The organism is Stenotrophomonas chelatiphaga (assembly GCF_032054965.1).
Lineage (GTDB): Bacteria > Pseudomonadota > Gammaproteobacteria > Xanthomonadales > Xanthomonadaceae > Stenotrophomonas > Stenotrophomonas chelatiphaga.
The window spans coordinates 297481-384309 of record NZ_DAMBRS010000002.1 but is presented as its reverse complement, the minus strand read 5'-3'; the positions used below and the strand labels follow the sequence as shown (position 1 = coordinate 384309).

General features: G+C 65.5%; 73 protein-coding genes (1 of these 73 only partly in view). 30 read left to right on the top strand and 43 right to left on the bottom strand.

The window, feature by feature from the left end:
• Window positions 1–231: 231 nt before the first annotated feature.
• Together RTX79_RS06230 and RTX79_RS06225 are read right to left on the bottom strand one after the other, a co-directional pair.
• Window positions 232–414, bottom strand: coding sequence for a 30S ribosomal protein THX (locus RTX79_RS06230; RefSeq protein ID WP_042615275.1), 183 nt, complete (start codon window positions 412–414; stop codon window positions 232–234).
• Window positions 415–525: 111 nt separating this feature from the next.
• Window positions 526–939 carry a MerC domain-containing protein gene (locus RTX79_RS06225; RefSeq protein ID WP_057507301.1) on the bottom strand — a complete coding sequence of 138 codons (414 nt, stop codon included), beginning with the start codon at window positions 937–939 and terminating at the stop codon, window positions 526–528.
• A gap of 153 nt (window positions 940–1092) precedes the next feature.
• Between RTX79_RS06225 and RTX79_RS06220 the strand changes: the two genes are divergently transcribed.
• From RTX79_RS06220 to RTX79_RS06205, 4 genes are all read left to right on the top strand, one after another.
• Entirely contained in the window at window positions 1093–3282 is a 2190-nt protein-coding gene (locus RTX79_RS06220; protein ID WP_312682733.1) for a TonB-dependent receptor, read from the top strand.
• Window positions 3283–3579: 297 nt separating this feature from the next.
• Window positions 3580–4146 (top strand): TetR/AcrR family transcriptional regulator, encoded by a 567-nt coding sequence (locus RTX79_RS06215; protein ID WP_123699798.1) that lies wholly within the window; start codon window positions 3580–3582, stop codon window positions 4144–4146.
• Window positions 4143–5825, top strand: coding sequence for an MFS transporter (locus RTX79_RS06210; RefSeq protein WP_312682764.1), 1683 nt, complete (start codon window positions 4143–4145; stop codon window positions 5823–5825). The genes RTX79_RS06215 and RTX79_RS06210 overlap by 4 nt, the downstream gene beginning before the upstream one ends.
• Window positions 5826–5834: 9 nt before the next feature.
• Entirely contained in the window at window positions 5835–7028 is a 1194-nt protein-coding gene (locus RTX79_RS06205; protein WP_312682726.1) for an HlyD family secretion protein, read from the top strand.
• A 502-nt stretch (window positions 7029–7530) separates the two neighbouring features.
• Here the strand turns inward: RTX79_RS06205 and RTX79_RS06200 are convergent.
• From RTX79_RS06200 to creB, 6 genes are all read right to left on the bottom strand, one after another.
• The gene (locus RTX79_RS06200; RefSeq protein ID WP_042612667.1) at window positions 7531–8016 is read right to left on the bottom strand and encodes a Fur family transcriptional regulator; all 486 of its coding nucleotides are present in this window, start codon (window positions 8014–8016) and stop codon (window positions 7531–7533) included.
• Window positions 8017–8041: 25 nt separating this feature from the next.
• Entirely contained in the window at window positions 8042–9448 is a 1407-nt protein-coding gene (gltX, locus tag RTX79_RS06195) for a glutamate--tRNA ligase (protein WP_312682723.1), read from the bottom strand.
• 105 nt (window positions 9449–9553) lie between these two features.
• A complete protein-coding gene (locus tag RTX79_RS06190) occupies window positions 9554–11170 on the bottom strand; it encodes a M20/M25/M40 family metallo-hydrolase (RefSeq protein WP_312682721.1) in 1617 nt (538 codons plus the stop codon).
• 156 nt (window positions 11171–11326) lie between these two features.
• Window positions 11327–12682 carry a cell envelope integrity protein CreD gene (gene creD / locus RTX79_RS06185; RefSeq protein WP_312682719.1) on the bottom strand — a complete coding sequence of 452 codons (1356 nt, stop codon included), beginning with the start codon at window positions 12680–12682 and terminating at the stop codon, window positions 11327–11329.
• A gap of 87 nt (window positions 12683–12769) precedes the next feature.
• Complete coding sequence (creC, locus tag RTX79_RS06180; RefSeq protein WP_309684319.1) at window positions 12770–14203, bottom strand: two-component system sensor histidine kinase CreC; 1434 nt, start codon at window positions 14201–14203, stop codon at window positions 12770–12772.
• 2 nt (window positions 14204–14205) lie between these two features.
• Window positions 14206–14925, bottom strand: a complete 720-nt coding sequence (creB, locus tag RTX79_RS06175; protein ID WP_312682715.1) for a two-component system response regulator CreB — start codon at window positions 14923–14925, stop codon at window positions 14206–14208.
• A gap of 47 nt (window positions 14926–14972) precedes the next feature.
• Between creB and RTX79_RS06170 the strand changes: the two genes are divergently transcribed.
• From RTX79_RS06170 to mfd, 3 genes are all read left to right on the top strand, one after another.
• Window positions 14973–15830, top strand: a complete 858-nt coding sequence (locus RTX79_RS06170) for a 23S rRNA (adenine(2030)-N(6))-methyltransferase RlmJ (protein ID WP_057507309.1) — start codon at window positions 14973–14975, stop codon at window positions 15828–15830.
• Between the two features lie 94 nt (window positions 15831–15924).
• Window positions 15925–16470, top strand: coding sequence for a GNAT family N-acetyltransferase (locus RTX79_RS06165; protein ID WP_057507310.1), 546 nt, complete (start codon window positions 15925–15927; stop codon window positions 16468–16470).
• A 157-nt stretch (window positions 16471–16627) separates the two neighbouring features.
• Window positions 16628–20092, top strand: coding sequence for a transcription-repair coupling factor (gene mfd, locus RTX79_RS06160; RefSeq protein WP_312682711.1), 3465 nt, complete (start codon window positions 16628–16630; stop codon window positions 20090–20092).
• A 95-nt stretch (window positions 20093–20187) separates the two neighbouring features.
• On the opposite strand, the gene RTX79_RS06155 is transcribed toward mfd, so the two are convergent.
• Window positions 20188–22284 carry a M13 family metallopeptidase gene (locus RTX79_RS06155; RefSeq protein WP_312682708.1) on the bottom strand — a complete coding sequence of 699 codons (2097 nt, stop codon included), beginning with the start codon at window positions 22282–22284 and terminating at the stop codon, window positions 20188–20190.
• A gap of 171 nt (window positions 22285–22455) precedes the next feature.
• Between RTX79_RS06155 and RTX79_RS06150 the strand changes: the two genes are divergently transcribed.
• Window positions 22456–22896, top strand: coding sequence for a DUF4262 domain-containing protein (locus RTX79_RS06150; protein WP_057507313.1), 441 nt, complete (start codon window positions 22456–22458; stop codon window positions 22894–22896).
• A 30-nt stretch (window positions 22897–22926) separates the two neighbouring features.
• Here RTX79_RS06150 and gpmA read toward each other — a convergent pair whose 3' ends face one another.
• A complete protein-coding gene (gene gpmA / locus RTX79_RS06145; protein ID WP_057507314.1) occupies window positions 22927–23676 on the bottom strand; it encodes a 2,3-diphosphoglycerate-dependent phosphoglycerate mutase in 750 nt (249 codons plus the stop codon).
• 66 nt (window positions 23677–23742) lie between these two features.
• Window positions 23743–24717: a cation diffusion facilitator family transporter gene (locus RTX79_RS06140; protein WP_312682703.1), complete on the bottom strand. Its 975-nt coding sequence runs from the start codon at window positions 24715–24717 to the stop codon at window positions 23743–23745.
• Window positions 24718–24950: 233 nt separating this feature from the next.
• Between RTX79_RS06140 and RTX79_RS06135 the strand changes: the two genes are divergently transcribed.
• The 5 genes from RTX79_RS06135 (at window position 24951) to RTX79_RS06115 (ending at window position 30596) form a co-directional block, all read left to right on the top strand.
• The gene (locus tag RTX79_RS06135) at window positions 24951–25286 is read left to right on the top strand and encodes a hypothetical protein (RefSeq protein ID WP_312682700.1); all 336 of its coding nucleotides are present in this window, start codon (window positions 24951–24953) and stop codon (window positions 25284–25286) included.
• Window positions 25283–26860 (top strand): PepSY-associated TM helix domain-containing protein, encoded by a 1578-nt coding sequence (locus RTX79_RS06130; RefSeq protein WP_312682698.1) that lies wholly within the window; start codon window positions 25283–25285, stop codon window positions 26858–26860. The genes RTX79_RS06135 and RTX79_RS06130 overlap by 4 nt, the downstream gene beginning before the upstream one ends.
• A complete protein-coding gene (locus tag RTX79_RS06125; RefSeq protein WP_312682696.1) occupies window positions 26857–27153 on the top strand; it encodes a DUF3325 domain-containing protein in 297 nt (98 codons plus the stop codon). Before RTX79_RS06130 ends, RTX79_RS06125 begins: the two co-directional genes overlap by 4 nt.
• A 16-nt stretch (window positions 27154–27169) precedes the next feature.
• Window positions 27170–29428, top strand: a complete 2259-nt coding sequence (locus RTX79_RS06120) for a TonB-dependent siderophore receptor (protein ID WP_312682693.1) — start codon at window positions 27170–27172, stop codon at window positions 29426–29428.
• Window positions 29429–29492: 64 nt separating this feature from the next.
• Window positions 29493–30596 carry a metallophosphoesterase gene (locus RTX79_RS06115; protein WP_312682692.1) on the top strand — a complete coding sequence of 368 codons (1104 nt, stop codon included), beginning with the start codon at window positions 29493–29495 and terminating at the stop codon, window positions 30594–30596.
• Window positions 30597–30774: 178 nt separating this feature from the next.
• Here the strand turns inward: RTX79_RS06115 and RTX79_RS06110 are convergent, their stop codons facing one another.
• Window positions 30775–33372, bottom strand: a complete 2598-nt coding sequence (locus RTX79_RS06110) for a TonB-dependent receptor (RefSeq protein WP_428695967.1) — start codon at window positions 33370–33372, stop codon at window positions 30775–30777.
• Between the two features lie 405 nt (window positions 33373–33777).
• On the opposite strand from RTX79_RS06110, the gene RTX79_RS06105 reads away from it, so the two are divergent.
• Window positions 33778–34833, top strand: coding sequence for a threonine aldolase family protein (locus RTX79_RS06105; RefSeq protein WP_312682690.1), 1056 nt, complete (start codon window positions 33778–33780; stop codon window positions 34831–34833).
• 54 nt (window positions 34834–34887) lie between these two features.
• On the opposite strand, the gene RTX79_RS06100 is transcribed toward RTX79_RS06105, so the two are convergent.
• The 3 genes from RTX79_RS06100 to RTX79_RS06090 form a co-directional block, all read right to left on the bottom strand.
• Entirely contained in the window at window positions 34888–36252 is a 1365-nt protein-coding gene (locus tag RTX79_RS06100; RefSeq protein WP_312682688.1) for a hypothetical protein, read from the bottom strand.
• 106 nt (window positions 36253–36358) lie between these two features.
• On the bottom strand, window positions 36359–36721 hold the full coding sequence (locus RTX79_RS06095; RefSeq protein ID WP_312682686.1) for a glycine zipper 2TM domain-containing protein: 363 nt from the start codon (window positions 36719–36721) through the stop codon (window positions 36359–36361).
• Window positions 36722–36824: 103 nt separating this feature from the next.
• The gene (locus RTX79_RS06090; protein WP_428695966.1) at window positions 36825–39746 is read right to left on the bottom strand and encodes a PAS domain-containing protein; all 2922 of its coding nucleotides are present in this window, start codon (window positions 39744–39746) and stop codon (window positions 36825–36827) included.
• An 87-nt stretch (window positions 39747–39833) separates the two neighbouring features.
• On the opposite strand from RTX79_RS06090, the gene RTX79_RS06085 reads away from it, so the two are divergent.
• Together RTX79_RS06085 and RTX79_RS06080 are read left to right on the top strand one after the other, a co-directional pair.
• Window positions 39834–40226, top strand: coding sequence for a barstar family protein (locus tag RTX79_RS06085; protein ID WP_312682683.1), 393 nt, complete (start codon window positions 39834–39836; stop codon window positions 40224–40226).
• Window positions 40227–40457: 231 nt separating this feature from the next.
• Window positions 40458–40616: a hypothetical protein gene (locus RTX79_RS06080; RefSeq protein WP_312682681.1), complete on the top strand. Its 159-nt coding sequence runs from the start codon at window positions 40458–40460 to the stop codon at window positions 40614–40616.
• Window positions 40617–40704: 88 nt separating this feature from the next.
• On the opposite strand, the gene RTX79_RS06075 is transcribed toward RTX79_RS06080, so the two are convergent.
• The 3 genes from RTX79_RS06075 to RTX79_RS06065 all read right to left on the bottom strand — a co-directional run bounded on the left by RTX79_RS06075 (window position 40705) and on the right by RTX79_RS06065 (window position 43096).
• Complete coding sequence (locus RTX79_RS06075; protein WP_428695965.1) at window positions 40705–41607, bottom strand: alpha/beta hydrolase; 903 nt, start codon at window positions 41605–41607, stop codon at window positions 40705–40707.
• The gene (locus tag RTX79_RS06070; RefSeq protein WP_312682679.1) at window positions 41604–42230 is read right to left on the bottom strand and encodes a YiiX/YebB-like N1pC/P60 family cysteine hydrolase; all 627 of its coding nucleotides are present in this window, start codon (window positions 42228–42230) and stop codon (window positions 41604–41606) included. Before RTX79_RS06070 ends, RTX79_RS06075 begins: the two co-directional genes overlap by 4 nt.
• A 74-nt stretch (window positions 42231–42304) precedes the next feature.
• Window positions 42305–43096 (bottom strand): hypothetical protein, encoded by a 792-nt coding sequence (locus RTX79_RS06065; RefSeq protein ID WP_312682678.1) that lies wholly within the window; start codon window positions 43094–43096, stop codon window positions 42305–42307.
• A gap of 144 nt (window positions 43097–43240) precedes the next feature.
• Here RTX79_RS06065 and RTX79_RS06060 point away from each other — a divergent pair, with 144 nt between their 5' ends.
• On the top strand, window positions 43241–44203 hold the full coding sequence (locus RTX79_RS06060; protein ID WP_312682676.1) for a cation diffusion facilitator family transporter: 963 nt from the start codon (window positions 43241–43243) through the stop codon (window positions 44201–44203).
• 39 nt (window positions 44204–44242) lie between these two features.
• Here the strand turns inward: RTX79_RS06060 and RTX79_RS06055 are convergent, their stop codons facing one another.
• A complete protein-coding gene (locus tag RTX79_RS06055; protein WP_312682674.1) occupies window positions 44243–44779 on the bottom strand; it encodes a hypothetical protein in 537 nt (178 codons plus the stop codon).
• An 811-nt stretch (window positions 44780–45590) separates the two neighbouring features.
• On the opposite strand from RTX79_RS06055, the gene RTX79_RS18290 reads away from it, so the two are divergent.
• From RTX79_RS18290 to RTX79_RS06045, 3 genes are all read left to right on the top strand, one after another.
• Window positions 45591–45902, top strand: coding sequence for a helix-turn-helix domain-containing protein (locus RTX79_RS18290; protein WP_081004867.1), 312 nt, complete (start codon window positions 45591–45593; stop codon window positions 45900–45902).
• The gene (locus tag RTX79_RS06050) at window positions 45868–46872 is read left to right on the top strand and encodes a reverse transcriptase family protein (RefSeq protein WP_312682671.1); all 1005 of its coding nucleotides are present in this window, start codon (window positions 45868–45870) and stop codon (window positions 46870–46872) included. The genes RTX79_RS18290 and RTX79_RS06050 overlap by 35 nt, the downstream gene beginning before the upstream one ends.
• Before the next feature lie 113 nt (window positions 46873–46985).
• Window positions 46986–47579: a DUF4145 domain-containing protein gene (locus RTX79_RS06045; RefSeq protein ID WP_312682669.1), complete on the top strand. Its 594-nt coding sequence runs from the start codon at window positions 46986–46988 to the stop codon at window positions 47577–47579.
• Between the two features lie 536 nt (window positions 47580–48115).
• On the opposite strand, the gene RTX79_RS06040 is transcribed toward RTX79_RS06045, so the two are convergent.
• From RTX79_RS06040 to RTX79_RS06020, 5 genes are all read right to left on the bottom strand, one after another.
• Window positions 48116–49678 (bottom strand): MobA/MobL family protein, encoded by a 1563-nt coding sequence (locus RTX79_RS06040; RefSeq protein WP_312682666.1) that lies wholly within the window; start codon window positions 49676–49678, stop codon window positions 48116–48118.
• A gap of 553 nt (window positions 49679–50231) precedes the next feature.
• Complete coding sequence (gene qatD / locus RTX79_RS06035; RefSeq protein ID WP_312682663.1) at window positions 50232–50972, bottom strand: Qat anti-phage system TatD family nuclease QatD; 741 nt, start codon at window positions 50970–50972, stop codon at window positions 50232–50234.
• Window positions 50972–52279, bottom strand: coding sequence for a Qat anti-phage system QueC-like protein QatC (gene qatC / locus RTX79_RS06030; RefSeq protein WP_312682661.1), 1308 nt, complete (start codon window positions 52277–52279; stop codon window positions 50972–50974). The genes qatD and qatC overlap by 1 nt, the downstream gene beginning before the upstream one ends.
• Window positions 52276–52722 (bottom strand): hypothetical protein, encoded by a 447-nt coding sequence (locus tag RTX79_RS06025; RefSeq protein ID WP_230812752.1) that lies wholly within the window; start codon window positions 52720–52722, stop codon window positions 52276–52278. The genes qatC and RTX79_RS06025 overlap by 4 nt, the downstream gene beginning before the upstream one ends.
• 309 nt (window positions 52723–53031) lie before the next feature.
• A complete protein-coding gene (locus RTX79_RS06020; protein WP_312682659.1) occupies window positions 53032–54801 on the bottom strand; it encodes a KAP family P-loop NTPase fold protein in 1770 nt (589 codons plus the stop codon).
• A 650-nt stretch (window positions 54802–55451) separates the two neighbouring features.
• On the opposite strand from RTX79_RS06020, the gene RTX79_RS06015 reads away from it, so the two are divergent.
• The 3 genes from RTX79_RS06015 to RTX79_RS06005 all read left to right on the top strand — a co-directional run bounded on the left by RTX79_RS06015 (window position 55452) and on the right by RTX79_RS06005 (window position 57719).
• Window positions 55452–56057, top strand: a complete 606-nt coding sequence (locus RTX79_RS06015) for a DUF6088 family protein (protein WP_312682656.1) — start codon at window positions 55452–55454, stop codon at window positions 56055–56057.
• Window positions 56050–57135, top strand: coding sequence for a nucleotidyl transferase AbiEii/AbiGii toxin family protein (locus RTX79_RS06010; RefSeq protein ID WP_312682654.1), 1086 nt, complete (start codon window positions 56050–56052; stop codon window positions 57133–57135). The genes RTX79_RS06015 and RTX79_RS06010 overlap by 8 nt, the downstream gene beginning before the upstream one ends.
• A gap of 161 nt (window positions 57136–57296) precedes the next feature.
• Entirely contained in the window at window positions 57297–57719 is a 423-nt protein-coding gene (locus tag RTX79_RS06005) for a hypothetical protein (RefSeq protein WP_428695964.1), read from the top strand.
• Between the two features lie 169 nt (window positions 57720–57888).
• Here RTX79_RS06005 and RTX79_RS06000 read toward each other — a convergent pair whose 3' ends face one another.
• Complete coding sequence (locus RTX79_RS06000) at window positions 57889–58497, bottom strand: hypothetical protein (RefSeq protein WP_312682652.1); 609 nt, start codon at window positions 58495–58497, stop codon at window positions 57889–57891.
• Between the two features lie 136 nt (window positions 58498–58633).
• Here RTX79_RS06000 and mutS point away from each other — a divergent pair, with 136 nt between their 5' ends.
• Complete coding sequence (gene mutS / locus RTX79_RS05995) at window positions 58634–61270, top strand: DNA mismatch repair protein MutS (protein ID WP_428695963.1); 2637 nt, start codon at window positions 58634–58636, stop codon at window positions 61268–61270.
• 66 nt (window positions 61271–61336) lie between these two features.
• Here the strand turns inward: mutS and RTX79_RS05990 are convergent, their stop codons facing one another.
• The 4 genes from RTX79_RS05990 to RTX79_RS05975 are packed head-to-tail and all read right to left on the bottom strand — an operon-like array spanning window position 61337 to window position 65138.
• Window positions 61337–62566: an ABC transporter permease gene (locus tag RTX79_RS05990; protein ID WP_312682649.1), complete on the bottom strand. Its 1230-nt coding sequence runs from the start codon at window positions 62564–62566 to the stop codon at window positions 61337–61339.
• Window positions 62559–63254: an ABC transporter ATP-binding protein gene (locus tag RTX79_RS05985; RefSeq protein WP_312682648.1), complete on the bottom strand. Its 696-nt coding sequence runs from the start codon at window positions 63252–63254 to the stop codon at window positions 62559–62561. Before RTX79_RS05985 ends, RTX79_RS05990 begins: the two co-directional genes overlap by 8 nt.
• 1 nt (window position 63255) lies before the next feature.
• The gene (locus tag RTX79_RS05980) at window positions 63256–64476 is read right to left on the bottom strand and encodes an efflux RND transporter periplasmic adaptor subunit (RefSeq protein WP_312682647.1); all 1221 of its coding nucleotides are present in this window, start codon (window positions 64474–64476) and stop codon (window positions 63256–63258) included.
• Window positions 64473–65138: a YIP1 family protein gene (locus tag RTX79_RS05975; RefSeq protein ID WP_312682645.1), complete on the bottom strand. Its 666-nt coding sequence runs from the start codon at window positions 65136–65138 to the stop codon at window positions 64473–64475. Before RTX79_RS05975 ends, RTX79_RS05980 begins: the two co-directional genes overlap by 4 nt.
• A gap of 332 nt (window positions 65139–65470) precedes the next feature.
• On the opposite strand from RTX79_RS05975, the gene RTX79_RS05970 reads away from it, so the two are divergent.
• The 3 genes from RTX79_RS05970 to katG all read left to right on the top strand — a co-directional run bounded on the left by RTX79_RS05970 (window position 65471) and on the right by katG (window position 70584).
• The gene (locus RTX79_RS05970; protein WP_312682643.1) at window positions 65471–67468 is read left to right on the top strand and encodes an acyltransferase family protein; all 1998 of its coding nucleotides are present in this window, start codon (window positions 65471–65473) and stop codon (window positions 67466–67468) included.
• 89 nt (window positions 67469–67557) lie between these two features.
• Window positions 67558–68190, top strand: coding sequence for a DUF937 domain-containing protein (locus RTX79_RS05965; protein WP_312682640.1), 633 nt, complete (start codon window positions 67558–67560; stop codon window positions 68188–68190).
• Between the two features lie 156 nt (window positions 68191–68346).
• A complete protein-coding gene (katG, locus tag RTX79_RS05960) occupies window positions 68347–70584 on the top strand; it encodes a catalase/peroxidase HPI (protein ID WP_312682637.1) in 2238 nt (745 codons plus the stop codon).
• A gap of 152 nt (window positions 70585–70736) precedes the next feature.
• Here the strand turns inward: katG and RTX79_RS05955 are convergent, their stop codons facing one another.
• Window positions 70737–71144, bottom strand: coding sequence for an RNA-binding S4 domain-containing protein (locus RTX79_RS05955; protein WP_312682752.1), 408 nt, complete (start codon window positions 71142–71144; stop codon window positions 70737–70739).
• Window positions 71145–71325: 181 nt separating this feature from the next.
• On the opposite strand from RTX79_RS05955, the gene RTX79_RS05950 reads away from it, so the two are divergent.
• Window positions 71326–72813 carry an MATE family efflux transporter gene (locus RTX79_RS05950; protein WP_312682635.1) on the top strand — a complete coding sequence of 496 codons (1488 nt, stop codon included), beginning with the start codon at window positions 71326–71328 and terminating at the stop codon, window positions 72811–72813.
• Between the two features lie 76 nt (window positions 72814–72889).
• Here the strand turns inward: RTX79_RS05950 and RTX79_RS05945 are convergent, their stop codons facing one another.
• The 8 genes from RTX79_RS05945 to ffh form a co-directional block, all read right to left on the bottom strand.
• The gene (locus RTX79_RS05945; protein ID WP_312682634.1) at window positions 72890–73270 is read right to left on the bottom strand and encodes a DUF6404 family protein; all 381 of its coding nucleotides are present in this window, start codon (window positions 73268–73270) and stop codon (window positions 72890–72892) included.
• Between the two features lie 88 nt (window positions 73271–73358).
• Window positions 73359–73766 carry a 50S ribosomal protein L19 gene (gene rplS / locus RTX79_RS05940; RefSeq protein WP_057509199.1) on the bottom strand — a complete coding sequence of 136 codons (408 nt, stop codon included), beginning with the start codon at window positions 73764–73766 and terminating at the stop codon, window positions 73359–73361.
• Between the two features lie 157 nt (window positions 73767–73923).
• On the bottom strand, window positions 73924–74682 hold the full coding sequence (trmD, locus tag RTX79_RS05935) for a tRNA (guanosine(37)-N1)-methyltransferase TrmD (RefSeq protein WP_312682631.1): 759 nt from the start codon (window positions 74680–74682) through the stop codon (window positions 73924–73926).
• Window positions 74682–75194, bottom strand: coding sequence for a ribosome maturation factor RimM (rimM, locus tag RTX79_RS05930; protein ID WP_123700397.1), 513 nt, complete (start codon window positions 75192–75194; stop codon window positions 74682–74684). The genes trmD and rimM overlap by 1 nt, the downstream gene beginning before the upstream one ends.
• A gap of 43 nt (window positions 75195–75237) precedes the next feature.
• Window positions 75238–75498, bottom strand: coding sequence for a 30S ribosomal protein S16 (gene rpsP / locus RTX79_RS05925; RefSeq protein WP_005415733.1), 261 nt, complete (start codon window positions 75496–75498; stop codon window positions 75238–75240).
• A 103-nt stretch (window positions 75499–75601) separates the two neighbouring features.
• Window positions 75602–76405 carry an aminotransferase class IV gene (locus RTX79_RS05920; protein ID WP_428695962.1) on the bottom strand — a complete coding sequence of 268 codons (804 nt, stop codon included), beginning with the start codon at window positions 76403–76405 and terminating at the stop codon, window positions 75602–75604.
• Window positions 76402–77475, bottom strand: coding sequence for an NAD(P)H-dependent flavin oxidoreductase (locus RTX79_RS05915; protein ID WP_312682628.1), 1074 nt, complete (start codon window positions 77473–77475; stop codon window positions 76402–76404). Before RTX79_RS05915 ends, RTX79_RS05920 begins: the two co-directional genes overlap by 4 nt.
• A gap of 43 nt (window positions 77476–77518) precedes the next feature.
• Window positions 77519–78895 carry a signal recognition particle protein gene (gene ffh, locus RTX79_RS05910; RefSeq protein WP_192083157.1) on the bottom strand — a complete coding sequence of 459 codons (1377 nt, stop codon included), beginning with the start codon at window positions 78893–78895 and terminating at the stop codon, window positions 77519–77521.
• A 120-nt stretch (window positions 78896–79015) separates the two neighbouring features.
• Here ffh and RTX79_RS05905 point away from each other — a divergent pair, with 120 nt between their 5' ends.
• Window positions 79016–79813, top strand: coding sequence for a cytochrome C assembly family protein (locus RTX79_RS05905; RefSeq protein ID WP_057509195.1), 798 nt, complete (start codon window positions 79016–79018; stop codon window positions 79811–79813).
• 151 nt (window positions 79814–79964) lie between these two features.
• Here RTX79_RS05905 and radA read toward each other — a convergent pair whose 3' ends face one another.
• Window positions 79965–81347, bottom strand: a complete 1383-nt coding sequence (gene radA, locus RTX79_RS05900) for a DNA repair protein RadA (protein WP_057509205.1) — start codon at window positions 81345–81347, stop codon at window positions 79965–79967.
• A 198-nt stretch (window positions 81348–81545) separates the two neighbouring features.
• Here radA and RTX79_RS05895 point away from each other — a divergent pair, with 198 nt between their 5' ends.
• Window positions 81546–83603: a putative bifunctional diguanylate cyclase/phosphodiesterase gene (locus RTX79_RS05895; protein WP_312682619.1), complete on the top strand. Its 2058-nt coding sequence runs from the start codon at window positions 81546–81548 to the stop codon at window positions 83601–83603.
• Window positions 83604–83805: 202 nt separating this feature from the next.
• On the opposite strand, the gene cyoD is transcribed toward RTX79_RS05895, so the two are convergent.
• The 4 genes in view from cyoD to cyoA are tightly spaced (at most 2 nt apart) and all read right to left on the bottom strand, a layout consistent with a single transcriptional unit that may run on beyond the window.
• Window positions 83806–84150 (bottom strand): cytochrome o ubiquinol oxidase subunit IV, encoded by a 345-nt coding sequence (cyoD, locus tag RTX79_RS05890; RefSeq protein ID WP_312682617.1) that lies wholly within the window; start codon window positions 84148–84150, stop codon window positions 83806–83808.
• Window positions 84150–84788, bottom strand: coding sequence for a cytochrome o ubiquinol oxidase subunit III (gene cyoC, locus RTX79_RS05885; protein WP_057509192.1), 639 nt, complete (start codon window positions 84786–84788; stop codon window positions 84150–84152). Before cyoC ends, cyoD begins: the two co-directional genes overlap by 1 nt.
• On the bottom strand, window positions 84785–86782 hold the full coding sequence (cyoB, locus tag RTX79_RS05880; protein WP_057509191.1) for a cytochrome o ubiquinol oxidase subunit I: 1998 nt from the start codon (window positions 86780–86782) through the stop codon (window positions 84785–84787). The genes cyoC and cyoB overlap by 4 nt, the downstream gene beginning before the upstream one ends.
• 2 nt (window positions 86783–86784) lie before the next feature.
• Window positions 86785–86829, bottom strand: the 3' end of a protein-coding gene (cyoA, locus tag RTX79_RS05875; RefSeq protein WP_057509190.1) for a ubiquinol oxidase subunit II. 1005 nt of this gene lie beyond the right edge of the window; the window shows 45 of its 1050 coding nt (coding positions 1006–1050); its start codon lies off the right edge, out of view; the stop codon is at window positions 86785–86787.

Below are 86829 nucleotides of genomic sequence, written 5' to 3'. Positions count from 1 at the left end.
TCATGTAACCCTCGGAGGTTGGATCAGCTGTCCAACTCCCGGGGGTCACTTCACCATGGGGGCTCGTTTCCGCCCGTCCGGGGCTCCAACGGTCCTGCGCCGCAGCTCCCCGTGCCTCCGGACAGCCTCTTGGCATCCGGCGGCCCGGGAAGTAGAGACAGGGAAACATCAACGCACAAAAAAAACGCGGCGCTGGGCGCCGCGTTTTTTCGTGTTCTGCCGGTCAGCGGATCAGCTGGCCTTGGCGACGGCCTTCTTGGCAACGGCCTTCTTTGCCGGGGCCTTGGCCACGGTCTTCTTGGCGACCGGAGCGGCGGCGCCGACGGCGGCCTTGCTCACGGTGTGCGAACGGGCGTTGCCGTAGCTGGCGTTGTAGCGCTTGCCCTTGGCGGTCTTGCGGTCACCCTTACCCATGTCTTGAACTCCTGGCTATGTTGATTCTGATTACCCCGTGCTGACACGGGTTTGGCGGGGCCGTCTTGCTGGACGCCCCCGCGCACGATCGGAAAGCCTACCACGACGACCTCAATGCGCGCAGCTGGCGTCGTGTACGTGGCCGTGGTTGAGGCGCAGGTTGACCAGGTGGGCCACGCCCACCAGCAGCCCACCGAGGGTCATCACCACCGCATGCGGCACCGGATCGTGGTGAAGCGGGTCGTACAGCACGCCCGTCCACAATGCGACCAGACCGGGAATCAGGAAGGCCAGCGCACGCAGCGCACCGTGACGCCGATAACCCCAGACCAGGCTGAACAACCCCAGCAGGGTGACGAACACCACCAGCGCCTGCTCCACGCCATCGCCCAGCCACACCGACAGGCCCAGCGAGGGCGCAGCGGCCAAAGCCACGGGGATGACCGCGCAGTGCACCGCGCACAGCAGCGAACCGGTGGCACCGAAGCGGTCAATCAGATGGCGCAGGCGTGGGATAAGAGGCATGACTTCCAGCAGGGTCGGCGAAGCGTTATGGAATAATATAACATCCCTCCTGTACCCGCACGGCCTGTTTCGCCCAGCGACTCTCTCCCGCTGTCCGCCATGGGATTCGTGCGCCCCCTTGTTGATACGTTATAACAATTCATTGGAAGCCCCATGACTGCTCTGCGTACCCGGCCCCGTCCGCACACCCTCACCCTGGCCCTGGCGGCTGCCCTGCTGCCTGCGATGGCGATGGCCGCCGACGCCCCGGCCGACCGACACCTGACCGAACTGTCCGAAGTGAAGGTCACCGCCTCGCCGCTGCAGGGCGATGCCGAATCGCTGGCGCGGCCGGTCGAGGTACTCGCCGGGGAACGCCTGGATGAAGCCAAGGCGGGCACCTTGGGCGACACGGTGGCCAAGCTGCCGGGCGTGCAGAGCTCGTACTTCGGCCCCGGCGTCGGCCGCCCGATCATCCGCGGACAGGAAGGCCCGCGCGTGGCCGTTCTGTCCAACGGCGTGGGCAACATGGATGCGTCCACCGTCAGTGCCGACCATGCCACCAGCATCGAACCGTTCCTGGCCGACCAGATCGAAGTGCTGAAGGGACCGGCCACCCTGCTGTTCGGCAGCGGTGCGATCGGCGGCGCGGTCAACGTGGTCGATGGGCGCATCGCCAGCGAACTGCCGGAGCGCCCGCTGAGCGGTCGCGCCGAGGTGCGCGGCAACAGTGTCAACGACGAACGCAGCGGCATGTTCCGGCTGGACGGCGTCAACGGCAACTGGGTGCTGCACGTGGATGGCCTGGTGCGCAACGGCGATGATTACCGCATCCCCGGCTACGCGGTGGTCGATGCGCTCGAAGAGCACGACCATGCGCACGCTGGCGGCGATGCCGATGAACCGCGTCGCGGGACCCTGGACAACAGCTCCATCCGCACCCGCGCCGGCGGTGTCGGTGCCACCTGGCTCGGCGATGGTGGCTTCTTCGGCCTGTCGGCCGGCACCTACCGCACCAACTACGGCATTCCCAACGGCGCGCACGTGCATGCCGACGGCGATGACCATGACCATGACCACGACCATGACCACGGCGGCGAGGAGGAAGGCGGCGACGAGCACGACGTGCGCATCGACATGGTGCAGAACCGCTTCGACTTCAAAGGCGGCATCTACAACCCGACCTCGTTCCTGAAGAACGTCACCCTGCGCGCCGGCTACACCGACTACGAGCACACCGAACTGGAAGCCGGCACCCCGGCAACCCGCTTCACCAACCAGGGCATCGAAGGCCGGTTGGAAGCGGTGCAGAACGAGATCGCCGGCTGGAACGGTGCCTTCGGCCTGCAGTTCGGCAACAGCGATTTCGGCGCCAAGGGCGAAGAAGCGTTCGTGCCGGATACCACGACCGAAAACCTTGGCCTGTTCGTGCTGCAGGAAAAGCAGTTCGGCCCGTTCAAGCTGGAACTCGGCGCGCGCCATGACCAGGTCAAGCTGGATCCGACCGGTGATTACCAGCGCCGCAAGTTCGATGCCACCAATCTGTCTGCCGCCGGCATCTGGACGCTGAATGATGCAGTGGACCTGCGCTTTGGCGTGGACAGCTCCGAGCGTGCACCGACCAATGAAGAGCTGTACGCGGCCGGTGCACACATCGCCACGCGTTCGATCGAACTGGGCGATGCGCAGTTGAAGACCGAGCGCGGCCAGCGCATCGAACTGGGCATCCACACGCACAGCGAGCGCCTGGATTTCTCCGCGTCGGTGTACCAGACCAAGTTCAAGGACTTCATCTACCTGGCTGACACCGGCGTGGTGGAAGACCTGCCGGTGCGCTTGTGGGCGCAGCAGGACGCCACCTTCAAGGGCGCCGAAGCCGAGGCGTTGCTGCACCTGTTCGAAGGCAATGCCGGTGACTGGGACCTGCGCGTGTTCGGTGACTACGTCAAGGCCGAGCTGGATGGCAGTGGCAGCCGCAGCGTGGACATCGCCGTGCCGCATGGCGACCACAACCACAATTACACCGTGGACCTGGCCAACGGTGGCTACCTGCCGCGCATTTCGCCGGCACGCGTGGGCGCCGACCTGCGCTGGGCCAAGGACGGCTGGCGCGCATCGGTCGGTGCGGTGCGTTACAGCAGTCAGAAGGACACCGCGCAGAACGAAGAACCGACCAACGGCTACACGCTGGTGGATGCGCACGTGGCGTATCGCTGGGACCGCAGTGACAGCAACAGCTACGAAGTATTCGTGGACGGCAGCAACCTGACCAACCGCGAAGTACGTCCGCACACCTCGCTTCTGCGCGACTACGCCCCGCTGCCGGGCCGTGCCGTGGCGTTCGGCATCCGCGCGTACTTCTGACGGCTGCCCGGCTGACCGGCTGGCCGGCCCACGGCCAGCCGTAGTGGGTGGCCCCACCCATGGTGGGTGACCTACCCCTGGTGGGTGACCTACCCCTGGTGGGTGACCTACCCCTGGTGGGTGACGACCGTTGGTCGTCACTTTCCGCCACGTGGACAGGCGCCCGGCGCGCCTGCCACCACGACCCGCACGGCAACTCTTCACCACCTCATCACCAATGCGACTGCGGACTGACACCGGAGTGGCATAGCGCAATCGACCACTGGCCGAACGGACATTTGTGTCCGAAAATGGCGCATGACCTCTCTACGTGCCGACGCGGCCGCCCGCCGCGCCCTGATCCTCGATGCGGCCGACCACGTGTTCGGCAACCATGGCGTGACCGCCCCGCTGGATCTGGTGGTGGAGCGCGCACAGGTGGGACGGGCGACGCTTTACCGCAACTTCCCCGACCGCAGCGCGCTCATCGAAGCCCTGCTGCAGCGGACCGTCGACCGTATCGCGCGCCAGGTAGCCGAACTGGGCACGCGTGACGACGCACTGTTCGTGCTGCTGGACGGCATGGCCCGCCGCATCATCGATTCGCCTGCGCTGGCCGACTACTGGCGCGCGGTGCATCCGGATGACCCCACCGTACGCGGCGCGCGCGAACGCGTGCGCACCCTGATGGAGGCCCCCATCCAGCGCGCCATCGCCGCGGGGCTGTGCCGGCCGGACCTGACCTCCACGGATATTTCACTGATCTCGGGCATGCTGGGTGCGGCCCTGCGCGGCAAGAACCGCGAAGAGCGCAGCGCACTGGCGGGCCGCGCGTTGCAGCTGCTGCGCGCAGGCCTGCAGGGAACCGGCGCCACGGAGGCCTGATGTCGCAGTACCTCAAGCCCATCCCGGACTGGGAGGAACACGAAAAGCCCACCCTCCCCGGCTCGGCGTCGATGCCCTGGCATCCGCCGCACCGGCGTGCGGCCTATGCGCTGGTGTCGGTGCTGGTCGCCATCACCGGCGGCCTCGGCACCGCGCTGGTCACCGCCAACCTGCCCTTCCTGCAGGGACAGCTCGGGCTGACCCCGGTGCAGGGCACCTGGCTGGTGGCGTCCTACGTGATGGTCAACGTCACCGCCAACCTGCTCGCCTTCAAGTTCCGCCAGCAGTACGGCATCCGCCTGTTCGCCGAAATCGGTCTGGGGTTGTACGCCGCACTGGCCCTGTTGCACCTGGCCGTCGGCAGTTTCGAAACCACCGTGCTGCTGCGTGCGGCCAGCGGTTTTGCCGGCGCGGCCTGCTCCACGTTGGGCACGCTGTACATGCTGCAGTCGTTGCCGCGCCGCTACACCGGCAACCTGCTGGTGATCGGCGTGGGCCTGTCCCAGCTGGCGGTGCCGCTGGCCTGGGTGGTTTCGCCGAGCCTGGTGGGTACCGGCCAATGGCATCTGCTGTACTTCTTCGAAGCCGGACTGGCGCTGTGTGCGTTCGCGGCCGTGGTGCTGCTGAAGCTGCCACCGGGCGTGCAGATCAAAGCGTTCGAACCGCTGGATTTCCTCACCTTCGCGCTGCTGGCACCGGCCGTTGGACTGCTGGTGGTGGTGCTGGCGCAAGGCTACGTGCGCTGGTGGACCGACACCCCGTGGCTGGGATGGGCACTGGTCGCCTCGATCACCCTGGCCACGGCGGCCTTCGTGATTGAACACTACCGGCGCAATCCGCTGCTGCAGGTGCGCTGGCTGGCCAGCCTGCCGGTGCTGCACTTCATCGTCGGCGCCTTCCTGCTGCGCTTCCTCACCACCGAACAGTCGTACGGCGTGGTCGGGCTGATGCGCACGCTCGGCATGGGCCCGGACCAGATGCGGCCGCTGTTCGCGGTTATCTTGGCCGGGGTGGTCACCGGCATCGCCGCCAGCTCGCTGACCTTCGGGCCGAAGCGGCTGATCCCGCAGGTGCTGATGGCGATCCTGCTGCTGGGCAGCGCCGCCCTGCTCGACCAGCACCGCACCAGCCTGGACCGGCCTCACGATTTCTACGTCAGCCAGTTCCTGGCCTCGGTCGGCTCGGGCATGTTCATGGGGCCGCTGATCATGCTCGGCATCACCGCCGTGCTGAAGCAGGGCGTGGACCACATGATCACCTTCCTGGTCACCCTGTCGATCACCCAGACGCTGGGCGGGCTGGCCGGTTCGGCCGTACTGGGCACGGTGCAGCTGCATCGCGAGCAGCTGTATTCCAGTGCACTGGTCAGCCAGCTGGACCCGGCCGATCCGGTGGTCGCGCAGCGGCTGCGCCTGCAGCAACAGCTCTATGCCGCGCAGATCACCGATTCGGTACAGCGCAGCGCGCAGGGCACCGCGCAGCTGGCGCAGATCGCGCGCCGCGAAGCCAACGTGCGCGGCTTCAACGATGTATTCACGCTCAGCGGCTGGCTGGCGCTGGGCTTCCTGGGCTGGCTGCTGTCGCTGCAGGTGTGGATCGCCGCGATGAAGCGATGGCGCAAGCGCCGTCCCTCCCCTTCCTCCCCCGCGGCGCCCGATGCGGCTGCCGCACCGCGTTGAGTAGACCCCATGTCCCAGCAACCTCCCCGTGATGACGACGCCCCCGACAACGTCAATCCGGCGCCTCCCACCGATGCCGCACCCGCTCCTGCGCCGCCTCCGCCGGCGGCCGCCCCGGTGACGCCGACGGGCGCGCCGAAGTACCTCAAGCCCAGCAACCGGGCGGTGGTGATCATGGTGGTGCTGGCCCTGGTGGGCATCGCGCTGATCCTGCGCGGCTGGCAGCTGTGGCCGTTCACCAGCGCCATCGCCAGCACCGACAACGCCTATGTGCGTGGGCAGATCACCGTGCTGGCGCCGCAGGTCAATGGCTATGTCACCGACGTGCTGGTCAAGGATTTCCAGCACGTCAAACAGGGCGATGTACTGCTGCGCATCGACGATCGCATCTACCACCAGCGCGTGGCGCAGGCCGAGGCCGCGCTGGACAGCGCGAAGGCCGCGCTCGCCAATTCTGACCAGTCGCAGGCGCAGAACCGCGCGCAGATCGCTTCGGCCAAGGCCACGCTGTCGGCCGGGCAGTCCGAACTGCAGCGTTCGCGTGCCGAGCTGGCGCGCTACGAGCAGCTGGCCGAACAGCGGCTGGTGGCGTTGAACGACCGCGACAAGTTCCGCACCAGCCAGGCCTCCGCGCAGGCCGGCGTGCAGCAGTCGCAGGCCCAGATCCAGATTGCCGAGGAAACCCTGGTCTCCACCCGGGTGGCGCGCAAAGGGCTGGAAGCCCAGGTGGAAAGTGCGCAGGCGGCGCTGGAACTGGCGCGCATCGACCTGGCCAACACGGTGGTGCACGCCCCGCGCGACGGCCAGGTCAGCGAAGCCAGCGCGCGCGTCGGCCAGTACGTGACGGCCGGTTCGCAGTTGCTGTTCCTGGTGCCCGATGCGCTGTGGGTGGTGGCCAACTTCAAGGAAGGCCAGACCTGGCAGATGCGCATCGGCCAGCCGGCCACTTTCGCGGTGGATGCATTCCAGGGCGAAGTACTGCGCGGCCACGTGGAGGAGATCGCCCCGGCCACCGGTTCGGAGTTCAGCGTGCTGCGGCCGGACAATGCCAGCGGCAACTTCACCAAGGTGGTGCAGCGGTTGCCGGTACGGATTGCGATCGATGCCGATCAACCGCTGGCGGCGCGGCTGCGGCCGGGGATGTCGGTGGTGGCCAAGGTGGATACGTCGGTTGAGCCTGCCTCCGCGCCGCGCGAGCGGTGAGTGGGTCGAACGGGTGAGACCCCCTCGCGGGTGGCTGTTTTCTGCATCCGGCGCTGGGTCGGGCGGTGGGGCTGGTCGGGGGACGGCAGAAGCCGCTCCTGCGGGCCTCGTTTCGCGCCATCCATGGCGCTCAACGCCCCCGCCCAGCCCCACCGCCCGACCCCTGACAGGTTACGGTGGCCGCCAGCCGCGTAATGAAAATAAAAAATAAAGGCAGGGGTCAGGGTCCTTTCGCGCAGCGAAAGGACCCTGACCCCGTTTTTCTTCCACCCTTCCCACCCCGCATCCGCCGACCATGGGTCAGCGCTACAAGGGCACCCGTGCCGCCATGGACCTGTCGAAGGAGGGGCGGGGTGGCTGTGCAGGACCGTCTTTTCGCATGGATGCGAAAAGCGAGCCTCCATGGACGGATTTACGGCGTGTCCTGCACAGCCACCCCGCCCCGCCAACACGCAGCCCTGCAGCTGTTGCCGTTGCTGTTGCCGTTGCCGTTGACTGAAACTCAGCCCGCGCAGCGGGCGCAGAGTCCGTGTACTTCCAGCGTCTGCGCCTGCGGCTGGAACCCCAGTTCCTTGGCGCGCTTTTCCAGCTGGCTGACGATCTCGCGGTCTTCCAGTTCCACCGCGCTGTGGCAGCTGTTGCAGATCAGGAACGGCACCGAATGCGCCGCGCTGCTGGGATGGTGGCAGGCCACGAAGGCGTTCACCGATTCCAGCTTGTGCACGAACCCGTTGGCCATCAGGAAGTCCAGCGCGCGATACACCGTCGGCGGGGCGTCGGCGCCCACGCCCTTGCCGCTGCGTACCCATTCCAGCAGCTCATACGCCTTGACCGGCTTGCCGGCCTCGGCGATCAGCCGCAGCACGTTGGCGCGGATGGGCGTGAGCCGCAGCCCGCGCTCGCGGCACACGCGCTCGACCACCCCCACGAAGTCCGACGCGTCGTGGACGTGGTGGTGCGGGGCCGTGCAGGCGTGCTTGGCGGACATGCGGATTCTCCAGTTCGGGCGGATTTCAGGCCGCTGCCACTACCTTGGTAATGGCAACATCGATGCGTTTCAAGGCCTCATCGCGACCGGCAAGGTACACCGTCTGCGAAATGTCCGGGCTCACCTGGGTACCGGTGATGGCCACGCGCAGCGGCTGGGCGACCTTGCCCATGCCGATCTCCAGCGCCGCGGCGGCATCATGCAGCGCCACCCCCACGCTTTCAGCGGTCCACGCCGGCAATGCCGCCAGCAGCTCGCGCGCCTTGCCCAGCGGCAGTTCGGCGCCGGCCTTCAGGTGCTTGGCCACGGCCGCGTCGTCGTAGCTTTCCAGCGGCTGGTACCAGACCACCGCCTTCTCGGCCATTTCCTTCAGCGTCTGCACGCGCTCGCGCAGGGCGACCACGACATCTTCCGCCGACGGGCCAGCGTTCAGGTCCAGGCCCAGCTTCTCCAGCTGGTATACCAGCGCCGGCGCGATGGACGCAGCGGCTTCGGTCTTCAGGAAATGCTGGTTGACCCAGCCCAGCTTGGCCATGTCCAGGCGGGCCGCCTTGGAATTGCAGTTGGTCACGTCGAACAGGTCGATCAGCTCCTGGCGGCTGAAGATCTCCTGGTCACCGTGCGACCAGCCCAACCGGGCCAGGTAGCTCAGCAGCGCCTCCGGCAGGTAGCCGGCGTCCTTGTACTGCATCACGTCGGCCGCGCCGGTGCGCTTGGACAGCTTGGCGCCCTGCTCGTCCAGGATCATCGGCATGTGGCCGAACTTCGGCACCGGTGCGCCGATGCCCAGGTACAGGTTGATCTGGCGCGGGGTGTTGTTGATGTGGTCATCGCCGCGGATCACCTCGGTGATGCCCATGTCCCAGTCGTCCACCACCACGGCGAAGTTGTAGGTCGGGTAGCCGTCCGGGCGGAAGATCACCATGTCATCGAGCTCGCTGTTGGCGATCTCGATGGGACCCTTGATCAGGTCATCGAACACCACCGTACCGTCCAGCGGGTTCTTGAAGCGGATCACCCGGTTCGGGTCATCGCGATAAGGCAGGTTCTGCTCGCGCGCGGCACCGTTGTAACGCGGCTTTTCCTGCTTTGCCATGGCCGCCTCGCGCATCGCATCGAGCTCTTCGCGGGTCTCGTAGGCGTAGTAGGCCTTGCCGTCGGCGACCAGCTGTTCGGCCACTTCCAGGTAGCGGGCCACGCGCTGGGTCTGGTAGATCGGACCTTCGTCGTAGTCCAGTCCCAACCACTCCATCGCCTCCAGGATCGCGTCGATGGCGCCCTGCGTGCTGCGCTCGCGGTCGGTGTCTTCGATGCGCAGCACGAACTCGCCGCCACGGTGACGGGCCTCCAGCCAGCAGTACAGCGCCGTGCGGGCGCCGCCGATGTGCAGGTAGCCGGTAGGACTGGGGGCAAAGCGGGTGCGGCAGGTCATGGGACGCTCGGGGAACGAATATCCGCCGATTTTAGCAAAAGGGGGCGGAGGGGATGACGTCGCGCGCCCCCCGCCCCTTCACGCCCGTGCGGCGCCGTCTACGACTTACTCCCCGCCGTCGCCATCCAGCGCCTTGCGCGGGAACCGGGCGTCGCGGGTGGCGGCGTTGTAGACGAACGAGGCCACGATCGCGGCGGCCTGCTTCAGGTCCTCCGGTTCGGCGTGGTCCCAGGTGTCCAGGTGGCTGTGGTGGACGTTGCTGAAGTAGTCCAGCTTGTCCTGGATGAACTGGAAGCCCGGCAGGCCAACGCGGTCGAAGCTGATGTGGTCGGTGGAGCCGGTGTTGCGGGTGGCCACGGTGGTCGCGCCGACGTCGTTGAACGGCTTCAGCCAGGCCTCGAACACCGGCATTGCCGCCAGGTTCTCCTGGGCATGGATGCCGCGGAAACGACCCGAGCCATTGTCCATGTTGAAGTACACCGAGAACTTATCGTAATCGCGGCGCTTGACCAGGGCGCCGGTGGGCTCGCGCAGCGACGCCGGCAGCGCCTTCTGCGCCGCATCGGTGGGTTCGGGGAACTGTGCGAAGTGCTTGGCCACGTAGGCCTGCGAGCCGATCAGCCCCTGTTCCTCACCGCTCCACAGCGCGACCCGGATGGTGCGCTTGGGCTTGGCACCCACCGCCTTGAGGATGCGCATGGCTTCCATCATCACCGCCACGCCGGCGGCATTGTCGGCTGCGCCGGTGCCGGTATGCCAGGAATCCATGTGCGCGCCGAGCATCACCACTTCATCGGCCTTGCCGCTGCCGCGGATCTCGGCCAGCGTGTTGTAGCCGGGCTGGTTGCCGTCATCGGTGAATCGCGCGGCCACGTCCACGCGCAGCTTCACCGGCTGCTTGGCCGCCAGTGCGCGCACCAGCGGATTGAAGTGTTCGGAGATCATCGCCAGCTCCGGGATGCCGGCTGATTCGCCGGCCCTTCGCGAACCGCCGCCGGCCACCCGGATGATGCCGTTGTCCCAGCCGCTGATGCTGATCGCCGCCAATGCGCCCTCTTCCACGAAGAAGGCATTGACCGCCTTGGCCAGCGCCTGCCGCTCGGTGTACTCCTTGACCCGCTTTTCCTTGTCGGCCGCCGCGTTCTTCGGCACCGTGAACGCCTGCAGGCCCTCCAGCGAGGTGGCATCGTGGCGATGCGAATCCGGCTCGGTGCCACGCTTGTACTCACGCGCTTCGCCCAGCAGCAGGATCTTGCCGCGCAGCTTGCCCTTGTACTTTTCCAGGTCGGCCAGCTTCTTGATGTCCACCTGCACCAGCTCGCCCTCCACCGGGCCATTGGTGCCGGGGGTCCAGGCCTTGGGCAGCGCGTGCAGCGGCTGCATGCGATCGCCCTGGGTACCGCTGCCCAGCATCAGCACCGATGCCGAAGTGAACTCCCAGCCGCGCCCGAAGTCCTCGAACGCTTCATCGTGCACGTTGACCAGGCCCCATTCGTTGAACTTGCCGCGCGTCCACGCGTTGGCCTGGGCCATCGCCGGCGAATTGGTCAGCCGGGGGCCGATGCTTTCGGTGAGATGGCTGAAGGTATCCATCACCTGCGAGCGATGGAACGCTTCCTGGCGGATCTTGCTGACCATGTCCAGGTCGACCGGCTCGGCGCGCTGCGCCCATGCCGGATTGCTCAACGCCAGCGCGATTGCCAGCACACCCCACTTCCCCATCGTCCAGCCTCCGGCTCGCGCCGTCACAGATCAATCCCCGAGTGTAGGGCGAAGGGCCGCGCACGACAGATGCCTAAGGTCACACAATGCAACGGCGCCACATTCCGATCGGGAATGTGGCGCCCTGGCATGCATGCCGGAGCATGCCGGAGCAGGTCAGCCCAGGGTGCGCGGCTGGCCGTCGGTGGGCAGCGCGGGCGGCGTACCCATGCCCAGCGCGTACCAGTCCACCCGGCGGGTCACCCACATCACCAGCGCGAGGATCCCGAACAGCAGCAGCGAGCCCATCAGCAGTGCGTTGTTCTCCGACACCAGCAGGCCGTACAGCGCCCCGTACAGCACCGTCAGCATCAGCGCGAAGCCCGCGCCGCGCTTCCAGTGGCCCAGCACGTTGGCCAGGTACACCGCCTGCAGGCCGATGCAGGCCAGCGCCGATACCAGGTAGGCCTGCCAGAAGGCGATGTGCTCGGACAGGCTGATCAGCAGCAGGAAGAAGATCGCCAGCGCCAGGCCGACCATCAGGTACTGCAGCGGATGGATGCGCAGCTGGCGGATCAGTTCGAACAACAGGAAGCCGACGAAGGTGAGCAGCACGAACAGCACGCCGTACTTGGACGCACGATCGGCCTGGGTATACACGTCCACCGGATCCACCAGCGAGACCTGCACCGCCTGCGTGGACGGATCCCCGGCGCGCAGCTGGCGCTGGGCATCGGAGGCCAGCGAGGACACCGCCCAGCGTGCTTCGAAGCCCTGCGCGTCGACGCGGCGCTCGTTGGGCAGGAAGGCGCCGGCGAAGGAAGGATGCGGCCAGCGCGACCGCAGGGCGATCTGGTTGTCATCACCGACCGGCACCACCGCCAGCGAGCGGCTGCCATCCACCTGCAGGTCCAGCTCGATCCGGCTGGCGGCCAGCACGCCCCCACGGGCATCGGCGAATCCGCCGAGGTCGGCATGCAGTCCGCGGCCCAGTTCATCGGCCACGCCGACGCCCGGCTGCAGCCGCAACGGTGCGCCGTTGACGCGCAGGTCGGGCGTCCCCACCAGCCCGCGTACATCACTCAGGCCGATCGCCAGGTACGGCGTGCCGTAGCTGCGCCCTTCCTTTACCGGATAGTCATCGGCGGCGAACGCCGCGGTGATGTTGCCCTGCCAGCTGTAGACCGGCACCTTGAACAGGCCGACCGAGCGCTGGTCCGGCAGCAGCCGTCCGTCCACGCTCAGCTGCTGCGGCATCTGCAGCCAGTGGCCCTGCGTGGTCTGCACTTCGGTACTGGTCTTGCCGGCTTTGTCGACAACCGCCACGGTGGTGCGCTCGATCCACGGCACCACCCGCACCGGGCCGACCAGCTGCTGGGTGCCGGCACGGCTTTCGGCCACCCGGCGGAATGCTTCTTCGCGGTACTCGCTGCGGTCGGTGATGACGCCGCGGATCAGCATCAGTGGAACCAGCAACAGCAGGATCAGCCCGCCGACAATGGCGAAGCGCAGGAACAGGTGCAGGGATTTCATGGTCCATCCTCGTTGGAGAGGCCTGCAGGATGGACACCCCGGATGTGCGGGGTTTGAGGCGAGTTTGAAGCGAATGTGAAGTGGCCGCTAGCGCGGCAGCCACAGCACCGCGCGGGTACCGCCGGACGCACCCGCTTCCACGCGGGCGTGCCCACCGTGCAGGCGTGCCACCTCACCAACGAACGGCAGGCCCAGGCCGGAGCTTCGTGCGCCGGTGGCCGGGCGTGCCAGCGAATAGAAGCGTTCGAACACGCGCCCGCGCGCGAACTCCGGAATGCCGGTGCCCTGGTCGATCACCTGCAGCGCGATGCCGGCGCCCTCCGCGCTGGCGACCAGCTGGATGCGGCTGCCGGCCGGCGAAAAATCGATTGCGTTGTCCAGCAGGTTGCCCAGCGCCTGGCGCAGCAGGTAGCCATCGCCCTGCAGCGTCATCGTGCCGGCGGGCTGCACCTGCAGCTGTACGCCGGCGGCCTGCGCGCGCAGCTGCACGTCCTGCTCCACCGCGGCGAACAATGTGGCCACCGACAACGTGTCACGCGACTGCAGCCAGCCGTGCTGCTCCACCTCGGCCAGCGCCAGCAGCTTGTCGATGGTCTGGGTCAGCCGCTGCTGCTGGTCGACGATGCTGCGCGCGAAGCGCTCGCGGTCTTCGGCCGGCATCGGCTCCTGCAACAGCTCGGCCGCGCCGCGGATCGCCGCCAGCGGGCTCTTCATTTCATGGGTCAGCGACTGCACGTACTGCTCCACGTAGGCCTTGCCTTCCAGCTTGCGGCGCATGGTTTCCAGCGCGCGGCCAAGGTCGCCGATCTCATCGCGCCGCGGCTTCGGCGGGGCCACCGGCTCACCGGCACTGACCGCCTGCGCATAGCGGTTGAGCCGCCGCACACCGGTCATCAGCCACGCCGTCATCAGGATGCCGATCAGCGCCGACAGGCCGATCAGCCACGCACCGCGCAGCATGATCTGGCGCTGGCTGGCGGTTATGAAAGGATCGATGCTGCGGTTGGGCTGGGACAGCGACAACACGCCGATCAGGGTGCGGCCATCGGCCGGGTCGTACACCGGCGCCGCCACGTGCATCACCGTGTGGGTGGCATCGCCGGGCACTTCGGGGCTGGAGCGCGCGCCGTACTCGCCGCGCAGGGTGCGATGGACATCGTTCCAGCGCGAGTTGTCGCGGCCGACGTCACGGCCCAGCGAGTCGTACAGCACGATGCCCTTGGCATCGGTGATGGTCACCCGGTAGTCCAGCGCGCGCTTGGGGAAGCGCCAGACCATCGCCTTCGGGTCGCGGCGTTGCGCACGGGCCAGGCTGGCGGTGAAGCCACCACGGGCCAGCGTGCCGGCCTTGAGCTCCGGCGCGGCCAGTTCGGCCAGCACGTTCGCTGCATCCACCAGGGTGGATTCCATCGCCTGGCGTACCCCCGGCTTCACTTCCTCCACGAACACACGCATCACGAAGAAGGCGGCCAGCCCGACGATCAGGAAGAAGCCCAGGAACAGTTTCAGCCCCAGCCGCATGCTCAGGCCTCCAGCGCATAGCCGACACCGCGATGGGTGCGGATCGGGTCATCGGTGGCACCGGCACCGCGCAGCTTCGCGCGCAGTGTCTTGATATGGGTGTCCACGGTGCGGTCGGCGCTGTCGGCGCTGGCGTCCCAGCCGCGATCCATCAACTGGGCACGGCTGAGGATGGCGCCGGGGCGATGCAGCAGGGCAGCCAGCAGCGCATATTCGTAGCGCGTCAGGTCGAGCAGCTGTTCGCCATAGCGGATGCGGTGGCCCTGCCGATCGATATGGAATCTACCCTGCTGCTGCCAGCGGCCATCGGACGTGGTCCCGGCCACGCCGCTGCGGCGCAGACGGGCCCGCACGCGCGCCACCAGTTCGCGCGGCGAGAACGGCTTGGTGACGTAATCATCGGCGCCCAGTTCCAGCCCCATCACCCGGTCGACCTCGTCGTTGCGCGCGGTCAGGAAGATCACCGGCAGCTGCCCCACGGCGCCCGGCAGCGCGCGCAGGCGACGGCAGACCTCGAAGCCGCCCAGGTCGGGCAGGCCCACATCGAGCATCACCAGATCGAACGCGCCGTCCTGCAGCTGCTGCAGGGCCTGCCCGCCGAGCAGGCAATGGGTGGCCGCGAAGCCTTCGCTGCGCAGCGCATACAGCACGGTTTCAGCGATGGCGGCCTCGTCTTCGACCACCAGCACGCGGGCAACAGGTTCTGTCATGGGCGGCAGCATAGCCGCTGCGATAGCCGCTGCGCCTGCCGACCCGTACACTGCGCCCCATGAACTACCGCCACGCCTTCCATGCCGGCAACCATGCCGATGTCCTCAAGCACATCGTGCAGCTGGCCCTGATCGACAGCTTCAAGCGCAAGGACAGCCCGTTCTTCGTGCTGGACACCCATGCCGGCCGCGGCCGCTACCTGCTGGCCAGCGAAGAGAGCCGCAAGACCCTGGAAGCCGAAGATGGGGTCATGAAGCTGATGTCCCAGCCCAAGCTGCCCGAAGTGGTTGAGCGCTACCTCAAGGCCGTGCAGGCCGACAACCCGGTCGGGGCGATGATCACCTACCCCGGCTCGCCGCTGCTGACCGCCCAGGCGATGCGCCCGCAGGACCGCCTGGCCGCCTGTGAGCTGCAGCCCGAAGAAGCCGCCGCGCTGAAGAAGCTGTTCGCCGGTGATGCCCGGGTCGGCGTGTATGAAGGCGACGGCTACGAAAAAATACGGGCGCTGGTCCCACCGAAGGCAAACGGTGCCAAGATCGGCCGCGGCCTGGTGTTGATCGATCCGCCTTACGAGGGCCAGGACGCCGAGTACATCCGCATCCTTGCTGCCCTGAAGGAAACCTTCGAGCGCTGGCCGCAGGCCACCTGCGCGGTCTGGTTCCCGATCAAGCAGCGCCGCACCATCCTGCATTTCCTGCGCAAGGCCACCGCCCTGCCCTACAAATCGGCGATGACCATCGAGCTGCTGGTGCGTCCGGATGAGTCGCCCCTGCGCCTCAATGGCAGCGGGATGCTGATCCTCAACGCCCCGTTCCAGTTCGACCGGGTGATCGGCCCGGCCCTGCCCGCGCTCAAGCAGCACCTGGGCGAGCCCGGCGCCAGCACCCGCCTGGACTGGTTGAAGACCGCCGAATAAGGCCCCCGTGGCCGCTGCGTCCCGTGAACCTTCCGTTCACGGAATGCAGCCATGGGGATGCCACAATCGCTGGACCACCAAGGAACTACCCGGTATGGCCACTCGCAACCGCATGCCGCCCTGGCACGAGATCTTCAAGGCCCCCAGTGGCCATGAACTGCTGATCCGTCCCATCCGGCCCGAAGACGGCCCGCCGTTGCAGGCGGCCTTCAGCCTGTTCGGCCCGGAAGAGATCCGCGACCGCTTTCTGCAGGCGGTGACTGAACTGTCGCCGGAAACAACCCAGCGGCTGACCCATCCGAATCCGAAGACCGAGATCACCCTGGTCGCCGCCGAGTCGCTGCCGGCCGGCGAAGCGGTGGTCGGTGCCGTCGCGCGTGCCTCGATCATCCAGGGTACCCGCGAAGCGGAGTACGCGATCCTGATCAGCCGCTTCCTGATCGGCCAGGGCCTTGGCCGGCAGCTGATGCGCAAGCTGGTGAAGTGGGCACGCGGCAAGTACCTGGATCGCCTGTACGGCGACATCGCCGAAGAAAATGAACCGATGAAGCAGCTGGCAGACTCGCTGGGCTTCAAGCCCGTGCCGCATCCGCAGGGTACGCCCGGGCTGGTGCGCATGGTGCTGGAACTGGATAACTGAGCGGATGCGCCGGGCGCTGCCCGGCGATGCTTGCCTGGCCGCTGCGCTCGCCGAGCATGGCTCGGCGCTACCCGCTCCGGGCGTGGTGCCGCGCCCGCCTCGCTTGACGGATTGTTGTCCGGGCCTGCACAGGCGGCTCTGGTAGAATCGTCGGCCAATGTCGCGCTCTCCTTATCCCCTTCCGCCGCTGCCCCGTCCCGGCCAGCTCCGCGCCTGGTGGCGCGCTCCCAGCTCGCCCACCGCGCTGGCCTGGTACCTCGCCCGTGCGGCGCAGGCACACGATGGCCCGGTGCTGGTCGTCGCGCCGGACAACCACGGTGCCAACCAGATCGAATCCGATCTGCGCACCCTGCTTGGCGATGATCCGTCGCTGCCGGTGGTGGCGTTCCCGGACTGGGAAACCCTGCCCTACGATCGCTTCAGTCCGCATCCGGACATCATTTCCCAACGCCTTTCCGCCCTGCATCGCCTGCCCGGGCTGAAGCGTGGGCTGGTGGTGGTGCCGGTGCAGACGCTGATGCAGCAGCTGGCGCCGAAACAGTATGTGATCGGTGGCAGTTTCGATCTGGAAGTCGGCCAGCGCCTGGACCTGGATGCGGAAAAGCGGCGACTGGAAAGCGCCGGCTACCGCAACGTGCCACAGGTGATGGACCCGGGTGATTTCGCCGTGCGCGGCGGCCTGCTGGATGTGTACCCGATGGGTGCCAGCGAACCACTGCGCGTGGAGCTGCTGGACCAGGACATCGATACCATCCGCGCCTTCGATCCGGAAACCCAGCGTTCACTGGAGAAGGTACAGGCCGTGCACATGCTGCCCGGTCGCGAAGTCCCGATGGACGACGCCAGCATCTCGCGGGTGATGGACGCGCTGCGCGAACGCTTCGATGTCGACACGCGCCGCAGTTCGCTTTACCAGGACCTGAAATCGCGGCTGGCACCGGCGGGCATCGAGTACTACCTGCCCTTGTTCTTCGACCACACCGCCACGCTGTTCGATTACTTTTCCGCCGACGTGCTGCCGGTGATCGCCGCCGGCGTCGGCGAAGCCGCTGCGGCGTTCTGGGCGCAGACCGGCCAGCGCTACGAACAGCGCCGACACGACGTCGAACGGCCGCTGCTGCCGCCGGGCCAGCTGTACCTGTCGCCGGAACTGCTGCGCGAGCGCCTCAACGACCTGCCCCGCGTGGAAGTCTGGCCGCCCGGGCATGCGCGCATCGAACAGGCCCACGCGCTGGGAGACACCGCGTTGCCGCCGCTGCCGGTCGCTGCGCGCGATGCCGCCGCAGGCCAGGCGCTGGCCACGTTCATCGAGCAGTATCCCGGCCGCGTGCTGATCGCCGCCGATACCGCCGGTCGCCGTGAGGCGCTGCTGGAAGTCCTGCAGGCCGCCTCCCTGCGCCCACCCGTGGTGGCCGACCTGCCGACGTTCCTGGCCGGCAGCGAGCGCTTCGCGATCACCGTGGCGCCGCTGGAAGACGGCTTCGCGCTGGACGATCCGCGCATCGCGGTGCTGACCGAACGCCAGTTGTTCCCCGAACGCGCAGCGCACCAGCGGCGCTCGCGCCGTGCCGGTCGCGAGCCCGAGGCGATCATCCGCGACCTCGGCGAACTGACCGAAGGCGCGCCGATCGTCCATGAAGACCATGGCGTAGGCCGTTACCGCGGCCTGATCGCGATGGATGTCGGCGGCATGCCCGGCGAGTTCCTTGAAATCGAATACGCCAAGGGTGACCGGCTGTACGTGCCGGTGGCCCAGTTGCACCTGATCAGCCGCTACTCCGGCGCATCGGCGGAAACCGCTCCGCTGCATTCGCTGGGTGGCGAGCAGTGGACCAAGGCCAAGCGCAAGGCCGCCGAAAAAGTCCGCGACGTGGCCGCCGAACTGCTGGAAATCCAGGCGCGCCGTCGCGCCCGCGCCGGGCTGGCGCTGGACGTGGACCGGGCGATGTACGAACCGTTCGCCGCCGGTTTCCCGTTCGAGGAAACCCAGGACCAGCTGGCGGCGATCGATGCGACCCTGCGCGACCTTGCCAGCAGCCAGCCGATGGACCGCGTGGTCTGTGGTGACGTCGGCTTCGGCAAGACCGAAGTGGCCGTCCGCGCGGCGTTCGCCGCGGCCAGTGCCGGCAAGCAGGTTGCCGTGCTGGTGCCGACCACGCTGCTGGCCGAACAGCATTACCGCAACTTCCGCGACCGCTTCGCCGATTACCCGATGAAGGTGGAAGTGCTGTCGCGCTTCAAGTCCACCAAGGAGATCAAGGCCGAGCTGGAAAAGGTCGCCGATGGCACCATCGACGTCATCATCGGCACCCACCGGCTGCTGCAGCCGGACGTGAAGTTCAAGGACCTCGGCCTGGTCGTGGTCGATGAGGAACAGCGTTTCGGCGTGCGCCAGAAGGAAGCGCTGAAGGCGATGCGCGCCAACGTGCACCTGCTGACCCTGACCGCGACGCCGATTCCGCGCACGCTCAACATGGCCATGGCCGGGCTGCGCGACCTGTCGATCATCGCCACCCCGCCGCCGAACCGGCTGGCGGTGCAGACCTTCATCAGCCAGTGGGACGATGCCCTGCTGCGCGAAGCCTTCCAGCGCGAACTGGCGCGCGGCGGCCAGCTCTACTTCCTGCACAACGACGTGGAAAGCATCGGCCGCATGCAGCGCGAGCTGTCCGAGCTGGTCCCCGAAGCCCGCATCGGCATCGCCCACGGACAGATGCCCGAGCGCGAGCTGGAACGGGTGATGCTGGAGTTCCAGAAGCAGCGCTTCAACGTGCTGCTGTCGACCACGATCATCGAATCGGGCATCGACATCCCCAACGCCAACACCATCATCATCAACCGCGCCGACCGCTTCGGCCTGGCCCAGCTGCACCAGCTGCGTGGCCGCGTGGGACGTTCGCACCATCGTGCCTACGCGTATCTGGTGGTACCGGACCGCCGCTCGATCACCCCGGATGCGGAGAAGCGCCTGGAAGCCATCGCCTCGATGGATGAACTGGGCGCGGGCTTCACCCTGGCCACCCACGATCTGGAAATCCGCGGCGCCGGCGAACTGCTGGGCGAAGACCAGAGCGGGCAGATGGCCGAAGTGGGCTTCAGCCTGTACACCGAACTGCTGGAACGTGCCGTGCGCAGCATCCGGCTGGGCAAACTGCCCGACCTGGATGCCGGCGAGGAAGCCCGCGGGGCCGAAGTGGAGCTGCACGTGCCCTCGTTGATCCCCAACGACTACCTGCCCGACGTGCACACCCGCCTGACGCTGTACAAGCGCATTTCCAGCGCGCGCGACAGTGCGTCCCTGCGCGAGCTGCAGGTGGAGATGATCGACCGCTTCGGCCTGCTGCCGGACGCGGCCAAGCATCTGTTCGCGATCGCCGAACTGAAGCTGCAGGCCAACGAGCTGGGCATCCGCAAGGTCGACCTCGGCGAGGCCGGTGGCCGCATCGTGTTCGAGGCCAAGCCGAACATCGATCCGATGTCGGTCATCCAGCTGATCCAGAAGCAGTCGAACCTGTACAGCATGGACGGCCCGGACAAGCTGCGCATCAAACACCCGCTGCCGCTGCCTGAGGACCGTTTCAATGCGGCGCGTGCGTTGCTGACGACGCTGGCGCCGGGCTGACCGCTGCGCTCGCCGACCCTGGGTCGGCGCTACCACGGGGCAAAAGAAAAACCCGGCTGGCGCCGGGTTTTTCAGTACTCACCAGCTGCGGGCAATCACCAGATCACGACGCGCTTGTCGTCGGCACGCACCATTGGCTGGCCGGCCTTGCACTCGAACGCGGCCGCGAAGGACGGCATGTTCGACGGCGCACCGTTGGCACGGAAGTTCGCCGGGGCATGCGGGTCGGTGTTCAGGCGCACGCGCAGCTCACCATCGGTGAAGTTGCGGCGCCACACGGTGGCCCAGTTCATGAAGAAGCGCTGGTCCTGCGTGTAGCCATCCACCGGCACGTTCTTCGACGGGTCTTCCTTCAGCGCCATCTGCAGCGCGTCGTAGGCCACGGTCAACCCACCCAGGTCGCCGATGTTCTCGCCCAGGGTCAGCTTGCCCTTCACGTTGACGCCCGGCACTGCCTCGTAGCCATCGAACTGCGCCACCAGCTGGTCGGTGCGCTGGGTGAAGGCACTGCGGTCCGCGTCGGTCCACCAGTTGTCGAAGTTGCCGTTGGCGGCGAACTGGCTGCCCGAGTCGTCGTAGCCGTGCATCATCTCGTGGCCGATCACCGCACCGATGCCGCCGTAGTTCAGCGCCGGATCGGCCTTGGCATCGAAGAACGGCGCCTGCAGGATCGCCGCCGGGAACACGATCTCGTTCTTGGTGGCGTTGTAGTACGCATTGACGGTCTGCGGGGTCATGCCCCACTCGGTCTTGTCCACCGGCTTGCCGATCTTGTCCAGCATGTAGCGGTAGTTGTACGCACGCGCGGCCTGCATGTTGCCCAGGAAGCTGTCGCCATTGGTCTGCAGGCCCGACCAGTCACGCCACTTGTCCGGGTAGCCGATCTTCGGGGTGAAGCTGGCCCACTTCTCCAGCGCCTTCTTGCGGGTGTCTTCGCCCATCCACTCCAGCTTCTCCAGGCGGGACTTGAGCGCTTCGGACAGGTTCTCCACCAGGTGCTGCATCTGCTCCTTGCTTTCAGCCGGGAACACCGCGTCCACGTACAGCTGGCCGAGCGCTTCACCCATGCCGTTGTTGACCGAATCCAGCACACGCTTCCAGCGCGGCTGCATCTCCTGCTGGCCGCGCAGGGTCTTGCCATAGAAATCGAAGTTGGCCTTTTCCACGTTGCTGCTCAGGTACGGCGCGGCATCGTCGATGGTGTGGAAGCGCAGGTAGGCCTGCCAGGTGGCGGCCGGGACATCGGCCAGCATCTTGTCCACTTCGGTGAAGAACTGCGGCTGGGCCAGCGAGAACTTCTGCGCGGCCGGCACCTTCAGCGTGTCGAACAGCGCGGTCCAGCTGAAGTTCGGCGTCAGCTTGTCCGCATCTGCCGCGCTGACCGGGTTGTAGCGCTTGGATGGATCACGCATTTCGATCCGCGAAAGCGAGGCGTTGGCCAGGCGGGTTTCGAAGGCCAGCACGGCCTTGGCCTGGTCGGCCGCCTGCGCAGCGTCGACACCGGACAGGGTCAGCACCTGGGCAATGTAAGCGACGTAGGCATCGCGGATCTTGGCCTGCGATGCATCGAAGTAGTAGCCCTTTTCCGGCAGGCCCAGGCCACCCTGGCCGACGTAGGCGATGACGTTGGCCGAGTCCTTGTAATCGGCGTTGGCGAACAGCGAGAACAGCACGCCCTGGCCCTGCGCCTGGCTGTCGCGCAGGTACTGGGTGATGGCGGCGGTGTCGGCCAGCGCGGCGATCTTGTCCAGCTGCGGCTGCAGCGGCGCCAGCCCGGCGGCATCGATCTTCGCTTCGTCGCTGCCGGTCTTCCAGATGTCACCGATCTTGGCTTCCACGCTGCCGGCCTTGGCCTCGCTGGCAGCAGCCTGCTGGACCAGCGCGTGCTGCACTTCCAGCGAGCGCTCGCGCAGGATCTCGAAGCTGCCCCAGGTGGTCTGGTCGCCCGGCACCGGGTTGGCACTGAGCCACTTCTGGTTGACGAATGCATTGAGGTCGGTACAGGCCGAGATGGCGGTATCCAGGTCGGCGCTGTTGAGCGAAATCAGCGGCGTCTTGATCAGCGACTGGTCGAAGGCCGGCTTGGCGGCATCGGCGCTGGCCGCCGGCGCGGTTTCAGTCTTGCCGCAGGCCGCCAGCGAGGCGGCGATGGCAACGGTCAGGCCCAACGGGGCCAGGGTGCGCAACTTCATGGGACTCTCCGACAGGTAATCCCCGAGGGTAGCCCGGACGCAGGGCGCAGGGGACCGCCAAAGGTCACGCCGCGCGCGCGATCCCCACACGTGTGACACTGCGGGTGTCCCTCCCGATCAACTGGCCAGCGTGTTCATATGACAACAGCGGATAGACCCCAGGACCGCCGCGTGATCGACGATATCCGCGACCACGGCTGGCATTGCCTGCACGTGCTGCCCGGACCGGATGGCGAGGCCGGCTTCTCCTACTCGATCGGCTTCCAGGCGACCTACAACGCGCCGGAAGTGATGGTGTTCGGCCTGCAGCGGTCCAAGGCCCAGGCGCTGCTCAGCGAATGCGCGCAGCTGCTGGCCGGCGGCCACCAGATCCATACCGACGTGGAGGATGCCGATGTGCTCGACGGCGGCTACAAGGTGATCTTCCGACCGGTGCGTACGGACTGCCATGACGATTACCTGGGCACGGCGGTGCGCCATTACGGCGAACAGCCCCTGCATGCCGTGGTGATGTTCCTGCCGGACAAAGCACACCGCTTCGCCTGGCACCCCGGTTACGACGATGCGCCATCCGATGAAGCGCTGGCCATCGTGCTGACCAGCGCCCCGTAGTACCGACCCTGGTCGGCAGCCGCTTCGGCGTTACTTCGCCTTGCCCTGGTTGGCCACCGCTTCGGCAGCCTTGCGCGCCGCTTCCGGGTCGCCCAGGTAGCGGAACGACTGCACGGTCAGGTCATCGTTGAGCTCGAACAGCAACGGGATGCCGGTCGGGATGTTCAGTTCGAGGATCTGCTCGCGCGAGACGTTGTTGAGGTACTTGTACAGCGCGCGCAGCGAATTGCCATGCGCGGTGACCAGCACGGTCTTGCCGTCCTTCAACTGCGGGGCGATCGAATCGAACCAGTACGGCAGCACGCGGTCCAGCGTGGTAGCAAGTGATTCGGTACCCGGCAGCGCGTTGCGGTCCAGCGTGGCATAGCGACGGTCGTGGATCGGGTGGCCCGGATCCTCGATGTCCATCGCCGGCGGCGGGATGTCGTAGGAACGGCGCCAGATCTTGACCTGGTCCTCGCCGTGCTTGGCCGCGGTTTCCGCTTTGTCCAGGCCCTGCAGGCCGCCGTAATGGCGTTCGTTCAAGCGCCAGCTCTTGCTGACCGGCAGCCAGTCCTGGTCCATTTCGGCCAGCGCACCCTGCAGGGTGTGGATGGCGCGCTTGAGCACCGAGGTGTGCGCCACATCGAACTGCAGGCCTTCTTCGCGCATCAGGCGACCGGCGGCAGCCGCTTCCTGGCGCCCCTTGTCGGTGAGCTCCACGTCGACCCAACCGGTGAAGCGGTTGTCCAGGTTCCACTGGCTCTGGCCGTGGCGCAACAGTACGAGTTTACGAGTCACTGCAGGGTCTCCAACATCGGGAAGGCAGGCGGTCATTGTAGCGGCGAAGGAACGCCGGATGCCGGCTCAGTGGTGGACGTGGCCGTGGTGGCCGTGCCGGTCCCGTTCGTGGTCGTGCGCGGGCCCGTGGTCGTGTGCCGCCGGCGCCGGCCCCACCGCACAGGCATCGCCACAATGCTCTGCCTCCAGTTGCAGGGTCACATGGTCGATGTCGTGGCGCTCATGCAGGGCATCGGCCAGCGCGCGCCGCACCTGGTTCGCGTCGGCCCCGTCGCGCAGCACCACGTGGGCGCTCAGCGCCGGCGTGCTGGAGGCCAGCGCCCACACGTGCAGGTCATGCACGTCCACCACCGCCGTGTGGCTGCACAGGCTGCTGCGCACGTCGGCCAGCACGATGCCTCTCGGCACGCCCTCCAGCAGCACGTTGATCGCCTCGCGCATCAGCACCCAGGTGCGCGGCAGCACCCACAGGCCGATCAGCACGGCCAGGATCGGATCGATCACCTTCCAGCCGGTCCAGCGGATCAGCAGCGCACCGATGATCACCGCCACCGATCCCAGCATGTCCGCCCAGACCTCCAGGTAGGCACCTTTCACGTTCAGGCTTTCGCCACTGCCGGCCTTCAGCAGGCGCATCGATACCAGGTTCACCGCCAGGCCCACCGCGGCGATCACCAGCATGCCGGTGGATGCGATCTCCTGCGGCTGGCGGAACCGGGCGACGGCCTCCCACAGGATGTAGCCAGCCACCACGAACAGCATGCCGCCGTTGAACATCGCGCCGAGTGCTTCCAGCCGTGCGTAGCCGTAGGTGCGGCGCGCATCCGGCGGGCGCCGGCTCAGCCGCACCGCGACCAGCGCGATCATCAGCGCCAGGGTGTCGGTGGCCATGTGCGCGGCATCGGACAGCAGCGCCAGGCTGTTGGTGACGAACGCGCCGACGATTTCCACCAGCAGGAACGCGGCGGTCAGCCCCAGTGCCCACCATAGCGGCTTTTCGTGGCGGATTTCTGCGGGAAGATGGTTGTGGTCGTGGCCCATCGGGGTCTCCTGTGTGGTGCCCGCAGGCTACGCCGCGCGTGCGGGGGATACCATCACACCGGTTATAACATCGCCTTCGTCGCGCTCAGCTGCAGCGCCACGGTTGCCGCCGACAGCAGGGTGGTCAAGCTCGATCCGGGTTGATCCGCATCCCCCGATCGAGGGGTCGACAGCGTCGATGCGGTCAAATAGCATCTGCTCGCAATTGCATACGGTTCTCATTCATCTTTCGGATGCCGACGCCTTCTCCTTTCTCTCCGCCGGTCAGCGTGGCGGCCAAGCGCGCAGCGCGGGGCGGCGGCCACGGCGTGCTGTGGCTGCGTGGCGGGCTGGCCCTGCTCGCCGGCTATGCGGTCGCTGCGGCATGGGCGGCGGCGTTGGCACGCCTGCTGCCCGGGGCGGCCGCTGACACCGCGTTGGTCGCCACGATGCTCTCCTTCGTGGTCTACACCGGGGCGGCGATCTGGTCGTTCGCCGCGCGCAGCAGCGCACGCGCCGCATTCGGGCTGCTGATCGCGGGAGCGCTCGGGCTGACCATCGCCTGGCTGCTGCGCGGAGGCGCGGCATGAGCCTGGGCGGACTCCGCCAATCGCAATCGGTGCTGCACACCTGGTCCGGCCTGCTGGTCGGCTGGGTGCTGTTCCTGATCTTCATCGCCGGCACCGCCGCCTATTGGCGCGTTGAACTCACGCGCTGGATGCAACCCGAAGCGGGGCTGCCCGCCACCGCGCCGGTTGCGCTGGAGCAGGCGCAGCGCTTCCTGGCGCGCACCGCACCGGATGCCCAGCGCTGGTCCATCGAACTACCCGGCCATCGCAGCAGCGCCACCACCGTCAGCTGGCAGCCGCAGGACGCACCTGAGCGCCGGCGTGGCCAGCGCAACCCTTACCAGGCCACGCTGGATGCCGACGGCAATCCGGTCCAGGTCCGCGAAACCCGCGGTGGCGATTTCTTCTATCGGCTGCATTTCGACCTGCACTACGTCCCGGTGCTGTGGGCACGCTGGTTCGTCTGCTTCTGCACGATGTTCATGCTGGTGGCGATCGTCAGCGGCGTGATCACCCACAAGAAGATCTTCACCGACTTCTTCAGCCTGCGCCGCGGCAAGGGACAACGCAGCTGGCTGGACGGCCACAACGCGTTGGCCGTACTGTCCCTGCCCTTCCACCTGATGATCACCTATACCGGCCTGATCACCTTGATGACGCTGTACATGCCGTGGGCGGTGGACGCCAATTTCAGCGGCGGTCGCGATGCCTTCTTCGCCGAGCTGTTCCCGCGTGCGCAGAAGGTGCAGCCCAGCCACGTCATCGCCGCCCCGCCGGAGCTGAAGCAGGTGCTGCGCCGCGCGGAACTGCAGTGGCGCGATGGCCGCGCCGGCTCGATGCAGGTGGACAACCCTGCGGATGCGGCGATGCGCATCACGGTGCGCCGCCAATCGGGTGATCGCATCGCCGATGCCGACCAGCCGCTCACCTTCGACGCGAGTGGCCGCCTGGTCGACCAGCCCGGCGCGCGCTCGGCCGCCGTTGTCACCCGCGACGGCATGATCGGCCTGCATGCGGGGCGGTTCGCGCCGGTGGCGATGCGCTGGCTGTTCTTCCTGTCCGGCATCGCCGGCACGCTGATGGTCGCCACCGGCCTGGTGCTGTGGACGGTCAAGCGGCGCGCGCAACTGCCCGATCCGGCACGTCCGCACCTCGGTTTCCGTATCGTCGAACGCCTCAACATCGGCTTCGTGGCCGGCCTGCCCGTGGCGATGCTGGCCTTCCTGTGGGGCAACCGGCTGCTGCCACTGGACATCGGCAACCGCAGCGATGCCGAAGTCCGGGTGTTCTTCTGTGCCTGGGCGGCCTGCCTGGTGCACGCGATGCTGCGCCTGCCACGCCGCGGCTGGGTGGAACAGCTGTCGCTTGCCGGCGTGCTCGCGCTGGGGCTTCCGCTCTACAACCTCATCGCCTGGAACGGCGGTATGTTCAGCGCAGCGGCCGACGGTGACGGCGCCAAGGCGGGCATCGACATCGGTCTGCTGCTGATCGGCGGCGGCCTGCTGTGGAGCGCACGCAAGGTCCATCGCTTCGTCCCCGGCGCGCGCAGGCCGCGCACGCAGCGCACTTCATCGACCGCCGGAGCCAACCCGTGATCGTGCTCGCCCTGCTGCTGGCCATCGCTGCCTTCGCCTGCCTGGCGCTGGCGATGGAACGCCACCACCGCGATGTCACCGGGCATGCGCCTGCCGTGGCGCGTCGGCGCCTTCTGCGCCTGCTGGGATGTGCTGGGCTTGTCGCCAGCCTGACGGCCAGCATCGGCGCCTGGGGCGTGGCGTGGGGCGTGGTCGGCTGGTGCGGCGTGCTCGCCGCCGCCGCCGGGGCAGTGCTGCTCTGGCTCAGTTTCCGCAGCCCGGCCATGCCGGCACGCCCGTCTTCCCGTTCCTGATACCGAGATCCCGCTGATGAAAATGCTGTCCTCCGGCGCCCCGCGCCGGTACGCCCTTGCCGTGTCGATGGCCGTCGCCTGGCTGCTGGCTGCGCCACTGGCCTGCGCACAGGCAAACGCCACTGCGGCCACCAACGGCGCCACCGATGCCACCGACCTGGACCGGGTGCTGGTCACCCAGCGCACCGAGGGCTATCAGGTGTATGGCACCAACACCGCCACCAAGCTGCCGCTGACCCTGCGTGAGACGCCACAGTCGCTCACCGTCTTCACCCGCCAGCGCATCGAAGACTTCAACCTGATCACCATCGCCGAGGTGCTGCAGCAGACCCCCGGCGTCACCGTGCAGTCCTACGACAGCAACCGCACGCTGTTCAACGCACGCGGCTTCACCATCAACAACTTCATGTTCGATGGCATTCCCACCAACTACACCACCGGTGCCGGCGGCAACTCCATTCTCAGCGATACCTCGGTATACGAACGGATCGAGATCGTGCGCGGCGCCAGTGGGCTGGTCACCGGTTCGGGCAATCCGTCGGCCACGGTCAACATGGTGCGCAAGCGTCCGACCGATACCTTCCAGGCCACCACCAGCCTGAGTGCCGGTTCGTGGGACTACAAGCGCGCCGAGCTGGATGTATCCGGCCCGCTGACGAAGGGCGGCCGCGTGCGCGGCCGACTGGTCGGCGCCTACACCGACAAGGAAAGCTGGGTGCGCTTCCAGAACGACACCTCTCCCAGCCTGTATGGCGTGGTCGAGGCCGACCTGACCGACAGCACCCGCCTGCGCGCCGGCATCGACTACCTGAAGACCGGATCAGACGGTGGCGCGTGGAGCGCATCACCGCTGTTCTTCCGCGATGGCACGCGCGCGAAGCTGCCGCGCTCCTACAGCGCTGCGGCGCGCTGGAACGAGTGGAACCGGGAGAGCACCAACTACTTCGCCACGCTGGAACAGCAGATGGGGGCGGGCTGGAGCGGCCGCATCGCCTACAACCACCGTGCCACCGATACCGATTCGCTGCTGCTGGCCGGGTCGAACAGCTACAACGCCGCGCGTGGCACCGGCTTTGCCGATCCCATCACCGGCCTGGGCCTGGCGGTGTCGGATACCTATTCGGTGTCGGAAACCCGCGAAGACGCCTTCGACCTCTACGCCTCGGGCCCGTTCCAGCTGTTCGGCCGCCAGCATGAGCTGGTACTCGGCGTGAACCACTACGATCGCGACCTGGATACCATCCGCGCCGGCATCACCTCGCGTCCGTACAGCACCACCGCCTTCCCCAGCATCTTCACGTGGGACGGCAACATCGGCAAGCCAACCACCTTCAATGCCGGCATCCCCTCCAGCATCACCAACACCACCGAAACCGGCTACTACGCCGCCGTGCGCCTGAACCCGATCGACCCGTTGAAGGTCATCGCCGGCGTGCGCTACTCCGACTATGAAACCACCACCGACGGCTACAACGTGGATGGGGTGTTCACCGGCCAGACCGCACGCACCACCGCGCACGTCGCCACCCCGTACGTGGGCGTCATCCATGACCTCAGCTCGAGCATCAGCGCCTTCGCCAGCTATTCGGATGTGTTCCAGGCCACCGCGCGGCGCGACATCGACAACCGGTTGCTGGACCCGACCACCGGCGGCAACTACGAATACGGCCTGAAGGGCGAGTTCTTCGGCGGCCGTTTGTACGCCGCGCTCAATGGTTTCTACATGGAGCAGGACAACGTATCGGAGATCGATCCGGCGGCCGGTGACATCAGGTTGCCCGATGGCAGCACGCCGTACATTGCGCGCGCGGGCATCAGGACCCAGGGCGGCGAGTTCGAAGTCTCCGGATCCCTCAGCGAGCGCTGGAACATGACCGGCGGCTACACCTACGCCTACAGCAGCAATCCGGATGGAAGCCGCTTCGCCTCCACCAGCCCGATGCACCTGGCGCGCTTCAACACCACGTACCGCCTGGGCGACTGGACCGTTGGCGGTGGCTTCACCGTGCAGAGCGATATTTCCCAGGCCCAGCCGATTCCCACCGGCCGTTTCAACGCCAATGGCACGCCGATCACCGCCGAGGGCCAGGTCCGCCAGGGGGGCTATGTGCTGTTCGACCTGATGGGCCGCTATCGCATCAACGACAACGTCAGCGTCGGGGTGACCGTCACCAACCTGCTGGACAAGGTCTATTACCGCAACGTCGGTTTCTTCAACTCAGGTTACTGGGGCGAGCCGCGGCGGGTGTTGTTCAACGTCCGCGCGAAGTTCTGACCGGGCGCGTAGGATCACGGTCGGGGCCACGGTGCCCCGCCCGTCTCCTTCCGGACCCACTGCCATGATCCACCGCTCCCTGCCCTTCCTGCTGCTGGTCGGCCTGCTGGCCAGCAGCGCATCCGGTGCACGCGATGTGCCCGCTCCGGCCGCCCACGTCGATGCCGACGGCCCCTACGTGGTGCGTGACGGCGAGACGTTGCAGGCGCGCTGGATCTGCGATGACAAGGTGGTCAGCCATGAGCAGACGGCCCGCCGCATCGCGCCGGTCTGTGGCTATCCGCATCCCGTGGACATCGCCCCCGCGGCAGTCCCGCCGATGGACGTGCTGCCCGCCGCGCCGCGCATCGTCGTGCTGTCCGACATCCACGGCCAGTACGACCTGCTGGTACGGTTGCTGCGCGCCAACGGCATCATCGATGCACAGGACCGCTGGGCTCGGGGCACCGATACGCTGGTCGTGGCAGGCGATGTGTTCGATCGCGGGCCGAAGGTGACCGAAGCGTTCTGGCTGCTGTACGGCCTGCAGCAACAGGCCAGCGCCGCCGGCGGCGCGGTGCACTTCGTACTGGGCAACCACGAAACAATGGTGCTGTACGACGACCTGCGTTACGTCAATCCGAAGTACCTGCGCAGTGCGCAGCTGCTCGGTCGCAGCTACCCGCAGCTGTACGGTCCGGACTCGGTGATAGGCCAATGGCTGCGCACCCGGCCGGTGCTGCTGCGCATCGGCGACACCCTGTTCCTGCACGGCGGCATCTCACCGGACGCGCTCGCGCTGGCACTGGACCCGGCGGCCACCAACGCGGCCTACCGCGCATCGCTGGGCACCCCGCGCGACCAGGTGAAAGCCGACCCGGCCACCGCGCCCCTGTATGACGGCAAGACCAGCCCGATCTGGTACCGAGGCTACTTCGACGGCCGGCTGGATACCGATGGCGTGCAGGCGGTGCTCGATCGCCTCGGGCTGAAACGCATCGTGGTCGGCCACACCTCGATGCCGCACGTCAGCAGCTTCCATGGCGACCGCGTCATCGCGGTGGACAGCAGCATCAAGAACGGCGAGAACGGCGAACTGCTGTTCATCGAAGAAGGCCGGCTGAGCCGTGGCCTGCTGGATGGCACCCGTGTAGCGCTGGCAGCGGGTGTGACAGGACGGGACGACTGAGTCATCCCATCCGGCGCGGCTGGCCCGTTCAGCCCTCTTCGCGGCGGATCCGCGAATGCCGCCAGCCGCCATGGCTGGCGAACCGCCCGCTGTCACCGGTCAACGCGAAACGCGCCGCGCCGTCGACGGCCCGGATGAGAGGCGCATCACACGTACTCGGCAACGGTTCCGGCGGCGGTTACAGGCGGAAGCGTGCCCCCACCGTGTAGGTGCGCTCGGGTGAGGCGAAGTCGCGCGGGAAGGCAGGACTGCCGAAGTAGTTGCGGGTCGAACCGCCGAGCAGGTTGGTCGCTTCGGCGAACACGGTGATGTGCTCGTTGATGTCGTAGTTCAGCGCCACGTCCAGCCAGTCCTCGTCGCCCTGGCGGATCTCGCTGGGCTGGTCGCCGGAGCTGTTGAAGCTGGTCGCGTAATCGGTGCGCCGGTTCCACGCCAGCCGCGCGGAGAAGCGCTCGTACTGGTACATCAGCACCGCGTTGAACGCGTGCTTGGATACGTTGGTCAGCGGCTGCAGTTGACCCGTCGGCGATTCGGCTTCCGCACTGATGCGGGTGTAGTTGAGCTGGGTGCCGAAGCCGGACAACCAGCCCGGCAGGAAGTCGTAGAACTGGCTGTAGCCCACCTCGAATCCCTTCAGGGTACCTTCGCCGGTATTGCGCGGGCGGGTGATCGAATACGTGGTGCCAGCGATCACTTCGTCATCGGCGTAGCTCTGCACGTAGCCGTCCAGCCTGCGATGAAACACCGCGGCCGACAGCAGCGAGCCGGGCTGGAAATACCACTCCAGCGACGCATCAAGATTCTTCGATTCCACCGCCTGCAGGTCCGGATTACCGCCGTTTCCACGCGCCGGCAGGCTGTCGGTCGACTCATACAGGCTCAGCTGCGGATTGAGGTCGGCGAAGTTCGGTCGGGCGATGGTCTGGCTAGCGGACAGCCGCAGGATCAGGTCTTCGCGCAACGAGACGTTGGCGCTGGCATTGGGCAGGAACCTGGTCTGCGATGTCTCGATCTGGCTGGGCACGTCCACCCCATCGACGCTGCGCGTGCCACTGAGCTCGGACTCCAGCCGTGTGGCGCGCACGCCGATGCGGCCATCCACCGGGATGCTGCCCAGCGTGGTACCCCAGTTGAGCTGCAGGTAGGCGGCGTAGTTGTCTTCGCGGTTGTCGAAGAACAGCGAGGCCAGCTCCGGCGGTGCATCCGGTGACTGGCCCATGACCTGGCGCAGCTGCGCGGTCTGCTGCAGCAGGTAGGCCGCGTTGGCGACGGCCCAGCGGTCGGTGGAGAACGCGCGCGCACCATCGAGCATCCCGCCCGGTGATACCGCGGCCAGCCCGGGGACATCGCTGGCAAGCACGCGGCGGCCGCTGATGTTGTCCATCGCTCCCGGACCGCCGCCATGGTTGGACGCGGTGCGACGGCTCAGCCGCAGGCCGGCATCGAGTGAACTGAACGGACCGGCGTCGAACTGGAACGTGCTGTCGCCGCGCCACGCCCACTCCTCGCCCTTCTGCTCATCCCAGCTGTCGTAGTACTGGCTGAGGTACCAGTTGGCCGGGTTGGTCACATCGTAGGCCGAACCATCGGCCTGGGTGACCCAGGTATCGGGCACGCCACCGGCATCGCGCATGTGCATCAACGGCGCGTCCATGCCCATGTCCAGGGTCATGGCACGGTGCTTGTTGGTGCTCCACGTATACGCCAGTTCGGTGGACAGGCTGACGGTGTCGTTGTGCCACTTGCCGCCCAACGCGGCCTGGAAGGTATCGGAGGTCTGCTTGTGGGCCTGCGTGCTGGACAGCGTGTACAGGTCGCGCGCCACGAAACCGTCCATCACGTTGCTGCCTGGGCGCAGGCTGACAGCGTCCACGTTTTCCGGGTTCACCAGGCCGGGGAACGGCATCCAGTAGTTGACGTTGTTGCGGCCCTCGTAATTGACGTAGAACGTATCGAGGTACACCTCGCTGTTGTCCGTGGGCGCCCATTGGAAGGTGAAGTTGGCCGAGCGGCGCTTGTGCGTGTTGTTGGCCACCAGCCCGCCGGCGTTGTACGGCACGAAGATCTCCTGCGAGGGATCAGCCGGATTGGCGACACGGTCGTAGGTGCCATGGAAACTGTTGCTTTCCTGGTAGGGGCGCTGCTGCAACGAGGTGCTGCCCAGCACGCCCATCCGCCCGTGCCCGCTGTCCCAGTTGTGCGCGGCGGTCAGGCTTCCATTGGGCTTGCTTTCACCGGCCTGGTCGCCCTGCACGGCGCTGATGCTGCCGGCCAGCGTGGTGTCCTTGTCCAGGTCGAAGGGCTTGCGCAGGTGCACGTCGATGGTGCCACCGATGCCCCCTTCCAGGAACTTCGCGCTGCCGGTCTTGTACACGTCCACGCTCTGCAGCAGGTCGGCGGGGATATCCTGCAGGGCAATGCCGCGTCCGCTGGCAGTGAACACATTGCGGCCATCGAAGGTGGTCACCACGTCCGGCAGCCCGCGCACCAGCACCGTGCCGACTTCCGCGCCGCCGCGCGCCACCTGCACGCCGGTGACCCGCTGCAGTGCGGCGGCCACGCTGTTGTCAGGCAGCTTTCCGATGTCTTCGGCGACCACCGAATCACTGATTTCCGCCTTCGCCTGTTTGGCATCCACCGAGCCGGTCGCGCTGCCGCGCACGCCACGCACCTGCACTGAATCCAGTTCCTGGGTGGCCGCTGGCGCGGCCGGCGCTGGCGCTGGCGCCGGTGAAGGATCCTGTGCCTGGGCCACGCCCACCATGCCGGCGATCATCGAAGGAAGCAGCGCGCGGCGCAGCAGGAGGGAGGCAGCAACGCGGCGGCGCGGGCGGATCGACGTGGCAGGCTGGAGCATGCAGGGGGTGGTCCTTTGGAGACGCGCCGCCAGACGAAGGCATGCACCTGCCCAGCCCGCAGCCGAGCGGCGCACAGGTCAATCCAGGGGGAGCACGCGCAACGCGGCGGCGCTGGCAGAGGGTGCGAATTGTGTGCCGATCACGACAGATCGGTCGTGCGCATTAGAGCAATCGAAAACTTAATTTTCCGTTCTGCACGGGTGATCGAATTGTTCGGCGCGACCGGCCGTTGCTTTCAGCTCCAGCGCATTGCGTGCACAAAAGCGCCGGCACGCGGCCGCAGGATGTACGCTTGGACGATGTCATCCATCGCAGGGCAGCACATGAATTTCGGCAGCGACAACCAGTCCGGCGTCTCGCCACGCATCCTCGACGCGCTGGTGGCGGCGTCCTCGGGAACCGCCGCGCCGTACGGCAACGACACATGGACACAACAGGCCGAACAGTCCATCGCGCGCGTGTTCGACCACGACGTCAAGGCCTTCTTCGTGGCCACCGGTACCGCCGCCAACTGCCTGGCGCTGTCCGCACTGGCGCAGCCGTGGAATGCCATCCTGTGCCACGCTCAGGCGCACCTGATCAGCGATGAATCCACTGCACCGGAATTCTTCACCGGGGGTGCGCGCCTGCTGCCGATCGCCACCGACAGCGGCAAGATCACCCCAGCGGCGCTGCGTGCTACGCTCAAGCGGCTGCCCGATGCGCGGCCGCACAGTGTCAAGCCGTCGGCATTGTCGCTGGCACAGGCCACCGAAAACGGCCTGGTCTACACGCCCGCCGAACTGAAGGCGCTGTCCGAGGTGGCCCATGCGCATGGCCTGCACGTGCACATGGACGGCGCGCGCTTCGCCAACGCGGTGGCGGCGCTGGGCTGCACGCCTGCCGAAATGACCGTGCATGCCGGCATCGACGTGCTGTCCTTCGGCGCCTCCAAGGACGGCGCGCTGGCCGCCGAGGCGGTGGTCTTCTTCAAGCCGGCGCTCGCCGAAGGTTTCGACTACCGGCGCAAGCGCGCGGGCCAGCTGGTGTCCAAGGGACGCTTGTTCGGCGCCCAGTTCAACGCATGGCTGCAGGACGACCACTGGCTGGAACTCGCCGGCCAGGCCAACCACGCCGCGCAGGTGCTGGCCGCCACCCTGCAGGCACACGCGGACATCCGCCTGGCCTGGCCGGTGCAGGCCAACGAAGTGTTCGTGGTGATGCCCAAGGCGCTGCTGGAGCGCCTGCTCGCTGCCGGCGTGCAGTGTTACGACTGGTACCCGGACAGCCTGCCTGCGTCGATGCCACTGGGCGCTGATGAGGTGCCGGTGCGCTTCGTCACGGCGTGGTCGACCAGCGACCAGCAGCTGGATGAGTTCGCCGCGGTGCTGGGCCGCTGAGGCCAGCCACGACGCCGGAGGTGGCGGAGCGGACGATCCGGGATCGCCGCGCCGTCAGTCCGGCGCGTACCAGAACGGAATCCGGAACTCGCGACGTCGCTCCCGTCCTTTGGCCGTGCTCTGCGCATTCCACACCAGGCGCAGGTCGTGGCGTCCGGGCGTGAGTCCCTGCAGCGGCAGATAGCCGACCAGCCCGCGCATTTCCAGGTCGCGTCGCTCCATCGGCACGAAGGCATCCAGCGCGACCGGCGCGCCGTCGAGGGTGATCGTCCACAGCCGCGCCAGGCAGGCCACGGCGGTGCGCGCGGCCTGCTCGCCTTCGGCCACGTTGGCGCCCGTGGGCAAGGTATCGGTACACAGGCGGCGTGCCACCGAATTGTCGCGCTGTGGCTGGTGCGGGATGAACAGCCGCAGCTGTGACTCGCTGACCTGGTCGGCGGGGATCATCGGGTAGCGCAGCAGCCGATCATGTTCGGAGCGCAGGGATTCGTAGTGCGCGCTGGCCATGCCATGGTCCACGGCCTCGTCGGTGACGACGGTATAGCGGTTGAACAGGGCGAAGCGGGTCGAGTTGAAGGTCTGCACCCCGCCGATCACCATCGCCAGCATCACCGCGCCGAAGTAGACCACGTAGAAATTGCGCGCGTAGAGATTGCTCTGCAGGGTCAGCTGCACCGGAAGCAGCAGGCGCAACGGCAGCACGAAGCCCATGCCGCGCAGCACCACGCGCACCGCGCGCTCCAGCCCTTCGCTTGGAAGCCCGCGCGCACGCCGGCGCAGCACCGCGCGTTCCAGCACCAGCGGCAGCACGCTGGTCACCGTGAACAGAACGTAGGCCACGCCCAGTACGGTGAGGGCGACCTGGTCCGGAGCCCCCAGCAGTGCGCCGACCACGCCGGCGATCGCCAGCAGGACGGCGGTCAGCAGCCCGGTCCAGACCATCGTCAAGGCGAACAGCAGCGTGGTCGAAAACAGCACCGACGCCAGCCGATCGGCACCGGCGATGGACTGCTCCAGGGTGGACACCATGCGCTGGTAGTGGTCGCGGGACACCCCGCCCAGCAGCGGAATGCGGTCCCAGCGGATGCCCTGCGGGAAGTGGGTCTTCAATCCGATCAGGCCGACCCAGTAGCCGCGGATCGCCAGATGAGCGATCAAGGCGATGGCCACCACGTAGCACAGGCCGACGGCGATGCTGAAGCCAAACCACAGCGCGTGCGCATGGATGCCTTCGGTATGCACGGTGTTGGTCGCCCACGCATCGAAGATGCGCCCGGGCACGGCGAGCAGGGTGAAGGCAAGCAGGCCGGAGATGAAAAGCTCCAGTTCGTCGGTACGGTCACGGACGCGGGAGAGGCGCTCGCTGCCATCGACCATGGCTTGCGGCAGCGGCGTTGCAGGCGCTTGCGATTCGTTCACGGCGGGTCATCCTTGGCAGTCGCCGGAATATGCCACAAACGCAGGAAGGCGGCCGAAGCCGCCCTCCTGATGCGCCCACTGCCGGGCGAGCCGGCAGGGCCTACGGTTACCTGTACTCGCGCTCGCAGCGGCGTTCGACCACGCGGTCACCGGTCTTCTGCTGGTGGCGACCCTGGATGTTGCGGCCTGCCGCACCACCGGCTACCGCACCGGCCACGGTAGCCAGCTTCTTGCCGTTGCCGCCGCCGACCTGATTGCCGAGCAGGCCACCGACCACCGCGCCGGTGGCAGTACCGGCGATACGGTTGGAGTCCTTGCTGTTGCGCTGCACTTCCACGTTGCGGCACACCACGCGGCTGCCATCGTCGAAGCGGCGGCCTTCATCGCGCGGGCCGTAGGACTGTGCGGACACGGCCGAGGAGGCGGCCAACAAGGCGCCAGCACAGAGCAGGGGGATGGACATCTTCATCGGGGACTCCTTGGCGTTCCGGGTGTATGTCGCCAGTCTTCCCGCGACGATGGCAAACCCGGGTGAATTCGCGTGGAGATACCGTGCAGGTCGCCTGTCCCGTTCAGCCAGCGGTGTGCTGACCAGACGGCCGTCCGGCGTGCTGGCCGGGGTCCAGCAACGCATTCGCGCGTCGCACCAGCTCGGCGGCGGCGAACGGCTTGGCCAGCACTTCCATGCCCGGTTCCAGGTGCCCGGCGCCCACCGCCGCGCTAGCGGCGTAGCCGGTGATGAACAGCACCGGCAAGCCAGGCCGGCACTGTCGCCCGGCGTCGGCCACCTGCCTGCCATTCAACGGGCCGGTCAGCCCCACATCGGTCACCAGCAGGTCGATCACTTCCACCGACCGCAGCACATCCAGCGCGGGAGGGCCTTCGGAGGCTTCGATCACCCGGTACCCCGCCGACACCAGCACCTCGCTGACCAGCACGCGCACCGCGGTTTCGTCTTCGACCAGCAGCACCGTGCGCATCGGGCCGCGCAGGACGTCGCTGTCCAGCGCCACCGGCGGCGTAGCGTCCGCTGCCTGCATGCCTTCGACCAGCCGCGGCAGATACAGGTGCATCGTGGTGCCCTCGCCCGGCCGGGACTCCACCTGCACCTGGCCGCCGGACTGACGGGTGAATCCGTAGATCATCGACAGGCCCAGACCGGTTCCCTGGCCGATCGGCTTGGTGGTGAAGAACGGCTCGAACACCTTCGCTACCACGTCGGCTTCCATGCCGGTGCCGGTGTCGCGCACCGACAGCCGCACATACGGCCCCGGCGGCAGCTCCAGTGCCACCGCCTCGCTGCCCGCCAGCTCTACCACGTCGCTGCTGATATCCAGCGCACCCCCGCCCGGCATCGCATCGCGCGCGTTGATGCACAGGTTCAACAGCGCGTTCTCCAGCTGCGGCCCATCGACCTGCACGGCGGCACTGCCATCGGCGAAGTGGGTGCCGATGGTGATCGACGGCCCCAGCGAGCGCGAGATGATCTCCATCATCCCCAGCACCATCTGCTCCACGACCACCCCGGTAGGGGCCAGGGTCTGCCGGCGCGAGAACGCGAGCAGGCGCTGGGTCAAAGCCGCGGCGCGGTCGGCACCGGAACGCGCCATCTCCACGTAGCGGCCCAGGTCGTCGATGCGCCCCTGCGCAACCCGCATCTCCAGCAGTTCCAGCCCCATCGACACCGACGTCAGCAGGTTGTTGAAGTCGTGCGCGATGCCGCCGGTAAGCTGGCCCACCGCCTCCATTTTCTGGCTCTGCCGCAGCTTCTCTTCGGTCATCAACAGTTCGGCGCTGCGTTCGCGCACGCGCTCTTCCAGGGTGACCGTCAGCTGCTGCAGCCGCTCTTCGGCCTCGCGTTTTTCGGTGACGTCCGTTGCCGTGCCGAACCACTCGCTGACGCGGCCTTCGGCATCGAACATCGGCACCACCCGCATCAGCACCCAGCGGTGGGTGCCGTTGCGCGGCGGCGTGCGGTGCTGGATCTCGAACGGCTTCCTGTGCGCATCCGCCTCGGCGATGGCCGCGTCCAACGCGGCGCGGTCATCGGGATGCACGAACGCTTCGCGCCAGTTCCAGTCCGGCGCGAGCAATTGCGCGGTGTCGCCCTGGCGCAGGATCTGCCGGCGCTCGGCCCAGTCCGCAGACAACGAATACAGCACCTGCGACGAGGCCCCGACCAGCGCGCCCAGCCGCCGCTCGCTGGCGGCCAGCGCATCGATGGCCGCACGCTCCAGGGTGCGGTCGCGCAGCACGATGACGAAGCCGATCGCGGTACCCTCCTCGTCGCGCAGCAGGGTCAGCGCGCCCTGCGCCCAGAAGGTTTCGCCGGACTTGCGCAGGAACGGGCGCTCACCCGACAGCCCGCCTTCGGCCAGTGCCACCCGCATGCCGTGCTGGAACCGGCCTGCCACGCGGTCCTTTTCGATATAGAAGCGCTCCGGGGTCTGCCCCAGCATCTCCGCTTCGGTCCAGCCCAGCGTGTGCCGCGCCCCTTCGTTCCACAGGGTGATGCGGCCTTCAAGGTCCATGGCGAAGATGGCGTAGTCCATCGCGCTGTCCATGATCTGCCGGTGCCGCGCTTCGCTGCGCCGGAGGCTGCGCTGCAACGCCACCTGCGAGGTGACATCCAGGCCCTGCACGAACACGCCGACCGACTGCCCGGCCGCGTCCTTGACCGGCTGGAACACGATATCCAGCTTGCGCGGCTCGACCACGCTGCCATCGGTGCTCACCGGATCGTAGGTTACTTCCGTGCCGATATAGGTTTCGCCGCTGAGGTACACCTGGTCCAGCAGCGGCAGGTAGCCCTGGTCGATGACTTCCGGGATCGCATCGGCCAACCGCTCGCCTATCACCGGCCGATGCCCGACCATTTCGGCATAGCGCGGGTTGGCCAGCTCCACCCGATGCTCCGGGCCACTCAGGAAGGCCATGAACATCGGTGATTTCTCGAACAGCGCGATCAGTCGCTCGTTCTCGCGCGCCAGCCGCTGCTGCGCCACGACCACCTCGGTGACTTCGCGGGTCACGCAGAACACGCCGCCCACGCTGCCATCATCCCGGTGGATCGGCGAGAACGAGAACGTCCACCAGGTGTCCTCCTCGGCCCCGTACCGGTTCATCCGCACCGGCATGTCCTCGAAACGCGATCCTTCACCGGCCAAGGCCTGTTCGACCGGCCCCTTCACCGCGCCCCAGGCGTCTGCCCACAGCGTGCGCAGTGGCGCCCCCATTGCCTGCTCCCGACGCGGGCCGAGGATCGGGCGGTAGGCATCGTTGAACAGGAACACCAGCTCATCGCCCCACGCCAGGTACATGCTTTCCGGGCTGGCCAGCATCAGGCTGGTGGCACTGCGCAATGCCGATGGCCAGCCGTCCGGATGCCCCAGCGGCGTGGCCTGCCAGTCAACGCTGCGGATGCAATCGGCAGCAGCCCCGTCGGTGAACGGGAAACCGCGTTGGGCCTTGCCCGGGTAGATGGAAGTCGACAAAACTGCAGACGCCAGGACCAGGAAAGCGGGCAATCTAATGCAGAACGGGCAGCAACAGTGTCAACGCGCATCCTCGCGGTGCACCGGATGAGCATTAAGTTCACCCTGCAGGGCAGCGCCATCGTCGATATCCCTTCGCTCTACGCCGAACTCAACCGCGTATTCATGGCAGACGAAGACTGGGCGCTTGGCAACAGCCTGGATGCGCTGGATGACCTGCTGTACGGCGGCTATGGCGCATTGCAGGGCCAGCAGGCCGTCACCGTGGTCTGGCAGGACATGGAAACCAGCCGCGCCGCGCTCGGTGTGGCCGCGACGACCGCCTGGCTGCAGCACAAGCTGGACCAGCCGGGAACGTTCAACACCGCCCCCCTGCAGGCACAGCTTCTCGCGCTGCAGCAGGGCCACGGGCAGACCTACTTCGACATCGTGCTGGAGATCTTCGCCAGCCACCCCGACATCCGCCTGCAGCCTGCATGACCGTGGCAGCACGCCATGCGCGACGGACTTTCCCCATGAACATCGTTGTGGAATGCTGCAGGCAACATCTCAGGAAGAGCACACGCCATGATCCACTGGTCATGCAACCGATGCGGCACCTCGGTGCCACAGGACTGCGCCCTCTGCATCCACTGCGGTTTCGATCCCTCCGTGCCACCCGAGCAACGAGGCCACTACCCGCCAGCGGAATGCCTTCGCTGCCAATCGCCGATGCAGTTCGGCGGCACCCTGCAACTGCACGAAGGCACCCGCCTGTGGCCCGTCCTGATGGGCAACATCGGCGAACTGCTGGTCGACCGCAGACGCTTTGAAACGTTCCTGTGCAGCGGCTGCGGCAAGGTCGAATTCTTCATGCCCCCCGACCCGTAGGCCGTGATGGTGCCACGCCATGCGAGCCATGGCGTGGCAGCGCCGAGCCCTTCTCGGCGGATGCTTCAGGTGGCGACCACGCTCGCCACTACGGCGCGGACTTTCCCGGCAACAGATAGCGCAGCCCCAGCGTGAAGCCACGCGGGGCGATGCTCAGGTGGTCCTCGTCGTTCAACACGTCCAGCCGCATCACCAGCGAGGGATAGTGCCGGCCGCGCAGCGTGCGTTCCATGCGCCGCGCGTCTTCCACCATGTCATCGTCCTGCAGGTAGCGCGGATCGCCGACCCGCTTCGCCTCGTACTCGCCGATGTAGAAATACACCTTGGCCGGCATGTCCTTCAGGGTCACCGCCGACGCCTTTTCCATGCGCTCCATCACGTGCTGGTCGAACCAGTAGGACGGGCTGCCCAGCACATAGCCGGAGAACAGCGACGGCTCGCTCAGCAGGATCTGCGTGCCCAGCAGTGCACCGTAGGAATGCCCCAGGAACAGGCGCTGCGTTTCATCGGTGCGGAAGCGCTGGGCCACGTACGGCAGCACCTGGTCGCGCAGGTAAGCGGCGTGCGCCGCCCCGCCGCCATGCTCGGCATCCTCCGGCGCACCCTCCGCACCGTTGGCGGTGGGCGTGTAGTCGCGGCGGCGGCTGGGCATGCCTTCTTCGCCCACCGCATAGGACACGCCGACCAGGATGAACTCCTGCACCGAACTGCCCAGCCGGCGCCCTACCTGGCGCAGTACCGGGAAGGCATAGTCTGCATCGGTGACATACAGCACCGGATAGCGGCGCGCCGGCTCCTTTTCATACGACGCCGGCAGCTGCACGAATACCTGGTAATCACGCCCGGAGACCGGATCCGGCACCTCCCATACCTGGCTGCCGATGATCTCGTACGGCGCGCCATTACCGCGTTGGGCAGCTGCCCGCTCGCCCGCGCTGGCGCAGCCCACCACCAGCATCGCAAACACACCGGACCACAACAGGCGCATCATTCCAGTTCTCCTATACGTTCAAGCACCGGCGCGGACGCCATGTCGTTGGGGTTGGTGCCCGGCGCCCCCTGTGGCACGTCCATGCCGCGGCTGCGGTAGAACTCCACCCAGTACGGCGATATTTCTCCGGTCTGCAGGTTCTTGAAGTTCATCGGCTGGGTGGCGAATACCTGCTGCGCACGGAACGCGCGCTCGATGAAATCCGAGCAGTAGTAACTGTCCTCATCCTGCACGTAGGTGAAGTTGTAGGGCTTGCCGAGCAGCGTGCGCGCCTTGGCGATGGCCGCCGGAATGGCCGCGCGTTGTTCGCGCTTGAGCCGGTACAGCACCACGTGGCGGTGCTTGGCCCGGGCCTCATCGAGGAAGCTGTCCAGGGTCTGCTCGCGCGATCCCTTGTCATCGGCGTGCAGCACGACCGCGCCGCCGGATTCGCGTGCGATCAGCGCGACGTGGTCATAGCTCACCGCACCGGGCTTGCCGGTCGCATCGTTGATCGCACCACTCAGGCCGGTCGTGGCGGCGGTGACAAACAGCAGGTCACCGTTCTGCGGCTGGGGCGGCCTGGCCTGCGCCGGCAGCAGCGGCGCAAGCAACAAGGCAAGGCATAGCAGGTAGGTTCGCATCGACAATCACACCGCAGGACAAGGCGGCGATGATGCCATGCCGCTCCCGCCTGCCGCAGCAACGAGGCGTCCGATCAGTCCTTCGGATACACCGCCAGCACCTCGCAGCCCGGGCGCGCGAATCGCGGCGTGTCCGAGCGCAGGTCCCCGGCCATCACGCCGACCATGACGATGCGATCGCCCGGGTTGCCGCAGATCAATCCATTCTGGAAGCCGGACTGGAAATCGACCGACTGCGCGCCGGCCAGGATGCTGCAGCTGCCCCCCAGTTCTACCCGATAGTAGCGATTGCCACCGTTGCGGCGCGGGTTGGTTTCCACCACTACGCCTTGCGGGTCCTCGTTCCAGCTGCGTACGTGGCGGGTAGCGAAACAGAAGTCCGCCGAGCCCTGGACGGTGTGCCGCGGGCTGCTTTCACCGCTTCTGCCGGCAGCCTTGCCGGTGACCTCCACCCCCGGCAGCGTGGACGCGAACTGGCGGCTGCTAGCGCGCGCTGTTTCGGCAAATTCGCGGTCGTCGATCACGCTCACCGCACTGATCCCGCAGATGCGGCCATCCACCACCAGGTTCTCGCTCGGACGGCCGCAGGTCCAACCGGCGGGGGCTTCCAGACGGACCTGGCTGGCCTCGTTGATGCCGGGGCAACCGGCGCCGCTGAAATCAATCCGGTAGGCCACGCCATTGCCTCCGCGAACGGCGATCGCCTCCGGACCGGCCTGCTCGACCTTACGCACGTCGCGGGCATCCAGGCAATGCGCAGCCGGCGGGCTGCGCCCGGGCGGCGCGGCGGCGGCAGGTCCGGCCTGGGCAACAGTGGGCAGCAGGCAGGCCAACGCCAGCGGTGCGATTCGTAAGCTGTTGATCACGATGCCGTCCTTGCATGGGGATGGCCCGAATCTAGCATGCCGCACCCCGCCACCACATTGCCGCAGGATTACCCGCCGCGCGCCCTGCACGCAGCCGGCACGGCCGCTTGCCGATGATGGGGTCCCCCACCCGTCTGCCCTGCCATGGCCAAGCCGTCCGGCTCCCGTCTCGTCGTCTACGCCGCACTCGCCGGCAACCTCGCCATCGCCATCGCCAAGTTCATCGCCGCCGGCCTGTCCGGCAGTTCGGCGATGGCCAGCGAAGGCGTGCATTCGCTGGTCGACACCATCAACGAACTGCTGTTGCTGTACGGCCTCAACCGCGCAGAGCGCAAGCCCGACGCAGCGCATCCGTTCGGGCATGGGCGCGAGCTGTACTTCTGGAGCTTCATCGTCGCCCTGCTGGTGTTCGCCGCCGGTGCCATCGTGTCCGGCTATCAGGGCGTGCAGCACATCCTGCACCCGGAGCCGGCCACCAACCATCTGGTGAGTTACATCGTGCTCGGCGTCTCGATGCTGTTCGAAGGTGCCTCGTGGTGGATCGCGCTGCGCGAATTCCGCGCCACCAAGGGCAGCATGGGCTACTTCGAAGCATTCCGGCGCAGCAAGGATCCCACCACTTTCACCGTATTGCTGGAAGACAGCGCCGCATTGCTCGGGCTGGGTTTTGCGATGATCGGCCTGATCGCCGCGCAGCTGCTGGACATGCCCGTGCTGGATGGCGTGGCCTCGCTGTGCATCGCCGCCGTGCTGGCCGCGACCGCGTTCCTGCTGGCCCGCGAAACCAAGGGCCTGCTGGTCGGCGAGCCCGCGGATGCGCATGTGGCGCAACGCATCCTGGAGGTGGCCAATGCCGATCCGGACGTACGCCGTGCCAACGGCCTGAGCACCATGCAGATGGGCCCCAACCAGGTGGTGGCCATGCTGAGCGCGGAGTTCGAGGACGACCGCAGGACCCCGCAGATCGAGGAGTGCATCACCCGCATCGAGCAGGCAGTGAAACGCGAGTATCCCGAGCTGACGGCCTTGTTCATCAAACCTCAGACGCCGGAGGTCTACCGCGCGCGTCGGGCGGCCATGCTGGCGGGGCCGGTGGCGGAGGGCTGACAGCCGCCTACCCGGCGCTTCCTGATGGTGACCACTGGGTCAGCGCGCCAGCCGCTCTTTGCCGGGCGAGCCGAAGAACACGCGTGCGCAGGCCATCCCTGCCACGCCGCCACACGCGGCCCCCGTAACAATCGTGTCGGTAAGGTCAACGACGACGAACCAGACCAGCGACTGAGCGAACCCGATCGCAGAACAGGTCCACAGCGCGCGCCAACCGGCCAGCCACGGCGCGATCGCCCCTACCGCTGCTGCGCTGGCCAGGGCGGGAACAGCACCAACGAGATAGGACAACAATGACAGAGGCACCAACAGCACGAAGTGCTTCAGTTCGCCGTCGATGACCAGCGCGCCCAGCGCGAAAGGCAGCAGGCCAATGGGTGGGCCGAGAATGCCGAACACGGCCATCGCGCGCAGCTGGTCCCAGACACAATCCCAGATCGCGATACGGACCTCTCCGTCCGATCTGGCGAACCGCACGACACGAAAAACGGTGGCCAGCAGGGGCAGAGCGAGCAGAGCCAGGAGATGGCCAGGGTGCATCGGTGCGGCGCGCTCGGGAAACGGGGACCGGCGCACTTATACCGTCTGCGAAGATCGCCGACAACGGCACCCTGTGCCAGCGGCCCCGACTCCGGCTGCCTCCCCTACAATGGTCATCCGCGGCCACCCCGTGCCCGCACCCGCCTCAAGATGGACCCCGCGTGACCCAGAAGCAGCCCGAACACCCCCCCCTGATGAAGCACGATGGGTGCAGCGGGATCATATGCAAGCAAACCCTTGTGCAGCAATGACCATTTCGCTTCACGAGCGACAACTGCATCTAAATCGCAACATCGTCGCAACATATAAAATGAGCGGATGCTGAACGACATCAACGACACGATGTCGCTCTAAGCGACATCGGGATCAGTGCCTGTTAGTCTGACTCCGTCATCGCGGGGAGCAACAATCCGTGCCATGGTGTGAGTAGGCGACTACTCGAGGGCGAACAGCCCAAAACACTCCGAGCGACGCGTCAGCGGCCGGCAACGGTCGGGACCATCGGGAAGGGTCAGGTGGCTGCGGCAACGGCTCGCAGCCATAGATTGGAGGAGGGTAGTAACTGGCGTTTCCCCACACTCGATGTAGCAACGGAGCCTCTCCAATCCCGGGGAGGTGCATCGAGGATACCAACATGGTTTCACCTGTTGACAGGAAAGATGACAAGCGCCAGCTGCTGCTGAAATGGTTCAAACGGGTTTTTTGTGGTCCGTGGTTGTTCCGTCTCTTGATGATCGTGTGGAAGTTGTATGATCACTTTGATCGCTAAGCGCGGCGCAGGACATTCGGACTCTAAGACCTATCAGTAGCACCCTCCTTTTTATCTACACATGCAGGAAGAGAGGAAATGCTCCACAAGGCTTTAAAGACGGTCCGCGAGGTTCACCGAATGCAACAAGGTGAGCTAGCGGAGCGCTTGGGCATATCACGCTCTCACCTTTCTGAGATCGAGTCAGGTAAGAAAGCCGCGTCAGTCGAGCTTCTACACAAGTTTGCAGAAGTATTCGATGTGCCACCTTCAACGTTCCTAAGCTTCGCCGAAGCAATCGAGGGCCCCTCGGAGCGCCGACAAAGGAACGCCAAGAGGCTGATGAAAGTTCTGGAATGGACCCTGGACACCGACCATGACGCTTCCCCGAAAAAGCGCGAATCGCTATGACATTAGTTCTTCGGCGCTGTATCGGCTGCCGACGCTAAAGGCACTCGCGAGATTTCTCGAATGGAAGGGCTCTCCGAGTGCCCTTCGCGCCCTGTGCAAACGTCCGGATAACTTCAGCGAGTTCGACCAAGCTCACCCAAGGACGGGGAAGATGCGCCTGATTCAAGCCCCGAATGGGGTCGTCAAACCGCTTCAGAAGCGGCTTAACGTGCTGCTCAAACAAGTCCGCGTGCCAGACTATCTTCACTCAGGAATCCCCAAGCGATCTCACCTCTCCAACTCCGAGCAGCACATGCTAGCGGCGGGGGCAACCGTAACGGTTGATGTTTCCGATTTCTATCCCAGCATCACACGTCAACGTGTCTTCAGGCTTTTCAGGAATGTCTTCCAATGCCCAGGAGATGTTGCGGATGCGATGGCTGACTTAGTCTGCTACCAAGGGAAGTTGGCAACTGGATCCCCGGCCAGTGTGCTCGTCTCTTTTTGGGCCTGTCGCGACATGTTTGACCTAATCGCCCAGCGTGTGGCCAATCAGGGGGGCACATTTACGCTTTATGTGGACGATGTCGCCATCACTGGAAACACAATCGGGCACGGCGATATCCAGTGGCTGGATCGTTTGCTGAGAAGGTTCGGCTTTAGCTCGAAAGTTGAGAAGGCAAAACTATTTCGGAAGACCCGCGCCAAGGTCGTCACGGGCCGGGCATTTCGGCATGGCATCAGTCGAGCCCCTAACAAGAAGCACAAGGAGATGCATGAGGCTCGGGCTGAGGTTGAGAGCGGCCAGGCAACCATCAAGGCCAAACGTGGACTAGTAGGTCAGCTCGAAAATATAGGAAATCTCGATCAAGAACGCGGAACAAGGTTGAAGGCGGAGGCCAAGAAGCTTCGAAGCGCGCTACCTCCGCCAAGGCGTCGACGTCGAGCCGCTGCCCGTCCAGTCAAGACCGGGCCGGAGATTGCAACGTGAGTGACCAGCGCATCGTCCGAACTCCCTGTCCACGATGCGGTGGAGAGCGATCTTGTGATCTTTTGCATGACCTGTCAGAAGAGAGCGAAGACCATACGCATCCGGAGCATCCAATGTGGGGAGGCGCAAGCCATCAACTTCTCCGATGTCGTGGATGCGAGACAGTTTTCTACAAGATTGAGAGCTGGCACTCAGAAGACTGGGACGTAAAGTTTGATCCGGAATCCGGTCAGGATGAGATGTTCTACCCGAAGACGGTGTCCGTCTATCCGCCGCCAGAGCCCAAGTCTGAAAAGCCCGACTGGACTTGGGATCTGCATCGAAAGGACAGCGTGCTCTCGCAAGTTGTCCATGAAATGTATGTTGCCAAGGCCGCCAATCTGAATGTCCTCACAGCTATTGGGATGCGAATCGCCTTTGACAGGGCGACGTTCTTGCTCGGGGTCGACGAGAGCTTAGATCTCAACAGAAAGATAGAAAAGCTCGTAGATGATGGGCGTTTAGGAAAGATAGAGGCCGAACACATGCAGGTGGCCGTAAACGCTGGTAACGCTGCCGCCCACCGTGGTTGGAGTCCGAACGATGAGGACCTTGCGGTCCTTCTCCATGTCCTTGAGCAGTTTCTAAGAAGAAGCTTCTTTGACGCACCAATAGGTCAAATAGGGGCAGCAATCCCTCCGCGGCCCAAGAAGAAGAAGGGAACTTAAGGCACACCTATCCAGTGATGTTCATTTTTGTGAATGAGCTCACGGATGTGCGACTTGCCGAAGCACCAATACCTGCTTGGATGGAGATCTCTTTCACCACGCCAAGGAGCGTTATGCCATCCCCTCAACTTCGAATCGCGTCCAAGCTTCTCGGCCACCTGCTGTGGCAAGGGCCTACGCGAGAGCTGACGGAGCGCATGGAGGACGTTCAGCACGCCTGGGATGTCGCCGGCGCACTCTTGCAGCTCTCGCGGGATGTAGAGCCATCCGTCGATGACGGGGCAAGCGGCCCTGCCGCTCCCGCCCTCCGGCCTAGCCTAGCTGATCGTCCTAGTATCGCGGTCGGGCGATCTATCGTCGATCGCAGCGCGCTGCCCGTCATGCCAAGCTCTGTGGAGCTATGGCGTGCCAGCCGAATGAACAAGAAGCCTACGCCACCAGAAGCAGGTCAACGCAAGGGTCCTACCTTCCACTGACTTAGCCGGTCCGCTCTCTGGTCAAGGATAGCCCCGCATCTGCGGGGCTTCTTGCGTTTCTCAGCGGCCCAAACGGGGCCGCCGGCCTGGAGCGACTCCCTCAGCAACTGGCTGCGAGGCCCCTTCACCGGATGGCAGCAAGCCGTCTTCCATGGACCAGTCAACCAACAGTTCCGAACAGCGATGCTCCAGAGCATCTGTCCGCCGCAGCACCTCCGCCTCACATCGCGCCCTGACTTCCTCCGTTGCGCCCGCCCTGACCTGCTTGAGCTCCGTCGTTCGTTTGTCCAATGTCGCCAGCCGACGGCCCCGGCGCGCCTCCCAGTCATGTGCCGACCAATCCCCGGCAGGGCGCGGACAATCGGCATTGAACTGCTCCCATGCCTGCTCGGCCATGTGGAACAAACGCTCCGCCCGGGTCACCGCTGCCACGCGCTTTGCGAAAGCAGTCAAGCCTCGGCGCAGCTGCTGCAGGCGGTCAATCACCGCACGCAGGTGGCCTCTGATCTCCGGCCCATCCACCAGCGACGAGAGCCCGGACACCCAGTGGTTGACTACTCGCTCAGTCTTGGGGAGACGAAGGACAGGGCTCAAGGCGAGCACATCGCGCAGCTCCAAGACAGCTTCATCGACCAGCTCCCCCACAGACGCCACAGGCGGCTCGCCGTCCAGCGAGGGACGTGCCCCCAGCCCCAACGCGCTCGCCCGAACACCGGAGACGCCCTCAATCTGTAGGCCCGTCCCCACGCGGTAGGAGGCAGTGGAGCGGCGACGCTCTGAGCTGGCTTGCTCCGCGCTGTGGCCGGACGGCGTGGCAACCGCACGCCCTTCCCGCCTTGCCTGTTTGATGGTGGCCTCAAACTGGGCTTCGCTGTCTTCAGCAATCTGCTCATTGGCCGCCGCGCGGTCTGTGTTCACACCCCTGCGCTCGAGAGCACTGGCATTCTTTCCCACGTGCTGAGTGGGGGGCCGCGTCAGCGCGATGGCCTCGACCAGGTCGCCCCTAAGCATCGCATCTTCTGCTTGCACCTCCAGACGCCGGTGATCAATGCGAGCGTCTATGGCTGCCATGGCCAGATGCGCATTGGTGAGCTCGGCCACGGTCGCCCTCACCCACTCAATCTCTCCGCGCCCGCTTGACCCACCGTCAAACTCCCGCGTTTTCTCTCCGAGGCCTTCGGGTGTCATGCGCCGGGTTGTGGCCAGGATGTGGGCGTGGTGGTTCAACCCGTCCCGTGTGCCAGGCGAATGGATACTGGCCTGCAGCGCGAATCCATAGCGGCCCACGAGGGCCTCTGCGATCGCAGCGGTCAACTCAGACCGCTGTGACTCGTCAAGCTCGTGTGGCAATGCCAGCTCGAACTCCCGGGCCACGGTGGAGTTCTTACGATTCTCAGCGACCTCGGCCGCTGGCCAGAGCTCGCTGGGCACGAAAGCCCAGTCGGGCGAGCCGTCAGGGGCCAAGCAGATGGTTTCCACCACGCCTCCACGATGACGGTAGTCGTGGCGGCGGCCGGTGAGGTGGTCGACCAGCAGCAAGCCAGCGCGATACGCGGCGGCTGCGACCGATGAGTCGCCGCGTGCGCGGCTGAAGGTTTTGACACGGGAGTGGTAAATGGCCATACAGGCTCCGTTTGGGATTCCCACTCTTTATGCCTCGGCTTTCTGCTTTCGCAAGCGCGCGCGCTTGGGGTCCAAGGGGCGAAGCCCTTTGCGCACGCAATGTCGAAGACATTGCCTAAGTGCGCTCTTGCTTCTTTCTTCAATGCTCTGTTTTCCAGAGTCGCAATGCGTATGCGACCTGCAAATTTTTAGATATCCAAAAGCTTGACGAGGCGCTTTTTCCTGATTGACTCAATGCCAGGACGAGAGGAGGAAGACATGACCACTACAAGCCATTACCACGACCGCATCACCCGAGCTACGGAACGACTGGCCCAACTGCAAGCGAAAGAGCTCTTAGCCAACCAACGAAGTGCAGCGAAAGCGCAGGAAACCGTAAGACGGGAAGAGTTGAAACGACGGCACCGCGTGGCGGACCTGGTGTTCCTAGCAGGCGCACACTCACTGGATGACAGTGAACTCTTGGACGCACTGAGCAAGCACATGCAACGACGCTCAACACAGGACCATTGAATACCAGCGAAGCAACGCCCGAGCCAAAATAACTGCACCTTTACAGCGAAACGAGCTCTCGCAGGTTCTTCAAAATCTGCTGCGCAGCAGCTTCAGCAGACGTGCCCCAAGCCTGGGAAAGGTGTTGAACGACCTCGGCGCACTGCGCCGGCATCAACGCCCGACCGCGCGATTTTGCAAAGGGACCGTCTGTCTCCGTAAGGACACGTTCTGGCGGCATCAACTTCACAAGCTCACGGCCCTTCGCTCCGCTGACCATTGCGCTTCCGACGGAGAACCAACAGTCCATTTCTATTGCCCTAGCCAGTTCTTTCTTGCTCCCGGAAAACCAATGGAGTATCGCGACACCAAAACCTTTGTGCCTTTCCAAGCCATCCATGACCTCCGTCGCAGCGTTACGGCTGTGAAGAGTCAATATTCTTCCACCTTGATCAGCACACGAGCTGAGGACATGGTGAAACACCTCGACCTGCCGATCCCAGAAATCCCGACAGTCCGCGCCACCATCCAAGCCAACCTCACCAACATATCGAGCTTCCGGCAAAAGGCGGTCAAACAGCCCGAGCTCCCCAATGCGGTCCCTCGCCAACTGAGGATGAAGTCCCAACGCAGTCTTGATGCGCGGATAACGGCTTGCCAATGCTCGCGTTTGCAGCCAAGCGGAAGGCGTCGTAGTGACCGATAAAACATAGGCACCACTCGCCCCTGCCCGGTCGATCTCTACCCCAGGGTCGGGGTAGAGATCGAGATGGCAATGCATGTCTACAGACGGGACCGACATCAAAAATGGACTTGTGACCTGAGATAGTTCTCTACCTCAATCATGCCACGCCGCACAGCGTCGACGCGAGAATCGCGATCGGCCGCAGCGAGGGGCATCGGGCCAGTTTGTGACACCCATTTCGCCACGTCAGTCTTAGGAAGACGCCTGACGGCAAGCAGCATTGCCATCAGATCATCGGAGTCATTGCCATGGTCAAGAAAGTATTGGAGATCCTGACCCTCAGGCTGATAGTCCGTGTTGTCCTTCATGCCGGAACCATGATAAGCAGCACGACGGATTAGGCACGGGACACATCGGCCGCACTGAGTTCTTTTGCGCTTCCATTTCCCGCAGGACACAGTCCTGTCGACAATGGCGCTTAGGCGCACCTGATCTAGGCACGCCTTCATCATCTCCCCCTTGCTCTTCGAAGCGTATGGATTGTCAATATCGACGAGCAGCCCAACACGGTCCAGAACCCCCTGCATCAGATGCAAGTAATAGGGATGTGTTGTTCTGGTGCTAAGTGCGCCAATCCGCCTTGGAGTCAAAGGTGGGTTCAATGCGATCAATCCATTCTCGGGAACGAACAGAGTCCTACGATTTCCTGCAGGAACTGCCAATGAGGATGCCATCAGCACCCCCATCGCTAGGAAGTTGAAGCTACGGGTCCGCATCTGCACGTCGTGACTGGCATCCAAGCGTCCGCTTGGGCTCGCTTGAGCACCAAATCTGACAAGTTTAGGTCCCAGCTTTGGCAAGATTTCCCTTTGCCGCAGGGCGTCGTGCGTGTAGGCATGACTCACCAAAATGGGATTGCGACCCTGCTTTGCGAGGTCCAGCACTCCAATAGCGCTGTCCAGCCCTCCAGAGAAAAGGCAGGCGCAATCGCAGGGTGCCGGGTCGATAATCAACCTACTCCTAACTTTAAAGACCGGCGGCCTCTCTCCACCCGCAACAATGTTGATTGCCCAAACGTCCCCACTAAGGAAGTTGAGTGCCTTAGTGAGAGCTGGGACCACGGGCGTCCACCGAGCAGGATCAGCGAGTGCCACAGTCAGTCGTATGTCACGCGCCCAACCATCAGCAGCGTCATCGCGATTGACGAACGTATCAGCCGCCGTGACTGCCATCGATAGCGACAGGAAATCGAATGCAACTGGATCAATGGCTGCCTTGAGACGAGTCAGCCGATTGTAGAGACCTAGGCCGATTGCAGCCATCCCTTCCTTGTTCGGAACACTTCCATAAAGATGGACTGGAATGACGTTAGGCTGGGGGTGCGGAAGCTGAGCCAGATCAGGGTGAACGTAGACGACAGTCATTGCTGGTAATCCTCCCATTCCTTCCAAACTTCCTTGATAGCTGCGAGTTGCACCGCCTGCATATCGTCCGTGGTCAGCGCCGCTATCTTTCCAGCAAGCAATGGCTTCATATGCTTGTCAGTGACCACCTCTACCAACTGCATCAGCTCCTTTTCAGCTCGCTCCACAGCGTCTGCGGTTGCGCCCTTCGTAAACGCTCTATCAGAGTCCAGCACGACCGCCTGGAAGATCGACAGAGCCGTATATGTAACCATCAGGTTGACCAAGATCTCATCCGTGATACTGGCGAAGTCGAAGGCCACCACGCCATCCAGACAGAGCGATAGAGCTTCGTTGAGCGCACTCCGGATCCGGTCAGCATCCCCATTCTCCGGCACCAACGCGTCCACCAACGCGTCGATGACCTCGCGCGTTGGCCTTCCTGCCATAGCGGCAAGGTTCACTGGTGCACTTGGAGAGTTCGTTCGAAGCTGATTCAGCGCTCCAAACAGGCCCGCGCCAGCCTGTGCGATTGAGCCGAACCGCCTTGGCCCCACAGCGGAGCCGCCCGTGGAAGAACGGGCGTAACTGCCAAGTGCCCTACTGAGCTGCTGGCCGTCGCCGCTTGAAACGAACTTTCCAAGATGAGTGCGGAAGGATCGGAAGCGATTCTCTTCTGGCTTGGGCCCGGGCCCTGCACCATCCACATCTGCCCACGGCGGAACAAGGGGGCTACGGTTGTTCGCGCCCTTGCTCGATGTTGAAGTCCCCATTTACGCTACTCCTTTAGCCCAAGCTCTACCATCCAAAAGGGCCTTCAGCCACGGCGACCTTTTGCCGGGAAGGCCCGCCAAGAACGCACCCAACTGCCGACCTGCGTCGACATCTGAGTCAGCCAACAGAACCGACCCATTCATAGCCTCCGGACGGCTAGTCCAGTCCGCGTGCCCACGCAAAGAGGCGAGAAGCTCTCTCATGACTGCGACATGCTCACCTGGAACAATGCCGGCAATCGCTATCCCAGCCGCAGGCGAAGCAATCGTCCTTACGTTCAAAAGCCGAACCACTGCATCTGCAGATGCCTGCGACATATCACCCGAGACGGACCGAAGAACAGCCGTTTCTTTGCTCAGATACACGAGCGGCCGCAAGTCCATCCCACTCAACGTCGGCTTAAGGCCAATCCAGTCATACAGGAAGGCGGCATTCTTCTTCCACTCATCCGGACAAGCGCCCTCGAATTTTTTCGGATCATCAGCGAGCTTCTCCAGCTTAGCAATCAAGTCAGGCTTTCCTTGAGCCGCCTCATTGATGAGCGCGTAAAGCTTCTTGACTGCTATCGGGTCGACGCAACGCTCGAAAAGGGCGAACTTTGCGACCATCGCTTCATCGACAGGCATCCCGCGCCGCTGCGCTATGCGCGCGCGCAAGCGAACAACGTTGAGAAGTCTTTTGACTATCCGCGGGTTGCCTTCAACGAACGTTGAGTTCGCCAATAGACCCGACATACGTTCCGCAATGTCAAAGCTCACCCTAATGACGTCATCGTCCCCCACCAGCTTTACAGCGTCCGCGACGGCCATGGGTGGCTCTTTCCAACTGGAACGCAGATTCTCCTCAAGGGCGCTTCGAAGATCGTCAACTTTCTTCGCATCGACCTTGCTGGCTTCCGCAAAGAGCATGAAAAGATAGGCGCGTATCTCTGTGACGCCAAGCCTGGGCACACGAACCGGGATCTGAATCAGCTTATCCAGATAGTCCGTGACATGACGTTCGTTGGCACCGTCAAAATGCTGGCTCACCGAGTGACGGACCATGTCTTCGTCCGCTGCCACCACAAACGCAGATTGCTCCATGAAAAGGAACAAGCGAAGTGCCTCAAGGGTATGGATGGTCTGTTCCGGCAGACAGCGGTCCAAGTTGTCCACAAAGACCACCAGTGTTTTCTTCAGACCCGCAAGCAACTTCTGGAACTCGTCTCGAAACGCATCAATATGCTCGGGGGGGCTCTCCACCTTTTTCGGATCGAGCAGCCCGCCAACCGCCTTGGCCCCGTCCGCCACATCCTGAGTGCCTTCAGCATCTGGGGTGCCAGCTATCAATTTACCGATACCCGCTACTGCTTTGGAGCCTGCCCCCAACAACGGCACTCCATGCAAGGCGGCGACAACTTCAACCCCCAACGCCAGGGTGCGCATCGTATTCACGCGCTTCAGAAAGCTCGTTGCGATGCCGATGAGACCTGCGTCTTGCTTCGCGGCCTCGTAAAGACGGCGAGCAATGACATCCATCAAAGCTGCCCGCGCATCGTCGTAGCCTTGATATAGCCAAGCATCGAAGCGGATGATGATGACATTGTCTTCCGCATCAGCCTTCAACTTCTCTTCAATCAGGTTCAGAAGGCTAGATTTGCCAGTCCCCCAAGTTCCAAACACCCCCACGGAAACGGGGCGCATGTTCGGATTGAGCAGAACCTCAGAGACAACCTCCGCCAGTTCCAGATAGTTGAGGTAGTCCCTCTTCGTTTCGATATCGGACCACATATGCTTCCCCTGATTCCATTCCGCTGTTAAAAGCCGAGCCGCTTCCCTGCGTAAGCGAGCGGTTGTCCTTATCACATTAGACTAACAAAAAAAATTTCGTTCATCAAAAATTAATAAATTAGAGAGGCTCGCCGGGTCGAGTTGATAGTTAATATTCTGCAAACAGTAAGGCTCGAAATCCTGCTACCAATCTTCTTCAAAGAAGGCCCGACGACGGTTTGGCGGTCCACTGCTGAAAAGGACGCCACCTTCTCACGGGCTAAGCGATAGCTCGCGATTCTCCACCTCTCTACCCACAACGATCAGGCTCAACGCATCACAAGTCGTTTGGCACAGCTCTCGGCTAGCGACCTGACGGCCCACCGCCAGCGGGAAGCCGAGGTAAAGGGAACGGAAAAAAGCGACGTGGAAATGGGGCTAAGTGGCGGGGTTGTTCTCGTGACTGAAGATCGGCCCTGGCCCGAGCTCCGCCGTCAACACCGCCTAGCCCGAAGCAAGTGTTCTAGCCAGTCAATCAATTCCAAGTATCCATTATAAATCAACACCTTAGATCGCAAAGGTCTGCATCTCGGCAGCCAGGGAGACCGTCACCTTGCTTTTTGTTAGATGTTTGGCCAAAATATCTATCAATCTGAATGAGTCTTGCTGCCATGACTGCTTCAAAGTCCGTCCGCCAGAAGATAGCCTCGCTGCCCCTCAATGAACCCTTCACCCCTGGCCTATTTGTGGGGCTGGGTTCGCGCGCGGCCGTTGACCAGACGCTCATGCGCCTAACCAAGGAAGGTGAAATTGAGCGCGTTGGCCGTGGAGTCTATGTGCGCCCGCGCCCAACCGAATTTGGCTTCAACGCCAAGCCAACGGCAGAACAGGTGGCGCGCGCCATTGCGAAAACTGAGAACGCGACCATTGAGATCCAAGGCGCTGAGGCTGCTCGCCGCTTTGGCTTTTCCACGCAGATGCCGACGCAGCCGGTGTATCTCACCTCGGGCTCGTCGCGCCACCTGCAGTTGGGCAGGCTCCGCCTGACCCTCAAGCATGTCTCACCGCGGAAACTTGCTCTGGCCGGCACCGAGGCCGGCCCTGCCATGTCTGCGCTGTGGTATCTGGGCAAGTCCGAGGTCAGTGAAAGAACCTTCGCCCAGTTGGCCGGTCAAATGCCGCCGAAGGCGTTCCGCATGTTGTCCGCCAACAAGGCCAAGATGCCATCTTGGATGTCGAACGCTCTGACCCGTTACGAGAACCGCGCCCATGTCTGACGCCCCCCGCAGTTACTTTGACCTACCGCCCGAAAAACAGCTTGAGCTAATCGCGGGTCTGACTGACAAGCTGGGCAGGTCAGAAACGGTTTTGGAAAAGGACATATGGGTGGTCAAGGTGCTCGAGGTGCTCTTTGCCATGCCCGCCGCCCGGGACAAGCCGATGGCATTCAAAGGTGGAACCTCGCTGTCCAAGGTCTACAACGTCATCCAGCGATTTTCGGAAGACATCGACGTCACCATCGATTTTCAGCATCTTGACGAAGATCTGGCCCAGCAAGTTGGCAAACGCAAGCTCTCCAACAACGAACGCGCAAAGTTGGACCTGACGCTGAAAGCGGCTCTGACCAAGCACCTTCAAGAAGTTGTGATTCCGGGCCTGAAAATGGCCTTGGAACCGCTTGGCGCCCATGTGGAGGGGGATCCCGACAATGCGGAAAAGGTCTGGGTTCGGTATCCGACCATCATGTCTCCCGACGGCTATCTGAAAGAGCGTGTGCTGTTGGAGTTCGGGGGACGAAATGCCACAGATCCCAGCGATGTCCAAGCGATCTACGCGGACGTGGCAGCACATGTGCCGGCGCTGGCGTTCCCTGTGGCCCAAGTCAATACGCTTTCTCCCGCAAGGACCTACTGGGAGAAAGCCACTTTGATCCACGTGGCATGCCGACGAACAACGCAAAAGGCCAGCCCGGAACGTGAATCACGTCACTGGTATGACTTGTCGTTGCTAGGTAAGCACCAAATCGGACTGGACGCTCGCGCCAACATACTTTTGTTGGATGAAGTTCTCAAAGTCAAACGGACGTTCTTCAACAGCGGCTATGCCAACTACGACCTGTGCGAGCAGGGCGAATTCAAGTTGGTGCCTGAAGGCGAAATCTTGGCTGCTCTTAGGGACGATTACCAGGCAATGCTGGCAGCAGGAATGTTCATAGCGTCACCGCCAACGTTTGATGAAGTATTGGCAGACATACATGATGAGCAAAACAAGATAAATGCGGCCATACAAGCCTATCGAACGGTTGCCGTGCCCGCACGTGAAGAAGACTCGGAAGAAGCGACCGAAACGTCGTGATGCAATGATGGCACTCGCATAGCCAGAGGCCAGGCTGCAGTCGCCTGCCCTATAAATGCGCTCATGCTCAACGCACTTACGCTCAATGGCGCTCGAGTGCACACCGAAGGCATGCTTCGCAGAGGCATGGCAAACTTGGCCATCTAGGGGCAGTCCAAGCCATGCAAACCGATCAACCAAAAGTCGCGGCGACCGTTCGGACGAAATTGGAAGCACTTGCAGCGCTGATGGCCATATCCCTGGTAGGGTGCGCCGCAGCAGGTTCGGTCGCACGCGCTCCCATTGAAGGCCCTGTGCGTCTGGGAGAGATGGCGGCAGTCGACGGGCCAAAGGTGCGCCCGGACCGGGTTATCGAAGACAGCCGTTGCCCGGCCGACGTTCAATGCATTCAGGCCGGCCGGCTGGTCGTCAGGGCGACGGTGCTCGGTGGCGGCTGGTCCAAGGAACTTGACCTCACGCTGGGGGTCCCGGTCCCTGTGGCTGATGGGATGTTGACGTTGGTGGACGCAACACCGGTGCCGGTCACCACGGCGACCGACCTGTCCGCCGCCCGATTCACCTTCAAGTTTCAGGGTGGCCGATAGCTTTGCGGCCTGACTTTCCAAGGAACTCAGCCCATGGACTACAGGGCCGAGAGGAAATCCTCGTTCGTTAGTCAGAATAGCTTTCAGCTCTTAGGCAAACACACCTTCAAGCTCAATCCAGACCGGCAATATCGAACGCCCGTTTAACTAGCGCTCAGCATAATAGCGGCTAATTTGTTGATTTTTTTAGCTTATATTTTTTAAACAGTATGGCTTTGTCGGCCAACCCGACTTCAGCACGCGCAAACCGAGCCAAACTGTCCTGGACGGCGCGCACGCTGGCCGGTTTGGCCTTCTTGTTTCGGACCTTCTTTTCAAGGTCTTTGATGTAGGCGGCGAAGCAATCGGCCAGGGTGACCCCTTTGAGCTCAAGCAGGTGCTCGCTGCGGGCCTCCTGCCGAGACGGGTGCTCCCCGGTTTCCCGAACCACGGCCAGCTTCTGCCGGGCCAGCTCGTAGGCCTGCTCGGGCCCCATGTCGGCCACATTCCCCAGCGATAACCGCCGAACCCCTGACGGCCCTCGAACCACGACCTCATACGTCGTCCGGGTGGTGCCTACGTAGAAGCCGAAGCCGGTCGGCGCTCCCTGGTTGCCATCCAGGACCCGATACGGCTTCCCTACTTCCGCTGCCTGGCGTGGGGAGATGATGGTCCGGCCCTGCGGTCCCTCAACGGGGCCTTTAGCCACGCTCAGTTCGCAGATTTGCCGGTAGGTCAGCTTAAACTTAGTGCCTCGGCGACGCGGGGCAGCCGCCTCCGTCGCAACAACCGTATCCATGGTCGGTCCGCTGTGTGTCCGTCGCAACATCAGTTTCATCCCGTTTGAGTGAGCGACGCAACCGCGACGCAACAAAAAACACCGCTACTTGCCGCCAATGACCCGGATTGACCGCTACATCCCGTAAGGACGTTTCTTGCAAACCACTGATTCCACTGCGAAAACCTCATCTTTGAAGAGCACTGCCGAACACACCCCCCTGATGAAGCAGTTCTTCGCCGCCAAGTCCGAGTTCCCGGACCTGCTGCTGTTCTTCCGCATGGGCGATTTCTACGAGCTGTTCTACGACGACGCACGCAAGGCGGCGCGGCTGCTGGACATCACCCTGACCCAGCGCGGCAGCTCCGGCGGCGCGCCGATCCCGATGGCTGGCGTGCCGGTTCATGCCTACGAAGGCTACCTGGCCCGGCTGGTGGCGCTGGGCGAATCGGTGGCGATCTGCGAACAGATCGGCGACCCCGCCCTGGCCAAGGGCCTGGTGGAACGCAAGGTGGTGCGCATCGTCACCCCCGGCACCGTCACCGACGAAGCCCTGCTGGACGAGCGCCGCGATACCCTGCTGATGGCGCTGTCACGCAGCAAGTCCGGCTACGGGCTGGCGTGGGCGGACCTAGCCGGCGGGCGCTTCCTGGTCAATGAAGTGGACACCGATGACGCGCTGGAAGCCGAACTGGCACGACTGGAACCGGCCGAACTGCTGGTGCCCGACGAAGAGAACTGGCCCGCATTCCTGCGCCAGCGCAAGGGCGTGCGCCTGCGTGCGCCGTGGCTGTTCGACGCCGACAGCGGCCGCCGACAGCTGCTGGCGTTCTTCAAGCTGCATGACCTGAGCGGCTTCGGCATCGATGACAAGCCGCGCGCCACCGGTGCCGCCGGTGCGCTGCTGGGCTACGTCGAAGAAACCCAGAAGCAGCGCCTGCCGCACCTGACGTCGATCGCGATGGAAAACGCCGGCGAAGCGATCGCGATGAATGCCGCCACGCGCCGCCACCTGGAGCTGGATACCCGCGTCGATGGCGATACCCGCAACACCCTGCTCGGCGTACTGGACAGCACCGTCACCCCGATGGGCGGCCGCCTGCTGCGGCGCTGGCTGCACCGTCCGCTGCGCCTGCGCGAAGTGCTGGTACAGCGCCACCATGCGGTGGAAACGCTGATCGACCGCGGCGCCGATGCGGATATCCGCGAACAGTTCCGGCGCCTGGGCGACCTGGAGCGCATCCTGACCCGCGTGGCACTGCGCTCGGCGCGTCCGCGTGATTTCTCCACCCTGCGCGATGGCCTGGGCCTGCTGCCGGCGGTGCGCGAGGTGCTCGGCCCGTTGGATTCGCCGCGCCTGCAGGCGCTGCACCAGCTGCTTGGCGAGCACGATGACTGCGCGCGCCTGCTGGCCAGCGCCATCGCCGACATGCCGCCGCTCAAGCTCAGCGACGGCGGCGTACTGGCCGACGGCTTCGACGAAGAACTGGACGAACTGCGCCGGCTGTCCACGCATGCCGACCAGTTCCTGATCGACTTGGAACAGCGCGAACGCGAAAGCAGCGGCATCGCCACGCTGAAGGTCGGCTACAACCGCGTCCATGGGTATTACATCGAAATCAGCAAGGGCCAGTCCGACCGCGCGCCGGTGCATTACACCCGCCGCCAGACGCTGACCAATGCCGAGCGCTACATCACCGAAGAACTGAAAAGCTTTGAAGACAAGGTACTGTCCGCGCGCGATCGCTCGCTGTCGCGCGAAAAGCAGCTCTACGAGCAGCTGCTGGACACGCTGGGCGACTGCCTGGAGCCGCTGAAGCAGTGCGCTGGCGCGCTGAGCGAGCTGGACGTACTGGCTGGGTTCGCCGAACGTGCGCAGGCGCTGGACTGGTCGCGACCGGAGCTCGACAGCGGGCCGTGCCTGAAGATCGAACGCGGCCGCCACCCGGTGGTGGAAGCGGTGCGTGACCAGCCGTTCGAACCGAACGACCTGGACCTGCACCCGGACCGCCGCATGCTGGTCATCACCGGCCCGAACATGGGCGGCAAGTCCACCTACATGCGGCAGAACGCGCTGATCGTGCTGCTGGCCCATATCGGCAGCTTCGTGCCCGCCAGTCGTGCAGTGATCGGTCCGATCGACCGCATCCTGACCCGTATCGGCGCCGGCGACGACCTCGCGCGCGGGCAGTCGACCTTCATGGTGGAAATGGCCGAGACCAGCTACATCCTGCACCATGCGACCGAACACTCGCTGGTGCTGATGGATGAGATCGGCCGCGGTACGTCGACCTACGATGGACTGGCCCTGGCCGACGCGGTGGCACGCCACCTGGCGTGGCAGAACCGCTGCTACACCTTGTTCGCAACGCACTATTTCGAGCTGACCGCGCTGGCTGATGAACAGCACGAGGGTGGCCGCAGCGGCATCGCCAACGTGCACCTGGACGCGGTGGAACACACCGATCAGAACGGTGGCGAGCGCCTGGTGTTCATGCACGCCGTCAAGGACGGCCCGGCCAACCGCAGCTTCGGCCTGCAAGTGGCGGCGCTGGCCGGGCTGCCGCGCGCGACGGTGGCACAGGCGAGGCGCCGCCTGGCCGAGCTGGAACAGCGCGGCGGCGAAACCCAGTCGGCGGCGGTGGCACCACAGGCGCTGGATGCACCGCAGCAGTTTGGATTGTTCGCTGCCCACAACACCGCCGCGCTGGATGCATTGGCGGCGGTGGATCCGGATGAGCTGACGCCGCGGCAAGCACTGGAAGCGCTGTACCGGTTGAAAGCGCTGGTCTGATGCTGCAAGGCCCGCCCGGCTCGCGGACCATGGGTCGGCGCTACCGGGGCGGGCTTTGAACTGCCCTCACTCGTAGCGAAGCGCGTCTATGGGATCCAAGCCGGCGGCTTTGGCGGCAGGAATCGTTCCGAACACCACGCCGACGGCGGCGGAGAACAGGACCGACAGCACCACCGTCCACCACGGGACCGTGGCCGGTGGCAGCCCGGGGATGACCAGAGAAGCGAGCACGCCGCCGGCGTAACCAAGCACGACACCAATGACACCGCCGATGGCGGAGAGCAGCGCCGCCTCGCTGAGGAACTGCAGCAGGATGGCCTGGCGGGTGGCGCCAAGGGCCTTGCAGATCCCGATCTCGCGGGTCCGCTCGGTGACCGACACCAGCATGATGTTCATGATGCCGATACCCCCGACCAGCAGCGACACACCCACGATCCCCGCGAACACCATGCTGACCAGGTGGATGATGCTCTTCAACGAATCCCCAAGCTGCTCGGCGGTTTCGACGCGAAAGTCACCGCCCTGGCTAGCTCCCCGCAGGCGCGACTGACGCAGCAGTGCGTCGATCCTGTCCTTCACCGCCTCCATTTCCGCGGTATCGGCGACCTGGATGTCGATACTGAGATCCACCTGTGATGCGTCCTGCACCAGGGCAAGACCGGTGGCGAAGGGCATCAGCACGAAGTCATCCTGGCTGAATCCAAACACCTCGCCGCGCTCCTCCATCAACCCCACCACCTTGCACCACTCGCTGCCGATGCGGATGTACTGCCCGACAGGATCAGCGGGTAGTTCCAGGTTGCTGCGCAGCTTTTCCCCGATCACGCAGACCCGTCGACGGGAATCATTGTCGGCAGCGGTGATGAACCGCCCAAGCCGGGGGTAGACCTGCCGCGAATGCTGGTAGGCCGGCGAACTGGCAATCACCCGGGTGAAGGTATCGGCCCGCCCCGCGTGAACCATGCCGCCATGGTCGCCCATCACGTTGAAACTTGGAGACACCTCCCCCACTCCGGGCAGGCCGTCGACCAGGCGCTGGTAGTCCTCCAGCGAAATCCGGCTACGGCGTCCCTGCAACTGGTCGTCGAAGGAGGTCTCGGACCTGACGGTCAGGTTGTTCGCGCCCAGTCCGGCGAACTGATCCGTGATCGAGGCGGCCATGCCCTGGAAGATCGAGACCACCGCGATGACCGAGGCAACGCCGATGACGATGCCCAGCACCGTCAACAGGCTGCGCAGGGCGTGCGCACGGATGCTTGCCCATGCCGACTCGACGATCAGCAGCAGATCAGCCATTGCGCTGACGCCTCCGATCTGCACTCACCTTCCCATCTTCGATCCGGATGACGCGGTGGCAATGGTCCGCGATGTCCGTCTCATGGGTGATCATCACGATGGTGCTGCCGTCCGCCCAGAGCGCGTCGAACAGCGCCATGATGTCCCGCGTTGTTGCGGAATCCAGGTTGCCGGTAGGCTCGTCGGCGAGCAGGATCGAGGGCGAGCCGCACAGCGCGCGTGCAATCGCCACACGCTGCCGCTGCCCCCCGGACAACTGGCTGGGGAGATGGCCTGCGCGATCGGCCAGTCCCACCTTGCACAGGGCGTCCATGCCCCGCTGCTGGCGCTCTGCACGTCCCATCTTCCGGTACAGCAGCGGATGCATGGCATTCTGCAGCGCGGTGGCGCGCGACATCAGGTTGAAGCTCTGGAAAACGAAGCCGATGGCGCGATTGCGCACTCCCGCCATCTCGCGCTCGTCCAGGCAGGTGACCGGCTGACCCGCAAGCAGATAACTTCCTGCGCTTGGACGGTCCAGGCAGCCCAGGATGTTCATCAAGGTGGTCTTCCCGGATCCCGAAGGCCCGGTGATGGCGACGTACTCGTTGCGATCTATGGTCAGATCGATGCCGCGCAGTACCGGCACCTGTTCGCCCGCCATGGCGTAGTGCTTGTAGACCTGTTGCAGCTCGAGGATGGGCTGCATGTCAGGGCAGGTCCAGCATGGCCGGCACCGCGCGTACGCGCTGGTTGTCGCGCAGATGCCGCATTGTCTTTGCAGGTCCGGTGATGACCCGATCGCCGCGCGCGAGTCCCGAGACAATCTCCACATGGCGATCGTCGGACACACCGGACTCCACGTGCCGCCTGGTAACAGTGCCTCCCGACTCCACCAGAAGGTACTGCCGCTGCCGCGTCGTCTTGCCTGCCGCACCTTGATGGCGGGCGACATCGGCCTGTTCGCTCAACAGCGCCTGCACCGGCACCGCGACAGGCGTACGGCCAACGTCCACAAATACCTCGGCACGGCAGCTCATCCCGGTGCGAAGGTCGGCATGGGCGTGCCCATCCAGGGCAATCTGCACTGCGTAGCTGCGCTGGTGTGCGCTGCCGCCGTCACCCGCGGCGCGCGTGGGTGCCAGTGCAATCTCCTGGACCCTGCCGAGCAGCATCCTGCTGCTGTCCGATCCGGCGAATACCTGGGCCTGCTGTCCTTGCTTGATACGCGACACATCCATCTCATCGACCTTGATCGTCGCGGCCATCGTGCCGACGTCAGCGATGGTCATCAGGCTGGAGCCTGCGATGCCCGTCGAACTCGGTACCGCGGTTTCGCCGACCTTCAGGGCGATGGACGTGACCACGCCTGAGATGGGTGCGCGGATCAGCGTCTTGGCCAGGCTCTCGCGGACCTGCACCAAGGCCGCCATGGACTGTGTCAGCTGCTCTCGGCTGGCCTTCAGCCGCAGCCGCGCCAGTGCCACCTCGTGACGCACCTGGTCATGGCTGGCCTGGTCGACAAGACGCTTCGCCACCAGTTCGGTACTGCGGCGCTCCTGGGTCTGGCGGATGTCCAGCAGTTCTGCCTGCTGCTCAATGTCCAGCGCCTGCTGCCGCACCATCGATTCCCGCTGCTGCACCTCGGCCTTCTGGGTTTCCTGGTCCAGCACCATCACCAGCTGACCGCTCTGGACGTGGTCCCCTTCCTTCACCAGCACCTGGCGCACAAGACCGATGACTTCGGGCGAAAGCGCGGCCGTGTCCCGGAAATCGAAGGTACCGGAACCGAGCACCGACGCGCGCAAGGTCCGATTCTCCGCGGTTTCGTACTGCACCTCCACCGGCTTGCGTCCGCCCCACAGGGTGGCGACCATGCTGCCCGCCAGCACCAAGGCCACGACGCCACCGATCAGCAGACGACGGTTCATTGCGTTGCTCCCACAACAATGCCCAAGGCCCATGCGCCGTACAGCAACAGCGCCGGTGCCAGCGCGATCGACAGCGCGCGGACCCAGCCCATGCCGAGCCAGTGGCGCAGGCCGGCTGCGCACAGGGCTATCGTCCAGAGGGATTGCACGCCAACCGAACCGGCCAGCGACAGCCATCGGCTGCCCACGCCGAGTCCGGTCAGTTGGGCGATGGACAGTGGGTTGGACAGTTCGGGAGGAAGGTTGCTGGTGTCAGCTATTGCACAACGCAGCGCCATCATCAGCAGCATCACCGTCTCCGGCACCGTCAGCCATGCAGCGCGCCCCACCCACTTCACGTAGGGATCGGGACGGCGGGTACGTGCGACCACCTTCAGCCAGGCTGCGGCGAGCAGGAGGAAGGCGCCGCCCACCAGCAGCGAGCTGGCGACCGACATCACCGTCAACAGGGTGCGCCCGAGCAGGTTTCGCATGAATTCGAGCTCGCGACCTTGCAGCTCGCCATGGCCGGCAAGCAGATGGTCCTGCAGCCAGGCCAGGTCCACGTTCGCGTAGTAAGTCGTCCACGCCATCACCGTAGCCAACGCCAGCGCCAGCAGTGGCCATGGCCAGTCGCTGCGCAGCTCGACGCGTTCCCAACCCTTCAACGGATCCAGGATCACCTCACCTGCTGTCTTTGCAACACGAGCGCTCATGCCGTTTCCTTTTCCGTCGTTCGCATCTCGTCCGGCTGAACAAGAGCCCGCATCACCGGCCAACAGACATCATTCCCACGGTCCTGCGTTGGCGCTTCCAGATTTCGACCACGTCGCAGCGCACCTGTGCGCTTGGCCCGCCGTCACGCCAGGCTCTGGTTCAACATACAAGCCAGGCCCCGAGCACACCCCGTAACGTTGCAACGTCTGCCCAACGGCATCGGCGTCTGTCGCATCTGACGCTTGCCCGACGCCGCCGCGCTTTCGATGCTGTGGCTTTCCCGCCTGCAGAATCGTCCATGTCCGATCCAACCTCGCGTCATGACAACGCCATCGACGGCCTGCGGGCAATCGCCGTGCTGGCGGTGGTCATCTTCCACGTCGACGCATCGCTGCTGCCCGGCGGCTTCAGTGGCGTGGACCTGTTCTTCGTGGTGTCCGGCTTCGTCATAAGCCAGTCGCTGGCATCACGCCCGTACGACCACATGGGTCGTTACCTGCTGGACTTCTACCGCCGGCGGGTGCTGCGCTTGTTGCCCGCCCTGCTGCTGGTGCTGCTGGTCACCTTCGTGGTGTCGGCGCTGCTGGTACCGCGCGCGTGGCGCAACGAACAGTACGACCAGACCGGACTCGGTGCCCTGTTCGGCGTCGGCAATCTGGTGCTGGCGTGGCAGCAGGGCGATTACTTCTCACCCGGTGCCGACCTCAACCCCTTCCTGCACACCTGGACGCTGGGCGTGGAGGAACAGTTCTACCTGCTGTTCCCGCTGCTGTTCCTTGTCTGGCTGCGGGCCCGTGCATCGCGGCCGTGGGTCAACGCAATCCTGCCGCTGCTGGCGCTGGCATCGCTGCTGCTGGCCGCCTGGCAGACCACGGCCTCGCCGACGTCCGCGTTCTATCTGCTGCCGGCACGTCTGTGGGAACTGGGCGCGGGTGCGCTGCTGTACCAGGCCATAGCCAACCGCATGCTGGCGGCCCATTGGCAGCGCTGGGCGCTGCCGGGGCTGATGCTGGTGCTGGTCGGCTTCCTGTACGCCGGGAACCAGCCGGTGCCGTTCCCGGGCGCCATCGCGACCGTGGTCGGCACGCTGATGCTGCTCGCAGCGGCGGCATCGGCCACTACCCTGCAACGTCCCAACGGCCTGCTGCGCGTCCTGCAGTGGCCGCCGCTGGCCTATCTGGGACGCCTGTCCTACTCGCTGTATCTGTGGCATTGGCCGCTGCTGGTCCTGCTGCGCTGGACCTACGGCCTGCACGGCATCGCGCTGTGGGCGTATCCCGTCGTACTCCTTGCGTTGGCAAGCGCGTCCTACCATTGGGTGGAATGTCCCCTGCGCGGCATGCACGCGGCCCGGCGCGCGCATCCCGGCAAGGTACTGCTGGTGGCGATGGCCGCATTGGGGGTTTCCACTGCGGGCGCGTGGGCGATCACCCAGTACAGCGACACGCTGTCACTGAGCAGCACGCGCGATGGATACGCCTGGCGCGCACAGCGGCACCCGCCATGGATGCCCGTGGAGCCCATCGATGCGCCTGCACTGGCAGGACGCAACCTGTTCGTGGCCGGGGATTCGCATGCCGCCGCGTATCGCACGATGGCAAGCATCGCGGCGCGGCAATTCGACCTGCAGCTGCATGTGGAAGAGCGCGGCGGCTGCGGCATCGCCAACCTGCTGACGCCGAGCAGCGCCGAGTGCGCGCCCTACCTGCAGCGCGTGCTGTCCAAGATCGAACGCGAGGCGCGACCCGGTGACATCGTGCTGCTTGCCTCGCTGCGCATGCAGGACCTGCGCGATGCGGACTGGAGCGCTGGCGAGGCCGCCGGGTTCAACGGACTTCAGGCCCAGCGCAACCCAGCCGACAGCGCGGCGGCGGAACGCGAGGCCGATGCCGTGCTGGCACGGCTGCAGGCGCTTCAAGTGCAGGTGATCATCGATGCGCCGATGCCGGTGTTCCGCGCGGCCGCTTACCGGTGCTCGGACTCCTTCAACCGGATGAATCCGGCCTGCGCCGGCGGGCTGAGCGTGCCCCGCGCGCAGATGGAAGCGATGCGCGCGCCGCAGATGGCCGCGCTGGACCGCCTGGCGGCGCGCTATCCGTCACTGCATGTATGGGATCCCCTGCCTCTGCTATGCACGCAACAGCGCTGCGCGGCGATGCAGGGCGACCAGCCCCTGTTCTTCGACCAGGATCACCTGAGCGGCCATGGCAACCGTGTGCTGCTGCCGGATTTCGATCGGCTGCTGCTGGACATTGCCGGCCGGGCGGCGGAGGCCCCGCCGCCGGACCCCGCGTGAAGCCTTCGCATCGTTTTCGTGCAGGCGGCGTTATGCTCGGGCGGTTTCCGGCCTGAGCCGTACCCACCCCGAGCCGCAGGAGTTCCGCCATGAACACGCAGTCGCTCACCAGCTCCCTCCTCCAGCAGCTGCAGCAGGGCCCCGCCCTGCAGCAGGTGTCCCAGACCCTCGGCGTGGACAGCACCCAGGCCAGCCAGGCGATCCAGTCCGCGCTGCCGCTGCTGCTGGGCGCCATGGGCAACAACGCCAGCAACCCGCAGGGTGCACAGTCGCTGCTCAACGCGCTGCAGCGTGATCACCTGGGGGGCAGCCCGGCGGCGGCCGGCGGTGCGGCAGGCGGCTTCGACCTCGGCGGCCTGCTCGGCGCGGTGATGGGCGGTGCGGGTGGCCAGGCCACCAATGGCGCCGGCATCCTCGGCCATGTGTTCGGCGGGCAGAGTCCGCAGGCTGCGCAGCTGCTCGGCCAGAAGACCGGCCTGGACAGTGGCCGGTCGGGCCAGCTGCTGGCCCTGCTGGCGCCGATCGTGATGTCGTTTCTGGCCCAGAAATTCGCCCAGCAGGGCAACGCCGGCCAGCTCAGCCAGGCGCTTGGCCAGGAAGCGCAGGCCTCCGGCATGGCCGGCGGGGGCCTCGGCGCCCTGCTCGATCAGGACGGCGACGGGCAGTTTGGCCTCGGTGATGTCCTGAAAATCGGCGGTGGACTGCTCGGCAAGCGCCCCTGATTGGGCACGGCTGTCCAATCGTTCGGGACCATAGATTTCTACTATTGATCCGGTTGAGCGAATCGAATGTACGTTCCTGTGCACGGTGCTTACCGTGGAGGGGAACCTCGATTCACGTTCCCTATTAAACATTCGCCAGTACACAGGTAGAGACCCATGAAAAGCGAAGCGAAGTGCCCGTTCAACCACGCCGTCACCGGTGAAGGCACCACCAACCACGACTGGTGGCCCAAGCAGCTGCGCGTGGACCTGCTCAACCAGCATTCGTCGCGTTCCAATCCGCTGGATCCGCAGTTCGACTATGCCGCCGCGTTCAAGGGCCTGGACTACCAGGCACTGAAGAACGACCTCAAGGCGTTGATGACCGATTCGCAGGACTGGTGGCCGGCCGACTTCGGGCACTACGGTGGCCTGTTCGTGCGCATGGCCTGGCACAGCGCCGGCACCTACCGCATCGGCGATGGCCGCGGCGGCGGCGGGCGTGGGCAACAGCGTTTCGCCCCGCTCAACAGCTGGCCGGACAACGTCAGCCTGGACAAGGCGCGGCGCCTGCTGTGGCCGATCAAGCAGAAGTACGGCCAGGCCATTTCCTGGTCGGACCTGCTGATCCTCACCGGCAATGTCGCGCTGGAATCGATGGGCTTCAAGACGCTCGGCTTTGCCGGCGGTCGCCCCGATACCTGGGAACCGGACCAGGACGTGTACTGGGGCCGCGAGACCAGCTGGCTCGGCGGCGACGAACGCTACAAGCACGGTTCGGAAGGCGTGGAGAAGGCCGGCGGCGTGCTGGTATCCGATGACGACGCCGACGGCGACGTGCATTCGCGCAAGCTGGAAAACCCGCTGGCCGCCGTGCAGATGGGCCTGATCTACGTGAACCCGGAAGGCCCGGACGGCAACCCGGATCCGTTGCTGGCCGCCTTCGACATCCGCGATACCTTCGGCCGCATGGCGATGGACGACGAGGAAACCGTCGCGCTGATCGCCGGTGGCCACAGCTTCGGCAAGACCCACGGTGCAGGCCCGGCCGACAACGTTGGACCGGAGCCGGAAGCCGATGGGCTGGAACGCCAGGGCTTGGGCTGGAGCAACCGCTTCGGCAGCGGCAAGGGCGGTGACACCATCACCAGTGGCCTGGAAGTCACCTGGACGCGCACCCCGGCGCAGTGGAGCCACGACTTCTTCGAAAACCTGTTCAAGTTCGAGTGGGAGCTGACCAAGAGCCCGGCCGGTGCGCACCAGTGGGTGGCCAAGGATGCAGAGGCGGTGATTCCCGATGCACACGATCCGTCGAAGAAGCATCGCCCGACCATGCTCACCACCGATCTGTCGCTGCGCGTTGATCCGGCCTACGAAAAGATCTCGCGTCGCTTCCTGGCCGATCCGCAGGCCTTCGCCGATGCCTTCGCGCGCGCCTGGTTCAAGCTGACCCATCGCGACATGGGCCCGCGTGCCCGCTACCTGGGCCCGGAAATCCCGGCCGAAACCTTCATCTGGCAGGACCCGGTGCCGGCCGCCACACATCCGCTGGTGGACGCCAAGGACGTGGCCGCGCTGAAGCAGAAGATCGCCGCCAGCGGGCTGAGCGTGGCCGAACTGGTGTCCACTGCGTGGGCGTCGGCGTCGACCTTCCGTGGCGGTGACAAGCGCGGTGGCGCCAACGGGGCGCGCGTGCGCCTGGCCCCGCAGAAGGACTGGGCGGTCAACCAGCCGCAGCAGCTGGCCAAGGTGCTGGCCGCGCTGGAAAACGTGCAGGCCGACTTCAACGGCGCCGGTGGTGCCCAGGTGTCACTGGCTGACCTGATCGTGCTGGCCGGTGGCGTGGGTGTCGAGCAGGCGGCGAAGGCCGCTGGCCATGACATCAGCGTGCCGTTCACTCCCGGCCGCACCGATGCCAGCCAAGAACAGACCGACGTGGCGTCCTTCGCGGTGATGGAGCCGGCAGCCGATGGCTTCCGCAATTACCTCAGGGGCCGCTACAGCGTGCCCGCCGAAGCACTGCTGATCGACAAGGCCCAGCAGCTGACCCTGACCGCACCGGAACTGACCGCACTGGTCGGCGGCCTGCGCGTGCTGGGCGCCAACGTGGACGGTGGCAAGGACGGCGTACTGACCGATCGCGTCGGCACGCTGAGCAACGACTTCTTCGTCAACCTGCTGGACATGGGCACGCAGTGGAAGGCCGCCGGCGATGGCTACGAAGGCAGCAGCCGCAATGGCGGTGGCACGCGCTGGAGCGCCAGCCGCGCCGACCTGGTGTTCGGCTCCAACTCGGTGCTGCGTGCGGTGGCCGAGGTCTACGCCAGTGCCGATGGCCAGAAGAAGTTCGTGCAGGATTTCGTCGCCGCCTGGACGCGGGTGATGGAACTGGACCGCTACGACCTGCACGGCTGAGGTCGCAGCGCCTGACCGGGGCGGGGTTCCACCGCCCCGGGTGGGCTGCAGTGGGTCACGACTACCCTTGCTGGGTGACCACCGCCCTTGGTGGGTGACGACCGTCCTTGGTGGGTGACGACCGTTGGTCGTCACCGCCTTCCACCGCGCGCTCAAAGCGCGTCCAGATCCCCCAGCGCCCGGATCAACTTGCGCGCCCGCTTGTCCGGCTTGTGCTCCGGTGCCTTGTAGCCATCGCGCGCGGCAATGCGCACTGCCCGCTGTTCGGCACGACGCGCCTTGGATGCCTCGGTTTCCGCATACAGCTGCTGGGCCACGGGTGCCGGACCACGTTGGTCGCTCAACGCGGCAACCGCGATCTCGAAATGCTCTTCACCGCGCTCGATGGTCAGCTGCTCGCCGACCCGCACCGCACGCGAAGACTTCGGCCGCTGGCCGGACACGGCCACCTTGCCGGTTTCAATCGCCTGCTTGGCCAGGCTTCGGGTCTTGAAGAATCGTGCCGCCCACAACCAGATATCCAGGCGGACGCTGGGCTGCGGCAGGGAAAGCTCGGTCATCGACAGGGGTTGCTCCATCAGCAGTTCGGGGGGCACTTCTGATCAGGAGATGTGGCCGTGCACCGCGCAATCAAGCGTCGCCGCGACTGGGGTGCGGCCGCGGCCGGTGAATGATTCACCGGCACATCCTGCAGACCCGTCAGGTGCTAGTGTGCGCGCACGCCCGCATGATCTCCGACCCATGGCAAAAGCGCCGCTCGACCTCACTTCCGGCCCGATCGGGCGCAACCTGCTGCTGTTCTCGCTGCCGATCCTGGCGGGCAACATCGCGCAGTCGCTGAACGGCTCGGTCAACGCGGTCTGGGTCGGGCGTTTCCTCGGCGAAGCGGCACTGACCGCGACGGCCAACGCCAACAACATCATGTTCTTCCTGATCGGCTCGGTGTTCGGCATCGGGATGGCCTCGACCATCCTGATCGGCCAGGCGATGGGCGCCAAGGACATCGGCCAGGCCCGGCGGGTGATGGGCACCAGCGCGACCTTCTTCATCGGCCTGTCGGTGGTGATCGCGGTGGCCGGCTGGTTCCTCGCCCACCCGCTGCTGGCGGCGATGGGCACGCCGGCCGCGTCGCTGCCGCTGGCCGAGGCCTACCTGAAGGTCATCTTCCTGGCGATGCCTACGCTGTACGCGTTCGCTTTCCTGAGCGCGGCGATGCGCGGCGCGGGCGATTCGCGTACCCCGTTCCGCTTCCTGCTGGTGTCCGTCGCACTGGATATCGTGTTCAACCCGCTGCTGATCTTCGGCCTGGGCCCGCTGCCGGAACTGGGCATTGCCGGTGCCGCGTGGGCCACGCTGATCGCGCAGACGCTATCGCTGATCGCGCTGCTGCTGTACATGCGCCACAAGCGCCACGTGCTGTGGCTGGGGCGCAAGGACATGGCGCTGTTCAAGGTCGATCTGCCGATCCTCAAGGCGCTGGTGATGAAGGGTGTGCCGATGGGCCTGCAGATGGTGCTGATCTCGCTGTCGATGATCATGCTGATGACCATGGTCAACCAGTACGGCACCGATACGGCCGCCGCCTACGGTGCATCGTTGCAGTTGTGGACCTACGTGCAGATGCCGGCGATGGCGATCGGTGCGGCGTGTTCGTCGATGGCCGCGCAGAATGTCGGCGCGCAACTGTGGGGCCGCGTGCGGGCCACCGCGCGCCAGGGCGTGCTGTTCAATTTCCTGCTGACCGGCGTGCTGATCGCGCCGTTGATCCTGCTTGACCGCTACACGCTGGCGCTGTTCCTGCCCGATGGCAGCCAGGCGCTGCAGGCGGCACGGCATCTCAACCACATCGCGGTGTGGTCGTTCCTGTTCTTCGGCGTCAGCTTCGTGATCTCCGGCGTGGTGCGCTCCACCGGCGCGGTGCTGGCGCCGCTGCTGATCCTGGCCGGGTCGCTGTGGGGCGTACGGGTGCCCTTTGCCGAACTGCTGCAGCCCTACCTGGGCGTGGATGCGATCTGGTGGAGTTTCCCGGCCAGCTCACTGGTGTCGATGCTGCTGTCGCTGGCCTATTACCGCTGGGGCGGATGGCGCAAGGCCAAGATGCTGGACAGCCCCGCGCACGGCACGCCGGCCGAAGTCCCGGCCAGTCCGCCTTCGCCGGTGGCCGATCCGGATGCCGCGCTGGAAATCGCCGCACCGGCAGCGGTATCGCCGGCCGCACCGCCGCGCTGAGGCTGCCCGCGGGCGTCCACGTCCCGCTGCGCTCGCCGACCATGGGTCGGCGCTACCGAACGCTGTACGGCTGGCGTCAGGGCGCGATGTCTTTCCACAGCGGCAGGCCCAGGCGCTGCCGCTGGTAACGCAGCATGACCGCCATCAGCACGCCGAACGCCAATCCGGCCAGCACGGCCGTGGTGACCATGCCCAGCCCGGTCATGCCGGTACTGCGCCACAGCATCAGCCACATCACCGTGCCCCAGCCGATGCCAAACCACGCACCGGTGGTCAGTACATTGGTGGCGAAGCCGGTCAGGATCGGGGGCGCAACGCCCCAGCCCAGCCGCCAGAACAGGCGGTACAGCGGCGGCGCGGACATCGAGCGTTTCACGCCAGCGGCGTCCAGCTGCTGCAGCGCGTGGCGCACCTGTGGAGGATAGCGTTCGGAAATCGGGGGACTAGACGTATTCATCCCCGGAACATAGCCGCTGCGCGGGCGCAAACGCAAACGGCCGCCCGAAGGCGGCCGTTGCGGCGACAACCGGAGTTGTCGGCAGGTATTACTGGGCAGCCTTGGCAGCCAGACGGGCGATCTTCGCCTGTGCAGCAGCAGCCAGATCTTCCTTGATGCGGGCAGCCTTGCCTTCCAGGCCACGCAGGTAGTACAGCTTGCCGGCGCGGACCTTACCACGACGCTTCACTTCGACCGAGTCGATGATGGCGCTGTGGGTCTGGAAGACGCGCTCGACGCCGTAGCCGTGCGAGATCTTGCGCACGGTGAACGAGGAGTTCAGGCCGCCGTTCTTGGTCGCGATCACAACGCCTTCGTAGGCCTGGACGCGCTCACGGTTGCCTTCCTTCACCTTCACGTTCACGACGATGGTGTCGCCCTGGCTGAACTTCGGCAGTTCGCGGGTGATCTGGGCGGCTTCGAAGTCCGCGAGAATGGTTTTGTTCAGCTTGCTCATGGGTTACACCGATTCATATGTTCGGGTGGGCGTGTCATTCGACAGCGTAGGGCTCATGCGGTCACTGGACTGTGCCGCACGTTTATTATGTATGGAGCACATCGACCAGTACGGGCGATGGTAATTCGCAATCATATCCCAATACGGGACGCCCTTGCTAGGGGGTCTTGTCGCTTTCCAGTCCGTCCCGGGCCTGCGCCAGCAGCTTCCGGTCGGCCTTGTCCAGGGTGGACTCGTCCAGCAGTTCCGGCCGTCGCTGCCAGGTCCGCAGCAGCGACTGCTGCCTGCGCCAGTTGGCGATGGCGGCATGGTTGCCCGAACGCAGCACATCCGGCACGTCGCCCAGCGGATGCTGGGCAGGCTGGCTGAAATGCGGGCAATCGAGCAGCCCCAGCTCCCCTTCGAAGCTGTCCTGGGCGGCGGATTCGGCGTCGTTCAACGCGCCTTCCTGCAGCCTGGCGACGGCGTCGATGATCACCGCCGCACCCAGCTCTCCGCCGGACAGCACGTAGTCGCCGAGGGAAATTTCCTCGTCGACCGCGCCGGCCAGGAAGCGCTCGTCGATGCCTTCGTAACGGCCGCAGAGCAGGATCATGCGCGGCAGTGCCGCCAGTTCGCGCACCTTGGCCTGGGTCAACGGGCGCCCCTGCGGACTCAGGTAGATCACCGGCGCCGGGGTCGGGTCCGCCGCGCGAACCGCGGACAGGCAGGCCTGCAGCGGTTCGATCAGCATCACCATGCCCGGCCCGCCGCCGAACGGACGATCGTCCACGCGACGGTAGTTGCCTTCGGCGTAATCACGCGGGTTCCAGCCGTGCAGGCTGAACAACGCTTTTTCCTGCGCCCGGCCGACCACGCCCAGTCCGGCGGACTGGGCAAGGAATTCCGGGAACAGGGTGATGACGTCGAACCGCATCAGAAGTCAGGATCCCAGTCGACGATCACCAGGTTGGCATCGAAGTCCACGGACTTGACGAACTCCGGCTGCACGAACGGAATCATCCGCTCACGGTCGCCGCGGGTGACCAGCACGTCGTTGGAACCGGTGGAGAACAGGTGCGACACCTGGCCCAGCGATACCCCGTCGACGGTCTTGACGTCCAGGCCTTCCAGGTCGACCCAGTAGTACTCGTCCGGCTTCGGCGGCGGCAGCGAACTGCGTGCCACGTAGACCTCGGTACCGCGCATGGCCTCGACCACGTCGCGGTCATCCACGTCCGGGAACCGGGCAATCAGGTGCTTGCCGGTATCGCGGCCGCGGACGCCGGAAACCGTGGATTCCTGCCCCGAGGGGCTGACCACGATCCACGGCTGGTAATTGAAGATGGCAGAACGCGGCTCGGTCCAGGACTCGAGCTTGAGTTCGCCGCGCACACCAAAAGCGCCGGCAACCCTGCCCAGCAGGATCCGGCGCTCGATATCTTTCATCTGCGTATGCCAGATGGGCCGCGACGGGCGCGGCCCTTCAAGATCAGGCCGCAGCGGCCTGGGACTTGGTCGCTTCCTTGATCAGGTTGCGGACCTTGTCGGTCGGCTGGGCGCCGTTCTTGACCCAATGGTCAACGCGGGCCAGGTCCAGCTCGATGCGCTTCTCGGCACCCTGTGCAACCGGGTTGTAGAAACCGACGCGCTCGATGTTGCGGCCGTCGCGGGCGCTACGGACGTCGGTCACGATGATGTGGTAGAACGGACGCTTCTTGGCGCCGCCGCGGGTCAGTCGAATCTTGACCATGATGTATTTTCCTATGTAACCCAGTCGCCAGGATGGCGCGGTAAGCCGACGATTATAGCGGCAGGTTCGGCCCAAGCCAACCCCAGCCTGCCTTTCCGGCCCTTCACGCCCGCAGCGGCTGCCACGGCACCCCGGCCATCACCGCCCTGCCCTGCCCCGCCAGCGCTTCGGATCCTGCCAGCGCGCGGCCATCAATGGCCGCCAGCGGCCAGATACCGCTGGCATTGCAGGCAAATGCCGCCTGCATTGCGTCCAGCTCCACTGAGTCGACCGCCCTCACCACCTGCGGCTGCTCCCAATGCTGCCGCAGCAGCGCCTCGGCGGTACCACGCAGCGCCGGGGCCTGCGGCCATACCAGCTGCTGCCCATCGTGCAGTGCGATATTCCAGGTGCTGCCTTCACTGACCAGACCTTCCGCGGTCAGGAACAGCGCGTCGTCGAAGCCGGCGGCCATCGCCTCGCGCCGTTGCTGGAACAGGCCGAAGGTACCCACGTGCTTGATCGCCGGCAGGTCGCGCTGATACCGCACGCTGCAGACAGCGCGCGCAGCGCTGAGCCGCACGGGCGCGGACACCGCCACCAGCACGTCCGCAGCCACAGTGGCGAGCGGGGCGCGGAAATCAAAAGCGCGGGAAAACACCGTCACCCGCAGCGATGCATCGGCCACGCCGGCCTGCTGCAGCGCCTGCGCCATCCAGCGCTGCACCTGGCCCTCATCCAGCACGCTGCCGAACAGCGCCTGGGTTGCATGGGCCAGGCGCTGCAGGTGCAGGTCCAGGCCCTGCACCGCATGGCCGCGCACCTGCAGCGAAGTGAAGTGGCCGTAGTTGACCAGCGCCGCGCCCAACGCCGCCGCATCGGCCGGCTGGCCATTGCAGAACAGCGCGCTGCTGCCCGTCGCGCTCACAGGCGCGCCTGCGCGTCCTGCCACCAGCGCTGCAGCACGGCAGCGGCCGGTTCGGCAGGCGCCATCCACGCCGACTGCCCGGCCCAGGCCTGCATCGAAGCCAATCGGTTCTCGCGCGCAGCCTGCGAACGCATCGCAGCGGTCAGCCCGCGCTGCACCGGGTACGGCCGCGGCGGCGGCGCATCGGCGGCGGCCGCAGCACGGACGTAATCGGTGGCCAGCCCGCGTCCCAGCCGGCCACTGAAGGCACGCGTGGGCCAGGTGTCTTCCGGTTCACTGGCCGCCAGCGCGTCTGCCCATGCCGGCGCGATCGCCGCCTCCGGGGTCCGCAGGAACGCGGTGCCGATCTGCACTGCGCTGGCGCCCAGGGTCAGCGCGGCGGCGATGCCGCGGCCGTCGGCGATACCGCCTGCGGCGATCACCGGGATATCCAGATGGTCGACCAGTCGCGGCAACAACGAGAACAGGCCCACCAGCTGGCGCTCGGCCTGCGCCGGATCAAACGCGCCGCGGTGTCCACCGGCTTCGAAGCCCTGCGCCACCACCGCATCGGCACCGGCCGCCTGCGCCTCACGCGCTTCAGCCAGGGTGGTCGCACACGCGATCCAGGCAATGCCGGCCTGCTTCAACTGCTGCACCTGGCCCTCGCCGAGCACGCCCATGATGGTGGACAGCACGGCCGGACGCGCGGCCAGCACGGCGTTGAACTGATCATCGAAGTCGGCCGGACCGGCATCGCCGGCACTGGCCGGCACCTCCGGCCCCCACTGCGCCAGCAGCGCGCGGGTCGCCGCTTCGGATTGCGCATCGCGCAGCGCAGGGGCGTCGGGAATCCACAGGTTCACCTGCGCCGGGCCGCTGCTGCGGTTGCGGAAGTCATCCATCCAGCGACCGATATCGGCCGCCGGGGAGAGCACGGCGCCCATCGCCCCCATGCTGCCGGCGGTGGCCAGCGCCGCCGACAGCGGCACCGGACAGGCGCCGGCCATCGGCGCCAGCAGGATCGGCAGCTGCAGGTTGAAGCGCTGGCAGAAGCGTTCTACGCGGCCGGCAGTTCCATCATCACGCATGCATCGAGCCTCTTTTCAGGAGTCCGTGCGGGGCCATCCGGCATCAGCGGAACGGCAGGCCGCGGCCGCCCATGGCGCCCATCATGCCCTTCATGCTGCGCATCATGCCCTTCATGCCGCCGCCGGCCATCTTGCTCATCATCTTTTCCATCTGCATGTACTGCTTCATCAGCTTGTTGACGTCGGCCGGCTGGGTGCCCGAACCGCGCGCGATGCGCGCACGGCGCGACCCATTGAGCAGGCCCGGATTGCGCCGTTCCTTCTTGGTCATCGAACTGATGATGGCGATCATGCGCGGCACTTCCTTGCCCTGGCTGACCTGCGCCTTGAGGTGCTCGGGGATCTGCCCCAGACCAGGCAGCTTGTCCATCAGGCCACCGATGCCGCCCATGTTCTGCATCTGTTCCAGCTGGTCGCGCATGTCGTTCAGATCGAACTTCTTGCCCTTGGCGACCTTCTCGGCCAGCTTCTGCGCCTTGTCCTTGTCGACCTGCTGCTCGACCTGCTCCACCAGCGACAGCACGTCGCCCATGTCCAGGATGCGGCTGGCGATACGGTCCGGATGGAACACATCCAGGCCGTCCGGCTTTTCGCTGACACCGACGAACTTGATCGGCTTGCCGGTGATGTAACGCACGCTCAGCGCGGCACCACCACGGGCGTCACCGTCGGTCTTGGTCAGCACCACGCCGGTCAGCGGCAGGGCATCGCCGAAGGCCTTGGCGGTGTTGGCCGCGTCCTGGCCGGTCATCGCATCGACCACGAACAGGGTTTCGGCCGGGTTGACCGCCGCGTGCAGGGCCTTGATCTCGGCCATCATCGCTTCGTCGATCGCCAAGCGGCCGGCGGTATCGACGATCAGCACGTCCACGAAGGACTTGCGGGCGTCATCGATCGCCGCGCGCACGATGGCTTCCGGCTTCTGGTCGGCGCTGGAGGCGAAGAACAGCACGCCGACCTGTTCGGCCAGCGTCTTCAGCTGCTCGATCGCGGCCGGACGGTAGACGTCGGCCGACACCACCATCACCTTTTTCTTGCGCTTTTCCTTCAGGTGCTTGGCAAGCTTGCCCACCGTGGTGGTCTTGCCCGCACCCTGCAGGCCGGCCATCAGGATGATCGCCGGGGCCGGCACGTTGAGGTTCAGGTCGCTGGCTTCAGCGCCCATCACGTTGGTCAGCTCATCGCGGACGACCTTGATCAGGGCCTGGCCCGGGGTCAGCGACTTCAGCACTTCCTGGCCGACCGCACGCTCCTTGATGCGTTCGATCAGCGCCTGCACCACCGGCAGGGCGACGTCGGCTTCCAGCAGCGCGATGCGCACCTCGCGGGTGGCGTCGCGGATGTTTTCCTCGGTCAGGCGGCCGCGGCCGCGCAGGCGCTCGATGGTGCCGGAAAGGCGCTGGGTCAGGGACTCGAACATGCGATGCAACCTGTCTGGAACGGGGGACAATGAGGCAGACAGTATAGCCGGTCGCCCCGGCGACCCGGGCGCGCGCGATGGGCCGTCGCCACTGCGTTGGGGGTGTGCGAAACTTCTACGATGACAATCGTTCTCATCGCAGCCCTACTCTACCTGACCGCCACCGCCCTGCTGGTGCGCGCGGTCGGCAGCGATGCGCCCCGCCCGGGCCGCGGCTGGCTGGCCGCGGCGGTGCCGGCGATGCTGCTGCACGCCGGCTACCACGTACAGGTGGCGCTGCAGAACGCCGGTGGGCCGGACATGCACTTCTTCGCCGCGCTGTCGCTGGTGGGCCTGGGCATGGCCGGCCTGACCTCGCTGGTCGGCGCGCGTGGCCGCATGGCCGCACTCGGCGTGGTGGTGTTTCCGCTGGCGGTGGTGCTGTTGGCCGCCTACCACGGCTATGGGCATGAGCCCAGCAAGGAGCTGGGCTGGCGGCTGGCCACCCACGCCTGGCTGGCGCTGCTGTCCTACGCCACGCTGAGCATCGCCGCGCTGCTGGCGATCATGCAGTGGCTGCAGGAACGCGCCCTGCGCCGCCGCGAATTCCGTCCCTGGCTGCGTGCCCTGCCGCCGCTGGCGGACCTGGAATCGCTGCTGTTCCGGGTGATCACCGTCGGCTTCTTCCTGTTGACCCTGACGCTGGTGACCGGCGTGCTGTTCGTCGATGACCTGCTGGCGCAGAAACTGGTGCACAAGACCGTGCTCAGCGTGCTGTCGTGGGTCGTGTTCGGCGTGCTGCTGATCGGCCGCCGTCGTTACGGCTGGCGCGGGCTGAAGGCCGTGCACTGGACCCTGAGCGCGATGCTGTTGCTGCTGCTGGCGTTCTTCGGCAGCCAGTTCGTGATCGAACTGGTCTTCGGGCATACGACCCGGTAAAAACGGCGGGTCGTATGCGCACGCATACTGATCCTGATCCTGATCCTGATCCTGATCCGGAACCGGTAGCGCCGAGCCGTGCTCGGCGGAGCTCGGCGGACACGCCCGCCACGTTCGGGAAAGCCGCCGGGCGTGGCTCGGCGCGCTGCCGCTACTGCGCAGCCGCTTCCAGCGCCTCGGACAGGCGCTCGACCGCGATCACTTCCATGCCTTTGACCGTGCCGCCCTTGGGCGCGTTGGCCTTGGGCACGATCGCGCGCTTGAAGCCATGGGTGGCCGCTTCGCGCAGGCGGTCCTCGCCGTTGGGGACCGGGCGGATTTCGCCGGACAGCCCCACTTCGCCGAAGGCGATCGTCTTCTCCGCCAGCGCGCGGTCCTGCAGCGATGACAGCACCGCCAGCAACACCGGCAGATCCGCCGCGGTTTCCTGCACGCGGATGCCGCCGACCACGTTGACGAACACGTCCTGGTCGCCGACCAGCACCCCGCCATGGCGATGCAGCACCGCCAGCAGCATCGCCAGCCGGTTCTGTTCCAGGCCCACCGCCACGCGGCGCGGGTTGGACAGCGGCGAGGCGTCCACCAGCGCCTGCACCTCCACCAGCAACGGCCGCGTGCCCTCGCGGGTGACCATCACGCAGGATCCCGGCTGGCGCGTGCTGCCGCCGGACAGGAAGATCGCCGAAGGGTTGGAGACCTCTTTCAGGCCCTTGTCGCCCATCGCGAACACGCCCAGTTCGTTGACCGCACCGAAGCGGTTCTTGAACGCGCGCAGCAGGCGGAAGCGGCTGCCGCTCTCGCCTTCGAAGTACAGCACCGCATCGACCATGTGCTCCAGCACGCGCGGGCCGGCGATGCCGCCTTCCTTGGTCACATGGCCGACCAGGAACACCGCGGTGCCGGTTTCCTTGGCAAAGCGCACCAGCCGCGCGGCGCTTTCGCGCACCTGGCTGACCGAACCCGGCGCGGCGGTCAGCGATTCGGTCCACAGGGTCTGGATGGAGTCGGCCACGATCAGCCGCGGCTTGGCCTTGCCGGCATGCTGCAGGATGGTCTCCACGCAGGTTTCGGCCAGCGCGTTGACGCCTTCCAGCGGCAGTTCCAGGCGGTGCGCGCGACCGGCCACCTGGGCCAGCGATTCCTCGCCGGTGACGTACAGCACAGGCAGTTCGGCCGCCATCAGGGCCACCGCCTGCAGCAGCAGGGTCGACTTGCCGATGCCCGGGTCACCGCCGACCAGCACCACCGCGCCCTCCACCAGGCCACCGCCGAGCACCCGGTCGAACTCGCCGATGCGGGTGGTGACGCGGATGTGGTCGGTCTGCGCCACGTCCTTCAATGCGGTGACCTTGGGCGGATCGATCTTGCCGGCCCAGCCACTGCGCCGGGAGGCCGGGGCGCCGGCGGCGGCCGCGCTTTCCACGACGATTTCCGACAGCGTGTCCCAGGCCTTGCACTCGGTGCACTGGCCCTGCCATTTGCTGTAGTCGGCGCCACATTCGCTGCAGACGTAGGCGGTGCGGCTCTTGGCCATGATCATTCCGGTTGCGCGTTGGATGGGGAGCATAGCCGAGCCCCGTCGCAACCGCTGCGACCGGCCATGGCGGTCGGGGACGGGGGATGGGGGACGGGGGACGGGGCCGGCAGCGTGATGTTCCGCTCAGGTTCGGGACCGAACGGCCGATACCATGTGCGCCGCCCTGCGCGCCCTCTCATTTTCCAAGGATTTCCCATGACTGGCAGCTACAGCCAGAGCCTCGTCTTTTTCTCGCTGCTGGTGGCCGTGCTGGCCTCCTACACGGCGCTGGACATGGCAGGCCGACTGGCCACCGCGCAAGGGCGCGTCGCGCGCTGGTGGCTGGCCGGCGGCGCCGCTGCGATGGGCATGGGCATCTGGTCGATGCACTTCATCGGCATGCTGGCCTTCAAGCTGCCTATCCCGGTCGGCTTCGACCTTGCCATCACCCTGTACTCGCTGGCGGTATCGGTGGGCGCGTCGGCGTATGCGCTGTGGCTGGTCTCGCGCCCGCAGCTGCCGACCCGTCGCCTGGCCGCCGGCGCGGTGTTGATGGGCCTTGGCATCGCCGCCATGCATTACCTGGGAATGGCCGCGATGCGCATGCAGCCGGGCATCGATTACGACCCGCTGTGGTTCACCGCCTCCCTGCTGATCGCCATTGGTGCCGCCGGCGCGGCGCTGTGGATCGCCTTCCGCCTGCGCGTTGAAGGCCGCAATACCCGTCGCCTGCGGGGCGCCGCGTCGCTGGTGATGGGCCTGGCCATCGTCGGCATGCACTACACCGGCATGGCCGCTGCCCGCTTCCCCGCCGACAGCCTGTGCGGGGCGGTGATCGACGGCGGCATCGATGCGCAGTGGCTGGCGGTACTGGTCATCGTCACCACCCTGGGCACCATCGGCATCGCGCTGGTGGCTTCGCTGTTCGACCGCCAGATGCGCGAACGTACCGGCCTGCTGGCCGAGTCGCTGGAACGCGCCAATGACAAGCTGCTGCAGGCTGCGCTGCACGATCCGCTGACCCAGCTGCCGAACCGTTCGCTGCTGCAGGATCGCATCGAACAGTCGATCGAAAAAGCACGCCGGCGCAACCACGCGGTGGCGGTGATGTTCTGCGACCTCGACGGCTTCAAGACCGTCAACGATGCCTACGGCCACCAGCTCGGCGACCGCCTGCTGGTCAAGGTGAGCCAGCGCATCGGCTCGCTGCTGCGGCCGCAGGACACTCTGGCGCGCCTGGGGGGCGACGAGTTCGTGATCGTGCTGGCCATCGACGAACCCGACGATGCGGTGGTGGTGGCAGAGCGCATCATCGCCGCCGTGGCCGAGCCCTTCCTGATCGAGGCGGCCGAACTGCAGGTCACCGCCAGTTTGGGCATCGCGCTCTATCCGGAAGACGCCGGCGACGAGCGCGAACTGATGGCCAACGCCGATGCGGCGATGTACCACACCAAGCAGGGAGGGCGGAACGGCTACACCTTCTTTACCCCGTCCATGCAGGTCAGCGCCAACCGCCAGCTGCGGCTGCTGCAGGACCTGCGCAAGGCGACCGAACGCGGCGAACTGCTGTTGCACTACCAGCCCAAGTTCGTGGCCGCCGGCACCCCGGCGGTGGGCGCTGAAGCCCTGCTGCGCTGGCAGCACCCGGAGCTGGGCATGCTGGCGCCGGACATCTTCATCCCGATCGCCGAACGCAGCGGCTTGATCCTGCCGATCGGCGACTGGGTACTGGACCAGGCCTGCGCGCAGCTGCGTGCGTGGCACGACGCCGGCAACCCGCACTGGACGATGGCGGTGAACCTGTCGCCGTTGCAGTTCGCCGCGCCCGGACTGGTGGAAACGGTGAAGGAAACGCTGGAACGGCATGGACTGGATGCCAGCCGGCTGACCTTGGAAATCACCGAAACCACGGCGATGAAGAACGTGGAAACCAGCCTGCAGATCCTCAACGCGCTGACCGCGCTGGGCGTGCGGATTTCCATCGATGATTTCGGCACCGGGTACTCCAGCCTGCTGTACCTCAAGCGCATGCCGGCCACCGAACTGAAGATCGACCGCGCCTTCGTGCGCGACCTGGAAGACAACGCCGAAGATGCGGCGATCGTGTCCTCGATCGTGGCACTGGGCCGTTCGCTGCAGTTCAACGTGGTCGCCGAAGGCGTGGAAACCGCCGGCCAGCGCGACTACCTCAGCAGTCTGGGCTGCGACCAGCTGCAGGGCTACCACCTGGGTCGCCCGATGGCCGCGGACGAGTTCCTGCGCAAGGTCGCCTGAGGGTAGTGACGGCCGCTGGCCGTCAACACCCAGCACGGTAGTGACGGCCGCTGGCCGTCAACACGAGAAACCCATGACGACCAGCGGCCGTCCCTACCGGGGCAATGCGTCCAACCCATGACGGCCAGCGGCCGTCACTACCCAGCAAAAAGGCCACCCCGGGGGGGGTGGCCTTTTCGTTTGCGGCAACGTCGCGGAGACGTCAGTGCATCATGTGCACGTTCATGTTGTGCATGACCCACAGGGTGCCGGCGACGATGATGCCGATCACCACGACGGTGAACACCGCCGCGTTGACGTTCCAACGGCTTTCCGACGAGCGGTCCAGGTGCAGGAAGAACACCAGGTGGACCAGCATCTGCAGTACCGCGGTCACCGCGATCACCACGCCGCTGACGGTGCGGGAGAAATCACCCGACATCACCACCCAGAACGGGATGACGGTCAGGATCACCGCCAGCACGAAGCCGATCAGGTGCGACTTGACGCTGCCGTGGCTTTCGCCGCCGGCGCCGTGGCCATGGTCGTGTGCGTTGTCATGTGCCATTACAGCGCTCCATTGAGGTAGACGACGGAGAACACGCCGATCCAGATCAGGTCCAGGAAGTGCCAGAACAGGCTCAGGCACGCCAGGCGGGTCTTGTTGGTCGCGGTCAGGCCGTTCTGCTTGACCTGGATGAACATCACCAGCAACCACAGCAGGCCAGCGCTCACGTGCAGGCCGTGGGTACCGACCAGGGCGAAGAACGCCGACAGGAAGGCACTGCGGTCCGGACCGTAACCCTGGTGGATCAGGTGGTTGAACTCCCAGACTTCCATGCACATGAAGCCGAAGCCCAGCAGCCAGGTGATGCCCAGCCACAGGTACAGCTGGCCGACCTTGTTCTTGTGCATGGCGATCATGCCCAGGCCGAAGGTCAGCGAGGAGGTCAGCAGCAGCGCGGTTTCCCACGCAACGAACGGCAGCTCGAACAGGTCGCCCGGGCCGGGGCCGCCGTCGGTACCACCGACCAGCACCACGTAGGTGGCGAACAGCGAAGCGAAGATGAGGCAATCGCTCATCAGGTACACCCAGAAACCGAAGACGGTGTTGCCGCCGGTGTCGTGGTGCTCGTGCTCGTCATGGCCATGGGCCGCCGCGTGCGCGGCGTGCCCGTGGTTCACGGTTGGGGTATGGGTGCTCATGCCTTCAGCTCCGACTTGACCAGGCCCTGGGCAACCAGGTGCTTGCGGTGTTCGTTTTCGATGCGCTCCACTTCGGCGGCCGGGACCCAGTAGTCCACGTCCTTGTCGAAGGTGCGGTAGATGAACGTGCCGATCATGCCGACCAGGCCGATGATGGCCAGCCACCAGATGTGCCAGATCATCGCAAAGCCGAACACCATGCTGAAGGCACCGATCACCACGCCCGTGCCGGTGTTGCGCGGCATGTGGATGTCGGAGTACTTGGCCGGCTTCGGCCAGGCTTCACCACGCTGCTTGCGTGCCCAGAAATCGTCCAGCTCGGTGACCTGCGGCAGCGTACCGAAGTTGTAGAAGGCCGGCGGCGAAGAGGTTTCCCACTCCAGCGTACGGGCATCCCACGGATCGCCGGTCAGGTCCATGTTCTTCTTGCGGTCGCGGACCGACACGAAGATCTGGATGACCTGGCACAGGATGCCGGCGCCGACGATGAAGGCACCACCTGCAGCGATCAGCAGCAGCGGCTCGTAGGCCGGGTTGACGGTGCTCTGCAGGCGACGGGTCATGCCCATGAAGCCCAGCACGTACATCGGCATGAAGGTCACGTAGAAGCCGATGAACCAGCACCAGAAGGCACACTTGCCCCAGAACTCATTGAGCTTGAAGCCGAACATCTTCGGCCACCAGTAGGTGATGCCGGCGAACATGCCGAACACCACGCCGCCGATGATGACGTTGTGGAAGTGGGCGATCAGGAACAGGCTGTTGTGCAGCACGAAGTCGATGGCCGGAATCGCCAGCATCACGCCGGTCATGCCGCCGATGACGAAGGTGATCATGAAGCCGATGGTCCACAGCACCGGGGAGGTGAAGTGCACGCGACCGCGGAACATGGTGAACAGCCAGTTGAAGATCTTCACGCCGGTGGGAATGGAGATGATCATCGTCGTTATGCCGAAGAAGGCATTGACGTTGGCACCCGAACCCATGGTGAAGAAGTGGTGCAGCCACACGATGAAGGACAGCACGCCGATGGCGGCCGTGGCGTACACCATGCCCTTGTAGCCAAACAGCGCCTTGCGCGAGAACGTGGCGATCACTTCGGAGAACACGCCGAAGGCCGGCAGCACCAGGATATAGACTTCCGGGTGGCCCCAGATCCAGATCAGGTTGATGTACAGCATGGCGTTGCCGCCACCGTCATTGGTGAAGAAATGCGTGCCCAGGTAACGGTCCAGGGTCAGCAGCACCAGGGTGATGGTCAGCACCGGGAAGGCGGCGACGATCAGGATGTTGGTGATCAGCGCGGTCCAGGTGAAGATCGGCATCTGCATCAGCTTCATGCTGGGCGTACGCATCTTCAGGATGGTAATGAAGAAGTTGATGCCGCTCAGCGTGGTACCCAGGCCTGCGACCTGTAGTCCCCAGATGTAGTAGTCCATGCCGACGCTTGGACTGTACTCGATGCCGGACAAGGGCGGGAATGCCAGCCAGCCGGTGGCGGCGAACTCGCCGATCCACAGCGACAGCATGATCAGCACCGCACCGGACACGAACAGCCAGAAGCTGAGCGAGTTCACGAACGGGAACGCGACGTCGCGCGCACCGATCTGCAGCGGCACGGCCAGGTTCATCAGGCCGGTGATCAGCGGCATCGCCACGAAGAAGATCATGATCACGCCGTGGGCGGTGAAGATCTGGTCGTAGTGGTGCGGCGGCAGGTAACCCTCAGACCCGCCGACGGCGATGGCCTGCTGGGTACGCATCATGATGGCGTCGGAGAAACCGCGCAGCAGCATGACGAAGGCGACGATGAGATACATCACGCCGATCTTCTTGTGGTCCACCGAGGTGAACCACTCCTTCCACAGATAACCCCACAGCTTGAACTTGGTGATCAGGGCGACAACGCCCAGGCCACCAAGAACCGCGCCGATCAACGTCGTCAGGACGATCGGATCGTGGGGGATCGACTCAATAGAGAGTTTACCCAGCATGTTCATTCTCCCGAGCCCTCGTGGCCGGAGTGGCCCGCGTGCTCGTC

Coding starts and splice junctions, on each gene's coding strand:
- RTX79_RS05915 (WP_312682628.1), bottom strand. CDS start 77,475: ATGCGTGATGATGGAACTGCCGGCCGCGTAGAACGCTTCTGCCAGCGC.
- RTX79_RS05945 (WP_312682634.1), bottom strand. CDS start 73,270: ATGAATACGTCTAGTCCCCCGATTTCCGAACGCTATCCTCCACAGGTG.
- RTX79_RS06215 (WP_123699798.1), top strand. CDS start 3,580: ATGACCTCTCTACGTGCCGACGCGGCCGCCCGCCGCGCCCTGATCCTC.
- RTX79_RS06015 (WP_312682656.1), top strand. CDS start 55,452: ATGACTGCTTCAAAGTCCGTCCGCCAGAAGATAGCCTCGCTGCCCCTC.
- RTX79_RS06170 (WP_057507309.1), top strand. CDS start 14,973: ATGAACTACCGCCACGCCTTCCATGCCGGCAACCATGCCGATGTCCTC.
- creC (WP_309684319.1), bottom strand. CDS start 14,203: ATGCGGCTGGGGCTGAAACTGTTCCTGGGCTTCTTCCTGATCGTCGGG.
- cyoB (WP_057509191.1), bottom strand. CDS start 86,782: ATGCTGGGTAAACTCTCTATTGAGTCGATCCCCCACGATCCGATCGTC.
- RTX79_RS06140 (WP_312682703.1), bottom strand. CDS start 24,717: ATGGGCCACGACCACAACCATCTTCCCGCAGAAATCCGCCACGAAAAG.
- RTX79_RS06075 (WP_428695965.1), bottom strand. CDS start 41,607: ATGATGCGCCTGTTGTGGTCCGGTGTGTTTGCGATGCTGGTGGTGGGC.
- RTX79_RS05895 (WP_312682619.1), top strand. CDS start 81,546: ATGACTGGCAGCTACAGCCAGAGCCTCGTCTTTTTCTCGCTGCTGGTG.
- katG (WP_312682637.1), top strand. CDS start 68,347: ATGAAAAGCGAAGCGAAGTGCCCGTTCAACCACGCCGTCACCGGTGAA.
- rpsP (WP_005415733.1), bottom strand. CDS start 75,498: ATGGTCAAGATTCGACTGACCCGCGGCGGCGCCAAGAAGCGTCCGTTC.
- RTX79_RS05950 (WP_312682635.1), top strand. CDS start 71,326: ATGGCAAAAGCGCCGCTCGACCTCACTTCCGGCCCGATCGGGCGCAAC.
- RTX79_RS06040 (WP_312682666.1), bottom strand. CDS start 49,678: ATGGCCATTTACCACTCCCGTGTCAAAACCTTCAGCCGCGCACGCGGC.
- RTX79_RS06190 (WP_312682721.1), bottom strand. CDS start 11,170: ATGGGGAAGTGGGGTGTGCTGGCAATCGCGCTGGCGTTGAGCAATCCG.
- radA (WP_057509205.1), bottom strand. CDS start 81,347: ATGGCCAAGAGCCGCACCGCCTACGTCTGCAGCGAATGTGGCGCCGAC.
- RTX79_RS06205 (WP_312682726.1), top strand. CDS start 5,835: ATGTCCCAGCAACCTCCCCGTGATGACGACGCCCCCGACAACGTCAAT.
- RTX79_RS06225 (WP_057507301.1), bottom strand. CDS start 939: ATGCCTCTTATCCCACGCCTGCGCCATCTGATTGACCGCTTCGGTGCC.
- RTX79_RS06060 (WP_312682676.1), top strand. CDS start 43,241: ATGGCCAAGCCGTCCGGCTCCCGTCTCGTCGTCTACGCCGCACTCGCC.
- RTX79_RS06130 (WP_312682698.1), top strand. CDS start 25,283: ATGAGCCTGGGCGGACTCCGCCAATCGCAATCGGTGCTGCACACCTGG.
- RTX79_RS06070 (WP_312682679.1), bottom strand. CDS start 42,230: ATGCGAACCTACCTGCTATGCCTTGCCTTGTTGCTTGCGCCGCTGCTG.
- RTX79_RS05990 (WP_312682649.1), bottom strand. CDS start 62,566: ATGGCTGATCTGCTGCTGATCGTCGAGTCGGCATGGGCAAGCATCCGT.
- RTX79_RS06230 (WP_042615275.1), bottom strand. CDS start 414: ATGGGTAAGGGTGACCGCAAGACCGCCAAGGGCAAGCGCTACAACGCC.
- creB (WP_312682715.1), bottom strand. CDS start 14,925: ATGCTGCCGCCCATGACAGAACCTGTTGCCCGCGTGCTGGTGGTCGAA.
- RTX79_RS06080 (WP_312682681.1), top strand. CDS start 40,458: ATGCAGTTCGGCGGCACCCTGCAACTGCACGAAGGCACCCGCCTGTGG.
- RTX79_RS06115 (WP_312682692.1), top strand. CDS start 29,493: ATGATCCACCGCTCCCTGCCCTTCCTGCTGCTGGTCGGCCTGCTGGCC.
- mfd (WP_312682711.1), top strand. CDS start 16,628: ATGTCGCGCTCTCCTTATCCCCTTCCGCCGCTGCCCCGTCCCGGCCAG.
- trmD (WP_312682631.1), bottom strand. CDS start 74,682: ATGCGGTTCGACGTCATCACCCTGTTCCCGGAATTCCTTGCCCAGTCC.
- RTX79_RS06010 (WP_312682654.1), top strand. CDS start 56,050: ATGTCTGACGCCCCCCGCAGTTACTTTGACCTACCGCCCGAAAAACAG.
- RTX79_RS06085 (WP_312682683.1), top strand. CDS start 39,834: ATGAGCATTAAGTTCACCCTGCAGGGCAGCGCCATCGTCGATATCCCT.
- RTX79_RS06005 (WP_428695964.1), top strand. CDS start 57,297: ATGCAAACCGATCAACCAAAAGTCGCGGCGACCGTTCGGACGAAATTG.
- RTX79_RS05985 (WP_312682648.1), bottom strand. CDS start 63,254: ATGCAGCCCATCCTCGAGCTGCAACAGGTCTACAAGCACTACGCCATG.
- RTX79_RS06020 (WP_312682659.1), bottom strand. CDS start 54,801: ATGTGGTCCGATATCGAAACGAAGAGGGACTACCTCAACTATCTGGAA.
- RTX79_RS06105 (WP_312682690.1), top strand. CDS start 33,778: ATGAATTTCGGCAGCGACAACCAGTCCGGCGTCTCGCCACGCATCCTC.
- RTX79_RS06120 (WP_312682693.1), top strand. CDS start 27,170: ATGAAAATGCTGTCCTCCGGCGCCCCGCGCCGGTACGCCCTTGCCGTG.
- RTX79_RS18290 (WP_081004867.1), top strand. CDS start 45,591: ATGCTCCACAAGGCTTTAAAGACGGTCCGCGAGGTTCACCGAATGCAA.
- RTX79_RS06155 (WP_312682708.1), bottom strand. CDS start 22,284: ATGAAGTTGCGCACCCTGGCCCCGTTGGGCCTGACCGTTGCCATCGCC.
- RTX79_RS05965 (WP_312682640.1), top strand. CDS start 67,558: ATGAACACGCAGTCGCTCACCAGCTCCCTCCTCCAGCAGCTGCAGCAG.
- cyoD (WP_312682617.1), bottom strand. CDS start 84,150: ATGGCACATGACAACGCACACGACCATGGCCACGGCGCCGGCGGCGAA.
- RTX79_RS05980 (WP_312682647.1), bottom strand. CDS start 64,476: ATGAACCGTCGTCTGCTGATCGGTGGCGTCGTGGCCTTGGTGCTGGCG.
- ffh (WP_192083157.1), bottom strand. CDS start 78,895: ATGTTCGAGTCCCTGACCCAGCGCCTTTCCGGCACCATCGAGCGCCTG.
- qatD (WP_312682663.1), bottom strand. CDS start 50,972: ATGTCGGTCCCGTCTGTAGACATGCATTGCCATCTCGATCTCTACCCC.
- RTX79_RS06050 (WP_312682671.1), top strand. CDS start 45,868: ATGACGCTTCCCCGAAAAAGCGCGAATCGCTATGACATTAGTTCTTCG.
- gltX (WP_312682723.1), bottom strand. CDS start 9,448: ATGACCTGCCGCACCCGCTTTGCCCCCAGTCCTACCGGCTACCTGCAC.
- RTX79_RS06220 (WP_312682733.1), top strand. CDS start 1,093: ATGACTGCTCTGCGTACCCGGCCCCGTCCGCACACCCTCACCCTGGCC.
- RTX79_RS06000 (WP_312682652.1), bottom strand. CDS start 58,497: ATGGATACGGTTGTTGCGACGGAGGCGGCTGCCCCGCGTCGCCGAGGC.
- rimM (WP_123700397.1), bottom strand. CDS start 75,194: ATGAAAGATATCGAGCGCCGGATCCTGCTGGGCAGGGTTGCCGGCGCT.
- cyoC (WP_057509192.1), bottom strand. CDS start 84,788: ATGAGCACCCATACCCCAACCGTGAACCACGGGCACGCCGCGCACGCG.
- RTX79_RS05955 (WP_312682752.1), bottom strand. CDS start 71,144: ATGACCGAGCTTTCCCTGCCGCAGCCCAGCGTCCGCCTGGATATCTGG.
- RTX79_RS06165 (WP_057507310.1), top strand. CDS start 15,925: ATGGCCACTCGCAACCGCATGCCGCCCTGGCACGAGATCTTCAAGGCC.
- creD (WP_312682719.1), bottom strand. CDS start 12,682: ATGAAATCCCTGCACCTGTTCCTGCGCTTCGCCATTGTCGGCGGGCTG.
- qatC (WP_312682661.1), bottom strand. CDS start 52,279: ATGACTGTCGTCTACGTTCACCCTGATCTGGCTCAGCTTCCGCACCCC.
- RTX79_RS05970 (WP_312682643.1), top strand. CDS start 65,471: ATGTCCGATCCAACCTCGCGTCATGACAACGCCATCGACGGCCTGCGG.
- RTX79_RS05905 (WP_057509195.1), top strand. CDS start 79,016: ATGACAATCGTTCTCATCGCAGCCCTACTCTACCTGACCGCCACCGCC.
- RTX79_RS06200 (WP_042612667.1), bottom strand. CDS start 8,016: ATGTCCGCCAAGCACGCCTGCACGGCCCCGCACCACCACGTCCACGAC.
- rplS (WP_057509199.1), bottom strand. CDS start 73,766: ATGAGCAAGCTGAACAAAACCATTCTCGCGGACTTCGAAGCCGCCCAG.
- RTX79_RS06135 (WP_312682700.1), top strand. CDS start 24,951: ATGCCGACGCCTTCTCCTTTCTCTCCGCCGGTCAGCGTGGCGGCCAAG.
- RTX79_RS06110 (WP_428695967.1), bottom strand. CDS start 33,372: ATGATCGCCGGCATGGTGGGCGTGGCCCAGGCACAGGATCCTTCACCG.
- RTX79_RS06095 (WP_312682686.1), bottom strand. CDS start 36,721: ATGAAGATGTCCATCCCCCTGCTCTGTGCTGGCGCCTTGTTGGCCGCC.
- RTX79_RS06045 (WP_312682669.1), top strand. CDS start 46,986: ATGTGGGGAGGCGCAAGCCATCAACTTCTCCGATGTCGTGGATGCGAG.